Source organism: Methanoregula boonei 6A8 (assembly GCF_000017625.1).
In the GTDB taxonomy this organism is placed as follows: domain Archaea; phylum Halobacteriota; class Methanomicrobia; order Methanomicrobiales; family Methanospirillaceae; genus Methanoregula; species Methanoregula boonei.
This window is the reverse complement of sequence record NC_009712.1, coordinates 500247-612107: the sequence shown is the minus strand read 5'-3', so window position 1 is coordinate 612107 and position 111861 is coordinate 500247. Positions and strand designations below refer to the sequence as shown.

Genomic DNA, 111861 nt, shown 5'->3' with positions numbered 1-111861 from the left:
CGGGATCATAGACTGGCGCCAGATCTCCGGTTTTGAAAAGCATGGTAAATACAACGCAAAAATTACCGATGAGGAAAGCCGTACCCTGGCCCGGGAGACCATGGAATACGAACATGCCTTCCTCGACCACCAGATTGCATTCCTGGAATGTGTGCAACAATGGTTTGCGCGGCACCAGCTCCGGCATGTCCAGAAAGTGTACGATGACCGCATGCGCCAGTTCAAAAAGGGCAGTCCTCTCACCGTCATGGTATATACCGGCGGGCAATTCGAAAAATGCCAGGTTTTCCCCAAACCCGCACCCCGGGAATCATAAGGCCAAAAACAGGATTCATGATGTGTGAACGGAGAGATTCCTCCGCCCTTATACAGCGTGCAGGATCAAAAGCGTGATATCGTCATGCTGGGGGCGGTTGCCGGCAAATGTACTGATAGCATTAAGGATCTTCTCGAGCAGTTCTGCGGCAGGAAGTGTGCGGTTCTCCATGATAACGGAAAGAAGGCGCTGCTCGCCAAATTCCTCTTCATGATCGTTGATTGCTTCGGTCACGCCATCCGTGTAAAGCACGAGCACATCGCCGGGCCGGAGATCCATCCTGGCAGACTGGAGATCCATCTCATCGGTTAACCCAAGCGCGATGCCCCGGGCTTTGAGGAGGACGACATCCGACGAGGTCCCCTTGAGAAGCAGGGGAGGGTTGTGACCGGCATTCACATAATCAAGCGTCATTGCGCGGGAATCAAGGATCGCATAGAAGAGCGTGACAAACATGTCTGTCTTTGAATCCTCACAGATCAGCTGGTTTGCATGCCCGATCGCCACCGCCGGGTCTGCATTTGCGAGGGTACTTGCCCGGATAAGGGTACGGGACAATGCCATGAAGAGCGCGGCGGGCACACCTTTGCCGGAGACATCAGCGATCACCAGGCCCCACCGGTCCTTCCCGAGCGGGATGAAATCGTAGAAATCACCGCCAACCTCAAGGGCAGGAATATTTTTTGCTGCTATTTCGATGCCGGCAATGTCCGGTGCGGTATCCGGAAGGAAACTCTGCTGGATCCCCTTGGCAATCTCAAGTTCCTTTGCAAACCGTTCTTTTTCGGCAGTGGTCCGCTCCAGTTCGTCCATGTGCTCCTTGAGATCGGCAGCCATCGTATTGAACGAATGTGCAAGGTCCTCGAACTCGTCCCCGGTGTGAATCTCAACCCGGTACCCGAGATCCCCTGCACCTATTGCTTCAGAGCCGCGCTTGAGCGCCGCAACCGGGCGGGTGATTACCTGAGAGAAGAGAACGGACAGACCCGCAACCATGACAAAGAGCAGGACAAAAAGGGCGATAAAGAGACCTTTTGCCGAGTTCATCGTCTGGTTTAAGTGAACCCCGGTATCACTGGTAGCATTGACGATCTGCCCCCGGGTATTTTCTGCCGGGGCAATCACCTCATCCACCGGCACAACAAGGGCAACGCTCCAGTTGACACTCTTTACCGGGGCGTAGGCAACGTACTTTTCCCCGTCGCTAAACGGTACCCGGGCGATACCGGTCTGGCCGGCCATCATATTCTGTGCAACAGCAGCAAGAGCGGAGTTATTGCTTGTCAGGAGATTTTCCATCTCAAACGATTCATCCCACCCTTTCTCACCTGCAGAGATTCCCGGGCGTGCAATGACATTGCCCCGGTCATCGATCAGCATGGCATATCCCTGGTCCCCGATCTGCGTATTGATGATCTCCGCATTCACTGTAGAAAGGGTGACATCGGCGGCAACGACCCAGGTGGAGTTCCCGGTGGAGGCAGGAACCGGCCGCGAACAGGTGACCATCAGGCCCTTGCCGGAAGCATCGATGTACGGGTCGGACCAGGAAAGATCACCGGACTGCACCGCACGGATATACCAGTCCCGGGTCCGGGGATCGTACGACGAGGGGATTGTATTGAGCCACGGATGGACATACAGGATACCGCTTCCCGTGCCAACATAGATCTGGGTGATCCGGGGATCCGATGCAAGCATCGGACCCATCACGTCATCAAGCGAAGCAAGGGAATAGAGTTCGTTTTCAACACCAGCCCTGGTGACACCGGGAGAGAGGACATATGCCGAGGAAGAACCGGGATCCTGCGGGCGCTCTGACTGGTCATAGAGCGGACGGGTTGTGGCAGGTCCGGCCCTGACAGTTGCTGCATACCCGGCAAGCGTATCCATCTCCCCGTCAACCTGGGAAAAGACAACGTTACTTATATCGGCCTGGTCGGTTGCAAGCCGCACAAGCGAGGCCTCGGCATTTGCTTCAAGGGCTGTGGTGCTGTCGGATACCGCACGATCACCCAGCTGCCCGCTGCTCGTAAGGGCATATGACCCCATGTCGCTCATGGTCGAGAAAGCAGCGTACCCGAGGATACCGAGTGCGACCATGGAGAGGGATAAAAAAACAATCAGAATCTTTGTCCTGATCGATATTCTCTGCCACGACCCCGGTATGCGCATCATGACCCTGTTTGTCACACGATACGCAAAAGTGTTGTTCTTTTGTTTTCTGGCCAATGATGGTCCCGGGAATCCGGTGAAACATTCTTCCTGTTAATCCCTGACACAGGTAGTAAAAACGAAAAAAGGATATTCAGATGTTACCCGGGCCAAACTGCTGCTGGGCTGAGGGAGCAAAGGCACCTTCGACCGAGCCTGGCGGGAAAACACCCGGGGCTGAACCGGTCTTTGCATACGTGTACAGGGCAACGGTGAAAATTCCCTGCATGGCAGAGGCCAAGATGGCAAGGACCACGATCAGGACAAGGAGGAGAACAAGTGCTGCGATAATGAGTGTCGGATTACCTATAAAGAGAGTCGCAAGGAAGAGGAGAACCCCGACAAAACCGACTGCGGCAAAGACGAGCGTGATCGAGATCGTCCCGACAACGCTCTCTCCCCAGGTCTTCTTGAAGAGTTCTAATGATTCCTTCATCGCGGCAAACACTCCCTTGTCCTCGAATGCGAGCACCGGCACCACAAAGAGGGTCACCAGGCTCCAGACACCACCGACAACCGCAGCGGCGATCTGGCCAAGGAATCCCGCCCGGTCTTCGATCATGCGCAGGATAAGGCCGACCGTTGCTGCAACGATTGCCCATGCAAGGATGGCTCCAAGGTGGCGTCCTGCCGCAGAGAGTCCTTCCCCTACGGACATGTCTTTCCCGTTCAGCTTTGCCTGGACGCAGCTGATAAGGCCGACGTTAAAGAAAATCACGACAAAGTAGCTGACCACATAGAAGAGGAACAGCAGCACGATACCGGCAACGCTGTTTGTCGAAAGTGAATAAGCGCTGTTCGAGAGGATCAGCGGTATGACAAATGTTGCAATGACAAGGAGGGTGACAAGGCCGGAAAGGATGGGGAACGCAAGGAGTTTTTTATCCTCCATCAGGATCCGCCAGCTCGCCTTGACGAGTTCGAAACTACGAATAATCCTATCTATCATATTCCACTATGTGCCATCCTACGGCATGAATGTTTTTTTTTGCTCCGTTCCCGCATTTTAGGCGGGATCGACGAGAAAAGCAAAAAGGGTAAAACAGAATTCCCACCCGGAACTACCAGGCGCGCTGGAATCAGCAAAAAAAATTTAAAAAACGTTCGGGGCGCAAGCTGATGATGCCGGAAAATCTACCACTCAGCGGCTAAGCATTTGTAAAAAAGAGTTGGACACGAGCTGAAGATTTTAAAAAATGTGTGGCTCAGCTGCTGAGGATTTCAAAAAATGAGCGGGGCGCGAGCTGAGGATTCCGGAAAATCGGCTATCCAGTTACTGAAGATTTTTAAAAAAGATCGATACGATTCTGCACCAAACTCTGCCAACCCACAAATAATCATCACATTTTCTGACGGAGGGTGATAGCGACCCAAACATTTGCAGAAAAAAGAGCGAAGAAGGAGCAAAACATTTTCAAAAAAAAGCGCATTGGGAGCTGAAGATTTTAGAAAATGTTCTACTCAGCTGCTGGGGATTTGTAAAAAAGAAAGGGTCACGAACGGAAGATTTTAGAAAATCTGTCAATCAGCAGCTGAAGATTTGAAAAAATGAGCGTGTCACAAACTGAAGATTTCGGAAAGAGTGTGACCCGGCTGCTGAGGATTTTAAAAAAACGGATTTTTGGGGTTCCCCAGCCAAAAGTACTCTTTATCGCCCGAACGTCTCCTTTACAAAGTTCCCGGTACGACCGACCGCATCGCGCGCCTCGGGAACCTGCATACCGAAGAGCTGCCAGAGATGGAACATGCCTTCCCAGATCTCAAACCTTACCTGGATCCCTGCCCATTTTGCATTCTTTGCAAACGCAGAGATATCATCAAAAATGAGTTCTCCGGAGCCTGCCTGGATATAGAGCCGGGGGAACCCGGACAGGTTCGCATGGACCGGAGATGCCCGGGGATCGCCGGGATCGGTTCCCACCAGATACTGGGCCCGGATCGCAGCAAGGCGCGCAATCGTAAGCCAGTCTCCTGCATTGTCAGCTGCCGAGGGGTCTTTGTCTAAGGAAAAGTCGACAAAGGGCGACAAGCAGGCGGCTGCCGGCGGCATCTGCAGGTGCTGCTCGCGCAGCAACAGCAGCAGATTAAGCACCAGAGTGCCACCGGAGGATATCCCCACCGGGATGATACGATGGGGGGGGCAGCCGTGGCTCGCCAGATAGCGGTACGCATCGAGTGCATCCTTTGCCGCTGCAGGGAAGGGATGCTCAGGTGCCAGCCGGTAATCTACAGAAAAAACCCGGGATTTTGAGGCCCGGGCAAGTTCCGCACAAAACCCCAAGTGATCCGCAGTGGACCCTGCCGAGAAAAAACCCCCATGAAAGAAGAGGAGGGTCTGATCCGGGACTCCTTCGGGAACCGAACACCATACACCCCGTAAATCGTCCCGGATCGCAACCTGCTCGACTGCCGGGCGTTCATCGGTCTGAAACTCAAGAAGAAATTCCGAGAATTCCTGCCGGGCCACGCCAACCGGCCTGTTGGGATCGGGGATGTAGGATTTGAGGACATCCAGGAAATCCTGTGGCGTTTCACGGATCATAATGTGTGGTTATGTCGCGGGGGAGTGATAAAGTCTGGGGCAAAAACCGGCATATCTTTTTGATCCGGCTCCGGTTCGCGCAGCCGGTACATTCCTTTTGGCACCTGCATCTCAAAACGTGCACCCTTACCCGCCCTGCCGGTCTCACGCAGGGTAATCCCCGTGATCGAAAGGATCTCGCGGGCAAGGAACAGGCTGTGGGTCTGGCCGCAGGCTTTCCCGGCCTCTTTTTCGAATATCTGTTCTTTCTTTTCCTGGGCAATCCCTATCCCGTTATCCTCGATAACGACAACCAGTCCCTCAGGGGATTCATGTGCACTGCGCTGGATTTTTGTAAGGGTTGCACCATAGCGGAACGCATTGTCCACAAGGGTCGAAAAGACCCGGTCGATAAGCGGGTCGGCAAAGATCTCCCAGCTATCCGGAGATGAAGAAACGATAACAGCAGGTATTTCCCGCTGCCGGCAGGCTCCGGAAAATACCTGATTCACGTTGAACCATGCCGGTTCTGCGGATCCGAGTTTCTGGTAGATCCTGATGAATTCCAGCTGGGCGGTGATGGCAGCAACCGTCTCGTTGATCTTTTCTGTATACAGGGAGAAGTACGGTTCTGCCGGGCAGCTCCGGAAAAGGTCGAGGTACCCGGTGAGCACAGCCAGTTTGTTCCGGATATCGTGGCGGGTAAGATCGGTAAGCAGGCTGAGTTTCCGGTTGGCAAGGGCAAGTGCCTGCTCAGCACGTTTCTGCCCGGTGAAGTCCCGGGCGATGGCATAAATCTGGTTTTTTTCAGACAGGAATGCCCGCCATTCAAGCCAGCGGGACGAGCCATCCGGCTGAACCACCCGGTTGACAAAGGTGCTTGCCTTACCCCCGGAGCCCATATGCATAAGGAGATAGTGCAGGTCAGCGCGATCATCAGGATGCAGGAGCTCCGGCAGGGAGTGCTCTGCTCCCGGACCGGTAGTACAGCCAAGAAGGGCTTCACCCGCCGGGTTAAGTCGGACAATCCGGCCATCGGTATTGAGAATGCAGAACATGTCGGGACCCGAAGCAAAGAACCGGTCAAGCTCGCCGGCTTTCTCGCGAAGAGCTGATTCTATTGACCGCAGGTCCGATATATCATGATAAATCCCGATACGGATCCGGCGGTCGCCTACCTGTAGTACCCGGGTACTGACAATAACCGGGATCGGGTTACCCTCCTTGTCCACGAGCACTTCTTCGCTTGTGCCCTGCTCGTCATTGTCGCGGAGCCGCAGGGGCTCGTCCGTTTGCCCGCTCCTTGGGGAAGAATACAGTGCGGACTCCTGCAGTGCACAGACTTCCGGGAGCGTCCGATTCACCAAGTTGAGCGCATTCCGGTTTGCATCAATGATTACACCCGTCTGTACATCGGTTACAAAGATAGCATCGCCGGCTTGTTCCAGCAGGGTTCTGGACGGCAGAAGGATATCCGGGGTTTTTTCCTCCGAGACGTCCCGCGCGATACCGTAAAACCCACAAAACGTTCCCTCCGCAGAATGCAGGGGTATCCCGGTGAGGGCAAGCAGGACCTCCCGACCTTCACGGTGCAACGCACGTACGATGAGCGAGTGGAACACCTCTTTTTTTGCCATAAGACCGGACAGCTCTGATGAGGCCCACAGGGCACACGCTGGTACCAGAAGATCAGAAAAACACTTTCCGGCAAGAGCTGCAGGATCAAATCCAAGGAGAGCCTGTACCTGAGGACCCGAATAGGTTATGCGACAATCTGTATCGATCTCCCAGATCCAGTCTTTGGACACGGCAGAGAGCATCTGGTACCTCTGGCCAATCTCCCGCATTGCATGATCGCTCTTTTTGAGATCTTCGAATTGCCGGTGCAGGTCATCTTCCATCTGGATCAACTGGCAAACGGCTTTCTTGAGGCTCTCCTCAGAACGCCGGCGTTCGCTGATATCCCGTACAAATACAAAAATCAGCGGATCCGGACCCTGCTCATTATAGCTGAGCACAAGTTCCACCGGCAGGGTGGAGCCATCCTTTTTAAGGAGCATCTCTTCGATAGAAGCACACTTCCGGGAGAGAATACGATCCCATGCAGAAGATAAGGATTGCCGGGACAATCCCGGCCTGATGTCTACAACCGAGAGCCCGGAAAATTCTCGTGGCGTATACCCAAGCATGGCGCAGATGGCCTCATTGAAATAGGCAATCTCGCCACTCCCCCTCAGCCAGATGATGCCTTCCGAAGCGTGGTCAACGGAAAACTTCATCTGTCGCAGTCCGGATTCAGCCTTACGCCTCCGCACGATCTGCCGGATGAGGTGGGAAAGCTCCTTGAACTGTGCCCGTGAATCGCCGCCTTTCTGGACATACGAGTCCACCCCGCTGTTAATTGCCTCGATGACAACTTCTTCCCGGCCCCGGCCGGTAAAAAGGATAAACGGCATATCCGGGTACTGCCGACGAATGGTACGAAGAAACGTGATACCATCAATCTCCGGCATCTGGTAATCGGAGATGATGGCATCAAAAGTACCGGCGGCAATGCGGGCGAGTGCTTCCTCTACCGATCCGGCGGTACTGACTGAAATGTCTCCTTCCTGCTCCAGAAACAACCGGCACAAATCCAGAAGTGCCGGCTCGTCATCGACATAGAGCAGGGAAATCATTATCGATTGTTCTCATCTGATCCCATTTAATTGTATATCCTGTGATCCCGGGATTTTCAGGTTGTTTGGTAAATGGCCAATGGATAATACCCGGATGTATAAAAAAGGCAGATGTTTTTCCCGTAGTAATTGCTCCCCGTCAGAGAACGATATCTCCTGCCGGCCCGGCAAATGAGACATAATAGTGCAGATCCTGAAGAGATCTCCATCACCATATTACGGAAAATCCCCGGTTCGGCGGTTCTTTTCTGCAAGGTCACTGTCAGAAATCCCCTCCCAGAACCGGGCCAGGATCTCCCGGATCCGGTCCTGTAACTCAGGAATCTGTGATTTCGTCACCGATAACCGGGAGGAGTGAATACTCTCAGATTCATACAAGGCCCGGTTAACCTCTATCTGGATCCAGGGGATACCCTTTCTCCAGTAATGAGCGTTGGAAATAAATCCTCCGGAGAAGGGCGTGTTGATTGCAACATTTCCCGGGCCGGGAAACTCCCGCTCAAACTCATCGGCAAGACTGCGAATCCAGGCCGCAGGACACGTAGTGATGCCCCCGGGTCGCGCCCGGCCCTGCCCGTCGCCATAATTTCCCAGGCAGATCAACGGCCGGTCCCTGCCCGCATCAGCCTGTTCGGCAGAGCCGTACGGCAGCATCGAATGGCAGTCAAACGAAATGCGTACAGGATGACGGTCAATAAGCTCATCAATGCGCTGGTGATACGGGAAATACCATTTGAGCATCATTTGGTGGATAAGGTTCAGATCCGGGATCTGGCCGGGCAGGTACACCTGTTTGCCGTCGATTGTCCGGACCTTGATAATCCCATCCGGGTCCTTGGGGGGAAGGGGCAGCGGCGGACGGTTGAGATCTACCACCATACGGGACACGGGAGTATCGATCGTACATTCCACGGATCTTCCAAAATCAAAGAGAATCCGGGTCTCAGGGTCACAGTACCACAGGAGTTCCTGGTCCGTAAGAGCAAACCTGCCTGCAACCTCTTTTGGGATCTCGGTTCCACCATGCGGAATCGATATGAGAAACGGATATTTCATTTCTGCGGTACTCACGTGAAACATGCGTGGGGATTTTTGTTAATCTTTGGGTCGGGACATAGGGTTGGGGGAGGGATCCCTCAACCAGCAATAAGCGGGCATGTTTCGTACCTTTCCCGGGCGTTGTGCATCCTGACACAGCCCGCATATAAACACTATTTAAACAAAGGCGGATCCGGGCATTATGCGTAAAACGGGGACATATCTATTCGATCTCCACTGGAAGCAAAGGGGTATAAAAGGATGATCAATTTGCCGGATTGGCATAATATTCATTATACAAATATAAATCAAAAAATGCAGCCCAATCCGGGAAAATAAATCCAGAGCTGTTATGTGGGGCACCGGAAATGCTCTGACTCGGCTGGACGCAGTTGATGCCGAAAAAGCAGAATGTTTATAGTACAAAATGTTAATTATAATTTACAAAAAGACGCGAGGAGTCACCAATAATCTCACTGAGGGTACCACTACAACCCGGCGTGGGGAAATTTATCGGGGACGTGACATCGCGCACAGGATTATGTAGCATGTTTGGCCTGATCACAGAGCACTGGATACTTGATGAAATTCCCGGTGATGGCCGGTGAATACCCGTTTCATTTTCCTCACGGGATTTGTGGTATTGGTTTGTCTTGCCTGCGTTGTTATACCAGTCGGTGCGGATAACAACACTACCGCTACTACTACAACTACAGCCGTCACTACCACGGCTACGGCTACTCCAACTACGACTGCCACGACTATAGTAACTACCACGGCTACGGCTACTCCGACTACAACCGCCACTACTGCAGTAACTACCACGGCTACGGCTACTCCGACTACGACTGCCACTACTGCAGTAACTACCACGGCTACTACAGTAGCAACGACAACTACGGCAACCCCGCTGGTTGCCTCATTCACTGCATCTCCCACTTCGGGTACTGCGCCACTCACCGTGCAGTTTGAGGATACATCCACCGGCTCTCCAACAACATGGGACTGGAACTTTGGAGATGGCGATTCAAGTACCAATGAAAACCCGTCATATGCGTACACGACTGCAGGAACCTACACGGTCACCCTCAGTATCGGGGATGGAGGCACGCTTCCCAGCGCAACCAGCACTCAGACCACCACGATAACGGTAAGCGCGGGGACTGTCACAACGACCGTCCCGTCCGTGACAAGCATCTCCCCCACTTATGGCCCACTTTCCACAGGCACTTCGATAACCATCACCGGGACAGGCTTTACCGGAGCAACAGGAATAACCATAGGGGGGACTGCAGTAACCAGTTTTACCGTTGTCAGCGATACAGAAATCACCGCAACCACGCCGGCCATCTCCACCGCCGAACAGGTTGATGTCCTCGTGACAACACCCAGTGGCACATCCTCATCAGTAGCCGGGGACAAATACACCTTTGCGGCTACAGCAACTACCGTCCCGCTACCCCTCTTTATCGCCTCACCCACATCCGGGACGGCTCCGCTGGAAGTAACATTTACAGATGAGTCAACCGGCTCCCCGGCAACATGGGACTGGAACTTCGGGGATGGCAATACCAGTACGCTGCAGAATCCGACTAATACCTATGTAACCAATGGGACGTACTCAGTGACCCTGACAGAAGAGAATTCGATTGGCACAAATGCAACAACCCTGACCGGATACATCATAGTCGGACCTACCATACCTGTTGCAGCGTTCACTGCATCATCGCTCAGTGGTGCCGCACCCCTCACCGTCCAGTTTACCGATACTTCCACGGGGTCGCCCACATCCTGGGTGTGGAACTTTGGGGACGGAAGTACCGGCACTGCCCAGAATCCCTCACACGAATATACGACATCAGGCACCTATACCGCCACCCTTACTGCCACGAACGCCGAAGGAAGCAGCACAAATACCGCTTCCCAGACCATAACGGTTGGCTCATCAGCGATGGCAACGGCCCCCACAACCGCGTATACAACGGCACCCACCTTTGCAGTTGCCGCTGCACAATCCACAACTTCTTCTGTGGATGCCTGGCTGGCAAAGCAACAGGCCATTGCCACGGCAACACCGACCCCTAAATCGCCGGGTTTTGACCTGATTGCAGCCCTTATCGGTTGCGGAGTTATTGCCGGTATTGACCTGTACCGAAAACAGTAATGACCCTCCATTTTTTTAACACCTCTTCCGAAGCGTAGCTAACTTTTGCTCCAGTCCAAAGAATTTTGCTCAATGTTAATCGAATGCAAACATCACATCCCGATGAAAAAAACGAAAAAAAGTATCCCTCCACGGCAAAAGGGGGAACACGTATTCTTTTCCCGACCTGTTTTCAGACTGCAAAATCCCTGGAAAGACTGGCGGATCTCAACAAAGATATACACTTTGCCGTTGAAAATCTACGTACGTACGGAGAGAGACCCGATGAGTGACGACTCCATGTATGACCAGCAGCCGCTGGGCCCCGTTACCTTTGCTGAAAATCCCGAGCCCCGGTGTCCCTGCCTCCTGTTACTGGACACCTCCGGCTCCATGGCCGGAAAACCTATTGCAGAACTCAATGCCGGCCTGCGAGCCTTTTACGAGGAACTCCAGGGAGACTCGCTTGCCGTAAAACGGGTTGAGGTAGCGCTCGTCTCCTTTGGGCCGGTCCGGGTCATCTCCGAGTTCAACACTGCGGACTTCTTCCTTGACCCCACCCTTGAAGCCGAAGGAGACACGCCGCTTGGGGAGGCGATTACAAAGGGGATCGACATGGTGCGGAAACGCAAAGACGAATACCGGGCAAACGGCATCTCTTTTTACCGGCCCTGGATATTCCTGATCACCGATGGTTCACCGACCGATGAGTGGCAGCGTGCGGCAGCAGCGGTCCGGGAGGGAGAAAGTTCCAAGTCCTTTGCCTTCTTTGCCGTCGGGGTCCAGAATGCGGATATGGCGGTGCTCCGGCAGCTCACGGTCCGCCAACCGCTTAAGCTCCAGGGCCTCAAATTCCGGGAATTCTTCCAGTGGCTCTCCAATTCCATGAAATCGGCCTCCCGGAGCAACCCGGGCGACCGGATCCTGCTTTCTCCACCATCAGGGTGGAGCGAGATATGAGCTGGAAGCACCTCTCCTTGTCGGTCACGGGAAAATCCCACAGCGACCGTAACGAGCCGGGACAGGACTATTGCCGTGCCGGAGCCGTTACGTTCGCGGACCGGGATTTTTTTATCGGCCTTGCCGCCGATGGAGCAGGCAGCACCACCCGGGGTGGTACCGGTGCGGAGATTGCCTGCGAAATCCTGTATCTCCAGATCCTCGCTGCGATCCGGAAAGGCGATCCTCTCTCCCGGGTCACTGACGATGATATCAGGACTTGGATCTCCGCCTCCCGGGAGGCGATACTTGCCCGTGCGCAGGAAGAGGGGCAGAGGCTCAAAGATTACGCCTGCACGCTGATCGGGGTTGTCATTTCCGGTGAGCACGTACTCTTTTTCCAGATCGGTGACGGATGCATCGTAACCGGGGATGATGCCGGGTACCATACCGTTTTTTGGCCGGAGCAGGGAGAATATGCGAATATGACCTTTTTTGTCTCTGACGATGATTTCCTGGACCATATCAGGATCGATCGCCGGGAAAACCTACCGGGCGAAATTGCGATCTTTACCGATGGCCTCCAGAACCTCGTGCTGTCGTTTTCCACCCGCACCGTGCACGAGGGCTTCTTCCGGCCCCTTTTTGCCGCGCTCAGGAAAAATTCTGAAAAAGGAGGCTGCGTGGATCTCACCACACATCTCGTGAAACTGCTTTCCAGTGACGATGTGAATGCCCGAAGCGACGATGACAAGACCCTTGTCCTCGCCGTAAACGTACCGTGAGCCAGAGACACCCATGAGCCCGTCACCACACAATCACCTCTTTGACAGCAGGGGCAGTCCCGTGAGTCTGGGTAAAAAAGTTGGCAGCGGTGGCGAAGGCGATGTGTACGAGATAGCACCTCACCGGAAAGACGTGCTGGCAAAGATTTACCACAAACCGCTCAGCGCGGAACGCCAGGAGAAACTCCGGGTGATGGTGAGCGGCTGCAACGAGGAACTGAAAGAATTTGCCGCCTGGCCCCTTGACCTGCTCCATAACGGCAGGAATGGCCCGGTTTGCGGGTTTATCATGCCGCGGATCACCGACTGCGAGCCGATCCACCGGGTGTACGGCCCTTCGCACCGCAAGGAGTCATTCCCGAACGCTGACTGGAAGTTCCTGGTGCGAACCGCTAAGAACCTTGCCGCAGCGTTCTATATCATCCACAAGTACGGCTATGTTGTCGGGGATGTTAATGAAGGAAACATCCTGGTTACAAAGAAAGCCTGTGTCCGGCTCATCGACTGCGACTCGTTCCAGGTCCAGGCCCATAACAAGACCTATTTCTGCGAAGTAGGGGTAGCCCAATTCACGCCGCCTGAGCTCCAGAAGTCAAAAGACTTCAAAATGCTCCGCTCCCAGAACCATGACAATTTCGGGCTTGCCATCCTGATCTTTCTGCTGCTCTTCATGGGCAGGCACCCGTTCTCCGGGGTGTACAAGGGAAACGACGACATGCCGATCGAACGGGCAATTGCAGAACACCGGTTCGCGTTTGGCAGGAATGCGGCGCAGAAGGCTATGGCCCCCCCGCCCAATGCGGTCGGGCTTTCGGTCGTCCCCGGGGAGATCGCCAGCCTCTTTGAGCAGGCATTCACCGAGTCAGGAATCCAGTCCTGGGGGAGGCCAAGCGCAAATGACTGGTGGAACCTGCTCGATGCGCTGGAAAAACGGCTCAAGAAATGCCCTACAGAGTCCATGCACACCTTCTATTCCGGCCTTGCGGCCTGCCCGTGGTGCGGTCTTGAGAACAGCTCCGGCATCCTTTTGTTCCTGAGTGCGGACACCATATCCCGGATCGATATTGCCTCAGAGTGGCAGAAGGTCCTTGCGATAAAACCCCCGGGTCCGATCCCCGAGATCAACCCCCGGAATTACCGCTGCATGCCGGCACCGTTCCCGCCCGGAGTTGCCCGGGCAGTAAGGCTGGGAAAGATACGGCAGGCATCCCAGGTACTACTCCTTGCCGCAAGCGCAGTCATTGTTCTTGCCCTGTTTGCCAACGGGCAGGGATTTTCCCGTCCGGACGATCTGCTCAGCCTAGTCCCCGCAGCTATCGCAGGGCTCCTGTTTGTGATCCCGGGCAGGGACAAGGCAGAGAGAAAACAGCGGAAAAAATCCTTTGAGGATGCCCGGTACAGCTGGCAGCTCTGGGAGAAGAAATGGAAGGCCGAAGCCGGGGATGCGGAATTTACGGCCCAGCTCAGCGCCCTCACGCACGCCAAACAGAGATACGAGGCAATCGAACAGGAGTACAGGAATGCACTTTCCGCGCTCCAGCGTACCTCAAAAGAGCGCCAGGAAAAGAAATTCCTGGAAAACTGCCACCTCGATGCCTGCTCCTCGCCCCGCCTTACCGAGAACCGGCGGGCTGCCCTGCGCTCTTTTGGTATCGAGACCGCAGCAGACATCGATCCGCACAGAATCCAGACTATCCCGGGCTTTGACGCTGCGCTCGCACATGAACTGGTGAGCTGGAGAAAGCAGCAGGAGGGCAGGTTTGTCTTTGACGAGGAGAAGCGTGCTTCCGCGTCCGATATCCAGGGTCTTATCCATACGTTCCAGCCAAAGATACGGCCGGCCGAGCGCGAAATATTAGGGGGTATCGAAAAACTGTACGCGATCCAGCAGAGGATCCTCAAAAACCGGGGCAAGTTCCAACCAATCATAGAGAAAAGTGCACGGGATCTTGCACAGGCCCACGCAAACCTGTCTGCGGTCACGCTCGCAGGAAAATTGTTCTGAACACAAAGGGCCGGAGAGGTTCCCTTTTTTCTCCCAAAACAAAGAGGGTGGATCCCGGTTTCCTGAGATACAGATAAGAAATCTCCGGTACAATAGAATGAGCAATGAAATACACGCCGCGGCATGTGAAAAAATTCCTTGAAGAAGGAAAGATCGACCCGGAGCTCTGGAAGATCCATTTTCCCCACCTTCTCCCCAGCCATGTCCCTGACTGCAGCGAATGCGAGGATAAAAAGAACGATCTCTGCCAGGGCAATAAGAACCCGGTTGACTGCTTCCTTGGCATCTACGCCGAGGAAGAGGCAAAAAAAGCTGCAGACCCCGATAAGAAAGCCCACAAGGAAAAATCCAAAGGATTCTTCCCCAAAGGCAAACGGTCAAAGGTCCCGGCAGGGGCAAACATCACCTTTGACCAGTCCAAGATGTAAGGGATATCGTTCCTTTTCTGAAACGATCCCACGCCACCGGGTTCCGGGAACGTACCCGGTTCTGTACTGCCCCGATTGAGGGAGGAGACTATATATTTAGAAAAAAGGGATATCCCCGGGGGCTGCGATCTGTAATGATCCTTCACGCCATCTATTTTGCCGCAAAAATACTTCTAATTTCTGAAAATACGCTTGTGTCAAGCGCAGATCAAACGGGAAAGATTAAATAATATTGCAGGCCATTCTCCGTCATACTACAAAAAAGGAGGTGACGGGATGTTCGACTGGACCTGGTTTTTGAATCTGATAGTTGCTATTCTCCAGACTGTTGTACAGCACCTGCCCTACGCATGAGCAGCAGGTACCTATCAATCTCTGGAAAAATTTCCCGCTTTTTTCCTTCTCGCCCTTTTGGTAATGTCCCTAAAAAAAGGAAATGATATTCCTGATTTTTCCCTTCCGCCCTATTCGTTAAACTTCTTATAAAGCCGGTTTGCCACGAACTGGAAGAGCAGGATGAAAATAAAAAGCGCAACAACATCCCACACCGGTGAGAAAAGCGATGTCCCGGTATATGCATACGTGATCATATCGTTGCCATAGGTCAGGGGAGAGAAGAGGGCAATGACCTGACCGATCTGCGGTATCTCCGAAATCGGGATGAACACGCCGGAGATAAAGATGAGCGGCAACCGGACCGTGTTGAGCATGGACATGACCTCCCCGACGTTCTCGGTCGGGTATGCGGCAAAGAGGGTCCCCAGAGTGGCAAAGCAGAACGCGGTCAGCGCCATCGCAATAATAAGGACCGGGACATTCTGGATCGGTGTACCAAAGGCAACGATCCCGATAAGGAGGGGGAGACAGGCGATCCCCAGGCTGTAGAGAAAACCGCTCATACTCTCCCCAAAAACCAGCGAATGGAGCGAGATGGGTGCAGAAAGGAGCCGGTCAAAGGTTTTGACCCGGCGCTCAATGGGGATCGAGACCGGTTCTATCGAGGATGCCGAGAAGAGCAGGGTGATCGCGATCAGGCCCGGGATCAGGGTGCCGGGCGGGGCGTTCTTTCCTATGGCAAAGGCAAGGAACATGAAAAGCGGGAAGAGGATACCCGAGACGATGATGTTTGGTTTGATATAGTAGGTGATCATGTCCTTGCGCGAGATCGCCCACGCTGCAGAAAGTTCATGCTGGAGCCGCAGGACCCAAGCACCTGCGGGATTCCTGCCTTCAGTCGATGGCATGGACAACCCCCCCGGTCCTTTGCAGGCCGGTCAGTTTGATGAACACATCCTCAAGACTCGGACCCAGCGTGGAGATACTGAGCACTCTCAGGCCGCCTGCCCGGGCGTACTCCATCACCGCTTCGATCACCGTTGCGGGATCCTCGGTATAAAGCCGGAACTTGTCCCCTTCCTTTACGGCATCGTTGACCATGGCAAGGTGATGGAGATCATCAAGCTGGCCGGCAGCGGTCCGATCGAACGAGAGCACAATCGACTGGACGCTCTGGATCGTCTTTTTCAGCCGTTCCGGCGCATCGATTGCAGCAATCGTGCCCCGGTTAACGATCCCCACCCGGTCGCACATCATGTTGGCCTCCTCGATGTTATGGGTAGTTAAAAACACGGTGACACCTTCACCGATAAGCCCCGTGACCACATCACGGATGATCAGGTTGCTCTGGACATCAAGGCCGGAGGTTGGTTCGTCAAGGAAGAGGAGGCGGGGGCTGTTGACCAGGCCCATTGCGATGGTCAGGCGCCGTTTCATGCCTTTCGAAAAACCCCGCGCCTTGTCGTTGCGCCGCTCGTACAGGTCAAACGTGGTGAGGAGTTCTTTTGCCTTCTTCTCGCGCACCTCCCGGCTCACGTGGTAGAGCTCAGCAGAAAAGATCATATTCTGCCAGGCGGTCAGGTCGTCGTAAACATTGGAAGTCTCGGAGACAATCCCCATGGACTGCCGGGCCGCAATGGTCTCGCGCCCGATGTCATGGCCAAAGATGGAGGCGGTTCCTGCGGTCGGATACGAGATCCCGGTGAGGATCCGGATCGTGGTGGTCTTTCCTGCGCCATTTGGGCCAAGGAACCCAAAGGTTTCCCCCTCCTCGACACAGAAACTGATATCATTGAGCGCGGTCAGGGTGCCAAACGTCTTTTTGAGGTGTGAAACCTCGATGGCATGCATACGATCCTGATTGGTAAATGTAACGTTTAAAGATCATCGCTTTGATGCCGGGCAAATTGGAGGCTTTTAACGCCCCGCACATATTTTTATGCAGTAAGGGCAGAAATGACACACATATGGAAAAAAACGCGGCCGGTATCCCGGGACTCCCGAACCACCGTATGCTCATCCTGTCGGCATTCTGTGTATGCCTGCTCTGTGTTTCCGTATCGGCAGATTATACAATTGCCGACCTGTCCGGGTCGATCGTCCGCGGTCACCAGTTCACGGTCGATATCACCGGGAACCCGGACACTGCCTATTATGTCTGGCTGACCGGGACCTGGTCGCTGTCTGGAGAGGCATACGATGAGCCCCCGGTGATCGTTGCCAACCAGGCAAATGTCCAGCAGGATCCGGATAACGGGCCGTACACGATAGGGTCGTACAAATATTACAACGGGAACGGGAGAACCATTCTCGATGATGTGGCGCCATCGTCCTCACTCGTGCCTTGCACCAGTTACTATGCGCTCGTGACCACCGACGATTCGGGCCAGGCAGTTGTGGCATTTGAGACATCGGTAAATACGGCCCTGCGCTCATATTCCGTGCGGGTAGAGAACCCGACCTCGGTCAACAACAATACCCTCCTTGTCCAGCAGGGCGGCACCACGGTGACCGGCGGATCGATGTCGATCTATGCCAGTGGCAGCCGCCCGCCGCGGCCAACGTTCCCGCCCACGACGGTTCCGACACCAACCCCGACACCCACGCCAACGGAAACAACGCCGGTCGCAACCCCGGCCACCACGGTCCCTGCGACCACCACAGCACCGCTGGATAGTGCTATACTCATCCTTGCACTCGGGGCCGGGGTATGTGCAGTGCGATACCGCTAGATCCTGTCATACGTGTACCGCCGGGCGCCGGTAACGGCAATTCTCCGGGTCCGGAATAGTTTTTCCTTTTTCTCCCTGATGGAAGGCAGCAGTGCGAGGGGGGCAGCAGCATACCCGTTATGGTCCGGGGTTACCGGGGCGATTTTCCGGACCGTGCGGGCTCTTCTTTCTTGGCAATCTTTCCGGGCCGCGGCCGATCCTCGTGTGTGCCGTGATCCTGGTTTAAGGCCTTGTTCTCCGGGCCGGTATGGGGATGGTGCCGGGGCGGGAGTTCTGCTTTCTTCTGCGGATGGTGGGAGGGATGGATGGCAGGGCCGGCCCCGGCATGATGCGCCTGCAACTCGGCATGGCGGGTTTTATCCGGGCTGTCAGGGTGATCCTCATGGGAGCTGTTATCGTGTTTCTTATGATCGTGGGGTGTTGGTTCCGGTTCGTGTCGTGGTGACATAGCCAAGGATTCACCGTTCCGCAAAGATAAAACCACGCTTGTGACCATTGCCGGGGCGGGACCGTCATCTTTTAACCTCCCCGCACCAATGCTCACCGGAACAGATACCTGAGATCCGCCGGGCCAGTGGCACCGCTCACTATTTCCACCCTATCCATGACTCTAGAAAACCCGGACTTTAAGGGGGATACACCCTGCCCCTCTGTCCACCCGGCGGATCGCATCCAGCAGTTCTTTGTCCGGCCGTTCTTTCTCACGCTGACCATCGGCCTTCCATTCTGTACTTTCAAGGGGCTCTTTGGCATAGCTGCCATCCAGGCCGGGACACTCTCAAATCCCCCCCTTGCCGCATTCGGGTGGCTGGTGCTCGGCTGGGCTATCGTTGATTTTGCCATGAATGCACTGCGGGCAACAGGCGATCTCCTGCATGTTCCCACGCCCTTAGAGTACTGCACACTTGCCGAGATCGGGAGGTTTTTGCACCGTCCGATGGTCTTTCTTGCTGCCGACACCCTGATCTCTTTTTCGATCATTTGCCTCATGCTCTGGTCGGGCTGGATCACGCAGATGACGCCGATCGAGTCCGCCCTGTGGTATGCGGCAACCACGCTCAACCTGATCAGCATCTCGCTTGTCTCGCTGTACAACGAGGCAAAGAGGACTGCGCGCGAGGAGGGGTCCCCGTAAGAACACCGGCGGGAGATCCGGTCAGTCCGGGACCGCCGGGCCCGGGCGCAGGTATGCCATGACCCGGTCCACTACCTCGGGAGCCCGGGGCAGCTGGAGGTGGCAGTACCGCCCGGGATCCTCTTTGAGGGCAGACGGGAGTGCCGGCACGATATCCAGCGTTGCACCGGGAAGAACGGAGTCCGCGTGCGGTACGATGCCGTCGCCGGCAAAGGTCATCTCCCACCCGCCATCCTGTTGTAACTCGAAGGTCTTCCCCTCAAGGCAGGGAAAAAACAAGGGGGTACGGGCGATGTTCTCCGCACAGATGACCCGGTAGGCGATATCGGGACGGAGGCCGGCTGCCCGCAGGGCAGCCATGGTCGCGCTCCCCGGGCGGCAGGCCTGGACTATTGAGTCAGCAGCGGGATCGAAGTTTCGGGGTACAAAGGTATCGGTGAGGCGGCACGTGATCTCCGGCCCGATCACCGGATCGCAGAAGAGTTCGGCAAGGGCAGAGCCGTTGTTGGGCGGGCCGATCGCGATGAGCTGGCGCACCCGCCCGCTTCTTGCGGGGCCATCGTTTACTTCAAGCAAAAAGCGGGCAACACAGGAGCCTATGGAGTGGCAGACCATATCGATGCTACCGGTATAGTTCTCCTCCTTTCTCCGTGCAGCGATAAATCCGCCCAAGGCTCCTGCAAGTTCTTCCATGAGGGCCCCGTCAAGCGAAGTGTAATCGAAGGTCCAGACCGGGATATCCTGTTCGCGGAGCCGGGGGAAAAGCCGGTTCCAGATTCCGGGATGGCTCTTCCAGCCATGGACAAGCACCACGGGAATACAGCGGTCGGGCATGTTCAGGTAAGGATAGGAGGCCGGGAAGCATAGGTTTTGTGAACTATACGTGTCCGGGCTAGGGTGTTAATCCGGCCGGAGTTCCCGTTCACCGGTGTTTGCTATCGGCACCGGGCCAAAAAATATTATGAGGGGCTGTCATCCCCGAGCGATTCCCGGCTCCGCATCTGGTAGAGCACCATGGGGTCCATCTCCTTAAACTCGTCCGGGGTTGTCCGCATGATGACATTGGTGATCCCGCTGTTGACAATCATCTTGGAGCACAAAAAGCAGGGCCAGATCTGGGTGAGTTCGCCGGTGGAGACATCGAAGCCCGCAAGGTAGAGCGTGCAGCCCCGGGCGAGCTTGCCTGCCTGGAGCATGGCGTTCATCTCGGCGTGCACGCTCCGGCACCGCTCGTAGTTAGAGCCCGAGGGGATATTGTGGTCCTTTCTCCAGCAGCGGTTGAGTTCCGTGCAGTCCATCTGCTTGCGCGGGGCACCAGTGTAACCGGTGGAGACGATCGTATTGTATTCGTCCACGATGATCGCGCCGAAGTTGCGCCGCAGGCAGGTGCCCTGGTTGGCGCACCGCTGGGCAAGGTCAAGGAAGTACTGGTGCCTGTTGGTCCGCATGCAAAGGAGGTTTGACCAGCACCGGTATTAAAGGAGCAGGGTTCCCTCGGGTGCTCCCCGCTCACGGCACAGGAAGAACAGGCACTCCTGCCAGGTACAGGATTCCGATGATATGGAGCATCAGAAAAACCGGCACCAGGAGAAATTTCCGTTTCCGGGTCTTGTGCCGGAAGAGGAGCATTGCCCCGAAAGCGCCAAACGGTCCGATGAGCGCAGAACCAAGCAGGGTGGATTCGGGAATCCGCCACCGGCCGGTCCGGGCAGCGTGCTTGTCGTACCCGTACAGGCAGAACACGCTGGCGTTTACGACCACATAGAGGCCAATCGCTACAGAAATAAGTGAGACAGGAATCATGTTAGCGTACTCTTTTTCGTAAAGGAGGGGTTTGTACCGGGCTGGTAAGATCTTGTGGAGGAAATGGGAAAGAAGGATCTCATTTCCGGTTTACAACCCGATGCCGGCAAACAGGAGGAGGATGCCGATCATGCAAACCTCCACCACGACAATCACGATCCACCGGTTCAGGTGCAGGAATTCAGGAAGTGTCTGGGCCGCAAACGGCGCCCGGCAGAGGATGGGTTTTATCTTCGGGTACAGGCTGATAAAAAGCCCGGAGCCCACCAGCATGCCGGGGATTCCCCCGACAAGCGCATCGAGCGCTCCGGTTCCCGCCGCCCCTGCCACCGTCCCGGGACAGAGCCCGAGCAGGGCAAATCCAACCCCGAAGATGAGCCCCCCGATCAGGTTCGATCCCCATGAACCGGGATGGACATGGAGTTCTGCGTACCCAAACCGGACCAGGAGGTGGATGCCGATCATCGCAACAATGACCGCGGAAAGCATCACTTTGACCACGGTGAAATTTTCGAGCAGGAGCTGGCCCACAATCACATCGTAGCTGGTCACGCCGCCTTTCTGGAGAAGGAAACCGAACAGGATGCCGATGCACAGGCCAAGCACCAGCTGAGTTTTACCGTCATTGTGGATCCGGGTGCATAGGGACATTGCTCCTCACACCCCCGAGCCATGGAAGAGCAGGAACGCAGTGATGATCCCGCCGATAAAGAAGCAGGCTGCAGAGACGATACTGGAGAGTGCAAGCTGGCTGGTGCCGCTGATGCCATGGCCGCTCGTGCACCCGCCGGCCCAGCGCGCCCCGAAGGCAAGGACGATCCCGCCAAGAAATGCCACGACGACCCGGAGGATCGCGTTGTTTCCAAATGCGCCCGCCCAGAGCAGGGGTACCAAGGAAAGGTGGAGCTGGCCCGAGAGCGCGGCCGAGAGGAATGCCCCGATAAGGATCCCGGGCAGGAGCATCAGCACCCCGTCCACCCGGGGCGGGATCTCCTCGCGGTAAAACTCCTTCTTTTCCTCAACCGCCGGATCAACGGCTTTCTCCAGGAGGCCCCAGGCCTTTGCATAGGCCGATGAGGTCCCAAGCGGACGGTTACACATAAGAAACGACAGGCAGACAAGGATGCCGATGCCGGCGCCGGCAATGTACGGCGACCAGGTGGGCGCAAAAAGCATATCGAACACAGCAACAACCTCAGGAAAATCCCGGTACCCGGGGTTTATACATCAAGAGATCGCGTACGCAGCGTTCATAAAGGTTTGTCCGGTCCCCATAACCGGGACATTCACTTTCATGCCGCGTTACCAAGGGATTTAATATCCCGGTGCGGATCTCTCTCCAACGCATGATCCTGGGCAAAGGGGCGTACTTAAAACAACTCACCGCTGCGACCATGCAGATGAAGTCGGTGGAGGTGGGAAAGGAGCTGGCTGGCAGTTCCCCACCATCAGTCTTTATCGGGAGCTACAACTACCCGGACATCTATGCGGGCCCGATGATCGCACCGATGCACGGTGACACGGGCATCATGGACCGGCCCGAGGAGTGGATTTCCCGGTGCTCGCAGGAAGAGATCATCGGGTACCGGATGAACCTGGTGAGAGGAAAACGGCTCAACAATGCCTTTGACCTCGACAACCGGTTCGTGGAAAAACTCCAGGAAATCGTGCTCTCGGAACACTCCATCGAGAGCGAAGCCTCGTTTGAGACCACCCCGGCCGGTTTCTCGTTTTCCGAGGAGCATACACCTTTTGGGCCCAGCGCCCCGCTCGAACGCTTCGAGATCGAGGAAGAGCGCTGGGACTCTTCCCTTGAAAAGGTGTTCTATGATACCGATCTCCTCTCAAGGGACGCCATCCTCGGCCTCCACCGGCAGGGCATGGCATTCTCCACGATCCAGAAGGCGTTCTCGGCCGGGACCATGGGCCATGGAGGGAACCGGCACCTTGTCCCGACCCGCTGGTCAATTACCGCATGCGACACGATGATCGGGGACCACCTGCTCAAAAACGTGAAGCAGTGCCCGGTAATCGATACCGTACGGCTGTACGAGTATGCGAGCCTGAACAACCGGTACGCGGTGATCCTCCTCCCGACCGCGTGGCAGTACGAGTGGACCGAGGCCTTTTTGCACGTGCTCGGGAACGAGGAGTACGTCTTCTCCGATTACGAGGGCTTCAAGCGAAAGACCGGCTACTCTTCGCTTGGCGGTTGCTACTATTCCTGCAAGATGGCGGTGCTTGAGGAACTCGCCCGCGAACAGCGGCAGGCAGGTGTGATCGTGCTGCGCGAGGCCCTGCCCGGTTATGTCCCGATGGGGGTCTTCAATGTCCGGGAGAACGTGCGGAGCGCAATGCAGGAGCCGCCCAAGGAGTTCGAGGATCTCAAAGGGGCGCTCGGCCATGTGGCGGAGCGCTTCACCCTGCCCGTACAGCGCTTTGTCACCGAAACAACGCTTTTACAGGACAGCCTCCGGCAGAAGCAGTGCACGCTCAGCGACTTTACGCCACACAAGAAGGTCCCGTCACTGCCAGACGGGGCAGAGGGGACCGGGTAAGAGATCCCCGCCGTGGGTATGGAGGTCTGGTGAATGGACGGACAGACGGGGGATGCAGGGCAGCGGATCGTCCTGCACGCCGACATGGACTGCTTCTATGCAGCCGTGGAGATGCACGACCATCCCGAAATTGCGGGAAAAGCGGTGGTCGTCGGTGCCGATCCGCAAGGCGGGGCCGGGCGGGGCGTGGTCTCCACTGCCTCGTACGAGGCCCGGGCGTTTGGCGTGAGATCCGCAATGCCCATCTCGCAGGCATACCGCCTCTGCCCTGGTGCAGTATACCTCCGCCCGGACATGGCCCGGTACGCAGCAGTATCCGCGGAGATCATGGGGATCTTCAAGGAGACCGGCTACCGGGTTCAGCAGGTGAGTATCGATGAGGCGTTCCTTGACATCAGCCCGGTCAGGAGCTTTGATACGGCACGGGATCTGGCGGTCCGGCTCAAGCAGACAATACGGGATCGGGTCGGGATCACCTGTTCGCTTGGGGTTGCCCCGTCAAAGATCGTGGCAAAGATCGCCTCGGGGCACCAGAAGCCCGACGGTATGACCGTTGTAACACCAGATTCGGCCCGGGATTTCCTCGCGCCGCTCCCGATCCGGAAAATCCCCGGGATCGGGGGAAAGACCGGGGCGCAGATTGAAGCGCTCGGGATTACAACGATTGGCAACCTTGCCACCTGCGATATCCAGGTCCTTGTCGGGGCATTCGGGAGGTCAGCGGGCCTGCTCCGGGAGGCAGCGCTTGGTCACGATAACAGCGAGGTGGTCGAGCGCGACGGGGTCAAATCCATCTCAAAAGAGACCACCTTTGCGAACGATACCGAGGATCCAAAAGAGATTGCCGCCACCATGGAACTCCTTGTCCGCGAAGTAGCGCAGGCGATTGCCGACGAGGCACTGCAGTTTAAGACCGTCACGATCCGGGTCAGGTACGCAGGGTTTGTCTCAAAGACAAAAGCAAGATCCCTCCTCCACTACCACAACGACGAGGCCGCGATCCGCGCCGCTGCCGGCGAACTGCTCCGCGAGCTCTGGGACGGAAAACCGATCCGCAGGCTCGGCCTGAGGCTCTCCACCCTGAGACACCAGGACTCCCGGCAGCAAACCCTCTTTGGCTCGTGTCGGTGACGGGAAAAAAACACGCATACGTGTACATGCCGCATGGATGCAGGGGCACGGATGGATATGTTAATTATTTGCAACGACGTTTATATACACGGAGTTGGTGGCATCACCGATAATAACAAGAAAAAAGCCGATACCGGCTTTGAAGAGACGGGAGCCGTAAATCCCGACGGTACGCCTGTGGTCCGTGTCCGGCTGCCCAAGAAATGGAACAACGAGATGTTCGGCTCTGCCGACCTGATGATGGGAGCAAACCATATCCGGGTGCGGTGCTTTGACGGGGTTACCCGGATGGGCCGGATCAAGGGGAAGATAAAAAAGCGTGTCTGGATCCGGGAAGGGGATACCCTGATTATTGTCCCCTGGAACTTCCAGGACGACAAGTGCGATATTATCTACCGGTACCTCCCGCCCCAGGTAGACTGGCTCCGGAAGAACCGGTACCTCTGAACCTTTTTTTCCCGATTTACGGCTTTTTTTTTAAAGCTGCCGTACTTTACCGCGTAACATTCCTTTTTGGAGTCAGGCAGCACAGAGTATGTACATGCAGACTAACGAGAACAAGATCCGCAGGATTCGGGATAAGCTGACCCGCATCGGAATAAAGGAGACCGATATCACCGACGAAAAACTCCTTGCTTCATATGACATTTCTGCAACCGGCCAGCTCTGCGGCGTCAAATCCCCGCATCCGCGCGAGCCCTAGGCGGGCAGTCTGCAACGGTATCGTTTCATTTGCTGCCGTTCCCCCTGCCCGGCCGGCGTATCCGTTTCCGGCAGTGCGCATCTGTTTTTAAGGAAGTCTCCATTTAGCGCAGCTGATTGGTCAGTTGAGCAGCAGGATGCCGGCATTTAAGCTTGCGGCAAAGCAGCACCAGACAAGATACGGGACAAGGAGCCATGCGGCCGGCACCGAGATGCGCCGGAAGACAAGCGTTGTTGCTGCGATAAGGACAATGAGGAGCAGGAGCACGGCAAGCGCAGCGGCAACGGCGTGAATGCCAAAGAAGACCAGCGACCAGCCAAAGTTGAGGGCAAGCTGGGCGAAAAAGAGGATGAGGCCCTGCCGGGCAAGGGATGTCCCCGTCCCTTCTTTTACGACAAAAAAGAGGGCGCATCCCATGAGAATATACAGGACAGTCCAGGCCGGGGCAAAAACCCAGGCCGGCGGGGTAAAGACGGGTTTATTGAGCCCGACATACCAGCCGGCAATGCTGCCGACCGTAAATACGGAGCCTGCAACCCCTACGATGAGGGGGAGGGCAATGCAGGCGATAAAGAGGATGGCGGTGCGGGACCGGGGCATATTCATGGGTGAATGATGGCTGACCGGAATAATGAAGATGCCGGTGGGGGCAGGGGCCGGGCGGAGCGCAAATAGGGGGAGGGGTTCCTCATCCCCCTCAGCAGGATCAGCCACCCCCACCCACCATCACGATCAGGGACTCCTCCTTTAAAAAAATAGATCACACCCCTCCCCCCATGTGGGGTTCTCGCAAAAAAATGGCCGGACCCCCTTGAACCCATGCAAAAGGGGACCCACTTTGCATATTCCAGTTCCATAACCTACGTTTCCACTGAAGGATCAGGCGAGAGGGGATCGGGGATCCCCCTTTACACCATAATCAGGGGGACTCCCTTACCATGATCAAAAAGGGGAGTCGCTTGAGAAATTCGCGGATCGAAAATACCCCCCTCCTCTCCATTGGGGGGGTCAGCACAAAAAAAGCCGGACCCCCTTGATCTATTGTGAAGGGGAACTACCCCCCTCATGTCTGGGAGCAAACGAGACAGGGATCAAGGCATACTGCACGTCCGTGCAATGAGGTATGGACGTATAATCGTTGAGAGTTAGAGAAAGCCGGCTCCCTTCCGGTTTTTCGGCTCCATAAAAATATTTTTTAGGGACCGCGCATCCCGCATACAAAAAAGAAAGCGTCCGGGCCGTTATCCCGCGAATACCCGCTCCCAGAGCATCACCACGATCTCAAAGGCAATAAGCAGGATCACCACCCACTCAAGGAAATGGGAGTGCTGGATCCTGACCTCATCGGAGAGCATCGAGTAGTTCTCCCGGATCACGTCGATCTTCCGGCTCACGCTCTCGCTCCACTGGCCACTTCGCAGGATCTTCAGGGCTGCTGCATAGACACGGGCATAATAGACATCCTCGGTCACCTTGATCAGGTTGTCAACCTTCTCGATCGTCTCCGAGATCTCCGCGGACGTTTTCATCTGGTGTTTCATGATGGCATGGTACTGGCCGCCCCGGTTAAACCAGGACAACCGGTCCGCATGCTCGATATCGTCGTACATCCGCGCCATCTCACGGGTCAGCTCCCGGTCATAGTACCGGAGTTCGAGCACCTGCACGTTTGCAAACTCGATGAGATCGATAATATCGGTCGGGCTCTCGGGGCCGCACAGCAGGGCAGAATCCCACGAGATCACGGCAAGATCCTCGTTTGAATAACTGAGGGAATTCTTTATGATATCCTCCCGGATCTGGGGCGAGACACAGGTCCGGTCCCCCAGCAGGAGCGGCACCGGGTCGATGGTGTCGTCCCGCCGGTCGGTCACGTAGATCGTGTAATCCTCGTAAAAGTCCGGATCAATCGCGAAATTCTTGATATGCGGCTTGATGATCTCCCCGAGTGTATTGAGGTACTGGAGGAAGAAATCCGAGAGCCCTTCCTGGCCGGCAAACCGGAACGCGATCTCCTCGAGTTCCCGGTGATCTGCCTGCTCGTCATCGTAGATGAAACAGAGGCTGATGACGCCGATATCATAGACACGGGCAACTGCGGAGAACTCGTACGAGCGCCCTTCCCGTTCCACCGTGACCGGCAGCATGCGGATCAGGAGCGGGGACGACTCGATCATAATGGACTTGGGCTTGACCCGGACAAAACTGGTACGGGCAGTAAAATAATTCCGGGCAAGGGACTTTTCCAGCCAGTCGATATCGATCTCCCGACCGATATCATAGATGCGGTAAAACCGGAGTGAAATCATGCTTCGCGCCTCCGTATGAAAGATTCGCGATATGGCAGTACCATTGTTCCCGAAGCACGATAAAACCTTATATCGCTCTTGTGCAGACCGGCCCGGGAGGTTACAGGTGAGGAAGTTACCCGGTTTGTCCCGCCCCGGGGTGCTTTATATGCCGGCAGCACAAACCAACGATGGAGAGATGGGAATGTACACGGATTTTTTGTCTGTTGGCATGGTCACGGTTATCGGGCTCATGGCAGGTACGGCAATAGGCATCTTTATCGGGTACCTCGCAAAGCTGCAGCGGCCCAGCTGGGCTGATATGACCAACCGCGAAAAAAAACTCAATATCGTACTGGTCATTGCCTGTTCTGCAATCTGTATCACCGGACTTGCGTGGCGCTTCCTCCTGAACTAACCCCCTTTTTTCCGTAGCACTTTTTTTTCACCGGTTCCGGATGCTGGTTGGCCGGGAAAAGAACGCCCGACCCCGGAGTGACAGATTGATGAGACCGGACATGCAACAGGTAACGGTACATGCGGTAACCCGCAAGGATCGCACCAAGAGGGCAGGCACGTGGAGACCGGGGCATTTATTAATGGCATTATCATCGGTATTGCGCTTGCGGCGCCGGTCGGGCCCATCGCGTTTGTCTGCATCCAGCGTTCGCTTGCCTACGGGCGCCTGCACGGCATTGCGTCGGGGCTGGGTATTGCCACTGCCGATACCATTTATGCAGCCGTAACTGCCTTTGGCCTCGCCCTCATCTCCGATTTCCTGCTTGCCCGCCAGTGGTTCTTCCGCCTGTTTGGCGGGCTTGCCCTTATTGTGGTGGGCATTAAGATCTTCCTTGCCGGGCCCCCGGAGATTTCCCCTGCACCGGAAAGCGAGTCCTTTATCACGGATTATTCCACGATGCTTGCCATCACGCTTGCAAACCCGCTCACCATCGTTTTTTTTACCATCATTATACCGGGTTTTGGCGTGGTGCTCAGCGGGACTACCGGGGTCACTCCTGCGCTCTTTGTCACCGGGGTCTTTTTAGGAGAGATCGGCTGGTGGATCTTTTTATGCGGGACGCTGGGCTCCATGCGGGAGTACCTGACCCGGGAGCGCCTGCACCTGATAAACCGGCTCGCAGGCTTTGTGATCGCGGCATTCGGGGGGGTAATGATCGCCTCCCTCTTTATCACCAGCGATATTCTCTGACTCAGCAGGAGCGGTAATGGGCAGTGACCATCGGGGTGGTCCGGCCCCCCCGGACCCGGTTCTGCCACAGCGCGAGGATAATTCACTTGCAAAATAGTTCACTTATTTAACCATTAAACCGCAAAACTACCTCAGGAAGTGGACACCAGATGACCCAGGACATGCGGGACCGCACAGCCGACGCACTTCTCGCGCTCATTCCCCTGTATTACAAGAACGTGATCCGGCACCGGCCCCCGATTGCCGGCATCCAGCTGGCCCAGGTACATACACTGGGGATCCTAACGAAAGCAGGATCCCTGACCATGTCCGAGATCGGCAGCCGCCTCTATATCTCGCGGCCTTACATGACGAGGCTTGCCGACCAGATGATCGCCGACGGCCTGGTGGAACGCCGGCCGGATCCTGACGACCGCCGGGTGATCAAGCTTGCCATAACCGAAAAAGGGAAAAAATATCTCCGGCAATCGATCACCTGGTTCAAAAACGATCTTAAGAAGAACCTGTCCGGCTTAAGCGACAGCGATATCGGGAAACTGTGTACAGCGCTGGAAGATACGTACCGGATCCTTTCATCACTTCAGGCAGGGTGAAAACGATGCCACTCTTTGGACACAAAAAAGATCTCGTACCGGCTGCGCCGGCGTTCCCTGAGTCCCCAACCGGGACATCAGTAAGTCCATTTGGGAACCCGCAGGTGCACCAGGTGAGCACGGATGGTTCGGAGATCATACGCATCGAACACCTTTCCAAGGTCTTCAAAAGCAAGATCAAAACGGTTATCGCCGTAAATGACGTCTCCTTTGAGGTAAAACGCGGGGAGATCTTCGGGCTGCTTGGATCAAACGGGGCCGGGAAGAGTACGCTTATCCGGATCCTCACAACCCTGCTAGCCCCGACCTCCGGCCAGGCATTTGTCAATAATTACGATATCACCAGAGATCCGGAGAGCATCCGGGCTATCATTGGCGTCTGTCCCCAGAACTATACAAGCGACCTGGAATTAACCGCATACGACAATCTCGAATTCTACGGAAAACTCCAGAACGTCCCGGACAGCACCCTGCCGGCCCGGATCATGGAACTTCTGACCATGGCCGGCCTTGCCGACCGGGCCTACATGCCGGTCGCCACATTCTCGGGAGGAATGAAACGCAAGCTCGAGATTGTCCGGGCATTCATCCACCGCCCGCTCATCCTGTTCCTGGACGAGCCCACCATCGGTCTTGACCCTGAGGCCCGCAGGGAGGTCTGGCAGCAGATCATGATGCTCAACCGGGAGAACACCACGATCATCCTTACCACCCATTACATGGATGAGGCTGAAAAACTCTGCGGCCGTATCGCGTTTGTGGAGCGCGGCAAACTGATCGCCCTGGATACCATGGAAAACCTCAGGAAGCTGATCCCCGCTGGCGACCTCATCGAAATCAGTATCGATCACATGGATCCCCTTGCAGAAGAAGAGATCCGCACGCTCGATCTGGTCAATGCAGTAACGGTTGTGGAGCACAACGTGACGATCTCGGCAACAAACGGCAGCCAGGCAATACTTTCCATCCTCGGCGTATTTGATAAGTACCGGATACCGGTGATCTCTATTTCGATCCGGTCCCCCTCGCTTGAGGATATCTTCATCTACCTGACGGGAAAGGGCCTGGATAACGGCAGCGGGGAAGAGAATGATGCGGCCGGCCCCGGCGGCAGGAGGCGAGGGCCATGATGCCCGGGATACTCAAGAGCGCCATTGCCATATTCCGGCGGGACATCAAGAAATTTCTGAGTAACCCGTTCATCATCATGATGACGCTCCTTATGCCCATCATGTACCTGGTGGTCTTCGGGAACGCGATGGGAGGAACCCTCACCCACATCCCGGTGGGGGTAGTTCAGGAAGTTCCACCGTATAACGATACGCCGCTCTTTACCAGTGCCGCATACCAGCTCAACCACATCAGCCAGGGAAGTAATAACGATGCAGAAAAACTGCTGGATGTCACCGTATATACCGATGAAGTCCAGGCCAAACAGGATTTGGCGAACGGGAAAATATCGGCAGTAGTCGTATTTCCCGCTTCTGTCTCAAACGATAACGCAGTACGGCTGTACGTGGACAGTTCCGATTCTGTGACCCCCTCGCTCGTTGAAGAGGCAGTGACATCGGTCCTGCAGGGCCTTGGGGCAAATAACCCGATTACTGTCGATAAAATCTACGGTGATATCAAGTATATCCAGTTCTTTGGCGTGGGCGTAATCATGATGGCGATCTTCTCCGCAACCTCATTTGGCGGCGGGCTCGCACTCATCAGGGACCGGGAGAACGGTATCCACGAGGGATACCTGGTCACCCCGATCAAACGCTCCAGTATCGTCGTGGGGATCATTGCCAGCGGCACCGTACGGGCATTTGTTGCGGGCTTTACCATCTTCTGGATAGACCTGCTGGTCACGGGTATCATCCTCCAGAGTTTCCAGGATTTCCTGCTGGTCCTGCTCGTGATCTTCATTGCCTGCGTGGGAGTGACAAGCCTTGTGGTCTCCTTTGCCTCCCGGTTCTCGGCCCAGCAGGAGTACCAGTCGGTCATTGTCTTCCTCAACCTGATCCTTTTCATGACCTCGGGCGCATTCTACCCAGTGACCGGCATGCCGGGCTGGCTGCGCTGGATTACCACCATCAATCCGGAATATTACGGGGTCAATGCTCTGCGGAGCATCATCCTCAGGAACCAGGGACTCAACGTGATCGGGATCGATCTTATTGCCCTCCTGATCTTTTCGACCGCCATGATCATCCTTGGCGTTGTCACTTACCGGCGCACGCTGGAATAAGGCCCCATCATCCTCTTTTTTTTTGGCTGTTGATGCAGGGCCGGTTATTGGAGGGAGTCCAACGGATCCCGGGCAGCTGTCCGACAGAATTTGGATAACCTGATATCGCTGGAGAAATAACCCATTAGAGCAGGGACATTTGCGCGCATGCCAGAGACTACCCGTACCATTGCACTCATCCAGATGGAGATCGGACCGGATCCGGACAGGAACCTCAACGAGGCACGTGAGCGTGTGGAAAAAGCGGCGCAAAACGGGGCACAATTTATCTGCCTTCCCGAACTCTTCCGTACCCGGTACTTTCCCCAGCAGATCGGCACTCCCGTACAATCGCTTGCAGAGACGATCCCCGGCGAATCAACTGACGTATTTACCCGGATTGCAAAGGAGTACAAGGCAGTTATCATTGTCCCGGTCTTTGAACGATCTCCCCTGGGTCACCTGGAGAACGCGGCAGTTGTTATCGATGCCGACGGCAGTCTCCATGCGCCCTATTACAAGGTCCATATCCCTCAGGACCCGAAATTCTTTGAAAAAGGGTATTTCTATCCCGGCAACCACTATGCCGTGCATGCCACCCGGTACGGGAAGATCGCCGTTCTTATCTGCTACGACCAGTGGTTCCCCGAAGCGGCACGGTGCGTCTCCCTTGAGGGTGCGGAGATCATCTTCTACCCGACGGCGATAGGGAATCCCTGCACCGAACAACCCTCCGAAGGGGACTGGCAGGAGGCATGGGAGATCATCCAGCGCAGCCATGCTATAGCAAACAGCGTGCATATTGCCGCTGTCAACCGTGCCGGCGGGGAAGGAAACATCCGGTTTTTCGGGGGATCCTTTATCTGCGACGCATTTGGGAAAGTGCTGGCCCGGGCCGGCGATGCAAACGAAACGATCACGGCTACGGCAGACCTGGAGCTAAATGAATCGATCCGAGACTCCTGGGGATTTTTCCGGAACCGCCGCCCGGACACGTATGGCGCCGTCTGCGCACGGGTACCTGAACACGATGCAACGGCACCCATTCCCCGCAAAGGGGATACGCCGAGAAAGCTGGGGTATTCCATGCCCGCCGAATGGGAACCGCATGAGGCAGTCTGGCTCTCGTGGCCGCACAACAAATTCACCTTTCCCGACCTTGACAGGGTTGAGGAGGCATACATCCGGTTCATTGCCGGGATAGCCCCTTCGGAACGGGTGGAACTCTTTGTTCCCACACCCATGGCAAACAGGATGGTAAAGGCACGCCTCCGTACTGCCGGGGTAGACCTGTCCCGGGTGACGCTGCGGACGATCCAGTATGCCGATGTCTGGATCCGCGATTATGGCCCGACGTTCGTGGTAAACCCGGCGCTGAAACGGTCGGCAATGGTGCACTGGAGGTTCAATGCCTGGGGAGAGAAATACCCGGACCAGATCGCTGACGGGCATGTTCCCGATGACATGAACCGGTGGCTTGGCCTGCCCGTCTTTACACCGGGCATTATCCTTGAAGGAGGATCGATCGATACCAACGGGCGGGGCACGGTGCTGACCACGCAGGCCTGCCTCTTAAACCGGAACCGGAACCCGGAGCTCACCAAAGACGAGATCGAGGAATATCTCAAAGAATACCTTGGCGTAGTAAAGATCCTCTGGCTCAACCGGGGAGTGGCCGGCGATGATACGGACGGGCATGTTGATGATATTGCCCGGTTTGTCTCTCCCACCACGATCGTCTGTGCCTATGAGGAAAACCCGAAGGATGAAAATTACGCTGCACTCAACGAGAATTACGAGATCCTCCGGGCTGCAACTGACCAGGAAGGCAACCCCTTTACTATTATAAAACTCCCCATGCCGGCCCCGGTAATGAGCGAGGAAGACCGGTGCCCGGCCAGTTACACGAATTTCTACATCGGCAATACCGTGGTCATTGTCCCGGTCTTTGATGATCCCCAGGACAAAGAAGCGCTCCGGATCCTCCAGGAACTTTTCCCGGACCGGACGGTCATGGGAGTAAATGCCCGGGCCATGGTGGAAGGGTATGGAACCTTCCATTGCGCCACCCAGCAGCAGCCCCGGACATAAGTTTTCCGGTTCATGCCGTAAAGGGGATTTTAAAAACCCTTCAGTGCCGCCGCATCAGGAGAACACACAGTCCGGCAATGCCAATACCAGCAAGAATGGTTGGGACAAAGACCGGCGACTGCGTGGTTGTCGGGGTTGCCTCAGGTGAGGAGGAGGAAGCGGCCTGCAGAGTTGGTTGCGCGCTAGCGGTAATTGAAGTAGTCGGGATCGTGGTCGGGGGAACCGTGGCAGGGGTACCGTTTACCGAGAGCGCAGCCGTGCCGGCCGCCGCGGTTGTTGCCAAGGGTACCGTTGTTGAAGAAGCCGTTGTTACCGTTGTGGTCACCGAAGAGATGGACGTGGCATTTGTCGTTGCGGTTGGAACCGGTGCGTTGGCTATAGATCCAACCATTGCCGATACAGGCATCGCAACTGCCAAGGCCAGAACAAGAGTGCATAACAGGATCCGTTTTAACGAGAAGTGCGGAGTCATACGGGAGCATTGGATGCCGGGAGATATGAGAATTATGGAAAGGGGTCTGCAAATCCCAAGTTCCACAGACGAGGTTTCCGGATGAAAACGGGAAGCGCGGAAAACTACTTACTCCCCCGACACGACATACCGCTGGAACCCCTGTCAAGACGCCCGTAAGTTCGTTGGATGCTGAAGGAACGTGATGATCTCCTGGATATCGGGAACGCTGTGAAGCGGATAGATCTTTACAAAGGTAACCTTCCGGTTCTCATCGATGATAATATTGGCCCGCTCAGAGAACCCGTTTGCATCCCGGAAGATCCCGTAGGTCATGGCAACATGGCCGTGGGGCCAGAAATCGCAGAGCAGGGGCGTGTGGGTGATCCCCAGGTTCTCGGCCCAGGCCTTCTTGCAGGGAACGGTATCAACGCTGAGCCCGACTGCCATGGTGCCAAGCGAGGCAAGGATATCCCGGTTCTCCTCAAGCGATTTCATCTGGGCGGAGCAGTAGGGCGTCCATGCAAGGGGATGGAAGGAGAGGAGGACTTTTTTCCCGGACTGTTCGAAGAGATCGAACGTGCTATCGTTCTGGTCTTTAAGTTCGAAATTCCGCGCCGGATCGCCGGTCCTGATCAGTTGCTGCTGCTCCATCATGTCACCTGTATAGGGGGAATCTACCCCATGGGATATGAGCGTTCGCATCGCGGAAGTACCCTGCCCCCGGCCCGCGGGCATGTTTATCCCCGCCGGATTGCAATAAGAAAACAGCACAGATATGCTCCGGATCTCACCGGAGAGACACAGGAGATGCCATTTATGCCGGAACAAGGCACACCATCCGAAGAACCGCAGGATACCCAAAAAGAACCATCCCCGCAGGCCATGAGCCCCGGCCCGCTTAACTTCTGCATTATTCTCACCAGGGACGGCCGGATTGACCGGCTTATCGACCGTCCGCTGGAAGAGTATTTTGCCGCTCTTCCCGAGGCGAGCATTGCCTGGATCGATTACAGCACCAAAGACGACGCCGGGGAGATAGAAAGGATCGCTCAGCAGGCTGGCTTCTCCAAGCTCCCAATCCCCAAGCTCTCGACCGGGTTTTACTCGGCCTACGAGGACTACGATACAGAGCTGGGGATTATGCTCCCCTCGGTGACCATGAAAAACGACAATATGACGGTCCACCCGCTCTTTGTCCTGATCCGGGAAAATTTTATCCTGACCGTCCATTCCGAGGATATCAACCGCCTGCTCCGGTTCTCCCGATATGCCCAGCCATTCTTCAAGCGCATCAGCTCCGCATGCACCTGCGACAAGATCACCCTCATGCTCGAACGGATCATTGACGAGAACAATGACCGGAACTTCGAGTACCTCCGGGAGATCGAGATGCATGGGGATGCGATCAGCAAATCCCTGATCGAAGAAAACATTGCAAAACGGCAGATCGCCCACCGGATCTACCGGATGAAGCACGTGCTGATCGATTACCTCAACGTGCTCTGGGCCACAAAAGACGTGATAAACTCGCTCCAGTACGGTGATGCAGACCTGATCACCAACGACGAGAAGCTGCTGGGAAGGATCGGGATCCTTTCAGACAATATAGAACGCCACATCGAGTTATCGGAACAGATGTCCAATGTCCTTGCATCAGGACTTGAAGTGATGCAGAGCATCTACAACAACCAGCTCCAGAGCCTCAACAACCGGTTCGCTCTCGTTACTGCCTATCTTACTGTCCTTGGCACAGCGTTCCTGGTGCCAAATACCATAGCCACAATAGCCGGCAGCGGCGTCATGGGCGGGCAGATGGCCGCCCAGTGGTGGTACATTCCGCTCCTGGCTACTTCGACGATTGTTGCGACCGCCGTTTCGTTCCTCTGGGTCGTGCACGTCTGGAGATCGAGAAAGGAGGAACTCTGACCTTCTCCCGCGGAGGCTCTTCCCGCCGGACCCGGGCCAGCTCGGGTTCGAGCCATGCCCCGATGCACTGCCGGACCACGCCAAGGCTGGCGTCGCTGTCCAGATAGACAGCACCGATAATGGCCTCCACGGTATCGGCAAGGATTGTATCCTCGCCCGATTTCCAGAGATCCTTTTCCCCCCGGCCCAGCCGGACAAACCGCCGGATCTTCAGGCGCCGGCCGATCTGTGCAAGGCTTGCGTTATCTTCGAGCTGCTCCTTTGCCCGGGTGATTGCGCCCTTCTCCTGGAGCCCTTTTTCCATCAAAAACAGGATCAGGCTGGTCTTGAGCACGGCATCGCCAAGCGTGCTGTAGGCATCCTGGGTCAGGCAGATCCGGTTTTTCTGGATCACCTCGTTTGCGTACGCGGAGTGGGTGAGCGCCCGGATCAGGTGCTGCTGCTCGAAAAAATGGTACCCGATGATACGCTCCAGTTCTGCCAGGTTCTCCTTTTTTTCCATGCTCTTCATTCATCGTCCGCGAAATAACGATATAAATACCGCGGACGAAATGGAGCCCACAGGGATACCGATACACCGGCATCTATAGGGGCAGGATATCTGTAAGGATCTGGATACCGATCAGGATGAGAATCACGCCACCGAATATTTCCGTCCTGTTTCCGAGAAGCTTCTCAAGCCGCATACCGCAGAATACGCCGGCACAGGAGACGACAAAACAGACGAGACCTATTGCAAGCGCCGGCATGAGGACGGTACTTCCGAGCACCCCAAACGAGACCCCGGCAGCAAACGCATCGATACTGGTGGCAAGGGACAGGAGGATAACCGGGATTGCGTGGAGACCGGAGAGGGTTGGCTCATGTTCCTCCCTGATACCATCATAAATCATCTTTATTCCGATACCGGCAAGCAGCAGGAACGCAATCCAGGAACCGTAGGAGGATATTTCCGTGTACAGGGATGCACCGGCAATCCAGCCGGCAATGGTCATCCCGGCCTGGAAAATGCCAAAACTTGCGGCAATGACCAAGGCGGATCTGACCAGAGGCAGGCGTTCTGATGTCCCGATCGCAAGAGCGACGGCAAAACAGTCCATCGAGAGCCCGATCCCGATAAGGCTGCTGGTGAGAAGATCCATGTACTACGGTTAAGAACTGGGATGGAGCGTCTCATAAAGGCTGGGGCAGACGGGGCCCTTAAACACAATAGTACCGAGTGCACGGTACACTGGAATCAGCATGTCTTTTCACCGGGTGCCACGTGGAGATCCAGCGCCGCCGAGTTCATGCAGTAGCGCTTGCCGGTTGGCTTTGGGCCATCGTCAAAGACGTGCCCCAGATGTGCCCTGCACCGTGCGCAAAGCACCTCCGTCCGGACCATGCCGTTGGACCGGTCGGTATGGGTACGGACATTAAGGGGCGATACCGGTGCAGAAAAACTCGGCCAGCCGGTACCGGAATCAAACTTGGTGTCCGAGGAGAAGAGCGGTGTGCCGCAGCAGGCACAGCAGTACGTGCCGGGCGCCTTGCAGTCATGGTATTTCCCGGTGAACGCATACTCCGTTCCCTGTTTTCGCGCAACCGAGAACTGTTCCGGGGTCAGCTGCGCCTGCCATTCAGCATCGGTTTTCTGGATGACCGTCCGTTCTTCCACGCGGCCGGTCTCTGGATCAAAGATCGGCACAACTCCTGCCCCGCCTTCTGTCTTTGGCGTATTCTGTATCATACGGGATTCCTGCCTTTAGGCAGGTAAAGGGAGGCGGGAATGATAGACCCTCCGGTCGTGACATTGATCTGTTTACATCCCAAAGAAACTGAGGATCCGGCGTTTGGGGTCCTGGTAAAAGATCCGTGCCCCGTCCTTGATATTCCGCACATCCTCGATAGTATAGAGGAGGTCCGGGTATTCCCGGGATATAATAGAGAGCAGGCGGGAGAGCTCCTTTCTCGGTACGATCATAAAGATGATGCTGACCGAACCGGAAAAACTGCCGGTGCCCTCGATCCGGGTCATGCCATACCCCAGCGTGGAGAGGCGGGACATGAGCGCCTGCGGATCGGAGGGGGTAATGAGTCGGACAATCACGTACCCGATCGAGATAAGGTTCTCGATTTCCATACCCAGCACCGTCCCCATGCCGTAGCCGGCAAGGTACGCAAAAAGGTTCCAGAACTGCATCAGGTCGGTGAGCACAAGGCCGGTGGAGATCAGCCAGATCCCCGTCTTAACGATGCCGACATATGCTGCGAGGTTCGCATGGCCTTTGCTGATGTAGATTGTCCTGACTGATTCAAGGCTTGCCTCGGCGATCCGGGCTACAAGGATGAGGAGGGGTATCGCGGCTACTGACCAAAAGGTACCAATATCCATGCGTCGTTCCTAACCACAATAATCGAACCGGATCGGTTGTATAATTTACGGATTGGATCTTTGGAGACGGATGGTCTGAAAGGGAAACCCCGGCCGAGTCCGCAACTGCAGGGTGGGGGTGACCTCACTCTCATATTAAAACGGGTGGGGGGGTACCCCCTACCCCCCTCGTCCGCAAACAACACACCTGCTCCATGAGGATCCACGCGAATCACAGGATCACCGTAATGGAACCATACGGAGGGGATCATTCCCGCATTCATTTCACCATCTTAATCCCTGTCCCCGCCACACTCACTAAAAAGGGCGACCCTCAATGGCATTCCGGTGTCAGCAGTGCGGCGAATGCTGCAGTTACATGGGAGAGATCATCGGGATCGAAGAGCGGATCGATCCGGTGAGGTTCCGGATCCGGTTCTCCGTCACCGGTGAGGAACGGAGGGTTACCCTTGACCCGGATAAGGCAGATCTCTTCTGCACGCAGGATATCATGGCAATCCGCCCGATGGCCTGCCCGTTCCTCAGGTTCCACAAACCGCACGAGGCCTGCTGCACGGTTCATGGAACCCGCCCCGATCTCTGCCGCCAGTATGACTGTTTCCGTGTTCTTATTCTCGACAGGGAGGGCGTCCCCTGCGGAAAGGTTCCGGACCGGTCACGCGTTCTCTCCACACAGGATGCCGGCCTCCACGGGATCTGGAGGCAGGAAGTGGCAGGCGTGGATATCCCAAGTGAGTCTGCATGGGAAGCACACGTAGAAGAAGTATTTTCCCGTGCAGGATACCGTGTGGTACGGTAGGCACACACTCCGCCCGTTTCCAGAATCTCCTCTTTCCGGTCCCGGTTTTTTCCCTTGTCTTACCCACTATGATCTTCAAAAACCCCAATCTCACGGTTGTTTTTTCAGGGGATGCGATTTCCCCTATCACAGGCAAATAAACTGTATGCAGGTTTATACAAAACCGGCAATGCCCATTGACGGCAGGGGGGCAGCGTGTGACGGCACCTACTTTCACGGCACCCGGCGGGCGTTTATTAACGCCCAATTAGAGGAAGATCTCTTGCAATGAGAAGAGGCGTACATCTTGCAATCGGAGTCCTGGCATTCTGTCTCTATGCCGGGCTGGAAAGCCAGCTGTACGGGATGTCCCCGGGGCTGGTGTTCCTTGGGTTATGTGCTGTTTTCACCGGTTCGCTGATGCCAGACCTGCTGGAGAGACCCACAAGTTCGCGGCACCGGGGATTCTTCCACAGCAAACGGGCATTAACAGGGTCGGCAGCGGTGTTCTGCCTTGCCGCACTGCTGTTTTTACTGCCGGAGATTCCGTACCGGACCGTAATCTATGCCCTATCCGCGTTTACCCTTGGGTACCTGCTCCATCTCTGTGCAGATTCACTGACCAGACGGGGACTTCCGGCATGATCACGGGATTACATCCGGATATCTGCTTAAAAAAAGGGGATTTTTCCCGTACAATGGCTCAGCGGCCAACCGGGCAATTTCCCAGAGCTTTGAGGACTGCTTCGCCAAACTCCCATGTCCCGGCCGATCCCCCGATATCCCGGGTCAGGATACCAGAAGAAATGACGGTACCTATGGCGGATTCAATCCGCTCGGCACCTTCCTGATCCCCGATGTGGGCAAGAAGCATTGCCGCGCTCCGTAAGGCCGCAATGGGGTTTGCGATGTTCTTACCGGCAATATCCGGGGCGCTGCCATGCACCGGTTCAAAGAGTGCATACCGGTCGCCGATATTGGCGCTCGGCACCAGGCCCAGTCCCCCGACAAGGTACGAGGAGACATCCGAGATGATGTCGCCGAATATGTTCGTGGTTACAACCACATCGTATGCGCCGGGATGCTGGAGGATGTCAAGGCCAAGGGCGTCGATATATTTGTCATTATATTCAACCCCGGCGTTCTGTGCCTCCGCTATACAGATGTCCCGGAAAAAGACATCGGATTTGAGCACGTTCGCCTTGTGCCCGATGGTCAGTTTCCCCCGGCGCTGCCCGGCGCACCGGATCGCGGCCCGCACAATCCTCTCGGTACCCGTCCGGCTTACCACCCGCAGCGTTGTTGCCCGATCCGGGCCGATCTCCTCAATCCCCGAGTACATCCCCTCGGTATTCTCACGTACGATCAGGATATCAAAACCGTCGCTTTTCACCGGCCGCAGGTTTGCGTACAGGTCGAGGGCCTTCCTGATCCGCAGGACAACGCTCTGATAATCCCTCATAGGAGGGGTCGTGACGGCCCCAAAGAGAACAGCATCGGCAGTTTTCAAGGCCGCGATATCGGCATCGGCACAGGGACAGCCGGTTTGCTCCCAGCGCCCGTACCCGACATCCACCGGGAAGTAATCATACTCGGGATGGAGCAGTTCGAGCGCCTGATGTGCTACCGGGATCACCTCATGGCCGATCCCGTCACCTTCAACAATCGCGATCCGCGTCATCGGGCACTCCACCGGCTGACCACTTCCTGTACCGAGCGGGCGATCTTGGCAGGGCTCGCGCCCCAGTGTACGATCGCCCCGAACTTCCCGTTCCAGGTACCCACACCTTCGCGCTCGGCCCGGCAGCACCGGGCAATAAAGGGTTCTTCTGCTATCTGCTCAAGAGGACAGATGTTTTCGAGCGTAAAGTCAGTACCATAACATTCCGTGCAGAACTGTTGTGCCGTAAGACACCCGGCCACCCGTTCGCCGCCCCGCAGAGGATCGGCATCCAGTGTCCTTGTGTACCCGGCAGCCCGGCAGGGATAGACATCCGCCGGCACGGTGGTGATATCGCGGATATGGTGATCGAAGATCACTGATAGTTCCCCAAAGAGACCAAGTGCCTCCATTTCCTTAAGGCTCGCCGAAAGCGTTGGCCGGGGAGGGAGAACATCATAGACATGGAGGGTGAGAAATCCCGAGAGATCGGGATCGAGAACAAAGGTCATATTCTCCTCAAGGCCGGTAAAAACCGTGCAGCGATACCCGCTTTCCTGTGCAAGCCGCACGAGCCGGGTCCTGTCGTTGAGCTGCACCTTTTCCGGGTAAGAAAAGATCTCTGCAGGTGTTGCCAGTACCCGCGACGAAATGATCTCCCGCATGACGCGGTCTTGTGCCGGGTCAAGGACCACTTCGAGGAGTTCGTACCCGCCTTCAGTCTCCCGCAGGAGATACCGGCTCAGGACATAGACCCGGTCTCCACAGGGCTTTTCTGCGGCAACCCCCACAAACTTACAGTGTTCGGGAAAGATCACTGGTGAGCCCTCCAGTACTCCACAAGGCCACCAGCCTCGAGGATCTCCTGCATACGGGCGGACAACGGGCGGATCGCATGCCTTTTTCCCTCAGTATCAACCCATCCCGCAGAAAGATCAAATGCCACCGGTGTCCCTTCTGTGCAGGTTAGTGTTGATTCGATGAGAGGAAGGCCGATGTTAATTGCGTTCCGGAAGAAGATACGGCCAAATGAGGGGGCAATGATCGCGATGACGCCGGCTTCCCTGAGGGCAAAGGCTGCCTGCTCCCGGGAGGACCCGCACCCGAAATTTTTACCCGCAACAATAACTGCACCCTTGAGCCGGGGTGCAAGCGTGGGGTCGAGATCCTCGAGTACATGAGTTGCCCATACACTCTTGTCCTTGGTCCGCAGGTACCGGCCGGCGATCACGAGATCGGTATCGATATCTCCCGGCAGGCATATGGCAGGTCCTTTTCCCTGCATTATCCCACCTCAGGTGACGCGATCTCCCCGACAAGGGCGCTCGCCGCTGCAGTAGCAACAGAGCCCAGGTAAATCTCAGCGCCTACGCCCATGCGGTTCTTGAAATTCCGGTTGGCAGTCGAGAGACAGATCTCTCCTTCGCCAAGCACGCCCATGTGGTAGCCAAGACAGGGGCCGCATCCCGGTGTTCCAATGGTGCACCCTGCCGCAACGATATCTGCAAGCACCCCGGTACGGATTGCCTTTTCCAGGATTGCTGCCGATGCCGGGACAACAAGGGTCCGGACCGCCACTTTCTTTCCCTTCACAAGCCGGGCAAACCGGGCAAGATCGGAGTACCGCCCGTTCGTGCAGGTCCCGACAAAGACCTGGTCAAGAGGCACGCCGGCAACGGCGTCCGCGGGTTTGACGGTGTCCACCCGGTGCGGGACGGATACCAGCGGTACGATGTCGGTGAGATCAAAATCAAGCTCCCGGCAGTACGAACATGACTCATATTCCTGACTTACCGTATCCAGTCCGTGCTCCTTGAGGTAACGGAGGGTCACCTCATCAGCATAAAAAAGCCCGGCCTTTGCCCCGGCCTCAACCGAGAGATTCGAGAGGACAAACCGTTCATCCATGGAGAGATGACGTACCCCTTCACCGATAAATTCCAGCGCCTGGTAGGTTGCGCCGTCAGTACCGAGTTTTCCCACGTAGGCAAGCGCAAGGTCTTTTGCTTCAGCGGCACCGGTCAGATTCCCGGTCAGGTGGATACCCACAGATTCGGGGACCCGAAACCAGGTCTCCCCGGTCAGCCAGATTGCCGCCATGTCGGTTGCCCCCACACCGGTCGCAAACGCCCCGAATGCCCCCAGCATAACGGTGTGCGAGTCCGCCCCGACCGCGATCTCGCCGGGCAGGACCTCCCCTTCAGCCATCAGCTGGTGGCAGATACCGCACCCGACATCAGAGAAATGCATGGATGAGCGCTTTGCAAAATTTCGCAGTTCATGCTGGAGGGTTGCAGTAAGGCCATTATTGGCCGGGGCGATATGATCGAACTGGATATAATATCCGGTCTCCTTTCCCATCCGGTCTCTTCCCATCTCTTTCCAGGCTTCCAGGGCAAGGACACCGGTTCCGTCGTGGGCATAGGCCCGGTCAACCTTCCGGTCAACATATTCACCTGCGGCAGCACCAAGAATCCGTTCAGACAAGGTACTCATGACGAAACCTCCCTTTGTGCCTGCCGGATCAGCTTCCGGAGAATCTCCGGCGTGATATTGCATTTCTGTTCTGAATGTTCCTTGACAAGGTCGAGAACCCGGCAGACCTGGGTCTCGGAAAGGTTTTCACCCAGAGATGAGAGCACATGCTCAAGCGCTTTTCTTCCGGTGTGTTTCCCAAGGATGAAGTGCCGCTCGCTGCCTACCATGTCAGGGAGGAAGTACTCGTAAGTCGCAGGATCCTCTAAGATCGCGGCGATATGGATCCCACTCTCATGGGAGAAGGCAAGTTCCCCGGTCACCGGCTTGTTTTTCGGGAGAGCAATCCCGGAATACTTTTCCACCTTTCGGGAGAGGGCAGTGAGATGTGAGAGATCGTACCGGTCTATGCCTCCCTTGGTCCGCAGGATAACCAGGACCTCTTCTAAAGAAGCATTGCCCGAACGTTCCCCGATACCGTTTACCGTGGTATGAAGCTGGAAGGCCCCTGCCTGTGCCGCCGTGATCGTGTTTGCAACGGCGCAGCCCATATCATTGTGGCAGTGGGCACAGAACGGCCGGTCAACCGAAGAGACAAGATCGGTCATAATCGTGCGCATCTCGTCCGGGATCAGGCAACCCACCGTATCGGCAAAACTGAGCAGGACGGCCCCGTGATCAGCCGCCTTTCCATAGACCTCCTTGAGAAAAGCCGCATCGGTCCGTGATGCATCCTCAGCGGCAAACCGTACGGCCACCCCCTGATCCCGGGCGAAATCGATCATCGCCAGGGCATCCTCAAGCACATTTTCCCGGGGCTTTTTGAACTTCACCCTGACGTGGAGATCCGATGTCGGGATGAAGATGGAGACCATGTCCACACCGCAATCGATCGCCGTTGCAATATCCTCTTTTTTTGCCCGTGCAAAGCCGCAGATCCGTGAATCCAGCCCAAGGCCGGCTATGGTCTTTACGCACTTCTTTTCATTTTCGGAAACGGCGGGGAACCCGGCCTCGATCACTTCTATCCCGATACGATCCAGGGTCCGGGCAATGTCCACTTTCTCTTCGCAGGAGAACGACACGCCCGGTGTCTGCTCCCCGTCTCTCAATGTTACGTCACAGATCTCAACATTCCACGGTTTCATGGTGTGCTCCTTTGGGGCAGTCTGCTTCCACGACAACGGTCATCGGCGCATCCGGAGCCCGGATCACCTCACGGAGCCGGTGTTCATCTCCTGCCGGGCAGACCACCGGGTCAGCCCAGCGAATATAGGGAACAGGATCGCTGACCGTCTGGCCTCCGGTCATGGCGGCGCAGTGATTCTTCATCACGATGCAGAGAAGAGGACGCCTCTTTTCATAGACATCGATAAGGGCGTTGATGCCCGAGTGAAGAAGGGCGTAGTCCCCGATCAGCGCTACATGCGTACTCCGGGCTGCAACGGCGATACTTGCACCCATGCCATAGCTCGCAAGACCCAGCTCGTAGGGAGGATTCAGGCTGAAAACGGAGCAGCCGGCATCGCAGATCACCTGCATTCCCCGCTCCTTTAAGAGCCGCAACAGGGGAAGGTAGGGACAGGTTATGCAGAATGTCCGGCTGAACCCCCGATCATTCCGGGATTCCGGTTTTCCCTGCGGACCGGGTGCTGCCACGGTGCGGTGATCCCGGACAAAGGGCCTTCCGATCTCATGAATTTCAGAAATCTCCCTTGCCCGGGAGGAAACCGGATTGACCGTTACAATCCGGGAGTCACCCGGGGCAGATCCGGCACCCAGAGTGCCACCTTTCCACCGGTTCAGGGGCGAAACGTCCGACCAGGCAAACATCGCCCGGTAGATCTCGTTTGCAGCGGTGGCCCTGCCGTGCATGGTCAGGGCCGGATCGGCAATTCTCCCGCTTTTGTTGTTTCGGGGAACGGGCTCGCCGTCAACCTCCGCATCCAGCAGATGCGGGGTGAGCCGGAGCAGGGCCACCCGGGAGAATGTCTCTGATGCAGTAAGCGCTGCTTCAACGCCGGTAAAACAGGTATTCTCATCGGGTTCGATCACGGGGAGTTCCGCCAGTTCCCCGTAATACCGGGAGTCCTGCGCGGTCTGGGAGCCTTTTGACTCGGGATCGTCACCGGCCACAAGGAGGACACCCCCCCGGATACCCTGTACCGTTGCCTGGACAAGCGGATCGGCGCAGGCATTCATCCCCACATGCTTTACAATCACTGCTGCGCGCCGTCCGGCAAGGGAATCGCCCAGCGCATATTCGAGGGCCGTCTTCTCGTTTATGACCAGCTCGGCCCCGGTCAATGCACCAAGTTCCGTGATAGGATACCCCGGGACGGTATACTGCCGGTCCGTCCCGGAGGATATGGCCGCGGCAAGCGCCTCGGTCCCCTTCATTCGTCCCTCCCGGGCACGAGATCGCAGCCTGCACAGGTTGTACACATGGTAAGGGCCCCGGCAGTGTCAAGTCCAGCCCGGGCAAGGGCCTGGCGGTGGATACTGAAGAGCCGCCGGAGCCGGTCAGCGGGCGGCCGGGGCATCCCGGCACAACCTGCAACTGGGTTGAGCGGCCGGAGCACCGGGATCACTCCGTGTGAGGCGAGCTGGTTGATGCAGGCCTCCATCTCTGCATCTGTCTCTCCAAGCCCGACGATGACATTGGAAAAGACCCTGCCTTTCCCAAAGAGTTCCACGGACCGGTCAAGGACCTGCCAGACATGATTGTAATCGAGCCCGGGACAGATCTTTGCAAAGAGATCCGGGGTGGCCGTCTCAATGTTGAACTTTACCTCTGCCACACCAAGGGCACGAAGCCTCCCCGGGGTCTGGTCAGTCGGGTAAACGGACACCCCTATAGGCAGGCTAAAGAACCGCAGGTGATCAATCACCTCGCAGACATAGGCCTCTTCCTCCTCAATGCTTCCCATTACACCGCTGGTAAGAGAGATAGCACTGATGCGGTGCCGGACCGATTCTACCAGCCCCATGATCTCTTCCACGGTCTTGCGTCGCGCCGGCATCTGAGGAACGGAGCAGTAGCGACAGGAAAAAATACAGCCCTCGGTGACCGTGATAAATGCCTGGTCAGGACAGTGAAGCCCCGGCCGCAGGAGATTTCCCGGGATCTGGCGTTCCCCGAAATAGAGATCGGCAACACCATTTCCCCGGTGGACAATTTCGATGGGTGATGTGGGATTGATCGCAAACTTGACCCGGTGGCTGCCCATAGTAAAGAAGACCGCCCCTTTTCCTCCGGCTCCCGGCCCTGCGGTAGACTGGGCAATATAATCTTCCGCGGGTTCGCCGCTCAGCCGGGCAGAGCCGGCTTCGAGCAGCTGTGCCTTTAGTTCTTCCCACTGCATAGTTCCAGTGCCTCCTCGTACCGGGTAAAGAATGGCAGGGCCGCAACTGCTCCCGTAATCCCCCGACCGTTCATGACGATACGGAGACGGGGATCCCTGATATTCTGCACGCGATCCGGCGCCACTTCGCCCCGTTTTACGCTCCTCCCGTATTCCACGAGTTCATCTGAAGGAGAGAAACCGGTATAAACTGCCATGCCGGTCTTTTGTGAGAGGGTGTACTTCTGGAGCAGTTCCCTGAACCGTTCGATAAGACGTTCCGGTTCGGTGGTGGCAAACTCAGTTACCAGGCTTACGCAGTTCTTGGTCCGGTACGCTACCGGGAAGAGCTGGACTATCGTATGAGAGAGATATGCGGATTGTTCATCCTCCACGGCCCGTGCGATATTGTGGACAAGGGTCCATGTGGCCCCCGCCTCAGCAGTATCCGTATCATCCACACCGATCAGGAGCCGCTGCCGGCGGGGCAGCCAAAGCGTGGCACTCGCCACTTTTCCTCCGCCGGATGGATCGCACTGTTCCCGGAGCACGCCCCGTGCCGCTGCACGGCAGCTGGTTGCCCCGACACCACCACCACCCATACCGATATAGGTCACCGCGATCTCGTCCCCGGTAACCGAGACCCCGGAGATTCCGGCCGGGAACCGGGATCCTTCGAGCGCAAGATCCACAGTACCTGGCCGGAGCAGGAACCGGGTAGAGGAGCCCACGCACCGGACGCCGGTAACCAGAGGGCTCTTGGCATAGTGGTGCTGGGTCCACATCGCCCCCCCGATACAATCGAAGAACTCGACAAGTTCAACGCTGCTTCCGGACTCATCCGCTACCGCAACGATCTGCGGGTAGCGGATCACATAGGGATCAGAGATGTTCACCATACAGTCCCGCCGCTTCGATTCCCCGGTCCGCCCAGAGCACTGCACCGAGCGCCCCGATCCGTCCCTTTCTGCCATTGTGATCGAGAAATTCAATGCCGAGCCGCTGTGCCTCTTCTTCGGCCTTTTGCACAGTAAGGATCTCGGTTTTGATGGCCGCATGGAAGGGTGACTCCTGCCCGGTCCTGATCCCTCGGGAGAATGCAATACCGGTGTCTTTGGAAAACGTATGCTCTTCCACAAACGTGCAGACAAATTCGCGAAGTGCTCCGATACTTCCCGGCCGGGCAGCAAAATTAAGAGCGGACCCGACACAGTTCGTGGTTTTATGGGGGACGGCTGGATTGAGCTGGATCAGGCGCATATCAAGGAACTCCACTCCTTCAAGGAGACAGGCCTCCGCACACTTTAAGGCCATCACCCATGTGGCACCCTCCTGTTTTGTATCTGTATCATCAATGCCAAACGATACCTTCTCGTATAGGGGTGAGACAATCCGGACATGGTTGGTCCGGGCTCCCCCGACCTTGAGATCATCCTCACTTGGGTATTCAGCCCGGATTACCCCCGGGGCCTGGGGGAGGCAGGCTGCGATTCCTACACCGGCACCGGCGATTCCTGCCCACGTGGTTATCACTTCATCACCGTTCACTTCCACCGCTTCAAGTGCCTGTCCGCCAATCGTGCCGGCAGCAGCCCCGAAATTGACCGGGTATCGCCCAAGCCGTGCCTGGATGGTCATCGTGCTTCCCTCAACGGCACACGCTGCCACGGCACCTCCGGCACGGGAACGGTTCATGGCATCCCACTCAATGGTACCCCGGGCATGACACTGCTCAAGGATCTCGGCCCGCCCGGCCGTCTCATCAACCATCACCAGAAATTTCTTTGAGAAGAGCGGACCGAACCGCTGCTTCACATCGCCGGGTGTAAGTATGATCATATTATCGCCGAAATTTTCGTTAACAGATGATTCGGCAATAAAATATTTATAAGATTCCATGAGTGAGAGAAAATTTTCACGAAAAAAAGGGGGTTAAATAACCTTGAAAAGCTCGATCTTGAACGGCCCAAGGCTCCCGCCGAAGTTGCCGGCCGAGATAAACTTCACTCCCGGCACCTTGACTGCTGCCCTGACACCGGCACCCATCGCCGCGGCAACACTCTTTTCGTCAACGCCATCGATCACAATCTCGTATACAGCTTTGACACCTGCCGGGATCTTGGTATCTGCCACTTTCTCACGGAGCGTGGGGCAGTACTTCTCGTTTGTTGATGCGGGCATGAACTTGTACTTCAGGCTGCCTACCTTGGAGCCGCTCGCCACGATCCCACCGGGGAAACTGGTGATAACTCCTTTGACCTCATCAATTGCATCTACGGCGGCCTCGGCTGCCACAAGGGCGGCCATCTGGTTCTCGCCCATGATAAAGAAGTTGCCACCGGCAACGCCTTTCACGATGCCGAATTCCTCTTCACCGACATATTCGCCGTTCATGATCGGGATAACCCAGCATTTCCTTCCGCCTACTTCTTTCTGGTACTCATACCCGTCACCAAAGAAATGCAGCTTGACCGGGATTTTTTCCTCAGCGTCGGTGATGCCGTTAAAGACTGCGGTCGTGGGGGCCGTCAGGACGCACTCGGCAAGGCGTTCAACAACCTGTTCCTTGAGTTTTTTCTTGCTTGCGCAGATAAGGATCGAAACGCCCGGCCTTCCATCGGGGGTCTCACTGCCGGAAAGGATGCTTTCGATGCCGGCTTCGCACGGGCAGCCAATCGCAGATGTCGCAAACCCGGTTGCTTCTGTTGCCGCCTTAAGAGCCCAGTCCTTTGTCACTGCGGTGATGATCACCCGGCAGACCCAGGTGGGGAATGCCTCCGCATAGGTATCGTCAATTGTTACGCCGTTGATTTCCATAGAATCAAAACCTCAGGTTTACCAAAGGTACCTTGATAATCAGGAATAAATTTTCTCATTTGATTGTACGGGATTACTAAGAGCGCACCGGAACCCACCGTGAATGTATACCAATTGTAATTAACCGGGTAAGGATGCATATAAACAAAAATTAAAAAAAAATAATAAAAAGACCGGGTTACAGCGATATATTTCAGAACATTTATCTAGATACTTCCACCACTCTTTTGATAATCGATTCTATAATCGATCATAGCGGGTGTGTGATTATGGTATTTGCTGTGCAGATCAAGACCTACCACCGCACCGGCTGTAGCAATTGTGTTGTTGCATGTCCTGTGGACGCGCTGGAACTGCATCCGGTAGTTCCGGAGCAAACCGAACCTATCTGCACCGTCCGGGAGAGTGTACCGACGCTCCCGGGCTGTAACGAGGTGCTCCCTGCCAGATGCAGGGTATGCGTCCAGATGTGTCCGCATGATAATATCAGGCTGACAGGGCCCTGGGAGACCAGAGCAAAGGCAAAGGTGCAATAGAGGAACAGCGTGAGGGTTATTTCATGGCATTGTTTCCAAAGTTTTCCAAAAAGAGGGATGGTGTCAACGTTGTGATGGAGCAGCGGCTCCTCCAGAACGTGAACAACCTGATTCTGAATTCAGAGACCTGCACGGGATGCGGTATCTGCGTCGACGCCTGCCCAGAGGAGGCAATTGTCCTCGGACTGGTCGGTGCATCCCGCCGTGGTGCCATCAATTACGCAACTCCCATCGATGTAGACGAGACCAAGTGCTCGTACTGCGGAGTCTGCGTGATCATGTGCCCGTTCAATGCACTGACTCTGAAAGTCGACAATCAGGAGCGGCTTCCAATCTTAGAAAAAGAGGGATTCCCGCAGTACGACATGAAGGCAGAGATCAACGAAGAAAAGTGCGTAAGGTGCACGATCTGTGAAGAGGTCTGCCCGCGTGATGCAATCGACCGGAATGTCCCGGCCTACGAAGGGACCTACAAGGGACCGGTTGCCGGGGCAAAGGACCGCCAGACCGCACTCAAGGCAAAGACCACTTTTACCGTAGACAAAGAAAAATGCACCACGTGTGGCATCTGCGGTGCTCTTTGTCCTGCCATCAGGGTCAAGCACAAGGAATATACAGCTGAGATCGGAAAAGTCGAGGGCGATGTAATCTGGGACGAAACCAAGTGCGACGCCTGCAAGGTGTGCGTGGAGGCCTGCCCCCAGGAATGCATCACCGTTGAACGCGAGATTGTTTCCGATAAGCTTGACGGCAAGGTCAGCATTGTCCAGGACAACTGCTGCACCTGCACCTGGTGCTCCCGGAACTGCCCGAGCGAGGCCATCACAGTCGAGAAGATCTTTGAGGGCGATATCGAATTCCACGCCGAGAAATGCCCCGGCGGCTGTTCGACCTGTGCCGAGATCTGCCCGGCAAACGCCATCTATCTCCCGAGCGAGAAGCCGGCAGCAGAAATGGGACACCATATCGAGGCAAGCATTGCAGTCAACAAGGATTACTGCATCCTCTGTGGTGCCTGCGTGAATGCCTGCCCCGGTGAAGACATCATTATCCTCAAGCGGACAGGTATCCGCACAAAAGGCAAGGAGACGGATCTCTTCAGGAAGATCAAGGACAAGCTCTTCACCAAGAGGACCTCCAAGGTTAAGGAAAGCGTTGCCGGACAGGTCGGAATAAAACTGATGGAGAAGGCGTGAGGGAGGACGAATATGGTAAGAACAAAAGGTTACCCGGAAGCGCTGGAGAAGAAACTCCACGATCAGCGCTACTACCGTGAAGACTCGACTGCCGATTTTATGAAGAGGGTTGAGGCTTCATCACGCACTATTGCCCATATGTGCTACCAGTGTGGTACCTGCACCGGCTCGTGCCCGTCAGCACCCCGAAGCACCTACCGGATCCGCAAGTTTATGCGGAGGGCAGTCCTTGGCTTTGAAACCGAGGCGCTCACCGACCCTGATCTCTGGCTCTGCACAACCTGCTACAGCTGCACCGACCGGTGCCCGCGGGATATTGCACCGACCGATGTTATCATGTCCATGAGGAATATGGCATTCACCCACGATATTATACCGGTAAACTTCCTCAAGACAGTAACGGCAATCTATGCCTCCGGCCACGGTGTGCCAAACAACGATGTCAACCGTGCAGCCCGCGAGAAACTCGGCCTGACCCGGGACCCGCCGACCACCCACATGTACCCTGAGTACATGCCCGCAATCCGGAAGATCCTTGACCACTATCATCTCAAGGAAAATGCGGACCGGATCATCAAGGAAAGGGAGGGATAAGGGAGCATGTCTGAATCTAAAGCAAACCACACGTTCGCATTATACCTTGGCTGCATTGCACCCAACCGGTACCCGGGCGTGGAATCTGCAGCCATCAAGGGTTGCAAGAAACTGGGCATCGACCTTGTCCCCCTCAAGGGTGCAAGCTGCTGCCCTGCCCCCGGTGCCTTCGGTTCCATTGACCTGAATGTCTTCTATGCGATGGCAGCACGCAACCTCGTGCTCGCCGAGCAGATGAAGACCGATATCGCACTGGTCTGCAACGGCTGCTACAAATCAATCTGGGAAGTCAACCACAAGCTCAAGCACAATCAGGATCTCCGCGACGGCGTCAACGAAGTGCTCAAGGAAGTAGACATGGAGTTCAAGGGCACCATCAACGTCTATCATCTCGCCGAACTTCTCTACAACGACAAGTATGCCGGTGTCGCAAAGATCAAGGATACGGTTGTCAACCCCCTGACCGGTGCCCGTATCGCCGTCCACTACGGCTGCCACCTCACCAAGCCTCACAAGGACCGTGAGTTCGAGAAAGAGGTCATGTTAAACACCGAGCACCCGGTCTGGATGGAAGAACTGGTTGCAGCCCTTGGCGCAACCCCGGTCGAGTACCGCAACAAGATGCAGTGCTGCGGTGCCGGCGGCGGTGTCCGCGGATACGACATTGTCCACTCGCTGGATATCACCAACGAAAAGCTGATCAACCTCAAAGAGGTAAAGGTGGACGCTCTTACGGATATCTGTCCGTTCTGCCAGCTCCAGTTCGACCGCGGCCAGATCGAGATCCAGGAGAAGTTCGGTGTCAGTTACGGCCTGCCCGTGCTGCACTTCGCCGAACTGCTCGGCCTTGCACAGGGAATGAGCCCGCAGGAACTCGGGCTTGACCTGCACGCGATCAGCTGTGAACCATTCCTGCAGAAGGTGCTCTAGAGGTGGGAATGATGGTTGAAAAGAAGAAAACTACTGCTAAAAAGACCGAAACCAAGAAGCAGGATACCAAAAAGGAGGCTCCCGTGAAACAGGAAGTCAAGAAGCAGGCTCCCGCACCGGCAGCAGCTGCCAGTGCACCAGCGGCAGCAGGCTCAACCACAAAGCAGGAGGCCCGGATCGGTGTTTTCATCTGCCACTGCGGTACCAACATTGCCGGGTCAATGGATATTCCGGCAGTCGAGGAATATGCCAAGACCATCCCCAATGTGGCCTATGTTGACAATTATAAGTACATGTGCTCAATGCCCGGGCAGACCGTCATCAGTAAGGCAGTCCATGAACACAAGCTGACCGGCGTCGTTGTCGCTGCATGCACCCCGCGTCTCCACGAGCCGACCTTCCGGACGGCAACCAAGGATGCAGGCTTAAACCCCTTCCGGTTCGAGATGGCCAACATCCGTGACCAGAACTCATGGGTGCACATGCACGACCGTGAGGGTTCCACCGAAAAGGCAAAGGACGCAGTCCGTATTGCTGTTGCAAAGGCTGCACTCCTCCAGGATCTCTACCCGAAGTCCGTGCCGGTCGAGAAGACCGCGATGGTCGTCGGCGCCGGTGTCGGCGGTATGCAGGCAGCCCTTGACCTTGCGGCAGCAGGGATCAAGACCTACCTCATCGAATCCGATATGAGTATCGGCGGGCGCATGTCCCAGCTCGATAAGACCTTCCCGACACTCGACTGCTCGCAGTGTATCTTAACCCCGAAAATGGTGGATGTCGGCAGGAGCGACAAGATCGAGCTCATGACCTGGTCTGAAGTCCACGAAGTCGAAGGGTACATCGGCAACTTCGATGTCACCATCAGAAAGAAGGCCCGTGGCGTGATGACCCCCAAGGAAGCGGAAGCCAGGGGTATTGTGGGCGGCGGCTGCAACGGCTGCGGTGACTGTGATACAGTCTGCCCGGTAGTCAAGCCCAACGAGTTTGAAATCGGCATGAAGCCGAGAAAAGCGATCTACATCAACCACCCGCAGGTCGTCCCTCTGATCTACACGATCGACTTCAATACGTGTGTCAAATGCGGCCTCTGCGTGACCGCGTGCGGTCCCGAGAAGCGTGCCATTGACCTCGAGATGAAAGACGAGTTTATCAAGGTCAAGGTCGGAACGGTCATCCTCGCTACCGGGTACGATATCTTCCCCATCGAGAAGAAAGAAGAATGGGGATACAAGCGGTACGAGAACGTTATCACCAGCCTTGAGTTCGAGCGCCTTATCTGCGCATCCGGCCCGACCGGCGGCCACCTTGTCCGCCCGAGCGATGGCGAGACCCCTAAACGGATCGCCTTTGTACTCTGTGCAGGGTCGCGTGACAACACGGGTATCGGCAAGCCGTACTGTTCCCGGTTCTGCTGCATGTACTCACTGAAGCACGCCCACCAGATCACTGAAAAGATCCCCGGCGCGATTCCCTACATCTTCTACATGGATATCCGGTCATTCGGTAAGATGTACGAAGAGTTCTACTACCGCATCCAGGACGAAGGCGCGAAGTTCATCCGCGGCCGTGTGGCAAACATCCTTGAGGATCCCAAAACCAAGAACCTGCACGTCTACGCGGACGACACCCTGCTCGACCGCCCGGTCGACATGGAAGTCGATCTCGTCGTGCTCGCAGCAGCAATCCAGCCCAAAGAAGACACCAACCGGACCAGGAAACTCTTCGGTGTCTCCTGTTCCATGGACGGATGGCTGCTTGAAGCCCACCCGAAACTCAACCCCTGCGGAACCACCACCGCCGGTGTCTTCCTCGCCGGTGTCTGCCAGGGCCCCAAGGATATCCCTGACACGGTAGCACAGGCAGAAGGTGCGGCGTCGGCTGCAAGTATCCCGATCCACATGGGAGAAGTCGAACTCGAGCCGTACTTTGCCATGTGTATCGAAGAGAAGTGCGCAGGCTGCGGCATGTGCGTGAATCTCTGCCCGTACAGTGCCCTTTCTCTTGTCGAGAAGGACGGGAGAACCGTCATGCAGGTCACCGAGGCCAAATGCAAGGGTTGCGGTACCTGTGGAGGGTTCTGCCCCGGTGGGGCCATCTGGATGCAGCACTTTACCACCCCGCAGATCGTTGCACAGATCGATGCATTCCTGCTCGGAGGTGAGCAGTAAATGTCTGCACCAGGAGATTTCCCTATCCCCAAGCGTGGGCCCGGTTTCTGGCAGCCCAAGATCCTCGGCATGGTCTGTAACTGGTGCTCCTATGCAGGAGCAGATCTTGCCGGTGGGGGGCGTATCCAGTACCCGCCCGATGTACGTATCATCCGTGTGATGTGCACTGGACGGTTCGATGCACTCTTTGTCCTCAAGGCATTTGCCGATGGGGCAGACGGTGTTCTCATATCCGGATGCCACTTCGGGGACTGCCACTACCTTGAAGGCAACTACAAGGCAGCAAAGAGAATGTTCATGGTCAAGAGGCTGATGAAGAGCATCGGCCTTGACGACCGCCGGTTCCGTATGACCTTTGTCTCTGCATCGGAAGGTGCAAAATGGGGAAAGGTTATCACCGACGTCGTAAAGACGATCAATGAGCTCGGTCCGAGCCCGATTACGGAAAACCAGCAATAATCCCCAACAGCCTTTGCAAAACCCTGTCAACACCCAATATTTTTTATAAGAAGCGCACCGGAAAACAGGTGCATTTTTTTGTTTTTATGCGATGAAGTGATACATTTTCTGATTTTAGTAATACTGCGTAAAAAAAGGAAAGCCCAGATATATGTAATATTTGAACATTCCTTCCATTTTATGTAATATTGTTGAATTTCTATAAAATAATCCTCGGAGATAAAAGCGGAATACTTATAAGCCGAAATTGGGAATTAATCAATGTCCCAATTTAGGGGACGTGCAATAGCGACTCTCATTCATTATCAGTGACTCCTGTTAGTGACTACCAGCGTTCAGATACTGTACGGTACAGCAATTACAATCCTATTTGGAGGAATTAAACATGGCAAAATACAAGGATACGATTGACCTCTACGACGATGAGGGTAAGCTCTTAAAGAGCAACGTCACGATCGATAAGATCAGCCCGCTGACCAACAAGGGAGCGCTTGAGCTTATCGACCTCACCAAGAGGACCGTGGCAGTCAACCTCGGCGGTATCGAGGAAGCACTCAAGACCGGAAAGATGGGCGGCAAGTCCAACCAGATTCTCGGCCGTGGCCTGAACTACAGCATTGTCAAGGATGCCGACGCAATTTCAGCCAAGATCAAGGACATGATCCAGGTCACCGACGGTGACAACACCAAGATCACCAAGATCGGCGGCGGAAAGATGCTTCTCGTTGAAGTCCCGTCTTCACGTATCAACGCATCAGCAACCTACGATGCAACCTCGACCTCTGTGGCATCCGCAACCACCTACGCACTGATTGACCAGTACAAGGTCAACATGTTCGATGGTTCCTATGTCAAGGGTGCAGTCTGGGGTACCTACCCGCAGACCATGGACATGCAGGGCGGCAACGTCGTTTCTATCCTGTCCATCCCCCAGAACAACGAAGGTCTCGGCTATGCACTCCGTAACATCCCGGCCAACCACGCGGTCATGATGACCCACCGGAATGCAATGCAGGGTGCAGCACTTTCGGCTACCTTTGAGCAGGCCGGAGAGTTCGAGATGGGCGCAGCAATCGGCCCGTTCGAGCGTGCACAGCTCCTGCTCTACGCATACCAGGGCTTAAACGCAAACAACATCGTCTACGACCTCGTCAAGAAGAACGGCAAGACCGGTACCATCGGTACTGTCGTGCAGAGCCTCGTCGAGCGTGCCATTGAGGACAAGGTCATCAAGGCAGGCAAGAAGGGCAAGAGCGGCTATATCTTCTACGACACCAAGGACCCGATGCTGTGGAACGCCTACGCCTCGGCAGGTACCCTTGCCGCAACCATGGTCAACTGTGGTGCGGGACGGTTTGCCCAGGCAGTATCCGCAACCCTGCTCTACTTCAACGACCTGCTCGAGCACGAGACCGGCCTGCCCGGCTCTGACTTCGGCCGTGCAATGGGTGTAGCAGTCGGATTCTCATTCTTCAGCCACTCGATCTACGGCGGTGGCGGCCCCGGTGGATTCAACGGTAACCACGTCGTTACCCGTCACGCAGCCGGTGTCGGTATGCCCTGTATCGTCGCAGCATGCGCCCTTGATGCAGGCACCCAGATGTTTGGCCCCGAGGCCACATCCAAGGTCTACCAGGACACATTCGGTCAGATTGACGCGTTCAAGAGACCGATTCAGACCATCGCAAAGGGTGTATAACCCTCATTTTGATGTAAATGACAGAAGCCACGTTCCCCCAGTGCCGGATCGTTACAGAACGGCTGCTTAATCCCGAGACTACCGAGCTCCTGCTTAACAGGCTGGTCGATATCCCCGGTATCCGGCGCATGGTCCTTAACGGACCCCGCCTCCCGGCTATCGTTACGTATGGCCCTGCAAAAGGAATGCCCAATCCTCATTCGATGAGGAGAGCAATCCACGTAGGCGACCAGGATATGGATCTCCAGGTTCATGTAGGCACGGTGCTTCTCGAGGTGGAGAGCCGCGATGTTATCCCGGCACTGAAGGCCGCATGCGAAGAGGTCTTTACCCATTTTGCCTTCCGTATTCAGGAAGGGAAATACATGAAGACCGAGCCCTCGCTTGTAGATTACTGCAAGTACGGGCCGGATGCGGATAAATCAGTCCTCGGGCTTGCTGATCCAAGCAGCAAGTCCAGGCCCACTATCATTCAGGGAATCAAATAATGCCGATAGGACGCGTAACCCAGGTTGTTGACTGCCGCGAGGCGATGGGCATGGGAAAAGGAGGCGGGCTCGCCCAGAGGGGCACCATCTCCGAATGCCGGTACCCGGACGTGATCGTGGTCGGGATGTCCCCAGGACGCCGCCACGTCACCAAGCCGGTGTGCGACATCACCTCGGGGCTGCGGCAGCAGGGCGTCGAATACAGTATCAGCACGCTCGTGCTGAACGCCGGCAGTGGCGTCCCCCCGGACGCCCCCAATATTGCCGGCGGGGTTATCGGCGCATATTTTGGGCTTACCGATAAGGAAATTGTGCAGATTGAGAGACACAAGGTTGCCATACTTCACCATGGGAACGTCCGATCCCATGTTGTCGCCAAGGTCCGATACGTTCTTGAGGCCTGTGACGTGAAGGCGATTGTCGTTTCCCAGTCCCCGATTGATTACGAGGATCTCGCAAAAGAGGGCGTGAAGACTGCGATGGTCATGCCGCCGGCCGACAAGATCCGTACCAAAGGTACGGTGATGGCGATCATCAGCGGCGTAACCCGGGGTCAGACCCCGACGCGAGAGAAAATGGCGGAAGTCATTTCATCGGTCATGAGAATCGTGAAAAAGAAGGAACCAACATTGGAGTGATTAGACAATGGCATACAAACCCCAGTATTGTCCCGGCCAGACGCAGGTCGCCGAGAACCGGCGCAAGCAGCTGGACCCCAACCACAAGCTGGAAAAGATTCGCGATGTAACCGACAAGGACCTCGTCCTTATCATGGGACACCGTGCACCCGGCTCAGCCTACAGGGCTGTCCACCCGCCCCTGTCCGAGCAGCAGGAACCTGCCTGCCCGATCCGCAAGATCGTGACCCCGACCGACGGCGCAAAGGCCGGCGACCGCGTCCGCTACATCCAGTTCTCCGACTCGATGTACAACGCACCCTGCCAGCCGTACCAGAGGTCCTGGCTCGAGTCCTACCGCTACCGTGGTATCGACCCGGGTACCCTTTCCGGCCGTCAGATCATCGAGTGCCGTGAGAGAGACCTTGAGAAGTACGCAAAAGAACTCGTCAACACCGAGCTCTTCGACCCGGCACTTACCGGCGTCCGCGGCTGCACCGTGCACGGGCACTCCCTCCGTCTCGATGAGAACGGACTCATGTTCGATATGCTCCAGCGCTGCATCCTCGACAAGAAGAGCGGCGTGATCAAGTACGTCAAGGACCAGGTCGGCGTTCCCCTTGACTCCGAAGTCAAGGTCGGCAAGGCACAGGACGAGAAGTGGCTCAAGAGCCACACCACGATGTACCACTCGCTTGTCGGTACCGGCTTCCGCGACGATGCGGAGTATGTTGAATACATTCAGCGCATCCACGCGCTGAGGGTAAAATACGGCTTCATGCCAAAGGAGTGATAAGACATGGCAAAGGCAAAAATCGAGAGAACCCAGAAGCTCTTCCTGAAGGCAATGAAGGAGAAGTTTGCAGAAGACCCCCAGGCAACCTCAACCGTGTTTGCCCGTGCAGGTCTCGAGCAGTCCCCGCGCAAGATGGAGTTCTTAAAAGAAGGCCAGAAAGTCGCTCTGGACCGCGGCATCTCCATGTACGACCCCAAGCGCTGCCACTGCGGTGGTATCCCGCTCGGTCAGCGCCAGCTCATGACCTACGAGGTCAGCGGCACCGGCGTCTTTGTTGAGGGCGATGACCTTCACTTCGTCAACAACGCTGCCATGCAGCAGATGTGGGACGACATCCGCCGGACCATCATCGTCAGCCTTGACCTTGCTCACGGAACCCTCCAGAAGCGCCTGGGCAAGGAAGTTACCCCTGAAACCATTAACGAGTACCTCCACGTGCTCAACCATGCAATGCCCGGCGCAGCCGTCGTGCAGGAACACATGGTCGAGACCCACCCGGCACTCGTCGATGACTGCTACGTCAAGATCTTCACTGGCGACGACGAAATGGCCGACGACATCGAGCCCCAGTTCGTCTTAAACCTCGACAAGCTCTTCCCGGCAAAGCAGGCAGCAGCCCTCAAGGCAGCAGTCGGCAAGTCCATGTGGCAGGCTGTCCACATCCCGACCACGGTCTCCAGGACCTGCGATGGCGGAACGACCTCCCGGTGGTCCGCAATGCAGATCGGTATGTCCTTTATCGGTGCGTACAAGATGTGCGCCGGTGAGGCAGCAGTTTCCGACCTTGCATTCGCCGCAAAGCACGCCGGTGTCATCCAGATGGCAGACATCCTGCCGGCCCGCCGTGCCCGTGGCCCGAACGAGCCAGGTGGCATCAAGTTCGGTCACTTCGGTGACATGATCCAGGCCGACCGCAAGTACCCCAACGACCCCGTCAAGGCAACCCTTGAGGTCGTCGGTGCTGGTGCGATGCTCTTCGACCAGATCTGGCTGGGCAGCTACATGTCCGGCGGTGTCGGATTCACCCAGTATGCAACCGCTGCATACACCGACAACATCCTTGACGACTACTGCTACTACGGTCTTGACTATGTCAAGAAGAACCACGGCGGTCTCGGCAAGGCAAAACTGACCCAGGAAGCAGTCAGCGACATTGCATCCGAAGTCACGCTCTACGGTATGGAGCAGTACGAGCAGTACCCGACTGCACTCGAGGACCACTTCGGCGGTTCCCAGCGTGCATCCGTCCTTGCAGCAGCATCCGGTATCTCCGCCTCGCTTGGTACCTTCAACTCCAATGCAGGTCTCAATGCCTGGTATCAGTCCATGCTCCTGCACAAGGAAGGCTGGTCACGTCTCGGCTTCTTCGGCTACGACCTGCAGGACCAGTGCGGTTCCGCGAACTGTATGTCCGTCCGGCCCGACGAGGGCTGCCTGGGCGAACTCCGTGGCCCGAACTACCCGAACTACGCAATGAACGTCGGACACCAGGGAGAGTACGCAGCCATTGCATCCGCCGCCCACTACGGACGCCAGGACGCATGGGTACTGTCCCCGCTCATGAAGATCACCTTCGCCGACCCGTCGCTCAAGTTCGACTTCTCCGAGCCGCGCCGCGAGTTTGCACGTGGTGCAATCCGCGAGTTTATGCCCGCTGGCGAGCGCTCGCTGATCATCCCCGCAAGGTAAGCACGATCGTCCCCAACCCAATTTTTTTTCTTTTTTGCATACTTCCAAAAAGAGGAGATTTCCTCAAGGAATACGAGTCTCACGGTTTTTACACGGTGCCTTTCCGTCACCTTTTTAGGGTTCTGCTCATATGGGTAATTACTCCGTTCGCAGGGAAGGAGGAGGAGGAGATGCGTTATGAGTTCCGAGAAAATAGCAGTTAATTACCACGAGGCTTCGGAGTCGCTTAAGAAGATCCTGAACCTGAAGGGATCGCCGGTTGCCATCCGGTTTGCACCCACCAAAGCCGATATCCCGGCCGGGATCCCGGCGCTGGACAAGACCATCCGGCACTGTTCCATGGTAAACATGGCCCGTATGGAGCAGAAGATCTTCTATGCCACCGCTGACCGGCATGACTGTAACGGGGGGGCGTGGTCCCTGGGATTAAAGGAGATCACGCCGACCCTTAAGAACGGTGAATTCTATTTTAAACTGGGTAAATTTGACAGTGATGCTGCCTGCAAGCGAACGATAGAGCGGATCCCGCACCTGGAGACCGGTGAGACCTATGCCACGCTCTATGCGCCGCTGGAAACAACGCCGTTTTCCCCGCAGGTGATCGTGATCGTGACAACGCCCCGGAACATGCTCAAGCTTGCGCAGAGCAGCCTTTTCCGTCTCGGGGGGCGGATCTGTGCAGAATTTGCCGGTATCCAGTCGGTCTGTGCAGATGCAACCGCATACCCATTTCTCTCGGGCCGGCCGAACTTCTCGCTGGGCTGCGACGGGTCCCGACGGTTCTCCGGCATCGGCGATGACGAACTGGTGATGGGATTCCCGGCCGAGATGCTGCCGGAGCTCGTCACCGCGCTGCCCATCGTTACCGGGGCTGCCGGTTCAAAATAACTTTTTTTATCAGGCAAAAAGGCCCCGGGTTACCGGGGGCAGGAAAGAGAACCCTTATCCCCTGCGGAAGGGAAAAAAGCATAATGAAAAACCCGTTCCACGTGATGATCATCCCGACGCTGGGCTGCCCCTCGAAGTGCAAGTACTGCTGGAGTTCCGAGGAGGGATCGCCAATCATGAGCGTGGAGACGGTTCATGAGATCGTGGTATGGCTCCAGGATATCCCCCGGGATCGGGTAACCTTTACCTTCCACGGGGGGGAGCCGCTCCTTGCCGGGGCAGATTTTTACCGCCAGGCACTGCCTCTCCTCGCCGACGGCCTTGCCCAGATGCACCCGGAGTTTGCGATGCAGACCAATCTCTGGCGCATGACCCCGGAGATCGCTGATGCCCTCGCAGCTTACCGGGTGCCAATCGGGTCGAGCATCGACGGGCCCGAGGCGATCACCGATTCCCAGCGGGGGGACGGGTACTACCAGAAGACGATGAAGGGGTACGGGATCGCAAAGGCCCACGGTCTCGATGTGCGGTTCATCTGCACGTTCACGAACAAGTCGGTGAAGAATAAGGAAGAGATCTTCCAATTCTTCCTCGACAAGGGCTTCACCCTGAAGCTGCACCCGGCGCTTCCCTCGATCCGGTCGGAGAACCCGAAGGAGTGGGCGCTGGAACCTTCCGAGTACGGCGAACTCCTCGTGTACCTCCTCGACCAGGCGCTCGACCACATGGGTGAGATTGAGGTAATGAACATTAACGATCTCTGCCGGTGCGTTTTTGTCCGCCGGGGAAGCGTCTGCACGTACGTGGACTGCATGGGGAGCACGTTTGCCATCGGACCCGACGGAAGCATCTACCCCTGCTACCGGTTTGTCGGGATGCCGGAGTACGTGATGGGAAATGTTGCAGACCGCCCGTCTCTGGAAACCCTGATGGAATCTCCTGCGGGAAAACTGATGCTTGCGTTCAAGGACTACGTTGATACGGCCTGCGCAGAATGCAAACATATCAAGTACTGCCGGGGCGGGTGCCCGTACAACGCGATGGCCCCGACACCGGGCAGGATCGAGGGCGTGGACCCGCACTGCACGGCGTATACGCGGATATTCGACGAGATCGGCGACCGGCTCAACAGGGAGATGTTTGCCGCACCACCCATGGAGATGGGCGGATTCGGGATGCCATCCGTGCAGAAGCCGGCGAAAAAGGAAAAACCCGGCGTGATGACGCTGATGCGCAGGAACGCAATGCGGTAACACCCGGGAAATGATCTGTGTCTTCCCGGAGACGGAGATCCCCACGTGAAAACGGATAAGAATCTGCTCCAACGAGAAATGCCGGATAAAAATGAGAAAATGATGGGAGGTTATGCACTCTTCTTTGAGTCCTTGGGGGCAGCCTTGTCATTTGCCGACACATTTTTCGCGGCGGCTGCCTTGTTGAGTTTCTTTGACGTAGTAATCACTTCCTTTTATCGTTTTTTGTGGTATGTGCCACATTCTCTTGTTCTCTTAATACCGGGATATACGCTTTGTTCTCGTGCAGGAAATCCGGGCGTATTATGCGCGGATTTTTGCAACCGGGACGCGGATAGCACACCGGGCAAAATCTCCCCGTTTCAGTCCGAACCCATAGGCGGGTAGCTGTCGGAATAGAGCCAGCGGGCAAAGAGCCGGGTGGCAAGCGGCATTACACCCCAGGTGAGGATGATCACAAGGAGGGTGATAAAAACCACTTTCTGGACCAGGAATGGCTGGTTATCGAGAAACGGGTCGGTGACAAGGGTGATGATGATCGAGACCGGCAGGGCGGCAATCCAGGTGACAACGGCCTGGCGGGCCTTTGTCGGCGGCCTGAGAACGTTCTGGCCGGGGAGCGTAAACCAGGTCTCAAGGCCGGAGAGTTCCTCTGTATGGGGCGGGGCGATCGTGAGTGTCTTTTCTGTCTCCAGCCATGCACGGTATATCGGCGTCGCATGCCATGCATCGAGTGCATCCCGGGACGCAAACTTGTAGACCAGCCGGTATATCCCGTCATGATACTCTCCCGGCCGGAAGATCGTGATTCCGAGGTTCGCCGGGATTGATGTGAATGCGCCCATGTATTTTCTGAGTTCTGCTTCAAACTGCGGTTCGCAGCCTGCCTTTACGTAGTGGATACGTACTACCGTGACCGGTTCGTTGGAAGATGCTGCCAGTCTCCTCACCTTTATCGGGATATTCCGGCGAGGTTCCCATAAACCTACCGAAAAACTCCCATAATTCCAGGAGGATGAGACCGAAGACGGGTGAGCCCCGGGGAATGCTCTTTTGGGGGAGAAACGGATCGGGCCAAAAAAGAGGAGAGTAAACCCCGAGAGAATTATTCAATCGGCGTCCAGATACCAATCAGGTTCCCTTCGGTATCGAGGATCATCGCGGTCAGCCCAACACCCGGGATCTCGGATACCGGCATCATGATCTTCCCGCCCAGCATCTCCACCTTCGAGACAACGCCTTCGATATCCTCAACCCTGACAAACGAGAGGATCGGTTCCTTCTGGTGCCGTTTGTACAACCCTCCGGTGTTGAGGGCACCGGGCTCCACCGGGCCGGTCGTTATCTCATGGTACTGCATCGCGGCTATCCCGCCGGGGTCACGAGAGGGAACAACCGGGTCGATCTTCCAGTTCAGGAGGGCGGCGTAGAACCGTTTTGCCCGGTCCACATCGTCAGCCGGGATCATGAAGTGCGTGAGGTTTGGCATGAAAATGCGTGGGGAGCGGAAGGTAATGAGTGCAACGGTTTCTGCAAGGGAAAACGGCCGGCCGGGAAAGGGTTACAAACTGTTTCCAGAATCGCTATAAACCATATAGAGGTGTACACAAAAAAGGTCAATATCGGAAGGGCAGGCCCCGGGCCACGGGAAAAGAGGGAGACCGCACAGGTGCCAAAGATCACAGGGGGGGGAGGGGGTGGGGGGTACCCCCTCCCCCTGATCCGGAAAAAACCGGGGCACCCACCCCCCTTCAAATACAAAAAACGGGCAATCCGGATTTTCCAAAATAATCCGAATATTTCCCATTCACGACGAAGATTCCACGCGAAATAGATGTCGCGGCCGTGCAAAACAGGTGCCGTTTTTCGGAAACTAATGGGAGGGGGGTGCCCCCCTCCCACCCCCCTTGTGTGATCATAGTGGGGAGATACCCCATTTCCCTGGTGAAACAAAATTAAAATGAGGGGATGCCAAAATCGATTTAGACATTCAGGATCTGTCAGTATTACCTATGAAGAAAGCCCAAAAACAAATAATAATGATTAAATACTATTTGTTTAGAATTCAATAAAAAGAGACTGTATACAATGGTTTTAGCAATTGATAAAACAAGGATATTTCCAGATGATAAAATACGAATTATTTTGAAATATGCCTTTGAAGAGCGCAAGAATACTCATTTCACATTTAATGATGAAAAATTGCATACTATCATCTATAAAGCAAAACAAGTGCACCCTGAATTATTTGAAGAATTTAATTTTAGAATGAATGGTACTTATCCATATTCTCAACTACTTGAGAGGATTATCCATAGAGCAAAAATCTCCAGAGTTATAAAAACGGAAAATCCAGATTTTTCTGAGATTCAAATTAGAGAAAACTCGAAAAACTACGTTGAACAAAATCTTCAACCAAAAATCGATTCGACGGATCTTTCAATTCTCAAAGATCTTGGCCATCAATTATCTTCATGATCTTTTATGACTTTACTTGATGAAGTCAATACATTAGTAAATAAGACCTATAACTCCATTGCAGTTCCAAACATTATAGAATCCAAAGTGGTTCATTTTGCAAAAACGGGAACACATCAATTCGAAAATTACGAAATCGCGATAATCGATACACCAATTGTACAACGATTGAGATATATTTCACAATTGGGATTAGCTTACAGCGTATTCCCAACAGCGCGCCATACTCGATTTGAACATTCTTTAGGCGTATCAATAATGGTAGATAAAATGTTCAAATCACTTGAAGAGAATCATCAATTAGAGCATATACGAGATCGCAATATTAGGAAAAACAATTATATTGAACTCCGAATTGCGGGGTTATTACATGATATTGGGCATGGTCCATTCTCCCATGTTTCTGAGATAATAATGAGCGAATATGAACCGATAGAGAAAGAAGCAATTAAAGAAGGTTGCAAACCACACGAATTATTAGCATATAAAATGTTACAGACCGAAAAATTTCAAAATTTTTTTGCGGAATTAAACAAACATTACAAAATTGATATCTCACCAAGTAATATTGCAAATTATATCATTGGAAAAGTAGATAATCCAAAGGATGATCAATATTTGGCGGATTTAATTAACGGCCAATGTGACGCAGATAAATTAGATTACATTGCAAGAGATAGTAACTTTACAGGGGTTAAATTAGCCCTTGGAATAGATCGTTTATTACTGTCGTTAGGGGTAGACAAAATTTCTTGTTTTGATGGTATGAAAAGAAAATTAATCGTAAACGAAAAAGGGCTGATGCCATTAGAACAAATTCTAATTGCAAAAATTATGTTAAATTATTCAATATATCTTCATCAAAAAGTTCGGGCTATTGACTATATGATCATTCCCTTATTACGGAAAATTGTTAGAGAGAAAAAGGAAATTTCTGGCCATACTATAAAATCACCATTAGATTTTTTGTTAATTGATGATTATGACATTTTGAATTTTGCATCAAGCGATACTGAAACTTCAAATTTATGTAAATCTATCAAAATGAGAAAAATTTTTAAACGGTCTCTGGTAATATCTCCCAAAACGATTGATAGAAAAAGAACAGATAATTTCCAAGATCTATTTTTAGATTTGATAAAATATTCCGAAAAGCCGCAAGATATGTTAAATTTAAACCAAAATTTGATTGAAAGAATAGGAGAGAATTGTACTCAGTTTGATGTTGCAATAGATTTACCAAAAACTCCAAAATTGGGGGAGTTAGATCAAAAAATAATAAAACTTCATGATGGCTTTGTCGCTGTTAGCGAAGATATAAAAACTGGATGGTTAGAATCGTATCTTGCCAATAAATGGAAGGGCCATATTTTTTCTAATGAAAAATATCGACAACGTGCACAGGATAAAGGGATAGAACTGTTTGAAGAGGAGTTCGGTTTAAAATTTAACGAATTTGCAACAAAAGATGCAAAAATTACATTTGAATATAAAAAAGATTCACGCGATTTATCTGATTTTGGAATAGGATTGTAGATTGAAAATTGAATACTAAAGAGACTATTACAGATCTATTTTAATTTCCCCAATCCCTCCCCTTTTACACTCTCCGCACACCAAACCGCCCGGATCCTCAAATCTGCCATTTTCCTGCCCCGGATCCAAAGCCTTTCGCAAGCATATATGCTAAGACTGCTCATAATTCCGTGTCAAAGGGCGCCCGAGACAAACAGGAAGAAAAGAACCAAAAAAGGAGGTGAAACAACCATGGCCGACTTTGTACAGAACCACAGCGTGAAATGTGCCATCCGGATGCTGGCCGGGCCCATCCCGGACATCGGCGTCTTAAACGCCATTGTCCAGTCCGTCATCGTGCATAACCCGTTCGGCTGCTCCGCATACATGACGCGGAACGGACACCAGGCGCCCGTAAAAAAAGTCCGCGAGACCTACACGGCGCGGATCGCTTACCGGGACAGCACGGCAAAGACCGTTGGCGTTGCCTCAGAGACCTACAATACCGTTGCGGGATTCAACGACGGTGTCGTTGCGCTGCTCGCAAACACCGCCAACACCGCCGCCCATAAAGGGAACCCGGTCCGTACCCCGGACGCAGACAGCTATTCCGCAACACTCCGCTGCCACGACCCAACCGGGGAGATCTACTACGTCAACCTCTCCCGCCGGCAGGTCACCCTCTCGTCGTACGAAGACGAAAGGATCAGGACCCGGATCGAGAACTGGGCGGACAGCGTCCCGGCACTGGGATGATAGTACTCCCCGCCAGTCCACTAGAGATGAGGAGAACAAATGCACCTTTCCCGAAGAGTTACCGGCCCAGCCCGGACCGGGCCAATGCACTATCTAAATAAGTGCAACCCGCCCGGCCCTGCACTCCGGCTTCCCTGTCGAACTCTGCTTCGTCGGACTGAACAAGACTGCTTGCCCCCAAAACAACCTGTCTTTCATTAACGAAAGTTCACATGACCCAAAAATCCGTAATCTGCCCCCAATTTTATAATTCGGGCTTTAAATACCCCGATTTTCCCGAATGTGATTTCGAAACCTTTTAATCAAGATCTCACTAATTTTACCATGACCACAAAGAGTTTAAGAGTTTAACTCGATGTGCGTGGCATTGCATTTTGAATACTCTCGTGTAAAAATCACGCAGGGAGGAGGCTAAATGGTAGATAATATTGTATTTGGCATTGGAATTACTGCATTGGCAGGAGCCCTTGCCACCGTAGCCGGTTCCGCGGAAGACACTGAATCCAACATCGGGTCGCAGGGAGACCCGAACTCACAGGTTCAGCTCGCTCCGCAGATGGGATTCGTGCACCGTATCTTCAACAAGGCGGTTGCAGGCGAACCCCCAGCGTACGGCCTGTGGTGTGCTCTGGGAGCAGGACTTGCATGGGCGTTTCTCGCTATGCAGATCAACGCGGTCCTCGCGATTGTCCTGGGCTCTCTTCTTGCAGTCTTCGTTCAGGGAATCTATGCGACAACCGCATACCTGGGCAGGACAGCAAGCCTTTCCAAGTTTGGCCAGCCGGTCTACGTGGACATCTTAAAGTCCATGACAACGGTTGCCATGGCTCATGCTTTTGTAGCAGTTTTCTGTACCGTCACCATCTGTTACCTGATCAACGTCGCGCTGGGACACCCGTTCCCGCTGCCGCTGCTCGGGTTCATCTGGGGAATCACCCTCGGGGCAGCAGGGTCAGCAACAGGCAACCCGTACTACGGCAAGGAACGCCAGTACCAGAACCAGAAGTTCGGTGCCGGTGTCCCGATCTCAGCATCAGGAAATATCGTCCGGTATGCTGAAGCCGGAGAGCGCAACTCAATCGACAACGGGTTCTTCACCGCAAAGTTTGGCGGCCCCGCATCGGGTCTCTGCTTTGGCCTGATCGTATTCCTCGAACTCTGGCGTACCATCCTCTTTGACAAGATCGGAGCAGGCTGGGGCGCAATCATCGTCGGTGTCCTGATCATCCTCGTCTTCACGGTCGTTGACCGGTACATCGAGGTCTGGGCACGCAAGAACTACGGTCCCTACACTGCACCCGTAAAGGAGGCAGCACCATGACCGCAGTAGCAGCAAAGCCGGCAGCAGGCTCGGCAATAAACCCCACCGCCATGGTGATCGGTATCGTCATGCTCATCATCCTGCTCGGGATCGCCTACGTGGTCTCACCGGGTCTCGGCCTCATGGCCCTGATCGGCGTGGTCATCGGCGGCGTCCTGATCGGATTCGGCGTCCACTTCGTGCCGGTCGGCGGCGCACCCGCAGCAATGGGCCAGGCACCCGGTATCGCAACCGGTGTCGCCATGCTCGCAGCAGGTGCAGGGCTTGCCGGACTCTTCGGAGGCGCCTGGGCAGCTGACCAGGGATTTGTCATCGCCATTATCACGGGCGGTGTCGGCGGCGGCATGATGATGGCCATCACCTGTATGATGGTCAACTTCGTGTACATCTTCGGCATGGGCATTCCCGCAGCTTCAGGCAAGGTATTAAAGGACCCGATCACCGGGGACTCCCAGCCTGAATACAAGTCGCAGGGTACCGAAGGCCATGGCCTGCCGTTCGTCTCCTTTGTCGGCGGCGTTCTCGGCGGCGTTCTCGGCGGTGCAGGCGGCACGCTCATCTATCTCGAGCTTCTCAGCCTGTACAAGGCAACGCTCCCGAACATCATGAGCATCTCCGCTGCACAGGCACTCCCGATCGCAGTTGCCACAGCAGGTATCTTTGCCATCGGCATGTTCCTTGTAAACTCGGTGCTGACCGCATACAACATCACCGGAACCATCGAGGGCCCGCACGACCCCAAGTTCAAGCGCTGGCCACGGTCGGTTGTTGCATCCGCGGTTGCATCGGCACTCTGCGGTCTTGTGGCGATCCTCATCGTCACGTTTTGAGGTGTTGAAATGACCGTAAAAGTTGAAGTAATCGAAGGAGGCGTCCCGCACAACAAGATCCTCATCGCAGGAGTCATCGCTACGCTTGTGTGCCTGTACCTCTCCTATCTCAATGTGCTCACCAACACCGAGATGTTCTCGTTCTTTGGCGGCCTTGCGGCAGTCGCAGCCCTCATCTGGGGAAGCCACACCATCAAGGTGCTGTGCAGCTACGGTATCGGTACCGGTGTTCCCTCGGCAGGTATGATTGCGTTCGGTTCCGGTGTCATAGCAATGCTCCTTGCAACCAAGTTCGGCGTTGCAGCACCCATCGTTGCACTCGTCCTTGCAGCGGTCATCGGGCTCATCCTTGGGTACCTCGCAAATGAGGTCCTCAACATGAAGATCCCGGCCATGATCCAGGCTCTTACCGAGCTTGCGATTGTCGGTGCTCTCACCATCATGGGCTTTGCCGTCCTTATCACCGGCAGCTTCACATTCACCGGCCTGACCACGGGATCCGTAACCCTGTTTGGCGCACTGTCCATGCCCAGCTACCAGCTCTCGTTTATTGGTGGCGGACTGACGGCAGTTGCATTCCTGCTCGGCTCAATTGCAATCCAGCACCCGTTCAACGCGTGCCTGGGACCCGGCTGGAAACAGGACCGGATGCTCATGCTCACCGCAGAATGCGGATTCCTCTCCATGATTGTGGCAGCTATCATGTCGTTTGCACTCGTCAGTGCCGGATCAGCGATCATATCCCTGATCATTGCACTCATCGGCTGGGTATACACCTACTGTGAGTACATCAGGCTCTCGAAGCGCGATGCATATGCATGGCTTGACTCAAAACCGATTCCGGACGTGGAGGGACACTAACATGGGATATGTTGTTGTTCTCCCGGAATTCGGCCTGGTTGCCGACCCGGTTGTCGGTATCGTGACAACCGCAGGCGAATCGCTCTCCCCGGTCCTTGACAAGGTAGCAATCCTTGAGGCCTCGGCAGACGATCTCGTCAACATGCTCTCAGGCGAAGGAAACTATGTTGCATCCTTCCCGGGACGTGAGAAGACACTTGCTATCGGCGGCAGCATCAACGCCTTCTGGTATGGTCTTGCCATCGGATTACTCGTTGCAGGAGTCATTGCATTCCAGCTGATCAAGGTGAGCTAAGATGGCAGACAAGAAATCACCGGCAAGCGGCTGGCCGCTTGTCAAAGGCGACTTCCACTCCGGGGACGCAAACAGCCCCGTTGCGGTTATCACCATGGGTTCCCACCTCGATGAACAGGGTATCTGCGATGCCGGCGCTGCGATGTGCGGTTCCTGTAAGACCGAGAACCTCGGCTTGGAAAAGGTCATCGCCAACTACATCGCCAACCCCAACATCAGGTTCGTGCTCCTCTGTGGTACCGAAGTCAAGGGCCACCTTTCGGCCCAGTCTCTCATAGCCCTCCACAAGGGCGGTGTCAAAGACGGAAGAATCGTCGGTGCCGAAGGCGCTATCCCCTTCATTGAAAATCTCAATGACGCGGCTATCAAGCGCTTCCAGGAGCAGGTTTCCATTGTCAATATCATGGAGACCGAGGACCTGAACGCCATCAAGGCCAAGATCAATGAACTCAAGGCCAAAGACCCCGGCGCGTTCGCCGCTGACCCCCTCGTTGTAGAGGTCAAGGAAGCAGCAGCCGGCGGTGGCGAAGAGGCAGGCGGGGAAGTCCGCCCGATCTCCGGCGAGATGGCACTCATTACCGCACGCATCAAGGTCATCGAGAAGATGGTCACTGACATCGGGTACCGCGACAGGTTTGCCGCTGGTGTCTATGCAGGGAAGATCGAGGGGCTTATGATCGGCCTGATCGTCTCGTTTGCCCTGATCGGATTCATGTGGGTGGGGTGAAAAAGATGGCAGAAGAAGAAAAATCTGCAGGACCAGTCAGGATGGTCGCAATCGACAATATGGTCGAGAACGTCCGCTATAAATCGCAGATCCTTGCACGAACCAACAAAGTCGAGTCGGCCAGTTCAACAAACGGCCTTATCGCATTTGTTGCGGGACTGCTCGTCGCGGTGATCCTGATCGTGGTGCCGGCGTTACTGATCTGAGGTGAAGACAAATGGCAGATAAGAAATCACCCGCAACTGGATGGCCGCTTGTCAAAGGCGACTTCCACTCCGGAGATGCAAACAGCCCAGTCGCTGTTATCACCATGGGATCCCACCTCGATGAACAGGGTATCTGCGATGCCGGCGCTGCGATGTGCGGTTCCTGTAAGACCGAGAATCTCGGCCTGGAAAAGGTCATCGCCAACTACATCGCCAACCCCAACATCAGGTTCGTGCTCCTCTGTGGTACCGAAGTCAAGGGCCACCTTTCGGCCCAGTCTCTTGTAGCCCTCCACAAGGGCGGTGTCAAAGACGGAAGAATCGTCGGTGCCGAAGGCGCTATCCCCTTCATTGAAAATCTCAATGACGCGGCTATCAAGCGCTTCCAGGAGCAGGTTTCCATTGTCAATATCATGGAGACCGAGGACCTGAACGCCATCAAGGCCAAGATCAATGAACTCAAGGCCAAAGACCCCGGCGCGTTCGCCGCTGACCCCCTCGTTGTAGAGGTCAAGGAAGCAGCAGCCGGCGGTGCTGAAGTCGCTGCAGCGGGGGCAAACCCCCAGTTCCTCGAGATCGAGAAGAGACTCGACAAGATCGAGAAGAGACTCGAGTTCGTGGATGCTGAAGTGGCACAGCGTGTTGGACGAAAGATCGGGAGAGATATCGGCATACTGTACGGCCTCGTCGCTGGACTTGTCGTATTTGTCATGCTGCTGTTCATGCTCCAGAAATTGATGGCATTGGTGTAATGAGGTGTAATAAACATGTTCAAGTTTGAGAAAGAACAGAAGGTCTGGGACTTCAACGGCACCAAAATTGGTGGCCAGCCTGGCGAATACCCGACCGTATTAGGTGCTTCGATCTTCTACAACAAGCAGGAGATTGTCCTTGACGACCACACGGGAAAGATCGACAAGGTAAAGGCAGAGGCACTCTGGAACCGCTGTCAGGAACTCTCTGATCTGACCGGTGTTCCGCATTTCATCCAGATCATTGCGGAATACGGAGAGGCATTCGAGAGCTATTTCAGCTGGTTCGACAGCATCGACAACAAGACTGCGTTCCTGATGGACTCGTCAGCCCCCAAGGCGCTCGCTCACGCATGCAAGTATGTGACCGAGGTCGGGCTTGCACACCGTGCGATCTACAACTCGATCAACGGTTCGATCCCGCCCGAGAACGTCGAGGCCTTAAAGAACAGTGACGTTGACGCAGCCATTGTGCTCGCGTTCAACCCCGGCGACCCGTCCGTTGCCGGCCGTGAAAAGGTGCTCACCGAAGGCGGTGTCGCAGGACAGACCAAGGGTATGCTCCAGATCGCAGAAGAGTGCGGTATCACCCGCCCGATCCTCGATACCGCAGCGACCCCGCTCGGTCTTGGCTCCGGTGGTTCCTACCGTGAGATCCTCGCCTGCAAAGCGATCCACGGCCTGCCAACCGGTGGTGCATACCACAACATGACGGTCTCCTGGACCTGGCTCAAGCGCTGGAAGGGAACAAGCAAGACTCCCTCAGTTCAGGCAGCAGGCTACAAGGGCAAGGATGCGCTCCTCGAACAGATGGGCCACCACTATATTGGCGGCATGGACGGTATGAGGCAGGCAGCCTGGTCCGCACCCGATATCGGCTGCAACATGATTGCAAGCACGCTCGGTGCCGACCTCATTATGTACGGACCTATCGAAAACGTCGAAGCAATGATCACCGCGCAGGCCTATACGGATATCACGGTCCTTGAGGCCACCCGCCAGCTCGGCGTTGAATGCAAATCAGAAAGCCACCCCATCTTTAAACTCATCTGAGTCCCGGACAACCGGGTATCAAACTTTTTTTTGCGGACGTTTTGGCGGAATGGAGTCTGTCAGAAGTGTGTTCGTATGCATAATTCAGGATTCGATCCGGTTGAAAACGCACTGGTCGTCTTCATTTGTCAGAATGTTTCCTGTTCTGATCAGATGCATCTCTTCTCCATTCATTGAAACAACATAACTGCTGTTACCCAGATACGTCCATATCCCGTTGTCGTAAATGGGAGGCATATCGCTGCCCACTGAAGTGTGGCTTTCCGCAAATGTCCCATCCGGATAAAATGTCCAGTTTTCCACCAAATTGGTACGGACCTGATCTTGGTCCGGATCCTGATCTTTGTCCTTATCCGGAGAATGGCTCGATGAGTTTAGTTGCCACACACCCACAATTATGTTTTTCTCTGTAGCATTCTGGGAGATTTGTGCAGGAGGACCGGTACTCATAAGCCGGGTCATGGCACCTGAGCCAAAAAGAAAAGATGCAATAGCAATGGCTAGAATAAGTGCAGAGATTGAAATCTGGATTTTATGGGTGGTCTCCATACTATCGTTGAGATGTTCACATCACAACATAAAGATAATTTACAATATTATTTTAATTTATTTTATCATTGAATAATAAATATTTTGTTTTGTGAATTAAGTTAATTAAAGAAATGCTGTAATAAAAATAAGCTGAATTTAAATATTTATAATTAAATTTCTCTTCATGTTTCAGCCAACCTGTCGTTTCTGAAACATATACCCGTTGTCTCAGTTATGACATCGGGAGAGTAGGTGAGGAAAACAATGGCTTCATGTATCTGTAACACATGCACGTCGTTTACCAATGGCGCGAAAACGGCAAATGAAAATTCCTATTGCTCGCATGGATCAAGCTTTCAGTTCTCTGTATCCAAGAATTGTAAATGTCCGACCTGCGATCTTGGGAAACAAGCAGGGGTATCTCACATGCAATTCTGCACGAAAGGCAGTGACAAATCCCAAAAATTTGATGACACACACAAATAATTTTTTGCCGGTTAACAACAATCTCCGGTAAATTATCGGTTTTTGCCTTTGATCAAAAAAGGAAAAACCGGTTCTTTTGTGCGCGGCCTTCGTTCTATCCGGGATTATGTTCCGGATATATGACGGAGGCTCTCTTCGGCTTCCGCTGTCCGCCCAAGCCTGCGCAGGGCCTCGGCCCGGTGCTGCCAGACAAAGGAATTGATCGCATTGAGACCGATTGCCTGGTCGAACGTGGCGAGTGCCTCCTTGTTACGCCCGAGACCTGTCAGGGCAATGCCCTTTGCCGTCATCGCCCGGATATTGCTTGGACTCGTTTCAAGAAGGCGCTCAAAACAGGCAAGCGCCTGGTCGAACCGCCCGAGTTCGTTTAATGCGTACCCTTTGTTTGCAAGGGCGAGCATGTACTCCGGGTCAAGGGCAAGTGCCTGCTCAAAACAGGTGATCGCTTCCACGTACCGGCCGATCTTGCGCAGGGTATACCCCTTCTCGTACCACGTTGTCAGGAGGTGGGGGTTTATCGCAAGTGCACGGTCATAGCAGGCGAGGGCATCTTCGTGCCTCCCAAGAGCATAAAAGACCCCGCCTTTCCGCTCAAGGGCCGTGGTATTCGAAGGGTCGGATTCAAGAGCCTTATCATATTCCGCAAGGGCTTCGTTGTACCGCCCGATCCGGGCAAGTCGATGCGCTTCCTCAAGCAGGGCCGCAGTGTCCATATCGTATCAATAGAGAACCTGTGTCCCATTCATAATAAAATGGCCGGTGAATGGTCATAGAGGAAAGAGACGGCCCGCGCTTCTGACAGTAATGCGAAGCCCCCGCCGCAGCGGGTACATCTAAGGCTGACAGTAATCAATACAACCGGTATATGAAAAAACCGTCCAGGTAATGCTCGGCCTGATCGTAATCGGCAAGCAGGTTCTTGCGGTTGCCAAAGGCAAGCATCCGTTTTTTGAGCGGCTCCATCCCGCAGGTGTGATGGATCAGCTTTTTGATCTCCTCGTTTGCCTGCCGGATCTCCTTTGTCTTTATCTTTCCTACCAGATCCGGAGGTGTGGAATCGATATCAAAATAGGCAAAGAGGGATTCCAGGCAGATCAGCCAGAGCTTTTCCTGCACGGAGTTTTCTGCCGCCCTGGTGGCCTCTGCATCAGAGAGCACCAGGTATGCAGCATCATTACCATAGAAAAATGCCTTAAACCCGTACAGGTGCCCGTTCGAGACGCGGAGATCAGCTGTACCTACGCCAAGGAACCGGGCGAGCACCTCGCGTTTCTGCTGCATCACCGGATCCTGACTGTTGTGCATCTGGCACCCCGCACACGTGGGATCGTGCGCGTTTATGTATGCACATTCAGCATGGATGTATAAGATATTAAGATACGCCGTTCACACCCGGGATTTTACACGGGGTAAAAGAAAAAAGGAGTTTGGACAGGGAGACGTCCCAGTGTCTCTACCCCGTGTAGAGCGGCTCGAATCCTTGCTTGAGTACTTTTCCGAACTGGACATTGATCTTGGGATCCTGGGCACAGACAGGACATTTGTAATCATCCGGAAGGTCGTCAAATTTTGTGCCGGGTTTGATGCCCCGGTGCGGTTCGCCGCGTTTCTCATCGTACACGTACCCGCAGATGGAGCAGATGTACCGGGTGGGAGCCCATTCGTCAAAACCCCATTTCCCAATCTTTCCCCTGCCCTCGTACCCACAGACCGGGCAGACGTAATCCTCGGGAAGGTCTTCAAAGGGGGTACCTGCCGGGATACCGTTATGTGGTTCCCCGCGGAGCGGCGAGTACACATAGCCGCAGAGCCTGCACCGGTACCGCTTCAGTTTGTACGCCGGGATCTTTTTTGCCGGGGATTTTGTTCCCGGTTTTGCTGAGCCGGCTTTGGTCTTTTTTGCAACAGGACTCTTCTTTGCAGCAACAGTAGTTGTTGCCGCCGCTGCTTTCTTTGGCCGGGCCGATGATGTGGCCGGGGGTTTTGCCCGCGATGCTGGTTTTTTTCCGGCAGAACCGGTACTCTTCCTTGTTCCTGGCATAGGTGTTCTCCGATCGGGTAGTCCGGACCGCGCCTCTCCTTTGGCCTCAGAACACCCGTTCTCACGGAGGATAGCCGTTACCGGGTAATATATATTATGAATGATGCAAAACAGGACGGCATAAAAAATTCGAGATCGGGGATAAACAGTCTTCCCGGGCTTTCCCGCAGAGGGAAAACCCCTGAATTTATCCGTAAAAAAAGCCCATGATCAGAAGTATTGATATGACTGACATTATTTCCGGAATTATCTATGCGTTTGCAGCCCTCTTTATCATCCTCGATCCGATCCTGTCAGTCCCGATCTTTGCGGGTATGACCAAGGGGCAGTCCGCGAGGGAGATCCACAAGCAGGCATTCATCGCGGTCGCCGTTGCCGGCATCCTGATGTATATTTTCCTTGTCTTCAACACCGCGATCTTCTCTGTACTTGGCCTTACTCTCTCCACGTTCCAGATTGCCGGCGGTATCCTCCTGTTCCTGCTGGGGATGGAGATGGCACTGGGTATCGATCTCTGCAAATCAAAAGAGCAGGTCCCGACCGCTGCCGGAGTGGTTATAGGAACGCCTCTTCTCTGCGGGCCGGGTGCAATTACAACGGTAATGCTCCTTTCCAATGACTACGGTATTCTCATTCCCTTTATTGCCATATCCCTCTCGCTTGCGGCAACCTGGGTTATCCTCTATTATTCAGCCGCTATCCAGAATATCCTCGGGACAGTTATTACAGATATTATGGGGCGGGTACTGGGGATGCTTGTTGCAGGTATCGCAGTCAAGATTATCTTCTCCGGGATTATCGGGACCCTTGGCCTGTCCATCCATATCTGAAGGGATTTTCCCGACCTTGTTTAGACAGGCTAAAAAAAGGGTCGCCAGCCTGTTTCCGGTATTTCCGTGGATTTACAATTCGGATACCTGAAGAGAAGTGCGGTTTGACGCGGATGCATCCTCTTTACTCTTGAGGGACCAGACATCGACCATATGGTGAGGATGGTACCGTAATTTTGCCTCACGGAGGCCGGCTACACCGAGGTCGCTTTCCCGGTTGATGTACTTTACCTCATGGACGAGAAGGGCAGCGGTTGCCTGGTTTACAGCCTTGTAGATCCCTTCGCAGTCCGGGAGCCCTTTTTCGAAGTGGACAAGCGCCGTATCCTCGTTGAGGCGCTCGAACAGGGAGATGGCAGCGACCTGGGAGTCAACCCGGATCATCAGGCCCCGCAGGGGGAGTTCGGTGAAGTGCTCAATCGCATAAAAGACCGCATCTTTCTCGTGGGCAAGGACGAGATCGTTTTCGCACCCCTTCCACTCGCACCACTTTACCAGGAACTGCATCACCTCTTCCCGGTTTTCACCCGTAACTGGCTCGATCGTGTGTGAACAGTTCTTTCGGAATTTGTTGATCTGGTTACGGATCTTGAGATAGTGTTTTCCCGGCAGCTCGGCAAGGTCCGATGCGAGGTAGACATACTCGGAGTGATTCCGGTCCGGGACAAGGGTAAGGGAGGGATCAAGTTCTTTCATCCACCGGGCAGTTTCCGGATCGATAAGTACCATCGGAGTATCGTCGGCAAACTCCATTGCAAACCGGATTACATCCCTCATGAGGTCAGGGTCACGGGGTCCGATGGGTGGCCGGAAACGGGTTACCCCAAAGAGCGTGCTTGCCAGGATCACGCTCCCGTTCACATACGCATACCGGTACTGGGCGATGTGATTCCAGCAGACCATATTCGTGAACGTGTTGTCGCTGTGGCTCTGCGGATAGCGCGCATAATGACGTTCGAAGAATGCCCGGTCGGCAAGCGTTACCGGGCGGAAATCCTCCTGGGAAAGCATCAGGCCTCACCCCGATAGATCAGGGGAACATGCCCCACCATACGGGAAAACCCGAGCGGAAGGTAGAACACCTCGGATCCGGGCTCGGCAATAAGGGCAATCCACGTAAGACCGGCTCTCTGACAGGTTTCAAGCAGGAGCGCGACAATCCGGGTGCCGATATCCCGGTTCCGGTATTCCGGCAGCACAACGATATCCTGGACATACGCATCGGAAACACCGTCAGAAATCACCCGGCCCATCCCGACAGCTTTTCCCTTTGCCGGGTCAACGGCAACGGCAAATGCAAAACTGCCACGGATAAGCCGGGGAATCTCGCCGGGATCGTATTCATCCTTCCACCATCCCCCGGCCCGGTACAGGGCGACGATATCAGCCGGGTCCCATATGCTGGCAAGATCGACCCGGATCTCATAATCTGAATTCATTTCCCCGCTGCCTCGAATGAAAAAACTGTTAACCGGTATTTCCGCCGGGACTACAAATAAGGGTCGGTAACCCTCCTGAAATAAAGTATCAGGAATCACAGCGCTGCCCGATCACGTGCGTACCAAAAAAATCCTAAAAAGACAGGGGATACTGAATTCCGACGGGATATTCCCGAAATATCTGCACGGTCTTTAAGAGGCTGCAAAAGGTGTCTTTTTGAGCTGGTCTATCGCAGCGGCGACAATCTTTCCAAGATCATCGACTCCCCAGTGCTCTGAATTGAGGATAAGATGGTAAACCGAGTGATCGTTAATATCGATAGAATAGTACTGCTGGTACCTGATTGCCTCGCAGTGTTCGCGTTCAAGAGTGATGGCCTTTGCCGTTTCCACATCGGCAATTTGGTCGCGGAATACGATCCGGTCGAGCCGGCAGGAAATAGGGGCAAAGAGCCAGATCTTGAGATCCGCATTCTCCACCATCCAGCCCGAAAGCCGGCCCTCGACAATGATGTTGTCGCTTTTCTCGGCAATCTCTTTTTGCCGGGCATCGATCATCTTGTCATAGGCCGGGTCTTTTTCTGCAAGACGGCCAAACTCGGCGAGTTCCATGTTGTGCTCTTTTGCACACTGCCGGAAAACCTCGCCGGCTGAGATCATGGTAAAGCCGTAGCGCTCGGAAAGGTACCGTGAGAGCGAGGTGGTCCCGCTGCCGGGAAGCCCGCTCACGGTGATCCGCAAAATCAGATCCCCCCGATGTTAAGGGACTTCCTTATCACCTGGCTGATGGTTATCGAACAGATCATGTACCAGACCATCCAGACGGGGATGACCCAGATAAGGGGCGCTGTGAGGCTGAGGGTTCCGTAGTACGGAAGGGTGATGGTTGTGGTGGCCTCCTGGAGCCGGTACAGGAGCCAGAAGAAGATCGGGACCGTAAGAACAAGGATATAGCCCATGGGCTTGAACTGCTGTTGGGAGAGCTCGAGCTGCTCTTTCATCATGCGGTCCTTTTTTACATCCAGCTTCTTGATCCGCTTTTCATCCTGGGAGAGCATGGCTTCCCGGTATTCCTTCTGGAACTCCTTCATCCGGTCCTGGACTTCCGTCATCCGTTCGTAATCGATCGTGTACTTCTGGATAATGGAAGAGTACAGACCGGTCAAAGCAGAGAGGATCACAATCAGGATAAAGAACGGGATGTTGAACTCCGTAACAACCGGGGCAAAGACCCCGTCAATCCCTTTCCCGACTCCCGTGCGCAGCCAGGGAACCGTGTAGGTCCACATCATGACAAACATGAAGAGGAGCGCAACGTACAATCCGTATTTTTCCCAGAATTTCCCAAAGTCCATGCGAGGCCACCTTAACGAGAGTAATTACCGTAGGACATCGGCCATCTCTGCTGCCGCGAAGTCAAGCAGGTGGTCGGAATTAATGATGATCTTGATGGTGCATCCGGTCATCATAGCGTAGGCCGCGGCAATCGACCGGTTAAATTCCTGGTGTTCAGAAATGGACCGGGCACCTTCCTTATCACGGTTACGTGTATCATCTGTCAGGCGCCGCATAAGGATCTGGTCGTTGTCTGTCTCGACAAGGATAATGACATCGGGCATGAGCTCGCGCAGTACCCACTCGGGGAGTCCGGCAAGATATCCCTTGGGGGTCTTTACCGAGGCGTGCGTATCGATCATGACGTTACCGGGGATCTTGGCAATCGCCTGGGCCGCATGCTGCTGGAGCCGTTTCTGATCGGCCCGGTCAAGCGTTCTCATCTGGTCGCGGTTTGCCACAAGCCCTTCATTTTTGGCTACCTCGAACATGAATGAGCCAAAATTGATGGGCTGGTAATCCACCCCTTCGCTTTTGAGTTTCGCTAACGCCTCATTGATAACCGTGGTCTTGCCGACCCCGGGCACACCCGTGATAATGACCTTTTTCCCTGCCATTCCCAATTCCCTTCATTTTTATCATTCTTTACCAAAGAACGTCCGCATGAACGGATACATCTCCATGATCTGCTGGCTGGCGATCTCCTCGTACAACCGGTACGTGATACTCACCGTCAGGAGCAGGCCGGTTCCGCTCACCGCCCCGATCACACCAAACAGATTTGCCACTACACTGAGGATACCAATAAAGACCCCACCGATGATTGTAACACGGGGGATGTACCGGTCCAGGTACTTTTCCAGCACTTGGGGATTTCGCCGGTAACCGGGGATCGACATGCCGGAGAGCTGGATCTGCCGGGCCACATCCTTTGAATCAAGACCCGCGGTCTTGATCCAGAAGAGTGCAAAGATTGCTCCGCCCACCACCATGAAGGTCGTATCGATACCCATCCTGAGGAGAACCTCCCAGGGCGCATGACCAAGGTCCGTTGTCCACCACATCCAGTCAGTGGGGCCGTTAATCGGCGCAAGGAAGTACATCAGTCCGCCTTGGGGAGTCTGGCCATTGAATTTACCAAGGATAGTGATGCCGATATTGGACAGGAACATACCGATCATCTGGATGTTTGCCTGGAGCACCCTGACAAGGATCATCGGCAGAACACTGGCATAGATCAGCTTGACCGGGAACCGGGCCCGCGCACCTCTTACCTGGGCATGGGCAAGGGGGATCTCAATGCGGGTGGATTCTACATACACGATGATGAGGAAGATGATGATGGTGGTTGCAAATGCCAGAAGGTTTGTCCCAAAATACTGGAGGAAATTTGCACCATCAAGCACCACCGCCACAAGGCGCGGGAAGAACCCGACCGGGTAGGGGTCGCTGACAGCGGTCCAGTTGATGAAACCATTGACAAGGGCTTGGGAGATCCCGGCAATGATGAAGAGCCCGACACCGGATCCGATACCCCACTTGGTGACCACTTCATCCATGAGGAAGATCAGGACACCACCGATACAGATCTGGATGAAGATGAGGAGCGAAACCGCAAAGAGGTTGCCCCCGAAGAACTGCGCCGCGATAGTGGGATCGGGCTGCATAAACCCGCCGATGAGGTTGGGTGCGGCCTCGATCACGATCATGACAAGGATAAGGATCTTCTGGAGACCCATGTACATGACCTGACCACGGGCCTCGCTCGTGTCAATATGCAGGATATCTGCACCTTTCAGGAGCTGGAGGACGATGGATGCGGTGACGATCGGCCCGATACCGAGATAAACAATCGATCCGTTGGCACCGGCAAGCAGGGCCCGCCAGGCAGTAAACAGATCCTGCGATGAGGGGGCAAGCCCGAACAGCTGAATATTCGTAAGCGCAAAATACAGAATTAAGATTCCCAGAGTCCACAACAGCTTGTTCTTGAAATGGACATGGCCCTCAGGGCTCTTGACTGCGGGCATCGCAGCAAGAATGGGTTCCATTCGATCCAGCAGATCTCCCATTATTTCACCAAAAAATTACGGATGATCAGATGACCTGTGCCTTTCCACCGGTCTTTTCGATCTTTGCCTTTGCCTGGGCAGAGAACGCAGCTGCGGAGATGTTGAGTTTCCGGATCACCCTGCCGCTGCCCAGCACCTTTTCGATGCCGATGTCAGCAGCGTTGATGGCAACCGCATCTCCTTCCTGCTTGGCAATTCCCTGAGCCAGAAGCGAAGGCACAATCTGGTCGATAATCCCGACATCCATGGCGGAGACGGAAGTGGCGGGGTTATGGAAGAACCCGTCCTTTCCAAAGACCGGGCCTCCCATCTCTACGTACCACTTGACGAAGTGGTGGGCATTGATACCTGCCCTGCCCCTTCCGCCGCGGTTACCTGCACCCCGGCGGTTCTTATGGGTACCTCCGCCGCATGTCCGCGATCCGCGGTATTTTGAACGTTTGTTGGTTGGCATCTCTTCACCTCATCTTGTAGAGGAGAGTATTGATCTCCGGACCATAATAGCCAAGCGCTCCACCCTGAACAAATGTACGCTTGGTGGTCTTGTAACCTTTGCGCGGAGGGTGGAGACGAAGGACCGGCTTGAGGCCGGGAATGTCGCGGAGCCGGGACTCCCCCTTGGCAAGTGCCTGTGCAAACTCGACGATGCTGCTATAGGTCGATGAATTCGACTTGATATACTCGTCCGTTAAGGGGTCATCACCGATTACGCGACCACGTGTCTTAAGGATGGTCTCAAGTGTCGCTGCGTCCACTTCCCCATAGGCAACATAGTCCTTGACCTTGCGGATCATACCCAGGTTTTCCGGGGTGTCTGCCACCAGCACACAGTGGTTGATGTGGTGCAGACGGAGCATCTTTAAGGTGTCCTTGATGTCTTTGCGCGTGTTGACCACGCCGCGGACCTGCACGACTGCGTACATTTACTCCGACCTCCCGGTGCGGATCATGTTGGTCTCTTTTAATGCGTTGAACGTTGCCTTTGCGAAATTGATCGTGGTACGGGTCTGTCCGCGCGCGAACGTCCACGCATCCTTGATCCCGGCAAGTTCGAGCACTTTCTTGCTGATATCACCGGTAACAAGGCCGATACCCTGTGGGGCGGGCTTGAGGGTGACCCGGACACTGCCGGCCGTCCCTTCCACCTGCATCGGTATAGAGTGCAGAACCGCGCACCCGCATTCCCAGCTGCCGCATCCGCGGCGAACCTTGACAAGGTTCATCTTGGCCTTGGTGATCGCCTTCTTGATAGCGTCACCGACCTGAACGTCCTTACCTTGGCCAAAGCCAATGTACCCGTTCCGGTTGCCGACAATTACTACGGCACGGAACTGGACACGGCGGCCCGAGTCGGTCATCCTCTGCATCATGGCGATGTCAAGAACCTCGTCTTCGAGATCCGGGAGGAACATGTCCACAATCTCGGGTTCCTTGATCGGCCTGCCGCTCTCGAGAACCTGATCAATGCTCTTGATCTCCCCCGAGGCAACCTGCTTGCCAAGACCGGTGACCGGGCGCCACTCTGCTTTTTCGTATGCCATTTACACCAGCTCCTTCTTTATGGCGGCTGCCACCTGCTCGACATTCTTGACAATATCGCCTGCCTTCTCGTTGTAGGCGGCAATGTGCTCTCCCTTGAGCCTGTCCTCGGAGGGGAGGATACTCTCACCGTACGGGATCTCAAGACCGCCGTCAACGGCACCCTTGAGCGCAGCAAAAACCCGCGCACCCGGGGTGGCCCGGTTAAGGCCGATATCGAGGATTGCACTGTCCTGTCCTGCCTTCTTGGCCTTTGCGGCAAAGAGCAGGCCGGTCAGGTATGCTGCGGGAGTGTTCGCCGTAGCCCCGGTGTACCCGTACTTCTCAAGTTCAGCGGAGTTGGCCGACACCAGCGTCTTGTCCCCCTCCATTTCGGCAGTAACCAGCTGGACGATGATGTGGCGGTTGGTCCTGCGCACCACCATACGGGGTGCATCGGCGACAACGAGCTTGGTTCTCTGGTAATAATCGGTCCTGCCTTCTCTCCGCCTGCGGAAAGCGACTAGATACCGTGGTCCTGTCGCCATGTTACTTCAGCCTCCCGGCAATGATCTCCATCTGTGCTTTCATATGTGCGACACTCCGGAACTGTCCACCGGCTGCCTTGCGGTAGAGTACCCGGTACAGGTGCCGGTCGATAGTGCCTTCGTCACGGAGCGTGACCAAAACTTTTCTGATGGCGCGGATCTTCTGGATCCACGAGCGCTTGCTCGGGGTCCGTGCGCCCTGCGCACCTTTCCGTTTCCCGGCACCCTTGCGGTGGCCGTATGCCCGCTGTGCGGTCCGCACACGTGCCCGGCCGCGGCTCACACCTTTCTTCTGGTGCGCTTTAATGGCACCATCTGTGATAAGCCCGCGCAGGTCCTCGCGGGAGATTGCATTCTGGATATCGGAGAGACGCTCGGGATCGAACCAGACACGGTTGACACCGCACTTTAGGATCGATGCTGCGATGCGTTTCTGGCTGGCGACATCACTCATTCTTCTTCACTCCTGACGAGGACTTTTTCTTGGGAGCGGTCTTCTCTGCCGGGGATTTCTTTGCAGCTGTGGCAGGCTTCTTTTCGGCTTCTTTTGCCGCGGGCTTTTTGGCAGGTGCCTTTGCAGATTCCTTTGCCTTGGGCTTTTCGGCTTTTTCTGCCTTCTTTTCAGTTTCCTTTGCTGCAGGCTTGGCCTTGGATGGGGCAGATTTCACCGGCTTCTTCTCTTCGGTGCCTTTCTTTTTTGAGGAGGTCACCTTGGAAGCACTCTTCTTTGCCGGATTTTCCTTTGCGTCCTTCTTTGCCTTTGCCGCTTCTTTTGCCGGCTCAGCCGGCTTTTCTTCGGCAACGCGTTCCTTGATCACGCGGGCGTTGAGGATCTTGATACCCGACGCGGCGGCCTTCTCCTGGAGGGCCTTGCGCTTGCGTGCCCCGACGCCGGCTGATATCCGGATCGCCTGGGTTTTCACGTCAAGGTTTTCGAGATCCTTTTCCGTAAAGACCAGCACTTCAAAAAACCCACTGGGGTGCATGCCGCGCACCGCAATCGGGCTGCCAAAGCCGGGCTTGGGAAGATTTCCCTTAGCCTTTTTTTGCTCTCGCTGTTTGTTGTGCTGTCCACGGGGCTTTCTCCATGAATCGGAGAGTTGTGGTTTTGTACCAAACCCGTGGCGCTTGAAGACGGCACCCTTCTCGGTGCGCACACGGATCAGTCGCTTGGTTTCAGTTGTCATTGTTCAGTTCAGCCCCTCTGTACCATGTATATGCCGTCCTGGAAAACCCGCGGGTCCCGGTTACGGATATGGGTGGCGTGTTCGATGTTTGCCGCGGTATTTCCTACCTTTTCGCGGTCAATGCCGGTCAGCACGACTTCGTCGTTTGCCACCTTGGCGATGACACCTTCAGCGATATCGGCGTACCGGGCTTTCTTCTCTCCCAGGAAATTGGCAATCTCGAGCCTCTGGCCCTGCAGTTTGAGCTGGATAGGGAAGTGGCTGTATACTACCTTCATGCGGTACTCAAATCCATCCGTGACGCCCCGGCACATGTTCTTTGCGTGCGCCTCGAACGTCCCGACCATAGCGGTAATTTCCTTGCGGCCGGACTCGGTAGCGATCGTGATCTCCTTGCCATCACAGGTCACACTGACCTGCGGGAACCGGACGCTGCGGACGAGTGCGCCCTTGGGTCCGGTGATGGTGAGCTGCGATTGCTCGAGCTTGACCTTGACGCCGTCGGGGATCCTGACTTTTCTTACGCTTGCCATGATTCACCCCTAGTAGACGTACCCGAGCAGTTCGCCGCCGATTCCTTCCCTGCGGGCCTGCACGTGCGACATAACGCCGTGCGAGGTGGAAAGGATCATGAGCCCGAAGTTCTTGCCGGGCAGGTACTGCTTCTCCCAGTATTCCATCTCATCCAGCTGGACCGAGAAACGCGGGCAGATGGCGCCGCATTTGTTGATCTTTCCAGTGAGATGCACCTTGAGCTGGCCTCCGCGGCCATCCTCAATGAATTCGAAACCGGCAATGTAGCCGGCGTCCTGCATGATGCGCAGCATCGCGCCGAGGAGCTTGCTTGCGGGTTCGATAGTAACCTCGGACTTGCCGGTGTCACCTGCGTTCTTTAACGCACTCATCCCGTCTGCGATAGTGTTTAATCGTGTCATGGTGCAGTCACTCCTCAGTTCATCTTCTTAAAGCCCATCTTCTGTGCCCACTCACGGAAGCACTGCCGGCAGAACATGATGTGGTACCGGCGGACAAGGCCCTGCTTGCGCCCGCACATCTTGCACTCGTTTGCACCGCGACCGTAGATTTTCTTCCTTTCGCCGCCCATTTAGCGCACCTCCACGGAATATTCCTTCTTGAGGAACGCAATTGCATCCTCTTTTTTCACGCGCTGTTTCTCGGGAAGCTTTTTCTTCTGCATTCTCCGGCGGGTGATCCTGATGCCGTTCCTTTCGAGCACGACGTTGATGTCCATCCCGAAGATCCCAATCTGCGGATCGTAGGACATACCGGGGAAATCCGTATGCTCTTCGATACCAAACGAAAAGTTCCCGCTCTTGTCAAACTGGCTCTCGAAGATCGTCTTGTTGACGATGTTTAAGGAGGTCTTGATAAAGTCCTCTGCCGGTTTGCCGCGGAGCGTGACCTTGCATCCGATCGGGGCGCCCTTCCTGATGTTAAACGCCGGCTGAGTCATCTTTGCAACGCTGCGGATAGGGGTCTGCTTGGTGATCGTCTTCATGATGTTCTCGGCCTTGACGAGTTTTTCACCACTCTCGCCAACGCCCATGTGAACCACAACCTTGTCGATGTGGACATCGCGCATTGCGGTCACTGGTCAAGCCCCCAGCTGGCTTTTGAAACGGTCTCTTTTCCGATCATGTAGATATAGGGAGTGATGGTGTCAAACCGCTCCTTGGTTTTCTCATCCTCGAGAATCACCTTGTTGGGAACGCTCCCCGGGGTCTTGATGATCTCGATGATCCGCGCCACCTTGCCGGAGTGCCGGCCGCCTATAATCGTTGCCATGTTGCCGGCAACGAACGGATAGTGCTCGAGAATCTTAAACCGGTCCTCAGGCTTGAGCGAGATAACAACCGAGTCGTTTGACTTGTAGGTATTGTCGGCGATGATGTTTGCCCCGTACCTGAGGTTTAACTGGACTTTTCCACCGGGAACAATCGTCTTGTTCTCGATCTTGCAGAGCCGCTTCTGGGCTGCTTCCGCATCGATCTCAACGGTCTTGTGCCGGCCCTTGAGATCCCTGAGTACACGGAAGTACTTGCCGATCCGCGGAAGGGCGATAACATCGAAGATGCCGATACCCATCTTGGGGTCGCGAACAGGTCTGCCGTTAATAACAACATCCTTCTGCTTAAGGATCTGCTTGACTTCCTTCATGGTGCGGGCAAGACCCTGCTGATCCCTGAGCCAGACCGCAACGGGCATGGCATTTGCATTGTGCGGGCCCGGCGCGGTCTTTGCAACAAATTTCGTGGTCTTCTTTGTGATATGCCACGAGTCCGGCGCGTTGAGTCTCTTTAAATGATCTGACATTACTCCTTACCCCCAAGTTTTTCAACGCGGCGCTTGTCATCAAGCTTGAGCTTGGTGATCTCGACTTTGGATGCATCGATCGGGCGCGGGACTTCGGTACCATCTACCTTGGTTGATGAGACCCCGTGAACAATGATCTTCACGTTGCGGGTGTCAATCCCGTCAACGATTCCTTCCTCGCCGACATGGTCCCCGCGGGTAACCTTGACTGTATCGCCCTTGATGACCCGAATCGTCTTCTTTTCGTAGGTCTCACGGAGCGTTGCCGAGAGGGGTGCATTAAGGAACTTGGACCTCATGTGCGAGGGAGCGTCATACCGTGCCTTTCTCTGTTTGCGCGGCTGTGAACTTTCAATCCTTACCATTCGTTCTCACCTTACACAATGATGGTAGCCATCGACCCGAGCTTCGGGTACCGCTCTGCTACTTCACGGGCAACCGGCCCCTTGATCTCGGTTCCTTTGGGTTCGTTCTTCTCATCCACAACAACGACAGCGTTGTCATCGAAGGAAACGCGGAGTCCATTGGGGCGGCGCATCTCCTTTTTCTGGCGGATGACGACAGCCCGGACTAGTTTTTTCCTCATGTCGGGCGTGCCCTTCTTCACGGTTACCGTCGCGATGTCCCCAAGGCCCATCTTGGGCTGACGCCGGCGAACCCCATGGTAGCCGAAGACCGAGACGATCTGTACGATCCGTGCGCCGGTATTGTCGGCGCAAGTCAGCTTGGTTCCAGTCGCAAGCGCCCTCGGCGTCTTGGACTGCTTTGCCTTCATGGCTGCTGCACCTCGACAACGACGTACGTCGTGCTCTTCGATAACGGTCTGCACTCAGCGATCTTCACGAGATCTCCCACCTTTGCCTGGATGCAGGGCGGGTTGTGGGCGTGAAGCTTCGAGATGCGCTTCTCGTACCGGTTGTACTTCCGGACATAGTGCAGGTAATCCCGGGCAACTACGACCGTTCCCATCATCTTGTCGCTCACGACTTTACCGGTGATCACCTGGCCGCGCACCGGTAAAGTGCCGTGGAACGGACAATTAACGTCCTTGCACTCCTGCTTTGGGGGCTGAACGTTCAATCCAATGTTTTGTGCCATTATGGTATCCTCTTTGTTTACGCTCGCTTGAGCCTCTTTTCCGGAGCCAGTATCAGTGCGGATCCATGTATCTCAACAAGGGTGTTGTCAGGAAGAGAAAGGCGGAATAGAGATCCCGCTTTGGGGATCTTCTTTATTCCAACCTGCGTCCTGATGGCAACAAGATTCCTTGTCTCATCGATGATATGTCCGCTTACTCCCTGGTGAAGGGGGTTTGTGGCGCCGGCTACCAGAACATCAAGCCCAATCAGTTCGTGTCGGGTGACGTTCTGGCAGGAGATCATACGCGGCTCCTGCGATTCTTCTCGGTCATCAGGCGTGCAATGGTGCGTCTGAGTTCCCGGATGTGACCGGGATTCTCGGTTGCACCACCGGCGCTGACCTTGCCGTAGTGCTGGACAAGCTCCATCCGGAGTTTACCCATCTGTTCCTGCAGTTCGACATCGGTGAGCTGGCTGACATCGTGTGCACGTAAGATGGCCATGTCTCACACCTCCTCGTCAATGTTCTCGTCAGGAAGGGCGGGCTCTTCATTGTCAGTCTCGATGACCGCTGTGACTGTGGTCTTCGGAGCAGGGAGTTTCTTTTCCTGCTCGATAATCGCAAAGTGGTCAGGCATCTTTGCGTCTGCGGGAACAATCTTGACCTGAACTCCGATGACACCAAGCTTCTTGATGGCAATAGCGTAGCCCTTTTCCACGATGGTGTTGCTCGGTTCACCGCAGTGCTTGATGTAGCCTTCGGTGAATTTCTGGGTACGGGCACGCGCACCGGTGAGCTTCCCGGCGATAACAACCTCGCAGCCCAGTGCTCCGGAGTCCATGACCCGGCGCATGATGCTGGAACCTGCCTTACGGAAGTACCAGCCGCGTTCAAGGGCGTTTGCCAGCCTCTCTGCCATGATCTGAGCGTTGAAGCTGGGGTTCTGGACCTGCTGAACCTCGATCTGCGGTGACTCGACACCGTAGTTCTGGGCAAGATCCTGGGTCAGTTGGTGAACAAGCTTGCCACCCTTCCCAATCACGATCCCCGGTTTTTCCGCGAAGATGGTGACCTGCGTCCCCAGAGGGGTACGGGCAATATCCATGCCGCCGAACCCCGCGCGCTTGAGCTCTTTGGTGAGATATTTCTCAACCCGGGCCTTGCGGGCGCCTTCTGCAATAAATTTCCTTTCAACGGCCATGTTATGCCACTTCCCGAACCACAATCTCGATGTTTACGGTTTCCCTGACCTTGGGGGATGCACGACCCATTGCCCGAGGGAAATAGGCCTTTTGGGCGCGCCCGCGGTTGGCCGAGGCATGGATAATCTCCAGATTCTCGGTGTCAAGACCCGTGTATTCCGCATTCTTCTTGATCGATTCGAGGATCCGTATGTAGGCCTTGGAAGCCTTGACCGGGTACCGGCCTGCATCCCAGTTGCCGGGAAGGCCGCGCTTGTGGGCAACGTTCCGGTTGAAGTGCCGGAACGGGATTGCCTTCTTGAGCGCAACGACATCCGCAAGGTACGCGAGCGCATCGTTGACGCGCTGGTGCCGGATGAAATCCGCGATCTCGATCGAGTGCTTGGGAGAGATGGAAAGCTCGTTTGCTTTTCCTCTGGCGAGGTTGTCGCCTTCAATCTTTGTAGAATATGCGATGCGTGCCATTTCCATCACTTCAGCGGTACGTATTTGCTGCCCCTCGTTGCACCGATACCAGCGGAACCGTGGGTGACCCTCTTTCTGGTGAGGGCAAATTCGCCCAGATAGTGGAAGACCGACTCGGGCTGGAACTCGACTTTTAAGAATTCCTTGCCATTGTAGATCTCGATGCTCTTCCCTATCATCTCGGGCATGACGATCATTTCACGCAGGTGGGTCCGGATCTTCTCGTCCCCGCCCCGGATCTTTTCAAGCAATGTCTCTTCACCGCGGTTGAGCCCGCGGTTGAATTTGCGGCGTGCACGGGCGGGCATCAGGGGGATGAGTTCGCTTAATCCCATCGCCTTAAGCTCATCGATCTTGTACCCGCGGTAGGTGAACTCCTCACGCCGTCTGGGCATTCTCTTCTGGGTCTTTTTTGGTGCTGCCATACCGTTCACTTCCTGCTTCTACCTGTCTGGCGTGCTGCCACATGTCCGACTGTACGACCCGGTGAAGTACCCCGGGCAATGGTCTTGGGACGACCGGGGTGCTGGTGCCCACCGCCACCGAACGGATGGTCGATGACGTTCATGGCAACACCACGGACGCGCGGCCAGTTGGACGCGGTGTTCCTCATCTTGTGTGACTTGTTGCCGGCTTTTACAAACGGCTTCTCCACGCGCCCGCCACCGGCAACGATACCTACGGTAGCGCGGCAGCGTGCGTTGAACCACTTGGTCTTGCCGCTGGGCATCCGCACACCAATGCGGTCGCCAATCTTGTCAACCACAACGGCCTGGACACCGGTTGAGCGGACGAACTTGCCACCATCATTGGGGCGCGATTCGATATTGCAGATGTAAGAACCGGTCGGGATGCTCTGGAGCGGAAGCGTGTTCCCGTTCTTGACCTTGACATCTGCTCCCCATGCAACGGTCTCACCGATGCCAATTCCTTCGGTTACAAGGATGTAAACTTTTGATCCATCCTCGAGCTGCACCAGGGCAATCGGGGCATTCCGTGCCGGGTCGTGTTCGATATCGATAATTGAACCGGAGATACTCTTGGTTCCGTCACCGATGTGCTTTAATGCAGCCTTGTACCGGTGGGATGGGGCGCGATAGGTCGGGCCTCCCCTGCCACGGTTCTGTGTAGTAATTCGATGTCCCATGTTCCCCACCTTACATAATGCCAAGCCGGCTCAGGATTTCCTCAGCGGCCTTTGCGTTCTCGAAGCTCACTACGGCCTTTTTCTCACCGTGCATCGACATCAGCGTGTGGACGCTCTTTACCTTCTGGTCGAACGCCTTCTCAATCTCGCGCTTGATGTCCTGCTTGGTGGCCTTCCGGTCCACAAGGAACTGAAGCTTGCTTTCGTTTTCCAGAAGGACCATGGCCTTTTCTGTGACAAACGGGTGTTTCAGGGTTGCCATTTACCTTCCCTCCAAGCGGATAACGGCGCTCTCGGTCCAGACTGTCAGGCGTCCTGCCTGCATGCCCGGCGCGAGGTGCTCAACGTTGAGCTGATCTACAGTCACGACGTCTACACCGGCAAGATTGCGTGCGGCGCGGAATTCGGGGCCCGAGGTAACGATAAGCAGGCTCTTTCTCTGCTTGTACCTGCGGCCACGGAGCTTGCCACGGCCGGCGCGGACCTTCCTGCTCTCCTTTGAACGCTCGATATCACTGTACACGCCAATATTTGTCAGTGCGGATATGACTTCCTGGGTTTTTGCCAGGTTCTCGAACTTGTCCTCGAAGATCAGTGGGACTGTTCCTTCGAACCGGTGACCCCTGCTGCTGATGAGGTCGGCACGGATGCTTGCTGCAACAGCGGATCGGAATGCCTTCTGCTTCTCTTTTGCATTGATCTCTTTTATCAGCACCTTGGCGGTGACCGGCGGGTGTGCCTCACGTCCGCCCTTTGCCTGCGGAACCTTGGCGGCACGGGAACCGTTCTTGAGACGCGGTACATGAGATGCGCCGCGGCCGCTTCCCCAGCCCACTGCAGAAGAACAGATGCCGGCATACGGATAGGACCCGTGCGGCTGGCGCCGGGTGCTCTGGAGTGCCAGTACTGCCTTCCTGATCAGGTCCGGGCGGTACTCCTCGGAGAACATGGCCGGGAGTTCGATATCCTTTGCCACGCCGCCTTCGATTGTTTTAACCTGCGCTTTCATCTCTGATCACCCCTGCTTGCTCTGGACGCTCACGAACTGGATCGCGGGCGACCGGACAACATGTTCTCCCTGGCGGATTGCCGGGCGGATACGAATCAGGCGCTTTGCCGGGCCGGGAATCGAGCCCTTGATCACAACGTATGCGTTCCTGATAACGCCGTAGTTAAGGAAACCACCTGCCGGTGTAATCTCCGCACCGTTCTCACCGATCTTTAAAATGCGCTTGTTGAACTCGGTGCGCTGCTGGTAGCCCATTTGGCCACTCTGGGGAACTTCCCAGCGGACGTGGTGGGGATTCCATGGCCCAAGGGTTCCGACATGGCGTTCTTTTCCGCCGACGGAGTGTTTTCTCTTACGGAGGGTAACACCCCAGCGCTTGACCGGGCCCTGCGTACCCTTACCGATGGTGATTGCGGTAATATCGGCGTACGCACCAGTCTCAATCACGTTGCTGAGCCGGATCTCCTTTCCGAGAAGCCCGAAGGCGTACTCGTACTGCTTGGCAATGTCCCCGCCGGCAACCTTGATCTCCATGAGATCGGGCACCTTTTTGGGTACACCACTCATCGTGGCCGGCTGGGTGTACGCAAGTGCGTAGATCTCAGCAACCAGCCCGGCGGCAAGTGCATCTGAATACTTCTTCTTTGCTGCCGTGCTGTCGTAGTTCTTGGGTGAGGTTACCCTGCGGGAGAGCTGGCTGTCCAGCGGCTCCGCCCAGATCTCCGTAAGCGCGTGCTTGCCGTAAGTGTCCTTTGTGTATACCCGCAGAGCGGCAACCTTCATGGTCGGGATCTCGATGATCGTCACCGGAACCATGATCTCCTTACCCTCGGTCGGGCTGTCCTTGTGGTCATCGACCATGAGGACATGCGTCATGCCCACCTTATAGCCGGCAAAACCCAGCAGCGCGGGTGCGCCGCTGTGCTCGGGCCAGGACTTGTATTTGGGAATGGGGCTCTGTGCACGTTTCCGTGGGCTGAATGCCAGCGAGCCTCGGCGTGGTCTGTTTATCTTTGGCATGTGTCAATCATTCCTGTACATTCGTGTTTTGGATCTTTTTGACACGAACTAGAGAGATGAATCCGAGACGGAAGTGCTCTCACTTGCCTGTCCGGTAAGCCAACACGCGATCCGGTGTCATCTTGCAGGACGATTTTTCCCGCACGTGATGCGCGGGAGCATACTCACCCTGCCCGTGAACCGGTTAGCCTGGAGACCTGCAGAGGGAGAGAGCTTTCTCCCACCCTCAAGGGATCTCCGCTTTTTTCCTCGCGAAAGAAGACCCTGACACTGACGCATTCCCTGATGATTCAGGGAACCAGGCTCGTTTTTTAAACGTCCACCCATGCGTCGCGGTCAGATCCAACTCTGTCAGCCCGTTGTGACGGATCACAACTCCTTCTCGGGATCCTCCTCACGAAATGAGGAGGTCACCAATCGGGAAATACCCACGGCAGTACCGTTCCCGGTGTCGTTTCGGGCCCGTTTCCGCCGGAGCCACCTCATCTCTGAAGACAAGAGCGGCAGGGATATCCCCATATCGGCTTCCTTAAATATTGATTAAAATGGCATATATATTTATGCCAGCGCCCCGGGGGATCAGAGCCTCCACAGTAACTGGCGATTCTGCGAACCAATTTTTGTCCGCTTTATCCGAAATAAATCTCTCCGTCATCAGTGATATAGATCTGCACATCCTCGCAGATGCACCGGGCCTTGTAGGACTGGGGCCGTGCCTCCCGTAGCCGGTTGATAAGGGAGATCGTATCGTACTTTACCTTGATCTTGGCCTTTTCGGCTTCGGCAAAGATCATCCCGGGCACTTCAAACAGGTCAGTCCCTGACGGGATGGTGCAGAGATGCGTAGCATCAAGAGTGTACAAAAATTCAAGCGTCTCTTTTGCTCGTCGGATATTCTCCATTGCAGATTTCTCGATGGTGCAGACATTTGCTTTCGAGGTGTGAATAATATCTGCGATCTGCTGCTGGGTCATTCCCTGCTTTCGGTACCGGAGCACTTCCATCTGCCTGTCGGTGAGAAGACCATCCTTCATACTATCCATTCCATTCCGGGGATTTAAACACTTTTCGTTAACCTCCCTGTGCCCCCGGGAATTGGCCGGAAGAGGCAGGCTGCACGAAAATGCTGCATTTGCTTTCCCAAAGGGGCGAATATCCGGCGTAAAAGCGATTTCAAAATCTTTATAAGAATACCGGGTCATATTACGTGCTATACAACAATTCGAGGTGAAATTTCAATGGTTGTTAAAGTAGGCGTTGCCAAGTTAGGCAATATTGCAAGTGGTGTAATGGCAGAGCTGCTTCTTGATGAGAGAGCAGACCGTGAGGATATGCAGACATTCATGGCTACCAGCGGAACCAAGCTCCAGCCTGAGGATATCGACCGTGTCGTTTCCAACATGAAGGCATGGAAACCCGATTTCGCCATTGTGGTCTCCCCCAACGGTGTCCTGCCCGGCCCGACCGGTGCCCGTGAGCAGCTTGCCGCTGCCGGTATCCCGGTCATCATCATCACTGATGATGTAACCACCAAGAAGGAATGGGAAGAGGTCAAGAACAGCAAGTTCGGGTACATCATCATGAAGGCAGACTCCATGATTGGTGCACGCCGTGAGTTCCTTGACCCCATCGAAATGGCCGACTTCAATGGCAACCTTGTCAAGGTTCTGGCCATCACCGGTGCATTCCGCAAGCTCCAGCTTGCACTCGACAAGGTCATCGACCAGGTCAAGGCCGGCAAGAAGGGTACAGAAATTGAGCTCCCCAAGATCGTCATGACCACAGACAAGGCAGTCGACGGAGAATTTACTAACGACTATGCACTGGCAAAGGCACGCGCCGCCCACGAGATCGCGATTGCGGTAGCAGGCCAGAATGTCAAGGGCTGTTTCATGACCAAGGAGTGGGAGAAGTACATCCCGATCGTTGCAAGCGCCCACGAAATGATGAGGATTGCAGCCGTGCTCTGCGATGAGGCCCGCGAGATCGAGAAGGCCGGCGACGGTATTCTCCGCCAGCCCCACAAGAAGGATGGCGTCCTCGTCCGCAAGACCAAACTCGTAGCAAAATTCGAGTAAATTTTTTCCTTTTTTTTTAATTTTGATCCCGGTACATTTCTCCCATCTCTTCCGGGAGGGTCATAATGACCGGCTCACAATGCATCCGTTCCATGAATGCCGAGTCGCTGGTCGAGAGAGGATTTGGGTTTATCCGGGATATCAGCGAGCAGAATGCAGAAAAGTCTTCACTCTCATCCCGGCAGCAATAGATTGACATGTTAAAAGCCTGTGTTCCGAGGTTTCGGTAAAAAGTGATTATCCTGAGTATCCCTTCGGAAAGAGGTTCCATATAGTCCTCCAGTTCCTTAAGGCTTGAAATAGGAAGGATTCCCCGGACTTCCCGCTCTCCTACGGGAACCGCATGGGCAGACCAGAGGATCTCGTCCCCAAACAGGAAACGATCTGAAGAGCGTTCCTGTTCCCGCACGGCATCCCAGTACGATGCCCCGATCTTCGCCCGGTATTCTTTCCCGGCGCACAGGTATCTCTCCACGAGCCATGTGGGGCACCTGTCGCTTATTCCCTGCATATGGGGATGAAGGATACTTGCCCCGGCAGAAGGGAGATAGTTCCAGTTGATGCTGGGGTATCCCCCATAACGGAGAAGAGATTCAATCTGGGCCCGAAGCGCATCGGCGATCTGGGCCCGGGTAAACTCCGGTACGGTATGCGCACGGGTGATCACGGTAACGGTGTGCCCTTCAGCAAACGGGAACATGTTCGGGAATGTAACGCTCTCCCCCACGAGGATACGCTTTCCATCGGGAAAGACCGGGGTAATCGAAAAAATATTCTGTTCGCAGAATGGACAGTCTGCCGAATCCCGCGGAAAGGTGAGTGTCTGGGATGTATGGCGCTTGACCCGTTCAGGACTGATCCGGCATCTGATGCCGGTAAATCGCTCCTCACGGTACTGCAATATCCCTCTTTTGGTGGCTACGTCCGTTGTCGTGAACATATCGTTACAGGTACAAAAACACCGGTAACCTAGATAGACATTTGCACAGATCTCGCGAGGGAAGAGACAGAAGACAAACAAAAACACAGTGTGTGGATTGTTGAGAGAAAAAGAAAAAAATGGATTTTATCTATCTGCCCTGGCACCATGCCAGATCCAGCAGTATCGCTGGCAGATGAAAGATCTGCTTTATACGATATACTTGCCGAGGAGGCGGATAGAGGTGGTCATGTCGGGACCGAGTGGTGAACCAAAGATGATCTGGGTGACGCCGGCCTTGGTAAGGTCTTCGCACTTTGCCTTGACCATTTCAGGGGTGCCTGCAATGGTGAATGCATCGATCTCCTTGTCTCCCACAAGCTCTCCGACTGTTTTGAAGTCAAACTTCCCAAGTGCTGCCTTGATTTTGGCAACGTTGTTGAGGTCAAGACCGTGGCGGGTGAGCAGCTCGGGCGGGGAGCCTGCTGCAATGAATGCGGCAACGATCTTTGCTGCATTGCGTGCCTTCTTCTCGCTCTTGTCGATGGACATGGCAGTGTACGCACCGACATCGAAGCCCTTCTTTCCGACTGCTTCGGCGGCCTTCTGGATGATCGGGATCGCAACCTGGAAGTCCTTGGGGTTGGATGCATTAATTAATGCCCCATCGCCGATCTTTCCGGCAAGCTCAAGCACCTTGGGACCCTGTGCACCAATGTATACCGGGATTCCCTTCTTTCCGGGGAGGGTGACACCGGTCAGCTTTGCTCCATCGTAGTCAAAGAAGTGCAGGCCAGACTTGTTTACCTGTTCACCGGCAACAAGCTTCCTGAACTGGATGACTGCCTCTTCGAGGCGGGCCACCGGCTTCTCCGGGTGTATTGCAATCTTTGGCAGTGTCGAGAGGTCACCAGGTCCAATGCCGAGTACTGCACGCCCATCGGAAATTTCATTGAGGGTGCACATGAACGAGGCCATTGCCGCCGGTGTATCGGTAAAGGAGTTCATGATGCCCGGCCCCATCTTCAGGGTGGTGGTTGCCTGTGCAACAGCGGCAAGGACTGCATAGCAGTGCCTGTTGTTGTAGTGATTGGTGATCCACGCAAAGTCGATATCTTTGGATTCAGCAAGTTTACAGAAGTTAACAACCTGCTTTACATTGACATTCCCAGGTACAAATTCAATTCCATATGTCAAGGCTTGTTCACCTCATGGAGTATTACCGTACACGCATTTAAATAAATTATCATTTAAATCTGGGCGCAGAAGCGATAAGGCTCGGATTTGAGCCCGATAAAGGGGATTTTGGCACAATCTGCCGGAACGGAATCACTAATCCGGGAGAAACGCAAAGGATTTTTCGTTATCCAAGCCCCAATTTTGGATTTGCCGGACTGTGAAAGAAGGGAAACTCCTTTTTTCAATGGGCACAACGGGGAGGGCCGGTACACATTTTTAGGTAGGTTATTCCTATAAGATATTGAACTTCAGAGGAGAATAAGTACAATAACCAATAGATATCCTCCAGGATTTGTATCACAGAAAGATCATGCGGATACTTGCACTCGGCATGGGAGGGGCAGGCTGTCGGATTGCCGAAGCCCTCTATGCCAATGACCGGAAGAGCAGTAAGGTGACCTGTGTCCAGGCTCTTGCCATTGATGTCGATAGCGAAGCGCTTGCCAAGCTCAAGGCACTTCCCGACCAGGCAAAGATCGACTTTTCCGCACTTGAGCCCGGTATTCCCGGGGAGATGCCCGGGGCAGATCCTGCGGCAGTGGACATCGGGGAGGTATTGGCCCGGATCCAGAACATGGAGCATGGCGAGACCGATGCGATCCTGGTCTGCTGTGGACTTGGTGGCAGGATGGCGGATGCAGTGCCACGGCTCGTAGCTGCGCTCAGGGAATCCGTCACCGAACCGATCTTCGGGCTGGTCACCCTACCGGCCCTGTCCGAAGGGGAGAGGAGAGCGGCAAAAGCAGGAGATGATATCGATGCGATCTCCCCTCTTCTTGACGGGATTATCCTGTTTGATAACGAGACCTGGCTCAAAAAGATCGCAGCGCGGCGCGACGCGCTGGTAGAGGAACTCTCGAAAGGTCCGGGCCTCTTCGGGCTTGGGAGGAACTCGCCGAAACTAACCCCAAAAGAGATTACAGACAAACTCCTCAACCAGAGCATTATCCGGCGGATCAGTCTCCTCCTGCGTGCCGGGGAATTCCGGGCCGACGGTGGCATCGATCTTGCCGAAGTTGTGCTGGATTCAAGCGAAGTGCTCAACACCATCCGAGGGATGGGATTTATCTCTGTAGGGTATGCTGTAGAGAATATCTCCCAAGGACCGCTTGCCTTTATTGCGCGGTTGCGCGGCACCGATTCCGCCCAGGAACAGAGAAGGAGCGCCGAGCGGATTATTGAACTTGCCAAACAGGCCATCTACCAGGAGGTATCGGTTCCCTGCGACATGACCAGTGCCGCAAAGGCATTGATCCTCGTTGCCGGCCCGTCCCATGAGATCTCCATGAAAGGATTCATGACCGTCAGAAAATGGCTTGATCGCAGTATTGCGGGAATGGAAATGCGATCCGGCGATTACCCGGTCACCAATTCGGAAAACGTGGCAATTATCGTGGTCCTGAGTGGCCTTGAAAACATCCCGCGGATCACTGAGCTCCGCGAAATTCGCGATCAGAGCCGGGCCGGCATCTCCCGGCCAGCCTCTCATTCCCTTAATCTTCCACCGGCAGGGGGAGATCTGCGGAAAACCGGCGGAGCATCGGCGATCACAACGGTCTGGAGCGGCGCAGAGATACAGGACGAGATGATCACGTTCCCGGGAGAGCGATCCTCGAAGGGATTAGTTCATCGCCATCATGAGGAAGAAGAAGAGCGGGCGCTTACGCAGACACCCTCCCGGACGTCGTCTTCATCACCTGCGGAAAATCTTCGGCATGAATCAGTACGCCCCCGCATACAGGAAGAAAATCTGCCGAAGGAAAGGTTGCTGCATTCCCCCGCGCCAGTACGCAGTGATCGTTCCATAGATCCTGTTGCTTCGCGGAGAATCCTCCCGGGCACCCCTTCAGGAAAAAGCGAACAAATGGGATCCCCTTCTGTACAGAGATTTGGACAGGGCGCCACATCTTCCGGCCACGAGCCGGCAAGGCCATCGGCAAAAAGGACGCTGGAATCCGGCTATGAAGGAAGCCTGCCGTTAAGGCCGTCCCCGGTCCAGCGGAGGACACCGGTTCCGCAGATATCGCATCAGGATCTGCAAAAACCGGCGCAACCGGTACTTCCGGAGAGAAGAGACATTGCCTCACCGCAACGAGATTCCCGGCCGTCTGACACAAGAGCCATTGTGCGGAAGGTAGTGGCAAAATCACCCACGCACAACACAGGTTCCCCACGGGAAGGAGGTGAGCAGGTACAACCAGAGCAGCCACATAAAATGATCATTCGGCACAAGAAAAAAGAACCACTTCCTGAAGAGGGACCGGAGCGCCCCCTAGAATATATTGACAACACAGGTCTCGTCCGCCAGGAGGAACTGGAACCCGTACTCGGGGAAGATCACATTTCGACATCCACGCCAAGCGAAGAGACAAAAATCGGGATCAGGGATCGCCCGCAGCCGGCGCGCGATGATATCTTTCTGGGAAAGGCAATTCCCACAAAAGCACCGTTACGGGCAAAAGATGCCGCACTGCTTCAGGCAGAACTCAAACCCCGGAAGATCCGATTCGTGACGGATGAGGAGAATAACACCGGAGAGTCCGGACAAACCTCACCTTCCGCCTTCCAAAAAAAAGGGAGACTCTCACCGGATGACGACCGAACCTAAAAGATCAACGGTTGATATCGGCTACTTTTGAGAACGGGATGTTCCCAGCTCCGATCTCTGTCCGGATTGCAATCCCCTGTTCCACACAATTACCGATGTAATTGAGCCCGCTGTACGCTACAATCGAAAGCCGATACGAAGAATCGGGCAGGTTGAAGATGTGATTGCCCATCGTTACGGGGTAGATAAAGCCGCAGTCATTCATCAACCGGATGATCTGCTTGATCTCGCCCTGTGCCGATCGGGGAACTTCACGGACGTTTGCAAGAGCAATGCCGGTCTTTGTCCGGGTAAAGTCGTGAATCGAAGTCAGACCTGATGAAATAAAAAGTTCGAGAGGATCGATCGTGGTGCCACGGTAACCTATCAGGTCGCGGAACCGCTGGGGCACATTATTCTCGATCTCCAGTCTCCCGCCATACGCCATCTTTACCGGGATACCATTTCTCTGGAAAAGGCCATCCATGGTGATGCTGCACAGGGTGATCACGCCTACGCAGTCCGAAGGCACCCTTGGATCATCGTCAAGGATCCGGTAAGAGTTGAAAAAACCACAGCCGGCCCGGTTGACCTCGTCGAAAGCCACGAGGGCCCGGTCAAGGTCGTCTTTTTGTACAAACGATAGATTATAAGCTACATCCCCGGTTCCTGTTGCAGGATCAAAGGTGCTCCGGAAAGCAAGACGTTCGAGTTTGGAGATGACAAAACCAATCCGGTCGTCAACCAGGGCATTATCGGTCTCCAGAACCCCCGCCGGGGTCAAAATACGCCCCTGGTTGCCTATTTTCTCGGTAAATCCCATTGAATCCAGGTAACTCAGGTAGTACTGGACTGCCCGGTCGCTCAGGACAAAACCTCTTTCTGCCATCAGTTCCGAGAGCCTTTTGGCCCCGACCGGGTCACGGTGCTCTTTGAGGATGCGCAGGATTTCGATATACTTGCGTTCAGTGCGTATCATGCCTTTTTTGCTCCCACTGCACCGGTGCTGTCCTGGTAACGCCCGGCATAACGTTCGTTCCCGTTCCTCACTTCATGCAGGATCATCTGGACCACACGCTCGGCCTTGCGCAGGTGGATATCTTCCGGTCCCATGTTTGTCAGGCAGAGTGTCAACTGTCCACGGAAGCCCGGGTCGACAAAACCCCCTCCCAACAGCACCCCCCGACGGCCAAATGAGGACCGGCATCGGAGCGTCCCGGCAAGATCCGGGGGAAACTCCACCCGTTCCATACTCGGGACAAGGGTACACGTTCCCCGGGCGAGGAAGATATCATCAGCAACCCTCAGATCATACGATGCCGGCTGCTGGCACTCTTGGGTATAGGGCATAATAGTGAGTTTTTCATCTGCATGTGAACTTGATAACCGACGGGAAATCTCCGCTGCAGACAATATCATTCATTAGTCTATCGGTAGAGAATGCTTAATATCTTTTGATGGAAATAGGTTGGGAAGGATCCATGGGGTAGAGGATATCCTCTTGGGCTTCGAACCCAAGGACGCGGGTTCGATTCCCGCTGGGTCCGCTTTTTTGCCCCATCACATAATTGTCACGAATGATACCGGACAAAAAACTGAAACGGGCATCTGTGCTTTTTTAAAAACCGGGCAGTACTACCGGCACTAGAAAAAAATATTCCCTTATATCTCGTCACGTCTTCCTGACGAATGGTGGGGGGTCCTGCGCCCGGCAAGACGGATGATAACAAAGATGAAGAGCACGATAAGAATTCCTATCCCAAGAAGAGTTACAAATCCCCAGTCCATGTTCTTCTGGAGGGTGATGGTAAGCGGCGTGGTGGTATTCCCCAGAGGAACGATCTGCTGGACTGTCTGGGGGAGATACCCGTCATGGGTCACGGTGATATTATATGTCGTGTTATAGACCAGCTGAGTATCCAGCTCGCCCCGGGTATCCGTCGTTCCCGCATACGCCCCGTTCAGGAGAACCGCCGCTCCGGCAACGTTTTTCTGGTCAGAGTCCTGGACATAGAGTGTCTGGCTGACCGTGGCAAGGGAGAGAGTCACCGGGAACTGGCTGGATCCGCTGGAGATATCGATCTGCTGGTTTGCCGGGAGATAACCGGCCTTGCTCACCACAATGGCGTATGTACCGGGTGCCAGATTCTGGAGTGCAGCGCTGCCATATTCCGAAGTGGTTGCCACCACCGTCCCGTTGAGAGAGACATCCGCGCCGCTGACCGGCTGGTTCTGCTTATCGTACACAAAGACAAAACCACTGACAGGAACAGGGATCAGGCTGACAGAGTCAACAGCCTCGTTGGGACCGATGGTGAGATACTGGTTCAGGGTCTGGTAACCTGTTTTTTGTACAACGATGGTAAGGGGGACATTCCTGCTGATGGGTGTAATCAGGACCCCGCGTGAATTGGTTGTCCCAAGGAGCACGGAATTCACGGTAATACTTGCACCGGTCACCGGGAGATTGGTGTTCTGATCCCGGATAACAAAGGAGTACTGGTTTGTGGACAAAAGCCAGTACTGAACGTTCTGGTTTGTGGAATCCACCTCGACCGATTCACTGCGCGGCTGGTAATTCGGTGCGGTGATATTGAGGGAATACATCGTATATGCGGTAACACCGAACGATGCTGATCCGTAGGTATCCGTAGCCGCATTCTGGGTGGCGTTCGCCGAGGTCAGAACGAGAGTAGCTCCGGATACCGGATCGAGGGTATTGGAATCAAAGAGGGTGACGTTCAGGAGGAGAGACCTGCGGTTGAGGGTGACGGAAAGTGCAGTGGTATTGCTGCTGACCACTTCCGACCAGTCATCATAGCCGTCCATAGATACAAGGAGGTTGAAATCGCCTTGGCCGGACTGGAGCAGGAACTGGCCGGCATTATTGGTGAGGCCTACATTGGCCCCGTTAAGGTACACTGTTGCATGGGGGATGGAAGTGTTGTCAAGACTGTCCTGCACCGTGATCAGCAGGTTCGTCGCCTGTACTGCGCCGCAGAAGGCAAGAATGCAGAGCAGCGCAAAAAGGAAACGAATACGAGATGCATTCATAGTAAATAATCCCTCCCTGCTCGTATTTTATCCCATCGGTTTTTCTGTACCGTCTTTTTACACTTCAGACTGGGAAGGCACGCGGTCAAGCAGCATACCTTCCACCAGCACTGGTACAAGATGCCGCCCTTCTTCTACGGCCTTCTGGAGCCGCCACTCCCGTTCGGCATAGATCGTAAACAGGGGCTCGCCGGCTTTGATAAGGGTTCCTTTCTTTGCATGGAGCAGAATGCCCGCTCCCCGGTCATGAGGGGCTCCGGCAAGACGCGCAAGTGTGATCAGGGACACATTGTTCATCTCAACAATGTAGCCTGACGCCGGGGCATTAACCACGAACTGGTGCTCCCCGGGCAGTATATCCTCTGATTTTACTTTCGGGTCTCCTCCCTGTATCTCGATGATCTGCCGGAATTTCTCCAGTGCTTTTCCCGAGGAAAGGATATCCTGTGCCATCTGCGCACCTGTTCCCCGGGCTGCTTTTCCGGACATTTCAAGCGCGATTCCGGCAAGAGAGACACTTTTCTGGATAAACGAATTCGGTTCGGTTGCGCCTTCGAGAACGCGGAGTGCTTCCCGAACCTCGAGATTGGGGCCGATACTATAGCCCACCGGAATGTCTCCATAGGTCAGGGCGCACTCGACTTTCATACCCAATCGTTCTCCCAGTTCGATAAATTCCCGGGCTAGTTTTCTGCCCTCCTGTACTGTGGGAACCTTGGTATGACTCCCCACCGGGATATCGATGACCACCAGGTTTGCCCCGACGGCATATTTTTTTGCCATCACACTTGCAAGCATCTGACCACGGGCATCGATCTTAAACGGGTATTCCTGGAGGATAATGCGATCGTCTGCCGGGGCGATGTTGGTGGCTCCGCCCCAGACAATGGTTCCCCCAACCTTTTCTGTCATTTCCTGAACTTCGCGGGCGGAGAATTCCACATTGGCAAGTACCTCCATAAGATCGGCAGTTCCGCCGGCGCCTGTGATGGCACGCGAGCTGGTTTTGGGGATCTTTAACCCGCTGGCAGCAATAATGGGAACCACAAGAAGGGAGATCTTGTTGCCAGGTACCCCTCCGATAGAATGCTTATCGACAATAGGACGTGATGCAAATTTTATCCGTTCCCCGGTTTCGACCATAGCCCGGGTGAGATGTTCCACTTCTTCCATGTCGAGCGGATTAATGTAGGATGCAGTAATAAACGCAGTGAGCTCGGCGGCGGAGATCTCATCGTTGACCACATCCTTAATGATCGTCAGGGTTTCTTCCTTGGTAAGGCGACCACCGTCCATTTTTTTCTTGATGAAATCAAGCGATGCCGGCCGATCTGCTTCCCGTATTTCGATCTCCTCCCCTTCGGTGAGGTTTAGGCGTCGGTTAGTGCCCCGGTACACACCAGCAGTACCCTGTCCTTCAAGGGTCGAGGTTGTTGTCACGACCGCAGTAACGGCCAGACTATTTTTTGGGTTGATCAGCTGGACCCGGTCACCATCCAGAACACCAATGTTTCGGGCATCAAGGTAATTGAGCAGTATCCCGCTCCGCGTTGCAATATCGAGAATCCTTACGGAATATTTCATATGGTTCACCACGCCCCAGGGATATCCCATTTTTACCAGGAATATACACTGTCAAAGGATCATAGAACGGTTCATCATAAAAACTCCTCCCGATCCCGGATACACAAGAATGCGAGGGCACAGAAATACCGGGAGGCCTTTGCTAAAAACACCGGAAACGAGAGTCTGATTAAAGACTGACTGAAACTTTCAGAGCTGACAAAAAAGAAAAATTTAGATTTTAGTTCAGTGCTTGCGCACGACAAAGAGTGCAACTGCACCGAGACCAATCAGTGCAACCAGTGCACCAAACCCGGGCTGTGTCGGGGTCTTGGTGGGGGTTGCAGTGGTCGGAACCGGGGTTGGAACCGTTGTCTGAACTGCTGCAGTGGTCACAGATGCAACCGGTGTGGGGGTTGCAGTCTGGGCCGATGCCTGCAGGACATTGAACAGTGCAGTGCCGGTCGGGACGTTGTTCGTGTCCGGGAGACCGACTGCGGTGGCGGTAACGAGGTACTCGTCGGGCTTGAACGTGGATGCGTCAACATCGAACGAGAGAGCGTTAAGGCCGCTGGTGCCCTGCGTGACTGCTACAGTGCCTGATGCGCCGCTGAACTCACCGCTCTGGGTCTTGTCAGTCGGCTGGAATGATGATGAGTACACTGTGAAGAGGACGTTGTCACCTACTGCGAGGTTGGTGGTTGCCGTGATGGTGAACTTGTCACCAACGGAGTGGTCGCCAACCGGGGTGATGGTGATAACGGGGGTCTCTACGAGGAACTGGAGTTTGGTGTAGGTATCATCAACATTTGCGCTGTTGAGTGCCTGGACCAGTGCCTCTGCGGCATCGGAGCCCTGTAAGCTACCGGCACCGGTGAGAGCGAAGTCATTTGTTGCACCATTTGCAGTGAAGACACCGGGGTTGGACGGGTTGTCGTTCCACACATACACTGAAGCGCCGTTTGAGTTCTGCGGGTATGTCACGGTACCACTTGCGGTGGCGGGTGCGACATCAAATACACCGTTCTGCATCGGGTGCTGAACGACAACGAAGTACTGACCAGAGTACATGGTTGAGGTCGTTGCGCCCTTGATCTCGTACGAGAACGACGAGTCAGAGTTTACGGCTTCAGTTGCTACGAGTGCGTAGTTCTTACCGAGGATCCAGAGCTGGACACCCTGACTGGGCTGGCCCTCTGCGGTACCGGTAATGTAGATTGGGTCACCCTGTGCAACGGTGGACTGGGATGCAGTCGCACTGACGAAGGGCTTCTTGATGATGATGGAAACCGTGCCGTATGCTGCGTTGCTCAGGTGGTTTGCATCATTGGGCTGGCTCACTGCATAAACCGTGTAGGTACCTGCATCGAGCGCAACCGTTGTGGTTCCCCAGTTCCAGGACCAGGTGTTGTCACCGTTGACACTTACCTGCTGGAAGTCAGAGGCGTTTCCATTGGTGATACCCGGGTTGGCAGATCCTGCATACCGCGGGTTTGTGCTCCAGAGTGCTCCACCCTGGGTCGGCAGGTTGGGGCCGGTGATGAACAGGTATGTAGTCTGGGACTCAGTGTTGGTACCGGAGAACTGAACCTCTTCACCGAGGTAGTAACTCTGGGAACCAGCTGCGACGATGGTGACTGCGCCCTTCTGGACCTGCACCTTTACTTCATCGTACTTGTAACCGGTTGCGCCACCGAAATTCTGCTCAACACGGATGGTGTACTGCTGGGCCTTGGTCCAGTTGGTAGTTGTCCACTGGATGGTCCTGGTACCGGCGGAGTTGAGGGTCACGTTGGCGTACTCAAAGGTACCGTTACCGAGAATCAGACCGGTCGATCCATACGTGCCGTGGGCAACATCGTTCCAGAGCTGGACACCATTCTGGTAGGTGTAGTTACCGTTAGCGTAAGCCGTGTTTGCGTTAAGCGGGAACTCAGAGGAAGTCGGGAAGTAGGCGAATGCATTCGAGTCAGACTGGTTATCAAAGGTAACTCCAACCTGGTTGGCGGAGATGATGGGCGGCTGGTTGTCATAGGTGCCATCCAGCGAGCTGACGCCCTTGACCCACAGGTGGTAGGTTGCTCCGGGCTTGCCCGTGATAGTAACTGAGAAGGGCTTGCTGCGAACAACGGAGTCCACGTTTGCGGAGATCGAAACCGTGTTGGACGCGATCGTGACCGTTACAGGCTGGCTGATCGTCTTACCGGTATAGTACGCGCCACCATTCAGGTAGTTGTCGTACTGACCGTTGATGTCAGACTGGGCGGTGACGGTGTAGACACCGGCAGGATACGCATTGTTTCCGGTTGAATCAGTTGCACCGGTTGCCCAGGCATACTGGATAGCGCCAGCGCCACTAGTGGCAGTGGTCGAGGGCACACCGTTGCCAGCGATACCCCAGAACCAAAGGGACTGGTTAACCGGCTGGAACCGGATATTCTGAGTGTTGTAGGTGCTGCTTCCGCTGGTCGAGTTGACAAACAGCGAGGCATAGGTGTTTCCGGAAGAAGGCTTTACCTGAATATCAACGCTGCCGACAGCTGGGGTGACAGAGGACGTACGGTAGTTCGGGTCGATTGCCGACTGCAGGTTCGTGTTAATACGGAAGGTAAGCAGGTCGCCCTGAATCACGGTACCGCTGGATACGGTTGTCGAGGTGTTGATATCCCAGACATCAATAGCCAAGCTTGGGTCCACGACAGTAAAGAATGCAGCTGTCGTGTTCGGGGTACCAGATCCATTGATCGCGTACCAGTTACCCAAGTAGTTTCCATACCCGCTCGGCGAAGCATAGAACGAGGAGGGGTTAAGTGAGCTTACGTTATACTGCTGCGACGGTGCTGTAGAAGTGACAGACGCAGCGGAGGCCCACCAGCCGATAGAGACTGCTCCCCCTGCCGGGTAGCTATTTACAAGAGGCTGGATGTTCAACTGCTGTTCTCCAATATACACTGATCCGCCCGGGGCGTTAACGGTGTTGTTGACATTGTAGTACGTTGCCGAAGCCGGCAGTACTGCAACAAGCACCAGTGCCACGAGTGCAATAAGTGCAATCGTTAATCGCTTAGTCATTGTGTTTATCCTCCAAAGGTTACATCATACATTTCAAGCCGGAGAACCGTTTCGACATTTGCCGAATAACGATTCTGCGAGCCCCATACTCCGTTTAAACGGAATATGGAGGAGTATTTGTAAAAGAGCCAATATATCCTTTGTGGTTGGCGTTACTCGCTGTTTTCGCAATGTAATGCCCCGTTTTTCCAAATCCGGAGCGTGTTTGAGGAGTTTTTAGTCTCCACCTTGCCGGGATCGCAGAGAGTATCCGGCTCTGAATCTGTTTATAGGGTTAACCGGATTCGCGCACTGGCAAGAACTTATTGTTACTTACATTATCACCATTACTCATATTATTTATGACATTCAATTTTAAGAGCAGCTCTAATGAGTTCTGTATACTGTACAGAAATTTGTGCCTTAAAGTTGTTATAATATTTATAGTGGGTTCGATCTGAAAACGGAAATAAGAACTCGCAGATCCACCCTATTGCAACACATATATGATTCGGACACCAACTCCTGTTCCATGAGAGTCATCCGGGCCCCGTCAATCGGGCGGGCACATGAGCAAGTCGTAAAGATGATCCTGGAGAAAGGCCGGGTCCTCCAGACCGAAGATGACGAGGCTACCGTAGAATTTGAAGAAGTGGCCCTCCAGATCGATACCCCCCTTGCCGGGCCACTCGTAAGCCCACATTCCCGGTTCCAGCAGAAGTTTGTCGAGCAGTACGCAACCGATCTTCTCCATGGATCGCACTCGTCTTTTGAATATGATTACCATGGCAGGCTCTTTGACTGGGGAGAACGGCTCTTTGTAGACGGAGTACCTGTACATGTAGATCAGATCGAATATATAGCAACCAAACTCCGACAGTCACCGGTTAGCCGCCGGGCCATCGCCATTACGTGGAACCCCGTCATCGATGAGAAACTCAACGACTGCCCCTGCCTCCAGCTCGTGCAGTGCGTGCTCCGGGACGGGAAACTGTGCATGAGAGTGATCTTCCGGAGCAACGACATGCTTACTGCCGCTGGGGCAAACATGTACGCTCTTGTCCAGCTCCAGAAGTCCATTGCAGAGCGTCTTGGCGTCGAATGTGGTACCTATACGCACATCTCGCTTGTCCCCCATATCTACTACCTCAGGGACATGCACGACATAGAACCATTCTGCGGAAGAGGGGATCTGATCCAGCCGGTACAGGAAGTCTGCCGGGCCTGTGGCCGGTGCCCTCGGGCAAAGACTGCCTAAAAAAGCCGTCACTTTAATTAAGCAACAGCAGCAAAAAGGATAAGGCAGTTATAGCCCGGTAGTGTAGCGGTCAATCATGCGAGACTCTGGATCTCGCGACAGCAGTTCGAATCTGCTCCGGGCTACTCTTTTGTTGAATTATTTAACCGGGATCCGTAGTGATCCCTGTGCGGGTTACCGGATTTTCCGAAAAAACCAACCCGGCCGCTTGAGGATTTCTAAAAAAGTCCGAATCGCTGGCGGAAGGTTCCGGAAACTGATCGCCCCCTACCCCCGCATACTGCTCAGCAAAAAAATCGATCGGGCCGATCAATTTCAAAGCCGGTCGCCCCGACCCTTTGCTCATGCAGGAAGAGGAGGGTTCCGGAAAAAATCCAAAAGCGTGTAAAAAGATCGATACGCTCACACCAAAAAAGATCCCGCTCGCAAACATTCCCGGCATATTGTTCCTGACCGACCACTGCTAAAAAAATATCAGACTACGCTTTTGGTGCTGTCGCAATCTAATAAAGGATCTCCGTCAATGGCCATCCGGCGGGGGTTGGCTTTTGCGGATACTGCCGTTCTTCCGGAGATCGCTTATGCAGATCCAGAAGAGAGCAAAAAAGATGCCAAACTTGATCGTGTAGAATACGAAGGGAAACGACGGAAGGGCATTGCTCATAACAGAATATGTTACCCCGGAAGAGACACCCAGGGTAGGGGGCATGTAGACAATCCCGAATAATACCGGCGTTTCAAGGTAGATAACGATCTGGGCGAGATAAAACCCGACAATTCTCCAAGGAGATTGTACCAAGATCAGGGCAAGAAACGGCGTGAGCCAGATAATGTATGAAGCGCTGAAGACCTTGTTGATAAGAACAAAGAAGAAGATGCTGGCAAAAATGACGCAGACCAGCGTGAATGGTTCCCCATCCAGACCTCTGAAGTACCAGACAAACAGAACCAGCTCCCCGAGAGCTAGAAGGACAAAGAACCAGATATCCGAAGGGACACCCAGGAACAGAAACTGGGACACTGAATCCAGATAGTAGACGAAACTGTGGACTTCCGGGGTCCGGGTGACATGGGACAAGTACGTGTTGAGAAAACCGGATGCATTCAGGATAAGGAACGGGGCAATAACCGCACCGGCAAAAAGGACAGACCACGCCAGTGATTTTTTAGCCATACCCATATCGTGCCCATTTTTCCAGGCATAGACCAGGTAAAACGGGAAACAGCAGGCAGGGAACCACTTCAGAAGTGTGGCAGCGGTCGCGGAGAGATAGGATGCAACCGTTTTCTGCGAGAGAAGGAGCCAGATGGAGAAGACAAGGAAAAACGTCGGGACTGCATCGTACGAAATCGGGACCAAAAATGCGGCCGCTATAGCGGTTGCATACAGAAGGCCGCAGAGAAATGCCTTCTCCCGCCCAAAGAACCCGCAGGCAAGAGAATAGAGGCAGATCAGGGTTGCGGTATCGGTAATGATCATAAGTGTGGAAAACGAGAACAGGTAGCCGACGGGATTTTGCAGCGTGATAACCGGGATCAGCGCAAGTAACACCGGTACAAGAAAGAGCTGAGGGTAGGGGACATAATAGCTCACGTACGGGTATATCCCATGAAAGGGAGACGTAGCGTACCAGTGATACAGGGTCAGATCCCCGGTCAGGGTCGTAAAAGGCATATTGGGCAGGAGACCGGAGAAGAATACAACTGCTTTTACCAGAAGTGAGATGACGATGAGGGTAACAATATCACGGTTCCGCTGAGAGTCATCGAGCCACAGGCTCCAACTGCCATTTTCTCTTTTTCCTTTTCGGGTCCCCCCCGGGTCACCTCTTTTGTCATCCGCTTCAAAATCCGTAAAAATTCCCCAGATACCCAGAGTGATGATTGCCGGGATTCCAATAGGAATGCACCACCCCTCAGGTCCATGGAGAAAAACACCATACCGAACTATATCTGCAAGAAGAAATCCAAGGCCTCCGGCAATCGTGAGACCGGCAGCAGCTCTCTGGCAGAGGGTCTGCATACGGTAGATTCCTACTATATTGAGGATGAGGGCAGCTATGAGAAGGAG

At 54.9% G+C, this 111861-nt stretch carries 126 protein-coding genes and 2 tRNA genes (2 of these 128 running past the window's edge); 53 read left to right on the top strand and 75 right to left on the bottom strand.

Going from position 1 to position 111861, the window contains the following annotated elements:
• Positions 1-316, top strand: partial view of a YkgJ family cysteine cluster protein gene (locus MBOO_RS03335; RefSeq protein WP_012106184.1) — the 3' end only. 416 nt of this gene lie to the left of the window's left edge; only the last 316 of its 732 coding nucleotides appear in the window; the start codon falls outside the window, past its left edge; its stop codon occupies positions 314-316.
• Positions 317-364: 48 nt separating this feature from the next.
• On the opposite strand, the gene MBOO_RS03330 is transcribed toward MBOO_RS03335, so the two are convergent.
• The 5 genes from MBOO_RS03330 to MBOO_RS03310 all read right to left on the bottom strand — a co-directional run bounded on the left by MBOO_RS03330 (position 365) and on the right by MBOO_RS03310 (position 8785).
• Complete coding sequence (locus tag MBOO_RS03330) at positions 365-2494, bottom strand: SpoIIE family protein phosphatase (protein ID WP_048068577.1); 2130 nt, start codon at positions 2492-2494, stop codon at positions 365-367.
• 130 nt (positions 2495-2624) lie between these two features.
• Positions 2625-3479, bottom strand: coding sequence for a DUF6159 family protein (locus MBOO_RS03325; RefSeq protein WP_012106181.1), 855 nt, complete (start codon positions 3477-3479; stop codon positions 2625-2627).
• 699 nt (positions 3480-4178) lie between these two features.
• Entirely contained in the window at positions 4179-5072 is an 894-nt protein-coding gene (locus tag MBOO_RS03320; protein WP_012106180.1) for an alpha/beta hydrolase, read from the bottom strand.
• On the bottom strand, positions 5069-7729 hold the full coding sequence (locus MBOO_RS12975) for a response regulator (RefSeq protein ID WP_012106179.1): 2661 nt from the start codon (positions 7727-7729) through the stop codon (positions 5069-5071). The genes MBOO_RS03320 and MBOO_RS12975 overlap by 4 nt, the downstream gene beginning before the upstream one ends.
• Positions 7730-7945: 216 nt before the next feature.
• Complete coding sequence (locus MBOO_RS03310) at positions 7946-8785, bottom strand: N-formylglutamate amidohydrolase (RefSeq protein ID WP_012106178.1); 840 nt, start codon at positions 8783-8785, stop codon at positions 7946-7948.
• A gap of 586 nt (positions 8786-9371) precedes the next feature.
• Here MBOO_RS03310 and MBOO_RS03300 point away from each other — a divergent pair.
• From MBOO_RS03300 to MBOO_RS03275, 5 genes are all read left to right on the top strand, one after another.
• On the top strand, positions 9372-10931 hold the full coding sequence (locus MBOO_RS03300; protein ID WP_012106177.1) for a PKD domain-containing protein: 1560 nt from the start codon (positions 9372-9374) through the stop codon (positions 10929-10931).
• 264 nt (positions 10932-11195) lie between these two features.
• A complete protein-coding gene (locus tag MBOO_RS03290) occupies positions 11196-11870 on the top strand; it encodes a vWA domain-containing protein (protein ID WP_012106176.1) in 675 nt (224 codons plus the stop codon).
• Positions 11867-12634: a PP2C family serine/threonine-protein phosphatase gene (locus tag MBOO_RS03285; protein WP_012106175.1), complete on the top strand. Its 768-nt coding sequence runs from the start codon at positions 11867-11869 to the stop codon at positions 12632-12634. The genes MBOO_RS03290 and MBOO_RS03285 overlap by 4 nt, the downstream gene beginning before the upstream one ends.
• Positions 12635-12695: 61 nt before the next feature.
• Positions 12696-14639, top strand: coding sequence for a hypothetical protein (locus MBOO_RS03280; protein ID WP_157677580.1), 1944 nt, complete (start codon positions 12696-12698; stop codon positions 14637-14639).
• A gap of 104 nt (positions 14640-14743) precedes the next feature.
• Positions 14744-15067, top strand: coding sequence for a hypothetical protein (locus MBOO_RS03275; RefSeq protein ID WP_012106173.1), 324 nt, complete (start codon positions 14744-14746; stop codon positions 15065-15067).
• A gap of 464 nt (positions 15068-15531) precedes the next feature.
• Here MBOO_RS03275 and MBOO_RS03270 read toward each other — a convergent pair whose 3' ends face one another.
• Both MBOO_RS03270 and MBOO_RS03265 read right to left on the bottom strand, forming a co-directional pair.
• Complete coding sequence (locus MBOO_RS03270) at positions 15532-16311, bottom strand: ABC transporter permease (protein ID WP_012106172.1); 780 nt, start codon at positions 16309-16311, stop codon at positions 15532-15534.
• A complete protein-coding gene (locus MBOO_RS03265) occupies positions 16298-17254 on the bottom strand; it encodes a daunorubicin resistance protein DrrA family ABC transporter ATP-binding protein (protein WP_012106171.1) in 957 nt (318 codons plus the stop codon). The genes MBOO_RS03270 and MBOO_RS03265 overlap by 14 nt, the downstream gene beginning before the upstream one ends.
• Before the next feature lie 116 nt (positions 17255-17370).
• Between MBOO_RS03265 and MBOO_RS03260 the strand changes: the two genes are divergently transcribed.
• Complete coding sequence (locus MBOO_RS03260) at positions 17371-18135, top strand: hypothetical protein (RefSeq protein ID WP_012106170.1); 765 nt, start codon at positions 17371-17373, stop codon at positions 18133-18135.
• 130 nt (positions 18136-18265) lie between these two features.
• On the opposite strand, the gene MBOO_RS03255 is transcribed toward MBOO_RS03260, so the two are convergent.
• A complete protein-coding gene (locus tag MBOO_RS03255; protein WP_157677579.1) occupies positions 18266-18583 on the bottom strand; it encodes a hypothetical protein in 318 nt (105 codons plus the stop codon).
• A 156-nt stretch (positions 18584-18739) separates the two neighbouring features.
• Between MBOO_RS03255 and MBOO_RS03250 the strand changes: the two genes are divergently transcribed.
• Positions 18740-19270, top strand: coding sequence for a hypothetical protein (locus tag MBOO_RS03250; protein ID WP_012106168.1), 531 nt, complete (start codon positions 18740-18742; stop codon positions 19268-19270).
• A 21-nt stretch (positions 19271-19291) separates the two neighbouring features.
• Here the strand turns inward: MBOO_RS03250 and MBOO_RS03245 are convergent, their stop codons facing one another.
• From MBOO_RS03245 to MBOO_RS03225, 5 genes are all read right to left on the bottom strand, one after another.
• Positions 19292-20104 (bottom strand): esterase/lipase family protein, encoded by an 813-nt coding sequence (locus tag MBOO_RS03245; protein ID WP_012106167.1) that lies wholly within the window; start codon positions 20102-20104, stop codon positions 19292-19294.
• A gap of 125 nt (positions 20105-20229) precedes the next feature.
• Positions 20230-20718 (bottom strand): deoxycytidylate deaminase, encoded by a 489-nt coding sequence (locus MBOO_RS03240; protein WP_012106166.1) that lies wholly within the window; start codon positions 20716-20718, stop codon positions 20230-20232.
• A gap of 61 nt (positions 20719-20779) precedes the next feature.
• A complete protein-coding gene (locus MBOO_RS03235) occupies positions 20780-21073 on the bottom strand; it encodes a DUF1294 domain-containing protein (RefSeq protein ID WP_012106165.1) in 294 nt (97 codons plus the stop codon).
• A gap of 90 nt (positions 21074-21163) precedes the next feature.
• Entirely contained in the window at positions 21164-21724 is a 561-nt protein-coding gene (locus MBOO_RS03230; protein ID WP_012106164.1) for a YeeE/YedE thiosulfate transporter family protein, read from the bottom strand.
• Between the two features lie 6 nt (positions 21725-21730).
• Entirely contained in the window at positions 21731-22258 is a 528-nt protein-coding gene (locus MBOO_RS03225) for a YeeE/YedE thiosulfate transporter family protein (protein ID WP_012106163.1), read from the bottom strand.
• Between the two features lie 161 nt (positions 22259-22419).
• Between MBOO_RS03225 and MBOO_RS03220 the strand changes: the two genes are divergently transcribed.
• The 4 genes from MBOO_RS03220 to MBOO_RS13770 all read left to right on the top strand — a co-directional run bounded on the left by MBOO_RS03220 (position 22420) and on the right by MBOO_RS13770 (position 25465).
• Positions 22420-23631 carry an Nre family DNA repair protein gene (locus tag MBOO_RS03220; RefSeq protein ID WP_198324443.1) on the top strand — a complete coding sequence of 404 codons (1212 nt, stop codon included), beginning with the start codon at positions 22420-22422 and terminating at the stop codon, positions 23629-23631.
• A gap of 33 nt (positions 23632-23664) precedes the next feature.
• Entirely contained in the window at positions 23665-24762 is a 1098-nt protein-coding gene (gene dinB / locus MBOO_RS03215) for a DNA polymerase IV (protein WP_012106161.1), read from the top strand.
• Positions 24763-24813: 51 nt separating this feature from the next.
• Positions 24814-25209 (top strand): translation initiation factor eIF-1A, encoded by a 396-nt coding sequence (gene eif1A, locus MBOO_RS03210; RefSeq protein ID WP_012106160.1) that lies wholly within the window; start codon positions 24814-24816, stop codon positions 25207-25209.
• 94 nt (positions 25210-25303) lie between these two features.
• A complete protein-coding gene (locus MBOO_RS13770) occupies positions 25304-25465 on the top strand; it encodes a hypothetical protein (protein ID WP_157677578.1) in 162 nt (53 codons plus the stop codon).
• A gap of 120 nt (positions 25466-25585) precedes the next feature.
• Here MBOO_RS13770 and MBOO_RS03205 read toward each other — a convergent pair whose 3' ends face one another.
• Positions 25586-26179 (bottom strand): TspO/MBR family protein, encoded by a 594-nt coding sequence (locus MBOO_RS03205; protein ID WP_232385622.1) that lies wholly within the window; start codon positions 26177-26179, stop codon positions 25586-25588.
• A gap of 527 nt (positions 26180-26706) precedes the next feature.
• Positions 26707-27774, bottom strand: coding sequence for a hypothetical protein (locus MBOO_RS03200; RefSeq protein WP_012106157.1), 1068 nt, complete (start codon positions 27772-27774; stop codon positions 26707-26709).
• 148 nt (positions 27775-27922) lie between these two features.
• Here MBOO_RS03200 and MBOO_RS03195 point away from each other — a divergent pair, with 148 nt between their 5' ends.
• The 7 genes from MBOO_RS03195 (at position 27923) to MBOO_RS03165 (ending at position 34419) form a co-directional block, all read left to right on the top strand.
• Entirely contained in the window at positions 27923-28171 is a 249-nt protein-coding gene (locus tag MBOO_RS03195) for a hypothetical protein (protein WP_012106156.1), read from the top strand.
• 159 nt (positions 28172-28330) lie between these two features.
• On the top strand, positions 28331-28963 hold the full coding sequence (locus MBOO_RS03190) for a LysE family translocator (RefSeq protein ID WP_012106155.1): 633 nt from the start codon (positions 28331-28333) through the stop codon (positions 28961-28963).
• A 149-nt stretch (positions 28964-29112) separates the two neighbouring features.
• Complete coding sequence (locus MBOO_RS03185; protein ID WP_012106154.1) at positions 29113-29556, top strand: MarR family winged helix-turn-helix transcriptional regulator; 444 nt, start codon at positions 29113-29115, stop codon at positions 29554-29556.
• A gap of 5 nt (positions 29557-29561) precedes the next feature.
• The gene (locus tag MBOO_RS03180; protein WP_012106153.1) at positions 29562-30686 is read left to right on the top strand and encodes an ATP-binding cassette domain-containing protein; all 1125 of its coding nucleotides are present in this window, start codon (positions 29562-29564) and stop codon (positions 30684-30686) included.
• Positions 30683-31792, top strand: coding sequence for an ABC transporter permease (locus MBOO_RS03175; RefSeq protein ID WP_012106152.1), 1110 nt, complete (start codon positions 30683-30685; stop codon positions 31790-31792). The genes MBOO_RS03180 and MBOO_RS03175 overlap by 4 nt, the downstream gene beginning before the upstream one ends.
• Before the next feature lie 147 nt (positions 31793-31939).
• Positions 31940-33862 carry an agmatine deiminase family protein gene (locus MBOO_RS03170; RefSeq protein WP_012106151.1) on the top strand — a complete coding sequence of 641 codons (1923 nt, stop codon included), beginning with the start codon at positions 31940-31942 and terminating at the stop codon, positions 33860-33862.
• 95 nt (positions 33863-33957) lie between these two features.
• Positions 33958-34419 (top strand): hypothetical protein, encoded by a 462-nt coding sequence (locus MBOO_RS03165; RefSeq protein WP_048068241.1) that lies wholly within the window; start codon positions 33958-33960, stop codon positions 34417-34419.
• Between the two features lie 59 nt (positions 34420-34478).
• On the opposite strand, the gene MBOO_RS03160 is transcribed toward MBOO_RS03165, so the two are convergent.
• Entirely contained in the window at positions 34479-35051 is a 573-nt protein-coding gene (locus MBOO_RS03160) for a redoxin domain-containing protein (protein ID WP_232385621.1), read from the bottom strand.
• An 81-nt stretch (positions 35052-35132) separates the two neighbouring features.
• On the opposite strand from MBOO_RS03160, the gene MBOO_RS03155 reads away from it, so the two are divergent.
• A complete protein-coding gene (locus MBOO_RS03155) occupies positions 35133-36242 on the top strand; it encodes a CorA family divalent cation transporter (protein ID WP_232385620.1) in 1110 nt (369 codons plus the stop codon).
• Here MBOO_RS03155 and MBOO_RS03150 read toward each other — a convergent pair.
• The 4 genes from MBOO_RS03150 to MBOO_RS03135 all read right to left on the bottom strand — a co-directional run bounded on the left by MBOO_RS03150 (position 36163) and on the right by MBOO_RS03135 (position 38616).
• Positions 36163-36744, bottom strand: a complete 582-nt coding sequence (locus MBOO_RS03150; RefSeq protein WP_157677577.1) for a ribonuclease III domain-containing protein — start codon at positions 36742-36744, stop codon at positions 36163-36165. The two genes, MBOO_RS03155 and MBOO_RS03150, sit on opposite strands and share 80 nt — an antisense overlap.
• 82 nt (positions 36745-36826) lie before the next feature.
• Positions 36827-37384 (bottom strand): manganese efflux pump MntP, encoded by a 558-nt coding sequence (locus MBOO_RS03145; protein WP_012106146.1) that lies wholly within the window; start codon positions 37382-37384, stop codon positions 36827-36829.
• 95 nt (positions 37385-37479) lie between these two features.
• Entirely contained in the window at positions 37480-37971 is a 492-nt protein-coding gene (gene msrB / locus MBOO_RS03140) for a peptide-methionine (R)-S-oxide reductase MsrB (protein ID WP_012106145.1), read from the bottom strand.
• Between the two features lie 72 nt (positions 37972-38043).
• Positions 38044-38616, bottom strand: coding sequence for a DUF2179 domain-containing protein (locus MBOO_RS03135; protein ID WP_012106144.1), 573 nt, complete (start codon positions 38614-38616; stop codon positions 38044-38046).
• A 316-nt stretch (positions 38617-38932) separates the two neighbouring features.
• On the opposite strand from MBOO_RS03135, the gene MBOO_RS03130 reads away from it, so the two are divergent.
• The gene (locus MBOO_RS03130) at positions 38933-39415 is read left to right on the top strand and encodes a YkgJ family cysteine cluster protein (protein WP_012106143.1); all 483 of its coding nucleotides are present in this window, start codon (positions 38933-38935) and stop codon (positions 39413-39415) included.
• Positions 39416-39682: 267 nt separating this feature from the next.
• Positions 39683-40039 (top strand): metal-dependent hydrolase, encoded by a 357-nt coding sequence (locus MBOO_RS03125; protein ID WP_012106142.1) that lies wholly within the window; start codon positions 39683-39685, stop codon positions 40037-40039.
• A 58-nt stretch (positions 40040-40097) separates the two neighbouring features.
• Here the strand turns inward: MBOO_RS03125 and MBOO_RS03120 are convergent, their stop codons facing one another.
• The 10 genes from MBOO_RS03120 to fhcD are packed head-to-tail and all read right to left on the bottom strand — an operon-like array spanning position 40098 to position 49690.
• A complete protein-coding gene (locus MBOO_RS03120) occupies positions 40098-41075 on the bottom strand; it encodes an isocitrate/isopropylmalate dehydrogenase family protein (protein WP_012106141.1) in 978 nt (325 codons plus the stop codon).
• Positions 41072-41872: a DUF7714 family protein gene (locus MBOO_RS03115; RefSeq protein ID WP_012106140.1), complete on the bottom strand. Its 801-nt coding sequence runs from the start codon at positions 41870-41872 to the stop codon at positions 41072-41074. The genes MBOO_RS03120 and MBOO_RS03115 overlap by 4 nt, the downstream gene beginning before the upstream one ends.
• Positions 41869-42339, bottom strand: coding sequence for a LeuD/DmdB family oxidoreductase small subunit (locus tag MBOO_RS03110; protein ID WP_012106139.1), 471 nt, complete (start codon positions 42337-42339; stop codon positions 41869-41871). Before MBOO_RS03110 ends, MBOO_RS03115 begins: the two co-directional genes overlap by 4 nt.
• On the bottom strand, positions 42339-43550 hold the full coding sequence (locus MBOO_RS03105) for an aconitase/3-isopropylmalate dehydratase large subunit family protein (RefSeq protein ID WP_012106138.1): 1212 nt from the start codon (positions 43548-43550) through the stop codon (positions 42339-42341). The genes MBOO_RS03110 and MBOO_RS03105 overlap by 1 nt, the downstream gene beginning before the upstream one ends.
• On the bottom strand, positions 43547-44677 hold the full coding sequence (locus MBOO_RS03100) for a homocitrate synthase family protein (protein ID WP_012106137.1): 1131 nt from the start codon (positions 44675-44677) through the stop codon (positions 43547-43549). The genes MBOO_RS03105 and MBOO_RS03100 overlap by 4 nt, the downstream gene beginning before the upstream one ends.
• Positions 44658-45929 (bottom strand): thiamine pyrophosphate-dependent enzyme, encoded by a 1272-nt coding sequence (locus MBOO_RS03095; protein WP_012106136.1) that lies wholly within the window; start codon positions 45927-45929, stop codon positions 44658-44660. The genes MBOO_RS03100 and MBOO_RS03095 overlap by 20 nt, the downstream gene beginning before the upstream one ends.
• Complete coding sequence (locus MBOO_RS03090; protein WP_012106135.1) at positions 45926-46894, bottom strand: radical SAM protein; 969 nt, start codon at positions 46892-46894, stop codon at positions 45926-45928. The genes MBOO_RS03095 and MBOO_RS03090 overlap by 4 nt, the downstream gene beginning before the upstream one ends.
• On the bottom strand, positions 46876-47772 hold the full coding sequence (gene mmp11, locus MBOO_RS03085) for a methanogenesis marker protein 11 (RefSeq protein WP_012106134.1): 897 nt from the start codon (positions 47770-47772) through the stop codon (positions 46876-46878). The genes MBOO_RS03090 and mmp11 overlap by 19 nt, the downstream gene beginning before the upstream one ends.
• Positions 47756-48772, bottom strand: a complete 1017-nt coding sequence (locus MBOO_RS03080) for a hypothetical protein (protein ID WP_012106133.1) — start codon at positions 48770-48772, stop codon at positions 47756-47758. Before MBOO_RS03080 ends, mmp11 begins: the two co-directional genes overlap by 17 nt.
• A gap of 33 nt (positions 48773-48805) precedes the next feature.
• Entirely contained in the window at positions 48806-49690 is an 885-nt protein-coding gene (gene fhcD, locus MBOO_RS03075) for a formylmethanofuran--tetrahydromethanopterin N-formyltransferase (RefSeq protein WP_012106132.1), read from the bottom strand.
• A gap of 269 nt (positions 49691-49959) precedes the next feature.
• Here fhcD and MBOO_RS14220 point away from each other — a divergent pair, with 269 nt between their 5' ends.
• From MBOO_RS14220 to MBOO_RS03010, 13 genes are all read left to right on the top strand, one after another.
• A complete protein-coding gene (locus tag MBOO_RS14220) occupies positions 49960-50226 on the top strand; it encodes a 4Fe-4S dicluster domain-containing protein (RefSeq protein WP_012106131.1) in 267 nt (88 codons plus the stop codon).
• 23 nt (positions 50227-50249) lie between these two features.
• Positions 50250-51422 (top strand): 4Fe-4S binding protein, encoded by a 1173-nt coding sequence (locus tag MBOO_RS03065; protein WP_012106130.1) that lies wholly within the window; start codon positions 50250-50252, stop codon positions 51420-51422.
• Between the two features lie 12 nt (positions 51423-51434).
• Entirely contained in the window at positions 51435-52016 is a 582-nt protein-coding gene (hdrC, locus tag MBOO_RS03060) for a CoB--CoM heterodisulfide reductase subunit C (protein WP_012106129.1), read from the top strand.
• Between the two features lie 6 nt (positions 52017-52022).
• The gene (gene hdrB, locus MBOO_RS03055) at positions 52023-52946 is read left to right on the top strand and encodes a CoB--CoM heterodisulfide reductase subunit B (protein ID WP_012106128.1); all 924 of its coding nucleotides are present in this window, start codon (positions 52023-52025) and stop codon (positions 52944-52946) included.
• 8 nt (positions 52947-52954) lie between these two features.
• Positions 52955-55114, top strand: coding sequence for a 4Fe-4S dicluster domain-containing protein (locus tag MBOO_RS03050; RefSeq protein ID WP_394295868.1), 2160 nt, complete (start codon positions 52955-52957; stop codon positions 55112-55114).
• Entirely contained in the window at positions 55115-55573 is a 459-nt protein-coding gene (locus MBOO_RS03045; protein ID WP_012106126.1) for a hydrogenase iron-sulfur subunit, read from the top strand.
• A 385-nt stretch (positions 55574-55958) separates the two neighbouring features.
• Entirely contained in the window at positions 55959-57272 is a 1314-nt protein-coding gene (mcrB, locus tag MBOO_RS03040) for a coenzyme-B sulfoethylthiotransferase subunit beta (protein ID WP_012106125.1), read from the top strand.
• Positions 57273-57289: 17 nt separating this feature from the next.
• Positions 57290-57760 (top strand): methyl-coenzyme M reductase operon protein D, encoded by a 471-nt coding sequence (gene mcrD, locus MBOO_RS03035; RefSeq protein WP_012106124.1) that lies wholly within the window; start codon positions 57290-57292, stop codon positions 57758-57760.
• Positions 57760-58398: a methyl-coenzyme M reductase I operon protein C gene (gene mcrC, locus MBOO_RS03030; protein ID WP_012106123.1), complete on the top strand. Its 639-nt coding sequence runs from the start codon at positions 57760-57762 to the stop codon at positions 58396-58398. The genes mcrD and mcrC overlap by 1 nt, the downstream gene beginning before the upstream one ends.
• A 7-nt stretch (positions 58399-58405) precedes the next feature.
• Complete coding sequence (gene mcrG / locus MBOO_RS03025) at positions 58406-59170, top strand: coenzyme-B sulfoethylthiotransferase subunit gamma (protein WP_012106122.1); 765 nt, start codon at positions 58406-58408, stop codon at positions 59168-59170.
• 6 nt (positions 59171-59176) lie between these two features.
• Complete coding sequence (mcrA, locus tag MBOO_RS03020) at positions 59177-60862, top strand: coenzyme-B sulfoethylthiotransferase subunit alpha (protein ID WP_012106121.1); 1686 nt, start codon at positions 59177-59179, stop codon at positions 60860-60862.
• A 177-nt stretch (positions 60863-61039) separates the two neighbouring features.
• Entirely contained in the window at positions 61040-61750 is a 711-nt protein-coding gene (locus tag MBOO_RS03015; protein ID WP_012106120.1) for a DUF169 domain-containing protein, read from the top strand.
• A gap of 83 nt (positions 61751-61833) precedes the next feature.
• A complete protein-coding gene (locus MBOO_RS03010) occupies positions 61834-63003 on the top strand; it encodes a TIGR04083 family peptide-modifying radical SAM enzyme (protein WP_012106119.1) in 1170 nt (389 codons plus the stop codon).
• Between the two features lie 362 nt (positions 63004-63365).
• Here MBOO_RS03010 and MBOO_RS03005 read toward each other — a convergent pair whose 3' ends face one another.
• Both MBOO_RS03005 and MBOO_RS03000 read right to left on the bottom strand, forming a co-directional pair.
• A complete protein-coding gene (locus MBOO_RS03005) occupies positions 63366-63953 on the bottom strand; it encodes an antibiotic biosynthesis monooxygenase (RefSeq protein WP_012106118.1) in 588 nt (195 codons plus the stop codon).
• A 155-nt stretch (positions 63954-64108) separates the two neighbouring features.
• A complete protein-coding gene (locus tag MBOO_RS03000; RefSeq protein WP_012106117.1) occupies positions 64109-64492 on the bottom strand; it encodes a VOC family protein in 384 nt (127 codons plus the stop codon).
• Between the two features lie 599 nt (positions 64493-65091).
• On the opposite strand from MBOO_RS03000, the gene MBOO_RS02990 reads away from it, so the two are divergent.
• The 11 genes from MBOO_RS02990 to mtrH all read left to right on the top strand — a co-directional run bounded on the left by MBOO_RS02990 (position 65092) and on the right by mtrH (position 73797).
• A complete protein-coding gene (locus tag MBOO_RS02990) occupies positions 65092-65481 on the top strand; it encodes a hypothetical protein (protein ID WP_012106115.1) in 390 nt (129 codons plus the stop codon).
• Between the two features lie 6 nt (positions 65482-65487).
• On the top strand, positions 65488-67017 hold the full coding sequence (locus tag MBOO_RS02985; RefSeq protein WP_012106114.1) for an HD domain-containing protein: 1530 nt from the start codon (positions 65488-65490) through the stop codon (positions 67015-67017).
• A gap of 231 nt (positions 67018-67248) precedes the next feature.
• Positions 67249-67752, top strand: coding sequence for a hypothetical protein (locus MBOO_RS02980; RefSeq protein WP_012106113.1), 504 nt, complete (start codon positions 67249-67251; stop codon positions 67750-67752).
• 415 nt (positions 67753-68167) lie between these two features.
• Complete coding sequence (gene mtrE / locus MBOO_RS02975) at positions 68168-69073, top strand: tetrahydromethanopterin S-methyltransferase subunit E (RefSeq protein WP_012106112.1); 906 nt, start codon at positions 68168-68170, stop codon at positions 69071-69073.
• Complete coding sequence (mtrD, locus tag MBOO_RS02970) at positions 69070-69903, top strand: tetrahydromethanopterin S-methyltransferase subunit D (protein ID WP_012106111.1); 834 nt, start codon at positions 69070-69072, stop codon at positions 69901-69903. The genes mtrE and mtrD overlap by 4 nt, the downstream gene beginning before the upstream one ends.
• Before the next feature lie 9 nt (positions 69904-69912).
• On the top strand, positions 69913-70764 hold the full coding sequence (gene mtrC / locus MBOO_RS02965) for a tetrahydromethanopterin S-methyltransferase subunit MtrC (protein WP_012106110.1): 852 nt from the start codon (positions 69913-69915) through the stop codon (positions 70762-70764).
• A gap of 1 nt (position 70765) precedes the next feature.
• Positions 70766-71059: a tetrahydromethanopterin S-methyltransferase subunit MtrB gene (gene mtrB / locus MBOO_RS02960; RefSeq protein ID WP_012106109.1), complete on the top strand. Its 294-nt coding sequence runs from the start codon at positions 70766-70768 to the stop codon at positions 71057-71059.
• 1 nt (position 71060) lies between these two features.
• Entirely contained in the window at positions 71061-71786 is a 726-nt protein-coding gene (gene mtrA / locus MBOO_RS02955) for a tetrahydromethanopterin S-methyltransferase subunit A (RefSeq protein ID WP_012106108.1), read from the top strand.
• A gap of 5 nt (positions 71787-71791) precedes the next feature.
• The gene (locus MBOO_RS02950; protein ID WP_012106107.1) at positions 71792-71992 is read left to right on the top strand and encodes a tetrahydromethanopterin S-methyltransferase subunit F; all 201 of its coding nucleotides are present in this window, start codon (positions 71792-71794) and stop codon (positions 71990-71992) included.
• 11 nt (positions 71993-72003) lie between these two features.
• A complete protein-coding gene (gene mtrA / locus MBOO_RS02945) occupies positions 72004-72744 on the top strand; it encodes a tetrahydromethanopterin S-methyltransferase subunit A (RefSeq protein ID WP_012106106.1) in 741 nt (246 codons plus the stop codon).
• A 15-nt stretch (positions 72745-72759) separates the two neighbouring features.
• The gene (mtrH, locus tag MBOO_RS02940; RefSeq protein WP_012106105.1) at positions 72760-73797 is read left to right on the top strand and encodes a tetrahydromethanopterin S-methyltransferase subunit H; all 1038 of its coding nucleotides are present in this window, start codon (positions 72760-72762) and stop codon (positions 73795-73797) included.
• An 84-nt stretch (positions 73798-73881) separates the two neighbouring features.
• On the opposite strand, the gene MBOO_RS02935 is transcribed toward mtrH, so the two are convergent.
• Complete coding sequence (locus tag MBOO_RS02935; protein WP_048068240.1) at positions 73882-74346, bottom strand: hypothetical protein; 465 nt, start codon at positions 74344-74346, stop codon at positions 73882-73884.
• Between the two features lie 246 nt (positions 74347-74592).
• Between MBOO_RS02935 and MBOO_RS14250 the strand changes: the two genes are divergently transcribed.
• Positions 74593-74814, top strand: a complete 222-nt coding sequence (locus MBOO_RS14250; protein WP_083756167.1) for a DUF2769 domain-containing protein — start codon at positions 74593-74595, stop codon at positions 74812-74814.
• A 104-nt stretch (positions 74815-74918) separates the two neighbouring features.
• On the opposite strand, the gene MBOO_RS02930 is transcribed toward MBOO_RS14250, so the two are convergent.
• The 3 genes from MBOO_RS02930 to MBOO_RS14120 all read right to left on the bottom strand — a co-directional run bounded on the left by MBOO_RS02930 (position 74919) and on the right by MBOO_RS14120 (position 76855).
• Positions 74919-75527 carry a tetratricopeptide repeat protein gene (locus tag MBOO_RS02930; RefSeq protein WP_012106103.1) on the bottom strand — a complete coding sequence of 203 codons (609 nt, stop codon included), beginning with the start codon at positions 75525-75527 and terminating at the stop codon, positions 74919-74921.
• Positions 75528-75663: 136 nt separating this feature from the next.
• Complete coding sequence (locus MBOO_RS02925; RefSeq protein ID WP_012106102.1) at positions 75664-76119, bottom strand: hypothetical protein; 456 nt, start codon at positions 76117-76119, stop codon at positions 75664-75666.
• Positions 76120-76267: 148 nt separating this feature from the next.
• Positions 76268-76855: a rubredoxin gene (locus tag MBOO_RS14120; protein ID WP_012106101.1), complete on the bottom strand. Its 588-nt coding sequence runs from the start codon at positions 76853-76855 to the stop codon at positions 76268-76270.
• A 224-nt stretch (positions 76856-77079) separates the two neighbouring features.
• On the opposite strand from MBOO_RS14120, the gene MBOO_RS02915 reads away from it, so the two are divergent.
• Positions 77080-77685: a MarC family protein gene (locus MBOO_RS02915; RefSeq protein ID WP_157677575.1), complete on the top strand. Its 606-nt coding sequence runs from the start codon at positions 77080-77082 to the stop codon at positions 77683-77685.
• 72 nt (positions 77686-77757) lie between these two features.
• Here the strand turns inward: MBOO_RS02915 and MBOO_RS02910 are convergent, their stop codons facing one another.
• From MBOO_RS02910 to MBOO_RS02765, 30 genes are all read right to left on the bottom strand, one after another.
• Entirely contained in the window at positions 77758-78696 is a 939-nt protein-coding gene (locus tag MBOO_RS02910) for a DUF2156 domain-containing protein (RefSeq protein WP_012106099.1), read from the bottom strand.
• Entirely contained in the window at positions 78696-79124 is a 429-nt protein-coding gene (locus MBOO_RS02905; protein ID WP_012106098.1) for a GNAT family N-acetyltransferase, read from the bottom strand. The genes MBOO_RS02910 and MBOO_RS02905 overlap by 1 nt, the downstream gene beginning before the upstream one ends.
• A gap of 192 nt (positions 79125-79316) precedes the next feature.
• Positions 79317-79865: a (d)CMP kinase gene (cmk, locus tag MBOO_RS02900; protein WP_012106097.1), complete on the bottom strand. Its 549-nt coding sequence runs from the start codon at positions 79863-79865 to the stop codon at positions 79317-79319.
• A gap of 2 nt (positions 79866-79867) precedes the next feature.
• The gene (locus MBOO_RS02895; protein ID WP_012106096.1) at positions 79868-80479 is read right to left on the bottom strand and encodes a DUF106 domain-containing protein; all 612 of its coding nucleotides are present in this window, start codon (positions 80477-80479) and stop codon (positions 79868-79870) included.
• A 24-nt stretch (positions 80480-80503) separates the two neighbouring features.
• Positions 80504-81076, bottom strand: coding sequence for an adenylate kinase (locus tag MBOO_RS02890; protein WP_012106095.1), 573 nt, complete (start codon positions 81074-81076; stop codon positions 80504-80506).
• Positions 81077-81097: 21 nt separating this feature from the next.
• Positions 81098-82531, bottom strand: coding sequence for a preprotein translocase subunit SecY (gene secY / locus MBOO_RS02885; protein WP_012106094.1), 1434 nt, complete (start codon positions 82529-82531; stop codon positions 81098-81100).
• A 25-nt stretch (positions 82532-82556) separates the two neighbouring features.
• A complete protein-coding gene (locus tag MBOO_RS02880) occupies positions 82557-82985 on the bottom strand; it encodes an uL15 family ribosomal protein (protein WP_012106093.1) in 429 nt (142 codons plus the stop codon).
• A 4-nt stretch (positions 82986-82989) separates the two neighbouring features.
• Positions 82990-83454 (bottom strand): 50S ribosomal protein L30, encoded by a 465-nt coding sequence (locus tag MBOO_RS02875; protein WP_012106092.1) that lies wholly within the window; start codon positions 83452-83454, stop codon positions 82990-82992.
• Positions 83455-84072: a 30S ribosomal protein S5 gene (locus MBOO_RS02870; RefSeq protein WP_012106091.1), complete on the bottom strand. Its 618-nt coding sequence runs from the start codon at positions 84070-84072 to the stop codon at positions 83455-83457.
• On the bottom strand, positions 84073-84597 hold the full coding sequence (locus MBOO_RS02865; protein ID WP_012106090.1) for a 50S ribosomal protein L18: 525 nt from the start codon (positions 84595-84597) through the stop codon (positions 84073-84075). It abuts the gene before it with no gap.
• A 1-nt stretch (position 84598) separates the two neighbouring features.
• A complete protein-coding gene (locus MBOO_RS02860; RefSeq protein WP_012106089.1) occupies positions 84599-85051 on the bottom strand; it encodes a 50S ribosomal protein L19e in 453 nt (150 codons plus the stop codon).
• Positions 85044-85784, bottom strand: a complete 741-nt coding sequence (locus MBOO_RS02855; protein WP_012106088.1) for a 50S ribosomal protein L32e — start codon at positions 85782-85784, stop codon at positions 85044-85046. The genes MBOO_RS02860 and MBOO_RS02855 overlap by 8 nt, the downstream gene beginning before the upstream one ends.
• 8 nt (positions 85785-85792) lie before the next feature.
• Entirely contained in the window at positions 85793-86317 is a 525-nt protein-coding gene (locus MBOO_RS02850; RefSeq protein ID WP_012106087.1) for a 50S ribosomal protein L6, read from the bottom strand.
• Between the two features lie 9 nt (positions 86318-86326).
• The gene (locus MBOO_RS02845; protein WP_012106086.1) at positions 86327-86719 is read right to left on the bottom strand and encodes a 30S ribosomal protein S8; all 393 of its coding nucleotides are present in this window, start codon (positions 86717-86719) and stop codon (positions 86327-86329) included.
• A gap of 14 nt (positions 86720-86733) precedes the next feature.
• Positions 86734-86889 carry a 30S ribosomal protein S14 gene (locus tag MBOO_RS02840; protein ID WP_012106085.1) on the bottom strand — a complete coding sequence of 52 codons (156 nt, stop codon included), beginning with the start codon at positions 86887-86889 and terminating at the stop codon, positions 86734-86736.
• Positions 86890-87387 carry a 50S ribosomal protein L5 gene (locus MBOO_RS02835; protein ID WP_012106084.1) on the bottom strand — a complete coding sequence of 166 codons (498 nt, stop codon included), beginning with the start codon at positions 87385-87387 and terminating at the stop codon, positions 86890-86892.
• 5 nt (positions 87388-87392) lie between these two features.
• Positions 87393-88118, bottom strand: coding sequence for a 30S ribosomal protein S4e (locus MBOO_RS02830; protein WP_012106083.1), 726 nt, complete (start codon positions 88116-88118; stop codon positions 87393-87395).
• A complete protein-coding gene (rplX, locus tag MBOO_RS02825) occupies positions 88118-88483 on the bottom strand; it encodes a 50S ribosomal protein L24 (protein WP_012106082.1) in 366 nt (121 codons plus the stop codon). The genes MBOO_RS02830 and rplX overlap by 1 nt, the downstream gene beginning before the upstream one ends.
• An 11-nt stretch (positions 88484-88494) precedes the next feature.
• Positions 88495-88893 (bottom strand): 50S ribosomal protein L14, encoded by a 399-nt coding sequence (locus tag MBOO_RS02820; protein ID WP_012106081.1) that lies wholly within the window; start codon positions 88891-88893, stop codon positions 88495-88497.
• The gene (locus tag MBOO_RS02815; protein WP_012106080.1) at positions 88890-89216 is read right to left on the bottom strand and encodes a 30S ribosomal protein S17; all 327 of its coding nucleotides are present in this window, start codon (positions 89214-89216) and stop codon (positions 88890-88892) included. Before MBOO_RS02815 ends, MBOO_RS02820 begins: the two co-directional genes overlap by 4 nt.
• A 17-nt stretch (positions 89217-89233) precedes the next feature.
• Positions 89234-89500 carry a ribonuclease P protein component 1 gene (locus tag MBOO_RS02810; protein WP_012106079.1) on the bottom strand — a complete coding sequence of 89 codons (267 nt, stop codon included), beginning with the start codon at positions 89498-89500 and terminating at the stop codon, positions 89234-89236.
• Positions 89497-89700: a 50S ribosomal protein L29 gene (gene rpmC, locus MBOO_RS02805; protein WP_012106078.1), complete on the bottom strand. Its 204-nt coding sequence runs from the start codon at positions 89698-89700 to the stop codon at positions 89497-89499. The genes MBOO_RS02810 and rpmC overlap by 4 nt, the downstream gene beginning before the upstream one ends.
• Positions 89701-89703: 3 nt before the next feature.
• Positions 89704-90399: a 30S ribosomal protein S3 gene (locus MBOO_RS02800; RefSeq protein ID WP_012106077.1), complete on the bottom strand. Its 696-nt coding sequence runs from the start codon at positions 90397-90399 to the stop codon at positions 89704-89706.
• 1 nt (position 90400) lies between these two features.
• A complete protein-coding gene (locus MBOO_RS02795; RefSeq protein WP_012106076.1) occupies positions 90401-90865 on the bottom strand; it encodes a 50S ribosomal protein L22 in 465 nt (154 codons plus the stop codon).
• 5 nt (positions 90866-90870) lie between these two features.
• Positions 90871-91290: a 30S ribosomal protein S19 gene (locus tag MBOO_RS02790; RefSeq protein ID WP_012106075.1), complete on the bottom strand. Its 420-nt coding sequence runs from the start codon at positions 91288-91290 to the stop codon at positions 90871-90873.
• A 5-nt stretch (positions 91291-91295) separates the two neighbouring features.
• Positions 91296-92012 (bottom strand): 50S ribosomal protein L2, encoded by a 717-nt coding sequence (locus tag MBOO_RS02785; protein ID WP_012106074.1) that lies wholly within the window; start codon positions 92010-92012, stop codon positions 91296-91298.
• 10 nt (positions 92013-92022) lie between these two features.
• Positions 92023-92274 (bottom strand): 50S ribosomal protein L23, encoded by a 252-nt coding sequence (locus MBOO_RS02780; RefSeq protein ID WP_012106073.1) that lies wholly within the window; start codon positions 92272-92274, stop codon positions 92023-92025.
• Positions 92275-93021: a 50S ribosomal protein L4 gene (gene rpl4p, locus MBOO_RS02775; RefSeq protein WP_012106072.1), complete on the bottom strand. Its 747-nt coding sequence runs from the start codon at positions 93019-93021 to the stop codon at positions 92275-92277.
• A gap of 6 nt (positions 93022-93027) precedes the next feature.
• Positions 93028-94041, bottom strand: coding sequence for a 50S ribosomal protein L3 (locus tag MBOO_RS02770; RefSeq protein ID WP_012106071.1), 1014 nt, complete (start codon positions 94039-94041; stop codon positions 93028-93030).
• A 629-nt stretch (positions 94042-94670) separates the two neighbouring features.
• Entirely contained in the window at positions 94671-95075 is a 405-nt protein-coding gene (locus MBOO_RS02765) for a Tfx family DNA-binding protein (protein ID WP_048068564.1), read from the bottom strand.
• A gap of 204 nt (positions 95076-95279) precedes the next feature.
• Between MBOO_RS02765 and MBOO_RS02760 the strand changes: the two genes are divergently transcribed.
• Entirely contained in the window at positions 95280-96119 is an 840-nt protein-coding gene (locus MBOO_RS02760) for a F420-dependent methylenetetrahydromethanopterin dehydrogenase (RefSeq protein ID WP_012106069.1), read from the top strand.
• 16 nt (positions 96120-96135) lie between these two features.
• On the opposite strand, the gene MBOO_RS02755 is transcribed toward MBOO_RS02760, so the two are convergent.
• Complete coding sequence (locus tag MBOO_RS02755; RefSeq protein ID WP_012106068.1) at positions 96136-97059, bottom strand: galactose-1-phosphate uridylyltransferase; 924 nt, start codon at positions 97057-97059, stop codon at positions 96136-96138.
• A gap of 189 nt (positions 97060-97248) precedes the next feature.
• A complete protein-coding gene (locus MBOO_RS02750; RefSeq protein ID WP_012106067.1) occupies positions 97249-98235 on the bottom strand; it encodes a 5,10-methylenetetrahydromethanopterin reductase in 987 nt (328 codons plus the stop codon).
• A gap of 352 nt (positions 98236-98587) precedes the next feature.
• On the opposite strand from MBOO_RS02750, the gene MBOO_RS12965 reads away from it, so the two are divergent.
• Complete coding sequence (locus MBOO_RS12965) at positions 98588-100885, top strand: tubulin/FtsZ family protein (RefSeq protein ID WP_012106066.1); 2298 nt, start codon at positions 98588-98590, stop codon at positions 100883-100885.
• Positions 100886-100889: 4 nt separating this feature from the next.
• On the opposite strand, the gene MBOO_RS02740 is transcribed toward MBOO_RS12965, so the two are convergent.
• Both MBOO_RS02740 and MBOO_RS02735 read right to left on the bottom strand, forming a co-directional pair.
• A complete protein-coding gene (locus MBOO_RS02740) occupies positions 100890-101843 on the bottom strand; it encodes a DUF128 domain-containing protein (RefSeq protein ID WP_012106065.1) in 954 nt (317 codons plus the stop codon).
• Positions 101840-102283: a dCTP deaminase gene (locus MBOO_RS02735; RefSeq protein WP_012106064.1), complete on the bottom strand. Its 444-nt coding sequence runs from the start codon at positions 102281-102283 to the stop codon at positions 101840-101842. Before MBOO_RS02735 ends, MBOO_RS02740 begins: the two co-directional genes overlap by 4 nt.
• Positions 102284-102339: 56 nt before the next feature.
• On the opposite strand from MBOO_RS02735, the gene MBOO_RS02730 reads away from it, so the two are divergent.
• A tRNA-Arg gene (locus MBOO_RS02730) sits at positions 102340-102411 on the top strand.
• 115 nt (positions 102412-102526) lie between these two features.
• On the opposite strand, the gene MBOO_RS02725 is transcribed toward MBOO_RS02730, so the two are convergent.
• The 3 genes from MBOO_RS02725 to MBOO_RS02715 all read right to left on the bottom strand — a co-directional run bounded on the left by MBOO_RS02725 (position 102527) and on the right by MBOO_RS02715 (position 108553).
• A complete protein-coding gene (locus tag MBOO_RS02725) occupies positions 102527-103918 on the bottom strand; it encodes a carboxypeptidase regulatory-like domain-containing protein (protein WP_012106063.1) in 1392 nt (463 codons plus the stop codon).
• Between the two features lie 57 nt (positions 103919-103975).
• Positions 103976-105502: an AMP phosphorylase gene (locus MBOO_RS02720; protein ID WP_012106062.1), complete on the bottom strand. Its 1527-nt coding sequence runs from the start codon at positions 105500-105502 to the stop codon at positions 103976-103978.
• A gap of 225 nt (positions 105503-105727) precedes the next feature.
• Positions 105728-108553 (bottom strand): MEMAR_RS02690 family S-layer glycoprotein, encoded by a 2826-nt coding sequence (locus MBOO_RS02715; RefSeq protein WP_012106061.1) that lies wholly within the window; start codon positions 108551-108553, stop codon positions 105728-105730.
• A 511-nt stretch (positions 108554-109064) separates the two neighbouring features.
• Between MBOO_RS02715 and MBOO_RS02710 the strand changes: the two genes are divergently transcribed.
• Together MBOO_RS02710 and MBOO_RS02705 are read left to right on the top strand one after the other, a co-directional pair.
• Complete coding sequence (locus tag MBOO_RS02710) at positions 109065-109790, top strand: thymidylate synthase (protein WP_012106060.1); 726 nt, start codon at positions 109065-109067, stop codon at positions 109788-109790.
• 52 nt (positions 109791-109842) lie between these two features.
• Positions 109843-109915: transfer RNA gene (locus MBOO_RS02705), tRNA-Gln, on the top strand.
• 17 nt (positions 109916-109932) lie between these two features.
• Here MBOO_RS02705 and MBOO_RS02700 read toward each other — a convergent pair.
• Both MBOO_RS02700 and MBOO_RS02695 read right to left on the bottom strand, forming a co-directional pair.
• Positions 109933-110232 (bottom strand): hypothetical protein, encoded by a 300-nt coding sequence (locus MBOO_RS02700; RefSeq protein WP_012106059.1) that lies wholly within the window; start codon positions 110230-110232, stop codon positions 109933-109935.
• Positions 110233-110310: 78 nt separating this feature from the next.
• On the bottom strand, positions 110311-111861 hold the 3' portion of the coding sequence (locus tag MBOO_RS02695) for a hypothetical protein (RefSeq protein WP_012106058.1). Its footprint extends 255 nt past the window's final position; 1551 of the gene's 1806 nt are visible here — the last part of the coding sequence; its start codon lies beyond the right edge, outside the window — the gene reads right to left on this strand; its stop codon occupies positions 110311-110313.

Excerpts from the sequence above, each read along its gene's own strand:
- MBOO_RS03330 (WP_048068577.1), bottom strand. The coding sequence starts at position 2,494 with ATGATGCGCATACCGGGGTCGTGGCAGAGAATATCGATCAGGACAAAG.
- MBOO_RS03325 (WP_012106181.1), bottom strand. The coding sequence starts at position 3,479 with ATGATAGATAGGATTATTCGTAGTTTCGAACTCGTCAAGGCGAGCTGG.
- MBOO_RS03320 (WP_012106180.1), bottom strand. The coding sequence starts at position 5,072 with ATGATCCGTGAAACGCCACAGGATTTCCTGGATGTCCTCAAATCCTAC.
- MBOO_RS12975 (WP_012106179.1), bottom strand. The coding sequence starts at position 7,729 with ATGATTTCCCTGCTCTATGTCGATGACGAGCCGGCACTTCTGGATTTG.
- MBOO_RS03310 (WP_012106178.1), bottom strand. The coding sequence starts at position 8,785 with ATGAAATATCCGTTTCTCATATCGATTCCGCATGGTGGAACCGAGATC.
- MBOO_RS03290 (WP_012106176.1), top strand. The coding sequence starts at position 11,196 with ATGAGTGACGACTCCATGTATGACCAGCAGCCGCTGGGCCCCGTTACC.
- MBOO_RS03285 (WP_012106175.1), top strand. The coding sequence starts at position 11,867 with ATGAGCTGGAAGCACCTCTCCTTGTCGGTCACGGGAAAATCCCACAGC.
- MBOO_RS03275 (WP_012106173.1), top strand. The coding sequence starts at position 14,744 with ATGAAATACACGCCGCGGCATGTGAAAAAATTCCTTGAAGAAGGAAAG.
- MBOO_RS03270 (WP_012106172.1), bottom strand. The coding sequence starts at position 16,311 with ATGCCATCGACTGAAGGCAGGAATCCCGCAGGTGCTTGGGTCCTGCGG.
- MBOO_RS03265 (WP_012106171.1), bottom strand. The coding sequence starts at position 17,254 with ATGCATGCCATCGAGGTTTCACACCTCAAAAAGACGTTTGGCACCCTG.
- MBOO_RS03260 (WP_012106170.1), top strand. The coding sequence starts at position 17,371 with ATGGAAAAAAACGCGGCCGGTATCCCGGGACTCCCGAACCACCGTATG.
- MBOO_RS03255 (WP_157677579.1), bottom strand. The coding sequence starts at position 18,583 with ATGTCACCACGACACGAACCGGAACCAACACCCCACGATCATAAGAAA.
- MBOO_RS03250 (WP_012106168.1), top strand. The coding sequence starts at position 18,740 with ATGACTCTAGAAAACCCGGACTTTAAGGGGGATACACCCTGCCCCTCT.
- MBOO_RS03245 (WP_012106167.1), bottom strand. The coding sequence starts at position 20,104 with ATGCCCGACCGCTGTATTCCCGTGGTGCTTGTCCATGGCTGGAAGAGC.
- MBOO_RS03240 (WP_012106166.1), bottom strand. The coding sequence starts at position 20,718 with ATGCGGACCAACAGGCACCAGTACTTCCTTGACCTTGCCCAGCGGTGC.
- MBOO_RS03235 (WP_012106165.1), bottom strand. The coding sequence starts at position 21,073 with ATGATTCCTGTCTCACTTATTTCTGTAGCGATTGGCCTCTATGTGGTC.
- MBOO_RS03230 (WP_012106164.1), bottom strand. The coding sequence starts at position 21,724 with ATGTCCCTATGCACCCGGATCCACAATGACGGTAAAACTCAGCTGGTG.
- MBOO_RS03220 (WP_198324443.1), top strand. The coding sequence starts at position 22,420 with ATGATCCTGGGCAAAGGGGCGTACTTAAAACAACTCACCGCTGCGACC.
- dinB (WP_012106161.1), top strand. The coding sequence starts at position 23,665 with ATGGACGGACAGACGGGGGATGCAGGGCAGCGGATCGTCCTGCACGCC.
- eif1A (WP_012106160.1), top strand. The coding sequence starts at position 24,814 with ATGGATATGTTAATTATTTGCAACGACGTTTATATACACGGAGTTGGT.
- MBOO_RS13770 (WP_157677578.1), top strand. The coding sequence starts at position 25,304 with ATGCAGACTAACGAGAACAAGATCCGCAGGATTCGGGATAAGCTGACC.
- MBOO_RS03200 (WP_012106157.1), bottom strand. The coding sequence starts at position 27,774 with ATGATTTCACTCCGGTTTTACCGCATCTATGATATCGGTCGGGAGATC.
- MBOO_RS03195 (WP_012106156.1), top strand. The coding sequence starts at position 27,923 with ATGCCGGCAGCACAAACCAACGATGGAGAGATGGGAATGTACACGGAT.
- MBOO_RS03185 (WP_012106154.1), top strand. The coding sequence starts at position 29,113 with ATGACCCAGGACATGCGGGACCGCACAGCCGACGCACTTCTCGCGCTC.
- MBOO_RS03180 (WP_012106153.1), top strand. The coding sequence starts at position 29,562 with ATGCCACTCTTTGGACACAAAAAAGATCTCGTACCGGCTGCGCCGGCG.
- MBOO_RS03175 (WP_012106152.1), top strand. The coding sequence starts at position 30,683 with ATGATGCCCGGGATACTCAAGAGCGCCATTGCCATATTCCGGCGGGAC.
- MBOO_RS03170 (WP_012106151.1), top strand. The coding sequence starts at position 31,940 with ATGCCAGAGACTACCCGTACCATTGCACTCATCCAGATGGAGATCGGA.
- MBOO_RS03165 (WP_048068241.1), top strand. The coding sequence starts at position 33,958 with ATGGTTGGGACAAAGACCGGCGACTGCGTGGTTGTCGGGGTTGCCTCA.
- MBOO_RS03160 (WP_232385621.1), bottom strand. The coding sequence starts at position 35,051 with ATGCCCGCGGGCCGGGGGCAGGGTACTTCCGCGATGCGAACGCTCATA.
- MBOO_RS03155 (WP_232385620.1), top strand. The coding sequence starts at position 35,133 with ATGCCGGAACAAGGCACACCATCCGAAGAACCGCAGGATACCCAAAAA.
- MBOO_RS03150 (WP_157677577.1), bottom strand. The coding sequence starts at position 36,744 with ATGGAAAAAAAGGAGAACCTGGCAGAACTGGAGCGTATCATCGGGTAC.
- MBOO_RS03145 (WP_012106146.1), bottom strand. The coding sequence starts at position 37,384 with ATGGATCTTCTCACCAGCAGCCTTATCGGGATCGGGCTCTCGATGGAC.
- msrB (WP_012106145.1), bottom strand. The coding sequence starts at position 37,971 with ATGATACAGAATACGCCAAAGACAGAAGGCGGGGCAGGAGTTGTGCCG.
- MBOO_RS03135 (WP_012106144.1), bottom strand. The coding sequence starts at position 38,616 with ATGGATATTGGTACCTTTTGGTCAGTAGCCGCGATACCCCTCCTCATC.
- MBOO_RS03130 (WP_012106143.1), top strand. The coding sequence starts at position 38,933 with ATGGCATTCCGGTGTCAGCAGTGCGGCGAATGCTGCAGTTACATGGGA.
- MBOO_RS03125 (WP_012106142.1), top strand. The coding sequence starts at position 39,683 with ATGAGAAGAGGCGTACATCTTGCAATCGGAGTCCTGGCATTCTGTCTC.
- MBOO_RS03120 (WP_012106141.1), bottom strand. The coding sequence starts at position 41,075 with ATGACGCGGATCGCGATTGTTGAAGGTGACGGGATCGGCCATGAGGTG.
- MBOO_RS03110 (WP_012106139.1), bottom strand. The coding sequence starts at position 42,339 with ATGCAGGGAAAAGGACCTGCCATATGCCTGCCGGGAGATATCGATACC.
- MBOO_RS03105 (WP_012106138.1), bottom strand. The coding sequence starts at position 43,550 with ATGAGTACCTTGTCTGAACGGATTCTTGGTGCTGCCGCAGGTGAATAT.
- MBOO_RS03100 (WP_012106137.1), bottom strand. The coding sequence starts at position 44,677 with ATGAAACCGTGGAATGTTGAGATCTGTGACGTAACATTGAGAGACGGG.
- MBOO_RS03095 (WP_012106136.1), bottom strand. The coding sequence starts at position 45,929 with ATGAAGGGGACCGAGGCGCTTGCCGCGGCCATATCCTCCGGGACGGAC.
- MBOO_RS03090 (WP_012106135.1), bottom strand. The coding sequence starts at position 46,894 with ATGCAGTGGGAAGAACTAAAGGCACAGCTGCTCGAAGCCGGCTCTGCC.
- mmp11 (WP_012106134.1), bottom strand. The coding sequence starts at position 47,772 with ATGGTGAACATCTCTGATCCCTATGTGATCCGCTACCCGCAGATCGTT.
- MBOO_RS03080 (WP_012106133.1), bottom strand. The coding sequence starts at position 48,772 with ATGGAATCTTATAAATATTTTATTGCCGAATCATCTGTTAACGAAAAT.
- fhcD (WP_012106132.1), bottom strand. The coding sequence starts at position 49,690 with ATGGAAATCAACGGCGTAACAATTGACGATACCTATGCGGAGGCATTC.
- MBOO_RS14220 (WP_012106131.1), top strand. The coding sequence starts at position 49,960 with ATGGTATTTGCTGTGCAGATCAAGACCTACCACCGCACCGGCTGTAGC.
- MBOO_RS03065 (WP_012106130.1), top strand. The coding sequence starts at position 50,250 with ATGGCATTGTTTCCAAAGTTTTCCAAAAAGAGGGATGGTGTCAACGTT.
- hdrC (WP_012106129.1), top strand. The coding sequence starts at position 51,435 with ATGGTAAGAACAAAAGGTTACCCGGAAGCGCTGGAGAAGAAACTCCAC.
- hdrB (WP_012106128.1), top strand. The coding sequence starts at position 52,023 with ATGTCTGAATCTAAAGCAAACCACACGTTCGCATTATACCTTGGCTGC.
- MBOO_RS03050 (WP_394295868.1), top strand. The coding sequence starts at position 52,955 with ATGATGGTTGAAAAGAAGAAAACTACTGCTAAAAAGACCGAAACCAAG.
- MBOO_RS03045 (WP_012106126.1), top strand. The coding sequence starts at position 55,115 with ATGTCTGCACCAGGAGATTTCCCTATCCCCAAGCGTGGGCCCGGTTTC.
- mcrB (WP_012106125.1), top strand. The coding sequence starts at position 55,959 with ATGGCAAAATACAAGGATACGATTGACCTCTACGACGATGAGGGTAAG.
- mcrD (WP_012106124.1), top strand. The coding sequence starts at position 57,290 with ATGACAGAAGCCACGTTCCCCCAGTGCCGGATCGTTACAGAACGGCTG.
- mcrC (WP_012106123.1), top strand. The coding sequence starts at position 57,760 with ATGCCGATAGGACGCGTAACCCAGGTTGTTGACTGCCGCGAGGCGATG.
- mcrG (WP_012106122.1), top strand. The coding sequence starts at position 58,406 with ATGGCATACAAACCCCAGTATTGTCCCGGCCAGACGCAGGTCGCCGAG.
- mcrA (WP_012106121.1), top strand. The coding sequence starts at position 59,177 with ATGGCAAAGGCAAAAATCGAGAGAACCCAGAAGCTCTTCCTGAAGGCA.
- MBOO_RS03015 (WP_012106120.1), top strand. The coding sequence starts at position 61,040 with ATGAGTTCCGAGAAAATAGCAGTTAATTACCACGAGGCTTCGGAGTCG.
- MBOO_RS03010 (WP_012106119.1), top strand. The coding sequence starts at position 61,834 with ATGAAAAACCCGTTCCACGTGATGATCATCCCGACGCTGGGCTGCCCC.
- MBOO_RS03000 (WP_012106117.1), bottom strand. The coding sequence starts at position 64,492 with ATGCCAAACCTCACGCACTTCATGATCCCGGCTGACGATGTGGACCGG.
- MBOO_RS02990 (WP_012106115.1), top strand. The coding sequence starts at position 65,092 with ATGGTTTTAGCAATTGATAAAACAAGGATATTTCCAGATGATAAAATA.
- MBOO_RS02985 (WP_012106114.1), top strand. The coding sequence starts at position 65,488 with ATGACTTTACTTGATGAAGTCAATACATTAGTAAATAAGACCTATAAC.
- MBOO_RS02980 (WP_012106113.1), top strand. The coding sequence starts at position 67,249 with ATGGCCGACTTTGTACAGAACCACAGCGTGAAATGTGCCATCCGGATG.
- mtrE (WP_012106112.1), top strand. The coding sequence starts at position 68,168 with ATGGTAGATAATATTGTATTTGGCATTGGAATTACTGCATTGGCAGGA.
- mtrD (WP_012106111.1), top strand. The coding sequence starts at position 69,070 with ATGACCGCAGTAGCAGCAAAGCCGGCAGCAGGCTCGGCAATAAACCCC.
- mtrC (WP_012106110.1), top strand. The coding sequence starts at position 69,913 with ATGACCGTAAAAGTTGAAGTAATCGAAGGAGGCGTCCCGCACAACAAG.
- mtrB (WP_012106109.1), top strand. The coding sequence starts at position 70,766 with ATGGGATATGTTGTTGTTCTCCCGGAATTCGGCCTGGTTGCCGACCCG.
- mtrA (WP_012106108.1), top strand. The coding sequence starts at position 71,061 with ATGGCAGACAAGAAATCACCGGCAAGCGGCTGGCCGCTTGTCAAAGGC.
- MBOO_RS02950 (WP_012106107.1), top strand. The coding sequence starts at position 71,792 with ATGGCAGAAGAAGAAAAATCTGCAGGACCAGTCAGGATGGTCGCAATC.
- mtrA (WP_012106106.1), top strand. The coding sequence starts at position 72,004 with ATGGCAGATAAGAAATCACCCGCAACTGGATGGCCGCTTGTCAAAGGC.
- mtrH (WP_012106105.1), top strand. The coding sequence starts at position 72,760 with ATGTTCAAGTTTGAGAAAGAACAGAAGGTCTGGGACTTCAACGGCACC.
- MBOO_RS02935 (WP_048068240.1), bottom strand. The coding sequence starts at position 74,346 with ATGGAGACCACCCATAAAATCCAGATTTCAATCTCTGCACTTATTCTA.
- MBOO_RS14250 (WP_083756167.1), top strand. The coding sequence starts at position 74,593 with ATGGCTTCATGTATCTGTAACACATGCACGTCGTTTACCAATGGCGCG.
- MBOO_RS02930 (WP_012106103.1), bottom strand. The coding sequence starts at position 75,527 with ATGGACACTGCGGCCCTGCTTGAGGAAGCGCATCGACTTGCCCGGATC.
- MBOO_RS02925 (WP_012106102.1), bottom strand. The coding sequence starts at position 76,119 with ATGCACAACAGTCAGGATCCGGTGATGCAGCAGAAACGCGAGGTGCTC.
- MBOO_RS14120 (WP_012106101.1), bottom strand. The coding sequence starts at position 76,855 with ATGCCAGGAACAAGGAAGAGTACCGGTTCTGCCGGAAAAAAACCAGCA.
- MBOO_RS02915 (WP_157677575.1), top strand. The coding sequence starts at position 77,080 with ATGACTGACATTATTTCCGGAATTATCTATGCGTTTGCAGCCCTCTTT.
- MBOO_RS02910 (WP_012106099.1), bottom strand. The coding sequence starts at position 78,696 with ATGCTTTCCCAGGAGGATTTCCGCCCGGTAACGCTTGCCGACCGGGCA.
- MBOO_RS02905 (WP_012106098.1), bottom strand. The coding sequence starts at position 79,124 with ATGAATTCAGATTATGAGATCCGGGTCGATCTTGCCAGCATATGGGAC.
- MBOO_RS02895 (WP_012106096.1), bottom strand. The coding sequence starts at position 80,479 with ATGGACTTTGGGAAATTCTGGGAAAAATACGGATTGTACGTTGCGCTC.
- MBOO_RS02890 (WP_012106095.1), bottom strand. The coding sequence starts at position 81,076 with ATGGCAGGGAAAAAGGTCATTATCACGGGTGTGCCCGGGGTCGGCAAG.
- secY (WP_012106094.1), bottom strand. The coding sequence starts at position 82,531 with ATGGGAGATCTGCTGGATCGAATGGAACCCATTCTTGCTGCGATGCCC.
- MBOO_RS02880 (WP_012106093.1), bottom strand. The coding sequence starts at position 82,985 with ATGCCAACCAACAAACGTTCAAAATACCGCGGATCGCGGACATGCGGC.
- MBOO_RS02875 (WP_012106092.1), bottom strand. The coding sequence starts at position 83,454 with ATGTACGCAGTCGTGCAGGTCCGCGGCGTGGTCAACACGCGCAAAGAC.
- MBOO_RS02870 (WP_012106091.1), bottom strand. The coding sequence starts at position 84,072 with ATGGCATACGAAAAAGCAGAGTGGCGCCCGGTCACCGGTCTTGGCAAG.
- MBOO_RS02865 (WP_012106090.1), bottom strand. The coding sequence starts at position 84,597 with ATGGCGACAGGACCACGGTATCTAGTCGCTTTCCGCAGGCGGAGAGAA.
- MBOO_RS02860 (WP_012106089.1), bottom strand. The coding sequence starts at position 85,051 with ATGAGTGATGTCGCCAGCCAGAAACGCATCGCAGCATCGATCCTAAAG.
- MBOO_RS02855 (WP_012106088.1), bottom strand. The coding sequence starts at position 85,784 with ATGACAACTGAAACCAAGCGACTGATCCGTGTGCGCACCGAGAAGGGT.
- MBOO_RS02850 (WP_012106087.1), bottom strand. The coding sequence starts at position 86,317 with ATGGCAAGCGTAAGAAAAGTCAGGATCCCCGACGGCGTCAAGGTCAAG.
- MBOO_RS02845 (WP_012106086.1), bottom strand. The coding sequence starts at position 86,719 with ATGACACGATTAAACACTATCGCAGACGGGATGAGTGCGTTAAAGAAC.
- MBOO_RS02840 (WP_012106085.1), bottom strand. The coding sequence starts at position 86,889 with ATGGGCGGCGAAAGGAAGAAAATCTACGGTCGCGGTGCAAACGAGTGC.
- MBOO_RS02835 (WP_012106084.1), bottom strand. The coding sequence starts at position 87,387 with ATGCGCGATGTCCACATCGACAAGGTTGTGGTTCACATGGGCGTTGGC.
- MBOO_RS02830 (WP_012106083.1), bottom strand. The coding sequence starts at position 88,118 with ATGTCAGATCATTTAAAGAGACTCAACGCGCCGGACTCGTGGCATATC.
- rplX (WP_012106082.1), bottom strand. The coding sequence starts at position 88,483 with ATGGTAAGGATTGAAAGTTCACAGCCGCGCAAACAGAGAAAGGCACGG.
- MBOO_RS02820 (WP_012106081.1), bottom strand. The coding sequence starts at position 88,893 with ATGAAGGCAAAGCAGTCCAAGACGCCGAGGGCGCTTGCGACTGGAACC.
- MBOO_RS02815 (WP_012106080.1), bottom strand. The coding sequence starts at position 89,216 with ATGGCACAAAACATTGGATTGAACGTTCAGCCCCCAAAGCAGGAGTGC.
- MBOO_RS02810 (WP_012106079.1), bottom strand. The coding sequence starts at position 89,500 with ATGATCTCCTGCCAGAACGTCACCCGACACGAACTGATTGGGCTTGAT.
- rpmC (WP_012106078.1), bottom strand. The coding sequence starts at position 89,700 with ATGGCCATCTTACGTGCACACGATGTCAGCCAGCTCACCGATGTCGAA.
- MBOO_RS02800 (WP_012106077.1), bottom strand. The coding sequence starts at position 90,399 with ATGGCCGTTGAAAGGAAATTTATTGCAGAAGGCGCCCGCAAGGCCCGG.
- MBOO_RS02795 (WP_012106076.1), bottom strand. The coding sequence starts at position 90,865 with ATGGCACGCATCGCATATTCTACAAAGATTGAAGGCGACAACCTCGCC.
- MBOO_RS02790 (WP_012106075.1), bottom strand. The coding sequence starts at position 91,290 with ATGGCAGCACCAAAAAAGACCCAGAAGAGAATGCCCAGACGGCGTGAG.
- MBOO_RS02785 (WP_012106074.1), bottom strand. The coding sequence starts at position 92,012 with ATGGGACATCGAATTACTACACAGAACCGTGGCAGGGGAGGCCCGACC.
- MBOO_RS02780 (WP_012106073.1), bottom strand. The coding sequence starts at position 92,274 with ATGGCAACCCTGAAACACCCGTTTGTCACAGAAAAGGCCATGGTCCTT.
- rpl4p (WP_012106072.1), bottom strand. The coding sequence starts at position 93,021 with ATGAAAGCGCAGGTTAAAACAATCGAAGGCGGCGTGGCAAAGGATATC.
- MBOO_RS02770 (WP_012106071.1), bottom strand. The coding sequence starts at position 94,041 with ATGCCAAAGATAAACAGACCACGCCGAGGCTCGCTGGCATTCAGCCCA.
- MBOO_RS02765 (WP_048068564.1), bottom strand. The coding sequence starts at position 95,075 with ATGAAGGATGGTCTTCTCACCGACAGGCAGATGGAAGTGCTCCGGTAC.
- MBOO_RS02760 (WP_012106069.1), top strand. The coding sequence starts at position 95,280 with ATGGTTGTTAAAGTAGGCGTTGCCAAGTTAGGCAATATTGCAAGTGGT.
- MBOO_RS02755 (WP_012106068.1), bottom strand. The coding sequence starts at position 97,059 with ATGTTCACGACAACGGACGTAGCCACCAAAAGAGGGATATTGCAGTAC.
- MBOO_RS12965 (WP_012106066.1), top strand. The coding sequence starts at position 98,588 with ATGCGGATACTTGCACTCGGCATGGGAGGGGCAGGCTGTCGGATTGCC.
- MBOO_RS02740 (WP_012106065.1), bottom strand. The coding sequence starts at position 101,843 with ATGATACGCACTGAACGCAAGTATATCGAAATCCTGCGCATCCTCAAA.
- MBOO_RS02735 (WP_012106064.1), bottom strand. The coding sequence starts at position 102,283 with ATGATATTGTCTGCAGCGGAGATTTCCCGTCGGTTATCAAGTTCACAT.
- MBOO_RS02725 (WP_012106063.1), bottom strand. The coding sequence starts at position 103,918 with ATGAATGCATCTCGTATTCGTTTCCTTTTTGCGCTGCTCTGCATTCTT.
- MBOO_RS02720 (WP_012106062.1), bottom strand. The coding sequence starts at position 105,502 with ATGAAATATTCCGTAAGGATTCTCGATATTGCAACGCGGAGCGGGATA.
- MBOO_RS02715 (WP_012106061.1), bottom strand. The coding sequence starts at position 108,553 with ATGACTAAGCGATTAACGATTGCACTTATTGCACTCGTGGCACTGGTG.
- MBOO_RS02710 (WP_012106060.1), top strand. The coding sequence starts at position 109,065 with ATGAGAGTCATCCGGGCCCCGTCAATCGGGCGGGCACATGAGCAAGTC.
- MBOO_RS02700 (WP_012106059.1), bottom strand. The coding sequence starts at position 110,232 with ATGCCGGGAATGTTTGCGAGCGGGATCTTTTTTGGTGTGAGCGTATCG.